The organism is Mucilaginibacter litoreus (assembly GCF_042676805.1).
Lineage (GTDB): Bacteria > Bacteroidota > Bacteroidia > Sphingobacteriales > Sphingobacteriaceae > Mucilaginibacter > Mucilaginibacter litoreus.
Genome location: NZ_JBHTHZ010000002.1, coordinates 173,015 through 288,357, shown reverse-complemented (window position 1 = coordinate 288,357; position 115,343 = coordinate 173,015). Strand labels below are relative to the sequence as shown.

Genomic DNA, 115,343 nt, shown 5'->3' with positions numbered 1-115,343 from the left:
AATGCTTTTGGTGATTTTTACAAGGGCATCCAGTTTTGCATCAAAAGATGCTGAACCACTACGTATCTCTAAAATTTGATCATCGGTAAAGCCGTTTAATTTAGCTATAGCGGTATGGGCACTTAAACAGTATAAACAATCGTTAACCTGGCTAACTATCAAATTGATTGCTTCGCGTTCTTTAGCACGTAATGATGTTTTGCCGTTCTGTAAGTTTAGGTAGTTGGTTAAAGCATGCTCTGAATGGGCAAACGTAGCATATAAGTTAGGCACACGACCTACAACTTTTGTTAAAGTATCAAATAAGTTCTGGTTTTCCGCAGATACTGTATCGCGGGTTGGGATTGTGAAATTTTCCATTGTATTAGGTTGATTTTTTATTTGCTATCAACACTACAAAGGTGCTTTGTAAAATCAGCCTGCAGAATAGAGATAATTCCCGTTGGCTTGTGATTATTTCCCGGCTTCAGCTAAAACTTTGTTTTGCCTGAACTCTGTAGGTGAAAAGCCGGTATGTTTTTTAAACAGATTGCTGAAATAAGCAGCATCCTCAAAACCCAGTTCAAACGTTATTTCCTTGGCCGATTTTTCGGTATAAATGAGCAGCCGTTTAGCTTCAAGTATAATTCTGTCCTGAATAATAGCAAGCGGCGATTTATGATTATAAAGCGCAAAAAGGTTAGATAATGTTTTGGGGGATTTATTCAGCTCACCGGCATAATATCCTACCGTATGCTGTGTGCGATAATTATTTTCTACAAGGAGATTAAATTTTCGGATCACATGAAACCTGTCATCCTGGGCGGCAACTGCCGAGATGTGCTGCGCTTTAGCCAAACGGGTGATGATTATAATCAACCGCTTGAGCAGCATTCTTAGCATATCTACCTGAATGTTATCAGCTGTGTTAAATTCTTCAATAAAAATTTCGGTGAGAAGGTTAAGCTTTGTTTGTGCTGCCTCATCAAGTTCAATAAAAAGCTGCTTATCCAACCCATAAAATATAAACCCTACACAGCTAACTTCTTCATCATGGTCTACGATGCAATAAAATTCGCGGTTAAACTGCCAGGCGACGATATCTGCCGGCCTCTCAAAGTAAAACGACTGGTTGACCATTAAAGGTACGATGGTGTTGGCGGGCAGATAATAAGGAACCTCATCAATAGTAATTGTTTGCCCATAACCTTTATTCAAAGCAATGGTTAGGTATCGATGTTCGCGGTCGCGGGTATAAAATTGCCTGTCGAACGCAGGTTCATCTATCCACATGGATAGCATACCGCCGTTTTTATGATCGTTTACCTTAAATTTCATAATCGGCGGTAAATATAATATCCTATTGCACTATTCCCATGCGCATCTCGAGCAGATACCTGTCAAACCCAAACTTTTCATAGGCCTTTATTGCGAGTAAATTCTCGTTATATACTTCCAGCCGTAGCTCTGTGATACTTTTTGATACAGCCCATTGCTTCAAAGCCTCTATAATCAGCCGGTTAACACCTTTACCACGGTACTGCGGCACTACAAACATAAAGCCTAAATACGCATGCTGCGGATGATCGAGATATGGTTTTGAGCTTACTAACCTGGCATATCCGCTACCTATTAATCCGCCGTTCAGTTCCGCTACAGCAAGATAAGCCTCCGGCGATTTAATGAGCCAGTCAAAATCATAATACTTTGCCGGCCCTTCCTTCATACGCGGGGTAAAAAGCCGTTCGGCCTCTACAACACCCTGCTCAAATTGCAGCAAGGTATCCATATCTGCAATTGTAGCCTGGCGGATAATTGGTTTATCATTATCGGCGTAGGCAGAGGGTATCCATTCCGGGCGTAGCATATCTGTTTGTTTTGTATTATTCTACTTCAAAACTTTTTTTCAGCTTAATATCCTGCGATGAGCTGCCAACCCAGGCCTGAAAGGTACCGGGTTCTACTGTCCAGTTCATGTTCTTATCCAGCAAGGCAAGGTCGTCCGGGTGCAGGGTAAAGGTAACCGTTTTCTTTTCGCCCGCATTAAGCGTTATGCGCTCAAAGCCGCGCAGATCATATTCATAGGTAGTCACGCTGCTGACGTCATCCTTGATATATAACTGAACAACCTCATCACCCTTACGCTGGCCGGTATTAGTTACATCAACAGTAACTGTAACATCCCCTTGGGTAGCACCTTTTTGTGGCGTAACCTGCAGGTTGCTATACTCAAAAGTGGTATAGCTTAAACCATAACCAAATGGATAAAGCGCCCCGTTTACGCTGGTTTTACCCCAGCTGTTAGCGCCGCCCTGCCCTGCCTGCGATGCTGGCTTAAACGGAAAATTCAACTCTATCTGCCCGGTAGTTTTAGGGAAAGTGATAGGTAGCTTACCACCCGGGTTATTATCACCGAACAATGTTTCGGCAATTACCTGCCCACTTTGCACACTCGGGAACCAGGCTTCCAAAATAGCTGGTACGTATTTATTTTCCCAGTTAATAGTCAGGGGTTGCCCGTTTATTAATACCATTACCACAGGCTTGCCGGTGGCCTGTAATGCCTGTATAAGTTTTAGCTGTCGCCCTGGCAGGTTTAAACCTGTACGTGAAAGGCTTTCGCCCACCCGGTCAACATCCTCACCCACAACGGCAATTATTATGTCCGATTGTTTGGCCTGTGCCACAGCCGAATCTATGCCGGCTTGCTCCGTAGCTGTCAGCGGTGTTTCAATAATCTCGCTTTCGGGCCAGGTAGCATCTATAATATTACAGCCCTTTATATAATTTACGTTAGCGCTACCGCCAACATGCTTTTTTATACCATCTAATACAGTGGTAACAGGATTATGCGATGGCCCATACCTGCTGATGGTATAATTGGTTTCTGCAGCCAGCGGACCGGTTACCAGTATATTTTTGTATTTTCCCTTTTCAAGAGGCAATAAATTATTTTCGTTTTTCAGCAGCACCATACTTTCTCGGTTCATCTTAAGGCTCATTTGCGCATCAGCCGCGGTATGCACCGTTTTATCAGCTGCTTTAGGGTCTGTAACATACGGATGATCAAACAATCCTAACCTGAATTTTACGCGCAACACTTCACCAACACGCTCATCAATCACTTTCATGGAAATGCGGTTTTCTTTAATCAGTTCGCGCAATGGCATTATAAAGGTTTGGGGCATGGTAAAGTTGGTACGTACGTTCAGCCCCGCTTCAACGGCCTGCCTTACAGCTTCTTTATAATCGCCGGCTACATGGTGTTTGGTGTACAGGTATTCTACAGCTTCACTATCAGATACTACATATCCTTTAAAGCCAAACTTCTGGCGTAACAGTTCAGTCAGGAAATAATAACTACCAGTTATAGGCACACCGTCCCAATCGTTATAACTGCTCATTATACCCATTGGGTGCGCCTCCTGTACTACACGCCTAAAAGGATAAAGATACAATTGGTGCATTTCGCGGGGGGCCACATGCGGATCGGTACGGGCAGAACCATCCCTGCCGCCTTTAGGCACACTATAAACCGCATAGTGTTTCAGAGTCGATGCTACTCCCTCTTCCTGTATTCCTAATACCATTTGCTTGCCTAATTCGGCTATTAAAAATGGATTTTCACTATAACATTCTACCACACGGCCCCAGCGCTGGTCGCGGGCAGGGTCAAGTATTGGCGCATAAACATTGGTATATCCCAAAGCTTTGGCCTCGCGGCCTACCGTTTGGCCGGCCTGGCGCACCAACTGCTTGTCCCATGTACTGCCAATGCCTATTGGCGCGGGCAGCGGAGTGGCGCGGTCGTGGTTTAACCCATGAATCCCCTCATTGGTAAAATCAACAGGTATCCCCATCCGGGTTTCTTCAACAAACCACTTCTGAATAGTATTGATAGCGCATGCATGCTTGCTGAAGGGATAAGAATATTGAGTAGGCGCATCATCGGTGTGCGATGTCAAGTTGTTCAGTTCCTCATCAATATTGGCTATCCCATCTTTCCAAATTTCGTTTTTCCAGGCGGGCACAGGCATTTCGTCTTTCAACACTCGTTTATAACCATAAAGCGTAGCCATCTGGCAGGTTTTTTCTTCTACCGTCATCTGGCTAAGTATATCGGCGATACGCTTTTCTATGTCCTGTTTCGGGTCTTCAAAAACGTCCATTCGGCCATTCTTATTAAAATCGATCCAGCCCTTATGGTAAATATTTTTGGTTTGTGCCGATGCATTTGCAGCCAGCATTACTGCAGGCAGCAGCCAGTAAATTTTTTTCATTCAGATGCAGATGTATAGGTTTTCCCAAATATATAAAGTAACTGCTTATATTTAATTTCATATAGGAATTGACTGTAACGTTTTCCTGAAATTGAATTATTTGCTTCATTAAAACAAAAAGCCGGTTAAATGGTATTGTGTTATACCGTTTATACATGTGAGCCGGTATACTTTATGCGATATTTATACATCTTACTTTTTACCCTGGTTTGCACTTTTAAAAATACCGATCCGGATGAGGCCTTTGCAACACGGGCCAACCGCATTTGCGGCAAGTGGCAATCAACCGAAAAAAACCTTGTTGTTGAGGTTTATCCTTACAAAAATACCTTTAAAGCAAAAATAGTTTGGTTTAGTGGTGGCGTTACCCCGGATAAGCCTATGGAAAGCATCACTGATAAAAAAAACCCCGACCCCGCCCTGCGCAACCGTAAAGTTCTGGGACTTGATGTGGTTGAAAATTTAAAATACAGCCCCAGATCAAACTCCTGGGAAGGTGGCAAAATTTATGAAGTGCAAAGCGGAAAATACTGGAATGCCGCAGCCGCGCTTGATAACAGTGGCGATTTAAAGGTTAAAGGGTACTGGAAATTAAAACTATTTGGAAAGACGATGAATTTTAAACGTATATAGTTACCGCTTTAAATACACCCCTTACTCATCACCCACCAAAAGCCATTCATTTTTAGATATTTATATAATATTGCACTTGACAGGTTATTTGCCATTCAGTATATTTATAACGGTTGACGATCGTTATGGCAAATCAGGTTTTATGCAGTTTATTGGTACTGCTGTTATTTGCAAATAACAGTTTGCCTAACGCTGCGCCCGACAAAATTTGCGGCAAATGGATGTCTGACGAAAAAAACCTCATCATCAACGTTTACCGGGAAAATAGCGAATTTAGGGCAAAAATCATGTGGTTTGATGATAAGGATGACACTAAAGAAATGGAAGACTACCTGGACAAGCATAACCCTGATCCTGCATTACGTAGCCGCAAAATATTGGGGATGAATGTAGTTGAAAAGCTGGTGTATGTACCCAAAAGCAACTCGTGGGAAGATGGTATTATTTACGATGCACAACATGGCCGCCATTGGAACTCATCTGCTTATATAGATTCGCAGGGACAATTAAAAGTAAAGGGTTACTGGCATTTTAAGTTTTTAGGCCGTACAATGACATTTAAGCGCATATAACCTATCTAAGCTTTACATAAAAACGGCCTTTGTATTACGCAAAGGCCGTTTACTTACAAAACTAAAAAAACACTTATTGTTTCAGGAATTCGCCGCTTGCGTTAAGTTCAACTTCGTCGCTTAACATTGGGGATCCGTATTTGCTTCCAAAACCAAAGTCAGAACGTTTAATGGTACCGCTTACTTTAAAGCCGGCATCAGGAGCATTGGTCATTGGGTTACTAATGGTACCGCGGTAAACAACATCTAAAGTAACCGGTTTAGTTACGCCGTGTAAGGTAAGGTTACCAGATACTTTATATTTATTGGTGCCGTTTGGCCTGATACCAGTGCTTGTAAATGATAGTGTGGGGTATTTTTCCACATCAAAAAAATCAGCGCTTTTTAAGTGTCCGTCACGTTTCTCATTCTCTGTGTTAACAGAGGCGGTGTTGGCTGTAAAAGAATATTTGGCATCGCTAAAATCGGGCTTTGCCGCTACAATAGTAGCATCAAAATCTTTAAAAGTACCGTCAACATCAGATACGGCAAGGTGAGTGATGGTGAATTTTACGTGTGAGTGTGCTTTATCAACTTTCCAGGTGCTTTGCGCCGATGCTGCCTGTATCAAAAATGCAGCAGTTAATAAGGTGAAGATCTTTTTCATGTGTGCTTATTATATTTCTTTTTAAATGTTATACAAAGGTAAAAGCTTTTTCTCAAAAAAGATGTTTAAACATCTTTTTTGAGAAAGTAATGACATTCATTTATTTTGAAAGAACGTGTCAACTCTCTTATTGAATTCATGAGCATGTTCTATCAAAGTGCCATGACCTGAATTTTTAACAATCCACAACTGTGAATTTGGGATATTTTGCTGTAGGAGCCGGGTATGTTTATCGGCAATTACATCATGGTCGCCTGCAATTATAAGAGCAGGGCATTTTATTTTGTGTAAGTCTGTCCATTTTAAATTGGGTTGGTTCCAATCCAGCATAAAAACCTTCCAGGCATTTCGTTCCCTCTCTGTACGCCACCTTTTGTTTTTATTGGCCAGATAATATTTTTCGGATGCCGACCATGCGCCATCTGCAAACGCAGCCGCGTCTGGCGTTATATTAGCTCCGGTAGATGCGAAACTGATTACTTTATCCGGATGATGCAACGCCATCATAATGGCATTGATACCGCCGTCACTCCAGCCCAATACATAAGCTTTAGAAATATGCATAGCATCAAGCAGCGCTGCAAAATCACTGGCCATTTGCTCAAATGTAAGTTTATCTCCTTTGTCTGCAGATTTGCCGTGAGCGCGGCTATCTACCAGGATAACCCTGTATTTTTTTGAAAAGTAGGGTACGTTTTCGGTAAAGGCGCTCATATCGCCTCCATTACCATGTATCATCAGCAGCGGAGGCCCGCTGCCATATTCCTCTACGTACAATTTGATACCATTAACATTATAGTATTTGCCAACAGTCTCATTTTTGCCGTAAGGTATTTTCTGACCAAAGCCGAACAATGAAAGAAGTTGGGAAATGACAGCCATTAAAATTATCTTAAGATAACGCATAGCGTAAATTAGGCATTTGCCGTAAACTTACAAATTAGTTAGCCTATGTTTTCCCACTTGCCGCTGTCCAGGCTGCGGTAAATAGCATCTATCACTTTCATGTCCTTCTCGCCCTCTTCGCCGGGCACACGGCTTTGTTTATTCATTGCAACGCAAGTTGCAAAGTCATCCATCTGGGCGGCCTGCTGGATAATATTGGGTTGTTGCATGGGCTTGCCATTAATTTTACCGTCTATGCCATCATAACCATAAGCAGGCTCCAGTTCAAAGGTTCCTTTTTCTGCTTCTGCACGCAAAAATCCCCAGTTATTGTTATAGCTGGATTTACCGGTTACTTTTTGTCCGCCCGGAAATTTAAGTTCCCAATAAACGGTTTCATCCACTTCTTTAAACAGCTCATGATTTGTTTTTTCCTGGGTAGCCTTAACCGCAATTGGCTCCTGTCCAAGCGTATATCGGGCGCCCTGTATAGCATAAATACCCATATCCATTAACCCACCGCCACCTGCAAGCGCCTTTTTTAAACGCCACGCGTTAGGGTCGCCACCGTAAACAAAGCCATTTCCGGTATCAACCTTGGTAACTTTGCCAAACACTTGTTTTTGACCAAGGCGCATTACCTCCATGTTGTGAGGTTCAAAATGCAGGCGATAACCTATTGATAGCAATTTATTGGCCTTTTTACACGCGTTGATCATCTCGCGGCAATCGGCGGCATTAAGAGCCATGGGCTTTTCGCATATCACATGCTTACCGGCTTGCGCAGCACGTATGGTATACTCTTTATGCATAGATACCGGCAGTACAACGTATACTATATCAATATCCGGGTTTTTAGCTATATCATCAAAGGTTTGGTAGTTGTAAATATTCTTTTGAGGTATGTTGTATTTTTTTGACCATTCTTCTGCTTTGGATGGGGTACCGGTTACAATACCGGCCAGGTAGCAGTTTTTTGTTTTTTGCAATGCCGGTGCCAGTTGGCCACCAGCATACCCCCCTAAGCCTACTAAGGCTATGCCCAGCTTCTTTGTATTATCCGGCGATTTACATGCTGCGGAAAGTAATGTAGGGCTTAAAGCCAACGAGCCGGCCACTAATGAACCCTTACGTATAAAATCTCTGCGTGATGTTTTAACTGACGGTTTCATATACTTATGTTTTTGATTACAATTTATCGATCAAAACTTTGCTTGTACTTCTTAATGGCGTTTAGTATCGACCTGGCTATTTCTTTCTGCCCATCTCCCGAACTTAGATATTTCTCATCGGAAGCATTGTTAATAAACCCTGTTTCTACAAGCAGCCCCGGCATACCGCTTTGCTGCAATACCAGTAAGCCCTGCTCCCTTACGCCCAGGCTATGTCTCTTATTTTTTACTTTAAATTCGTGGTTAAGCAAGTTACCAAACTGAATGCTCTGCTTACGGTAACGCTGCTGAAATGCAGCAAGCACAATGGCATTTACCGCGGCACTTTCACCATATCCTTTATACTTAGTTTTATAGTCCTTTTCACCAAAAATGGCAGCGTTTTCCCGTAGCGCCTCCCTTTGCTCCTCTCTTCGGTGAAAACCATATACCAGTAGCATTACGCCTTTACTTTTACCATGTTTTTGTGGCGATGAGTTACAATGTATTGATATAAACAAATTTGCCTTGTTATCGTTTGCGATATCTGCACGTTTATGCAGCTCAATAAATTTGTCGGTGCTGCGGGTCATGATCACATCAATCCCAGGTAATTCATCATTTATCAGTTGTTTAAGTTTTTTGCTTATGGCAAGTGCCACAGTTTTTTCTTTTGAAAAAACTCCGTGAGATCCCGGGTCTTTACCACCATGCCCTGGATCAATCACAATAGTTTTAAACTGGTAATGCGATATACGGGTAGCAGTTTTCTTTTTCCGGGTTTGCGTGTAAGCCGCTTTATCTGTCAAAAAAATCAAACCCGCAAATACACAAATAAATACTCTAAAAAATACTGATAACATGCGCCAAATGTAGGGCTATTGTTTTAAAACCTTAAATTAATCCAGTCACAAAACGATTTATAAAATGTTTCTATCTAATAATTAATTTAATCTGAAACCAAAACTTTACTGACTTCGTAATAAAATAAAAGCGGCTTTAGCCAGCCTTAATAACAATACCTATGAATACTGCTTTTACATCACCTACAGCTTTCTTTTTTTACTTTTTAATAGTAGGATCAGTAATCGTATACTTTATATTGCTGTTTGATAAAAAGAACAGGCAAAAAATAAATAAGGTACTTACTCAGGCAAAAGATGTGCAGCCTTTGTTTATGATAAAAGCGGCACAATATAAAATGATGGCTGTTAAAGATTCTTTTGCACGTGACAAAATCTCGTCCCCATCTGTAGAATTGGAATTGGATAAGCTGACAGCCGATTACGATAAAGGGCTGATCTCCTTACCCGATTATTGCCAACAGTTAAATAGCCTGCTGAAGAAAACTGCATGATCTACCGGTATTCTTCTGCATTGCCATTAACCCTTTCCTAAATCTTCTCCCGGAACAAAAGTTTCAATAATATTTTCACTATAGTGATGCCGGGATGAGTGGCTTTTTTACGCCCACCTTACTTTACCTGCTGCTACACCCCTTATCTTTGCTGTATGCAGCCACAGCACGATATATTATCTCTTAAAGATATCAAGTTATTGGTAGATACTTTTTATCAGCGTATCCAGGCCGACACCATACTGGGACCTGTCTTTAATGAGCGGATACAGGATAGATGGCCCGTTCATCTTGAAAAAATGTACAGCTTCTGGCAAACCGTTTTATTAGAGGAGTATACCTACAACGGCCGCCCTTTTCCGCCGCATGCGCAATTGCCTGTAGAACATGAGCACTTTGCGCAATGGCTCTCTATTTTCAATGCAACTATAGATGAGCTGTTTACAGGTGATAAAGCTACCGAAGCTAAATGGCGCGCAAATAAAATGGCGCAGATGTTTGAAAGTAAAATCGTTTATTTCAGGAATAATCCTTTAAATATCCTTTAGTGTTCACGAACACACATGTGAACATCGTGAACATTCGTTATGAGTTAATAATCAGACCTATAAGAATATTGGTGACAAAACACTGTCACTTAATTTTAGAGCAAAGTGAATTCTTTACACAACATATGGCGACAACAGCTCGTATTTTTCTTCGTTAGGAATGTTTGTGCTGTTGTTTACGCCAGTGGATGTTCATTTCTTTTTTTCCGCTAAAAAGAAACGAACCAAAGAAAAAACTCTGCGGCTGCGCCAGCTTGCTTTCGAAGGCAGCAGTATTGCAGTGCCTGTACTACCGCAATCTGCCAATGCCGCATTTAATTTAATTGAATTGGCTCTACTCTGGTAGAAACATTCAACCTGTTATTTTGATTGTGCTATATATAAATGGCTTAACTATCAGCAGCATTACATCGTCTCCAATTCATCCGGGTGGCGGGGCTGCCAGTAAGCGTAGTAGAACGCAAGGCAAAATACACCCAATAAAAACGGTATCAGCGCCAGGTGCTTGTAAGTTATCCACCCTGACACCTGCAGGTGATCAAAATTCATGAACTCGCTTATCATCCAGTAGGAGTTGGCCGAGATCCAAAAGGTGATGGCCAGGTTGTGGCACAGCTCAGACATCATTTGCCTTGTACGGTAAGCTATGACGATTGAAATAACCAGCGTCGGGATGATCATCACAATCCCCAGCGGTTTCCAGATCAGGCACCAGCCGATGTCTTTAAACAACCAGAAAACTATGTGGAGGTTCTCCATCTTGCGGTACTTGAGCGGAATGCTGTATTGTGACATGGTAACTAAAATATAGGTTTTTCTGCAAATGCTAAAATCAGGTATTCAGCCATTCATACCAATTATGAACCTGATATTCGTAATTTAATACCGGGATTGTAGTAACACTTTCAACTATCTTCCACTCATTCAATTCCAGCACAAACGAGGGCAAAGGCAAACCCGATTTAGCAGAGGCTTGCATATAAAAGTCAGCACGTGTTGGGTGGTGCGGCGCCACCGCATTTATAGTATAACCGAAAGCATCCTTCTCGATGATCTGCTGTGTTATGCCAATGCAATCATCTAAATGAATAAGGTTAACCGGCGCCATTCCGTTGGCTATATTATCCTTTCCGGCAAAAAAACGCCCCGGATCCCTGTCAGGGCCAACCAGGCCGCCAAAGCGCACAATAGTTGTTTTGAACGCGGGTTGTCGCTTAAATAACTCCTCTGCCTCAAGCAAAATTTCACCTGCAAAAGTGTTGGGCTGCGGGTCGTTATTTTCGTTTACTACCTGGTTTAAATCGGCATAAATGCCTGTAGAACTGACAAGAATAACCTTTTGGACCTTGTGCTTTATTACCGCATCAATAACTTTTCGGAGTTTTGCTACATACTCCCTTCCTTCTGCCGAACGGCTTTTTGGCGGGATGGCGATAACCAATATATCGCAGTTAAAAAAAACGGCAGATAACGGGTTTTCAGCGGCAGTAAGGTCTATCCTAAACGGCGTGATACCGGCCTCTGCAAGAAGAGGTAATTTATTTTCGCTCGTGGTGGACCCATTAACGCTATGGCCGGCGGTAATCAATGCTTTTGCCAATGGCAGGCCAAACCAGCCACAGCCTAAAATACTTATCCTCATTTATCGGCGAAGATATGCAAAACATAAACCAAATAATATATTTGCCCTATGGATACGCCGCAAACTTTACCCGTTTTAAATGATACCGAACTCCGCGTGCTTGGCTCCCTCATGGAAAAAAGCAAAACCACGCCCGATTATTATCCCATGACACTGAACGGACTTACCGCTGCCTGCAACCAAAAGTCGGCACGGAAACCGGTGGTAGATTATGATGAGAACACGGTTATAAGTGCTTTAGATACCTTAAAGCGTAAGGGGTTGATATCTACCGCCACGGGCGGATCAAGCAGGGCCACAAAGTATAAGCATAACTTTGGCATCGTCTTTCCGCTGGTGCCGTCGGAAATAGCGGTGATATGCCTGCTAATATTGCGCGGACCGCTGACTCCGGGCGAGATCAATAGTAATTCGGGCCGTATGTATGAGTTTGAAAACCTGGACGAAGTGCAGCAGATGCTGGAGAAGCTTGCCGGCGGCGATACGCCGTTTGTTGAACAGATGCCTAAACGCCCGGGCCAGAAAGAAGTACGTTACCGCCACCTGTTAGGCGGAACGATCCCTGAAGATGATGCAGCCGATGAACCAGTCCGCAGAACATCTGCAACCGAGCTGGAAGAACGCCTTAGCAAGGTTGAAACCGAACTGGCAGAGCTTAAAGAAGCATTTGATAAATTAATGAAAGAGCTGAGTTAAATCAGCTTAATCGTGGGCATCTTTCATATTGCGCTCGATGCGCCTATCCGGAATAAACCATATAACGGCTACTAAAAAGTACAGGCCTACAGCCAGCCATGCGTGAATAAACGACACGGCTATGGCAGATGCATATATGCCGATTGATACTTTGCCCTTACCATCACTCCCAACGGCACGTGCAAGTATGGAGTTTTCGCCGTGATGCTTAATAAGCAGTTGTGCAAGTATGGTATAAGCAACAGCATTCATGATAAGCACAATGCCGTAGCATATTACAGGTGTTTGTGCAAAGTGGTTCTCGCCCATCCAGGCGGTTACAAAAGGCACCAGCGACAGCCAGAAAAGCAGAAACAAATTAGCCCATAAGATACTGCCGTTTACAGATTTGGTGGCATGCAGCATATGATGATGATTGTTCCAGTAGATGCCAACATATATAAAGCTGAGCACGTAGCTTAAGAACACCGGCGATAAGTGTTTTAAAGCCTCCCAGCTTGCATCATGGGGCACCTTAAGCTCCAATACCATAATGGTGATGATAATAGCGATAACGCCATCGCTAAACGCCTCTAAACGCCCTTTGCCCATAATTTTTAATAAGCCATAAATATAAGCCGCAACCGCCTACTTTGCAACCAGGCTTTTGTAGCGCTGCATGGCTTCTACAAAGTAATAATCGGCATAGGTAAGCGGCACATCTATCTCGGTACCTGCCGGAAAATGCCCAACGCTGTGTTTAAGCAGAAAACCACCGTTGGTGCCGTTAGCTGCTTTATATGCCGGCGATGATAAAGTTTTGATAATACTTTGAGCGCTGTTGAAATACTTTAACGCATCGGCATTATTTGCATAACGGCAAAGCTCCAGCAATGCCGAAGCCATGATTGCCGCCGCAGAAGCATCGCGCAACGCGTTGGGTATATTGGGCGCGTTAAAGTCCCAGTAAGGTATTTTATCGGCTGGCAAATTTGGGTTATTCAATATAAACCGGGCAATGTGGTTTGCCTGTTCAAGATATTTTTTATCCCCGGTTTCGCGGTACATCACTGTAAAGCCGTACAGGCCCCAGGCCTGGCCGCGTGCCCAGGCCGACTCGTTAGCGTAACCCTGGGCGGTTTTCTTTTCCTGTACAGCGCCTGTTTCGGGGTTATAGTTAATCACGTGGTACGAACTATAATCGGGCCGGTAATGGTTTTTGATAGTGGTGTTGGCATGTGTTACCGCTATCTTGTAAAAGCTTGAGTCGCCGGTTGCTTTTGTGGCCCAGAACAGTAATTCCAGGTTCATCATGTTATCAATGATCACCAGGAAATCCGACGGTTTGGAATCCCATGACTTGATAGCGCCAACTTTTGGGTTGAAACGGGTAGAAAGCGATTTGGCGCTGTTTATCAGTATTTGCCTGTATTCATCAGATGGGTTGAGTTTATTAGCCGTACCAAAACTGCAATACATCATAAAGCCAAGATCATGGGTATGGGTATTGTATTGCTCCTTTTCAAGCACTTTCATCATTCGCCCGGCTTCGGTCAGCAAAGCCTTGTCATGGTTTTGCTGGTAAATATTCAGCAAAGTGCCCGGGTAAAAGCCGCTGCACCACCAGCCGGAGTTACTGGTTTCCAGCTTATTTTGATCAGCATGATAGGTTTTGGGGAACTCCTGAGGCTTTAGTTGTTTAGCCAGATATTTATACTGCGCATCGGCATCCGCAAGATTTTTGTTGATGGTTAACAGCAACTGCTTGTCGGCTTTAAACTTAACTTTTTGCTGGGCTATGGCTACCTGGCTTAAAATGCAGCACAGGGCAAAGATCAGGTTTTTCATGGGTTGGTATGGGCAGATGCTTTTAAACCGGGCACTGCAATATCAAATATATCTTTTAATGCGCGCTTTGCAGCATGGTATCCGCACATACCATGCACTCCGCCGCCCGGCGGTGTAGATGCAGAGCAGATATACAGTCCCTTTTGTGATGTTTTATAAGGTGACAGGCGCAATGCCGGCCGTGTAAATAACTGCCCGAGGTCAAGTACGCCCCCGTTTATATCTCCGCCAATATAGTTGGGGTTGTACTCCTGCATATCCACGGTATTCATGGTGTGCCGCGCCAAAACCACCTCTCTGAAACCGGGCGCATAACGCTCTATCTGCTTTTCAATGGCCGTGGTCATGTCTTTGGTTGAACCGTTTGGTACATGGCAATAGGCCCATGCGGTGTGTTTGCCCTCAGGCGCGCGGGTATGGTCAAACAAGCTCTGCTGGGCAAGCAGTACAAATGGCTTATCGGGATGTTTGCCCGTCCAGGTTTGCTGTTCGGCATCGCGTATCTCATTTAAGGTATTGCCAATATGTACCGTACCCGCTTTTCGGCAATCTTCGGCAGTAAAGGGTATCGCAGCATCCAGCGCCCAATCGATCTTAAAAACACCCATGCCATAGCGATAGCGTTCCAACTGCCATTTATATACGGTGGAAAATTTATGCCCTGCTATTTGCAGCAACTGCTTTGGCGTAACATCAAACAGTATGGCGTGTGCAGACGGCAGCTGATCCAACGAGCTTACATAAGTGTTGGTTTCTATTTTTCCTCCTATCGATACAAAATAAGATGCCAGCCCGTTAGCTATGGCGTTTGAGCCGCCCTTTGGTATGGGCCAGCCCTGTAGATGCCCTGCAGCCATAAGCACCAACGCGATGGCTGATGTTGCCATATTGCTTAGCGGCTGCATGCTGTGAGCTGCCATGCCTGCCAGCAATGCCTTGGCCTGTTTGGTCTTAAACATTTTAGCCAGCATAGTAGCAGGCTTAATGGCATCTAAACCAAAACTTGCCAATGCCAGCGGATGTTCAGGGAAATGCAGGGGCCCTAATATGTCGGTATCAATTAAAGGCCAGTTTTTGGTCACCTGCGTCATAAGCTTCAAATAAGCAGGCTCATCGGCACCTAAATGGTGGGCGGTTTTGCTGATGTCGCGGCATAATACGGCCGGGTGCGCGTGTTCTAAAGGATGGGCCGCGTCAATGTCCGGATAAATATATTCCAGTCCGTAGTTTACAAGCGGTAAGGTTTTAAGAAAGGGTGATGCTGCTGCCAGAGGGTGTATGGCCGAGCAAACGTCGTGCTTAAAGCCGGGCAAGGTAAGCTCTTTGGTGCGTAAGCCACCGCCAATCTCGTCCTTTGCCTCAATAAGCAAAACCGATAAGCCCTGCTGCTGCATTAATATAGCGGCGGCAAGCCCGTTAGGGCCGGAGCCAATAACTACGGCGTCATAATCGCGCTTTTCTTTAACCATAAAAAGCTATCTCTTAATAGTCGGAGTAGCTGGTAGGGTATAACAGCAGTATATCTGCCTTTGATACATTGTTTTTATACTCTTCTTTTGCAATAAGCCCTTTCCATTGAGCATCTGCGTTAAAGGCATTCCAGTGTTCCTCGCGGCTTTGTTTACTTTCAAACGTTGTAAGGTACATCAGGTTAGGCATTCTGCTACCTGCAATAACGCTGCCATAAAACACCGGGTTAAAACCAAGGCGCTCAAAAATATCGGTCTCGCCACTGTTAAACATTTTCACCTTGCTGTAGTGGTAAGCCTCAGTAGGGCTTTCGTAGCTGCGCAGCTCATAAACCCGCTTGCTTTTGTCGCCGGTAAGTTTGGGTAACATCAGGTGCGGGCGGGTAACAAAAGGGCTAAGTAAAATGGTCTCTATGCGCGTATAAGGCGCCTGGTTGTAGGCGGCATCAACGTATTGTTTATCTGTTGCGTTTGAAACCGGCGGCTTGGAAGCAGATGTGTTTACCGGCTCGGCATCTTTCCAGGAAGCAAAGGTAGATAGCACATATATCTTACGGTCGGCGGTATCTGCATCTATAGGTTTAAATACACCAACGTTCTTTATCCCTTTTTTATGTAAAGCGGGCAGGTAGCTGTTTTGCAAATAAGCATCCAGTATACTTTCCTGTTGTGCATTTTTGTAATGATATATTTTAAGCTGATAATAATCGCCTTTTATAGTTTGCGCTTTTGATAAGCTGAATGCGAATAAAAGGCAAAGGCAAACAACTGCTTTTAGTTGCTGATAGTAGTTTTTAACTGGCATGATGTAATGTTTACGCTGTAAATTTAACACAAAAAAAAGCCTGCCTTATGGCAAGCTTTTAATATTATTTAACTGAGGGTTATTTCAAATCCCTTACCCAAATGTTACGGAAGCTAAGGGGCTCGCTCTTGTCTCCGTGTGCCTGTAATTTAATTGGCGATGGGCCGTGTGGCTTTCTGTAACCCGGGGTACCAATGTACTGGGTTGGGCCAAGCAGTTCCACATTGTTCTCAACCACTACACCGTTAAATATTACGGTTACACGTGCAGGGGTTTTAACCTCATCACCATCAAAGGTTGGGGCTGTCCAGATAACGTCATAAACGTTCCATACACCCGGAGGCCTGGTAGGGTTAGCAAGCGGAATGAACTGTTTGTAAATACTGCCTGCCATACCATTTGTATAAGTTTTGTTTTTGTATGAATCCAATACCTGTAATTCATAACCATCATCGCCTTTACCGATAGATGCCAAAAATACACCGCTGTTACCACGGCCCTGGCCTTCGCCTGTTATGTTTGCAGGCACCTTCCACTCTATGTGTAACTGGTAGTTGCCAAATTTCTTTTTAGTCTGGATGTTGCCCGATTTTTTGTTCACGGTCAAAACATCGCCGTTAACATCCCATTTAGCATCGCCGCCGCTGTTAACATCTTCCCATTCGCTCAGGCCGTTTTTGCCGTCGAAAAGTACAGTTGCATCAGAAGGAGCATCGCCACATGTTTTACCGGGAGTTACCACCGGTGGTACAGGCTCCCATTTCTCGGTATCCTCTGGTTTGCTTTGTGCATTTGCCATATAAAATCCTCCTGATAGCAAAGCAGCTAATAATAATTTATGTTTCATTTTTTACGGTTTATTGGTATTTAGTTATAAATACAGTTTATTTTTAAGGTAGGCACTGCTTTTTGCAATGCTTACATAAGGATCTATATTGGTAAAGTTTTCCTGCTCAACAATGTAGTGTTTGATGCCTGCAAGTTTAGCCTGGGCAAAGATAGTTTTAAAATCTATGCTGCCGCTTCCTATCTCGGTATTCAGTTCATGGTTGGCTTTATCCATATCTTTTACGTGCACAAAGGCAAAACGGCCGGGGTGCTTTTTAAAGATAGCTACCGGGTCATGGCCGGCGCGCACTACCCAATACAGGTCCATCTCCATGCTAACCAATGATGGGTCTGTCTCGGCCAGAATAGTATCGTAAAAGGTTGTGCCTTCTACCTGCTCCCACTCAAAGTTATGGTTGTGGTAACCCAATTTTAAACCGTGCTTTTTGCAGATGGCGGCAGCCTTATTCATCTTATCAGCTATTGATTTAAAATCAGCCGCGGTTTTAATCAGATTGTGGTTGAGTGATGGAATGATGATATAAGTTTGCCCGGTTGCCAGTGCAGCCTCTATGTAGCTGTCAAACTCATCCATTTTACCGGTGCTGAAATACTCATCAAGCCCGTAGTGGCCGCTTGGAGTTTTTAAGCCGTGAGACTTCAGCAAAGCGCTGAATTCTTTTGCGCTGAGCCCCCAAAAGCCACCTTGCTTTGAGTAACCAAAAGTTTCCACTTCTTTGTACCCGGCTGCTGCTACTTTTGCAATAACGCCTTTTACGTCTTTCGGTAACTGATCGCGCAGGCTGTATAACTGTAGGCCTACACCGTTAGGGCTTTTTGCCGATGATAATTTTGGAGAAAGCATCATAGCTGTTGCGGCTAAACCTGCCTGTGCTAAAAAAGTTCTTCTGGTAGTCATGTATTATAGTTTGGTATATGTACTTGTAAGACCTTAAAAAGGCCAAATAGTTTAAACATCGCAAATGTGCACTGCTTTTTTAAGCGATGCCAGTTTGTCTTTTTGTTTCGGGATGAACTCCTGGGCTACGTAGCCTTTATGCCCAACTTCAATAATAGCTCTCATAATAGCCGGGTAGTAAAGTTCCTGGGTTTCATCTATCTCGTTACGTCCCGGAACGCCACCTGTATGGTAATGCGCAATATATTGATGATGATCGCGAATATTACGGATAACATCACCCTCGTCTATCTGCATGTGATAAATATCATACAGCAATTTAAAGTTTTCCGAGCCAAGCCTTTTGCAGAGCTCTGCCCCCCAGGCGGTATGATCGCACTGGTAGTCCTTATGATCGATTTTGCTGTTAAGCAGTTCCATCACTAAAACTACATTATGCTGCTCGGCCAGTTTTACCATTGGCTTAAGGCCTTCAACACAGTTCTTCCAGCCTTCTTCGTCGGTTTTGCCTCGGCGGCTGCCACTAAAGCATATCAGGTTTTTATAACCCGCCTTAGCAACCTTGGGTATCATTTCTGAATATTGTTTTTGCAGCTGTGCATGGAATTGCGTATCGCCGAAGCCATCTGTCAGGTTGATCTCGGCACCATTGCACATGGACGAATCCAGGCCATACTTTTTTAGCGTGGGCCAGTCTGCCGGGCCAACCAGGTCAATTCCTTTTATACCTATCTCTTTTGCCGCCTTGCAAAGTTCTTCTACAGATATACTATCGTAACACCAGCGGCATACAGCATGGTTGATGTTTCCTTTAAGTTTATCGCTCATCTGTTCTTTTTCACCGGGTTTAAAAGATGATAACATACCTGATGTACCTATGGCGGCTGTGCCCGCCAGCATCCCTTTTATAGCCGATCTTCTGTTAGTGCCTGCCATAATTATACTTCTAACCTGCCTGTGCCTGGTTCTTCAATATCTAAACCTGGTTTGTTTTGTATCTGGTTGGTGTCTTTAAAGAAAATTATAAATACCAGGAATACAAAACCTGCTATTCCTGCAGGAATTAACCATACGCTTGTCCAGTTATGCGCTGTTTCTGATATTTTAAACTTATCTACAATCGGGCCTGATATGTATGAGCCCATCAGCATACCTACGCCATAAGTAGCCAGGGTGATAAAACCCTGAGCAGCACTCTTGAATTTTTCGCCAGCTAAGTTGTCTGTATAGATCTGGCCGGTTACAAAGAAGAAATCATAGCAGATACCGTGCATTACTATACCAGCAATCAGCATCCAGTAGTTGGAACCTGTATCGCCGTAAGCAAAAAAGATATAACGTATCACCCAGGCCAGCATACCTACAGCAAGCATTTTTTTAACGCCAAGGCGCACAAAAAACAAAGGCATCAGTGCCATAAATAAAAACTCAGAAACCTGCCCTAATGATTGCACACCAGCTGCGGCCTTCATCCCTACCTCATTTAAGAAAGGGTTTGTAAAGTTATAGTAAAAGGCAAGCGGTACGCAAATAGCTACAGAGGCTAAAAAGAAAATAAGGTACGACCTGTTTTTTAACAAACCTATCGAATCTAAACCTAAAATATCACCAAGACTGGCTTTCTGACCTTTTTTGGCAGGGGGCGTAGCAGGTAAGGCAAAGCTTAATAAGCCTAAAATAAGTGACGCGACAGCTGCCATTTTAAAGGTAAGGATCAATGAGTTGCTTTGCTCCCATCCTAACCAGCCAATTACAAGGCCGGCTATGATCCAGCCCACGGTACCAAACACACGTATGGGTGGAAACTCCTTACTTGGGTTAGCCATCTGCTTAAACGAAACAGAGTTTACCAAAGCAAGGGTTGGCATGTACACAATCATGTAAGCAAAAATTATCGGGAAAAATCCTTCAAAGTTCTCCTGCGTTGTAATGTAATACAATAATGCCGCGCCGGTAAGATGCAAAATACCCAACACCTTTTGGGCCGAAAAAAACCTGTCGGCAATTAACCCGATGATGAACGGTGCAATTATAGCTCCCCATGATTGCGTAGCATAAGCGTTCCCGTTTTCAACGCCCGATGCATTTAGTGTTTTAGTAAGATACGTTCCCATCGTTACAAACCATGCACCCCAGATAAAAAATTCCAGGAACATCATGGTTGATAACTTAACGCGTGTTGTTAAGGTCATAATTTGTTTTTGGTTTAAATTAATTGGGTTGTTAGCTTATTTAACTGTCAAGATATACTTTACCATCTCTTTAGCATCATCCATAGACAGGTCCGGGTGCGCCGTCATTGGCACTGTGCCCCAATTGCCGCTACCGCCTGCTATTACTTTTTTAGCCAGCATATCAACATCAGAGTCTTTGTATTTTTTGGCGATATCAACCAGTGCCGGGCCAATTACCTTGGTTTGCGCATTATGGCAGCTATTACAATCGTTATTAGCCATTAATGCTTCGCCTTTGTTATCAGGAGTACCCGGCGCTTTGGTGGTGCCAATATCGTTTACTGTGGTATCCATTGCCGCGTCCGACTGGTGGGCTGCAGCAGCCTGATCAGTAGCGGCTGCGCTGTCCGCCTCGCTTCCGCCGGCCGTATTGCTTGAGTTGCTTCCACCACATGCGGCCAAAGCCATACTTAAACCTAATATTACAAATATTTTTTTCATGATGCGTTTATTGTGTTATTGTGTTTTATTATAATCCTATTAATGATCTGTTAAATTTTTCGTCGCTGCCTGATGCCGCAAAATCATCAAAAGCTTTCTCGGTCACCCTGATGATATGATCTTTGATGAATTGCGCGCCTTCGCGAGCGCCATCTTCCGGGTGCTTTAACGCGCACTCCCACTCCAGCACTGCCCAACCTTTGTAATCGTATTGAGTAAGTTTACTGAATATTGATTTAAAATCAACCTGGCCATCGCCTAAAGAGCGGAAACGGCCAGCGCGTTCAACCCAGCCTGAATAGCCGCCATATACGCCCTGCCTGCCTGTAGGGTTAAACTCGGCATCCTTAACGTGGAACATCTTAATGCGTTCGTGGTAGATATCGATATACTCCAGGTAATCCATAGCCTGTAATACAAAATGCGATGGATCATAAAGCAGGCACGCGCGTTTATGATTGTTTACCTTTTCCAGGAAACGCTCATAGCTTACGCCGTCATGCAAATCTTCGCCGGGGTGTATCTCATAGCAAAGGTCGATGCCATGCTCGTCGAAAACGTTAAGGATAGGCTCCCAGCGTTTAGCCAGCTCATCAAAAGCCGTATCAACCAAACCTGCAGGGCGTTGAGGCCATGGGTACACCATGTGCCAGATCAGCGCGCCGCTAAAAGTAACGTGCGCGTTAAGCCCCAGGTTTTGCGAAGCTTTAGCGGCTGCCTTTAATTGCGATACCGCCCACTTTTGCCTTTCGGCGGGGTTATTTTTATAAGCCTCAGGGGCAAATGCGTCAAACAAGCTATCGTAAGCCGGATTAACGGCCACTAACTGCCCCTGCAGGTGTGTAGAAAGTTCTGTTATCTCCAACCCTGCAGCATTTACAATACCTTTTATTTCATCGGCGTAGGTTTTGCTGTCGGCTGCTTTTTGCAGGTCGATAAAACGGGTATCGTTAGTAGGCAGTTGTACACCTTTGTACCCAAGCCCTGCCGCCCATTCGCAAATGGATTTCAGGTCATTAAACGGCGCGGTATCGCCTATAAACTGGGCTAAGAATATTGCCGGTCCTTTAATGGTTGTCATGAATTAGATAGTATATTTTGTCCACTTTTCGTCGCTTTGGTTAGAAGCAACTACATTGTTGATAAATGCCATCCCGCGGATGCCATCATCCACCGACGGAAAGTCGAGCCATTCCTCTTGTGGTTCCCGGCCTTCTATTTTTGCGCTGAGTGATAAAGCGAAATTGCGGTATAAGTTACCAAAGGCTTCCAGGTAACCTTCGGGGTGGCCGCCCGGTGTACGGCAATTTGATGTGGCATAAGTTGATAACCTATCTGTATAACCGCTGCCCGCGCGTAAGGTTTCGGCTGGTTTGTCAAGCCATTTAACGGTAAGCGTATTCGGCTCCATCTGCTCCCACTCAAGGCTGCCATTTTCACCATAAACACGTATTTTAAGCGCGTTCTCTTCTCCCGCCGCTACCTGAGAGGCAATTAGAGAACCGGTTGCACCTTCTTCAAAACGAAGTAAAACGGCGCCGTCATCATCAAGCATGCGGCCATCTACAACTATGTTCAATGATGCGTTAAGTTCAGTGATCTTTAAACCGGATATATACTCGGCAAGGTGCGCGGCATGTGTGCCTATATCGCCCATACAACCGGCTTTACCAGATTTAGACGGGTCGGTACGCCACGAGGCCTGTGCATTGCCCTCGCGTTCTGACAGGCGGCTTAACCAGCCTTGCAGGTATTCAACATGTATCTTACGTACTTTGCCTAAAGCGCCGCTTTTTACAATTTGCTTAGCCTCTTTTACCATAGGGTAGCCCGAGTAGGTATGGGTAAGCAGCAACATCAGGCCGGTTTCTTCAACCTTGGCTTTTAGCTCCCGGGCTTCTTCAAGCGTAAAGGTTATCGGTTTTTCTATAACAACGTTAAAGCCGTTTTCCAATGCCTGCATTGCCGGGGCAAAGTGCGCAAAATTGGGGGTAACAATGGTTACAAAATCCATACGCTGACCGGCCGGCAATTGTGCTTCGGCCTTAAACATCTCATCGTAAGTATTGTAAGTTCTTTCAGGGGGTAAAAACAGCATGCGGCCGCTTTCCTGTGCTACATCAGGATGCATACTTAAAGCACCGCAAACCAGTTCAACCTGGCCATCCATATTGGCAGCAATACGGTGGATAGCACCAATAAATGCATCTTTACCACCGCCTATCATGCCCATGCGTAATTTTCTGTTACTCATAATAACTATGCAAGTATTCCCGAAAGGCCTCCGGGAATGCTTTGTTTTAAATTAGATAAATGTATAAAAACCGCTCCGGTTTGCGGAGCGGTTGCATTTTTAATTTTATTTATGATAAAGCCCAGGCTTTATCTCCCTTTTTGTAAGGATAATCGCCTATGTACTTACCCGGTACAGGTACATATCTAAGTGCCTTTGTCGCACCAATTTCCGACGTGAAAAAGCCAAGTAATGTCAGCTGCTTTATCATGGTAAAGTAGTGGTTAGGGTCTTCGGGCTTTTTAGTTTTTGAGTACTCTTTGGCTTCCTTGTCCAACTGCGTCAACAACTCGGTACGTTGTTTGGCATCAGCCTCCATAAAGTCTTTGTTGTACTTCTTTTTGCAGGCATCATTCAGATCGCCTACACCTTTTTTGAACACTTTCTGGTCATCTTCGGTATAGCAATCGCGTACCATAACCGCCATAAAGCCACCTACGTTGGCTGCCTTAGCACCCGGGGTAGACGTTTGAGGCAAAATGGTTTCGCCTACCTCATTTAAGTAGGCAGTGGTATTTTTATCAAAAAGGTCGTCGGTATTAACGTTGCTTCCTGATTTACAGCCTGATACAAAGAACTCGGCACCGATAACAGCACCGCCCAGTATCATACCAACCCGGCTTATCGCATCTCTTCTATTCATTTGTTTATAGAATTAGGAGTTAATTTTAATGTTTACAAGGCTTAAGCTTTCAGCTCAAAACCTGCTGGATACTCGCGTTTTACATACTTGTTAACGGCATCAAAGTTGGTCACCTTCATTGCCTTATTATCCCATGTATATTTTAATGCACCACCTTTAAGGTCGTGGCCGCGTACGGCCAGGTTAGCCATCAGTAAAGCCTCGGTAAGCGGGCCCGCAACTTCAAACGGAGAGCTCACTTCCATTTTACCGTAACCAGCTATACATGCCTCAACCCACTGCGCGTAGTGGCCGTTTGCACCACCCGGAACACGCTTGTATTTCTGAGGAGCTTTGGCATCTTTAGTACGCTCTTTAGGTAACAAAGTAGCTGCATCAGAATAGGTGCTGGCAAACATTTTACCTTTAGTACCTATAAATAAAGTACCGTTACCTTCTTCGCCGCCCCATGGTTCGCTTGGGCCAAGTTCATCTGGTCTTTCAGGCTGTATACCGCCGTCCATCCAATGCAGGGTAACATCGCCTTTGGTTTTATTAGTTTTAGGGAAAGTTAAAGTAATGTGGCTTGATGGAGGGCAGCTTTCAGGGAAAACGCCTTTTTTAAATTCATCAACGTAAACACTGCCTACGCTTGCCTGTACATCCTTAACATATTGAATACCCAGCACGCGGAAAGGAGCCTCAACAAGGTGGCACCCCATATCGCCAAGAGCACCTGTACCGTAATCCCACCAGCCGCGCCAGTTAAAAGGTACCAGTTTGTCTACATACTCTTTACGGGGCGCGGTTCCCTGCCACAGGTCCCAATCAAGCTCTTTTGGCACTTCAGACTTATTTGTTGGCCATTGGATGCCTTGCGGCCATACAGGGCGGTTTGTCCAGCAATAAACGGTATGTACATCGCCAATCAAATCAGCATCGTACCATTCTGCCATAAGGCGGGTACCATCGTTTGATGCACCCTGGTTACCCATTTGTGTAACTACTTTGAATTTTTTTGCAGCCTCAGTTAATAAGCGGGCTTCCCAGATATCATGCGTAAGCGGTTTTTGCACGTAAACATGTTTACCTAATTGCATAGCATGGTACGCAATGATAGCGTGGTTATGATCTGGGGTTGATACCGATACGGCATCGAAATTTTTATGCTCTTTTTCTAACAGATCGCGCCAGTCTTTAATATATTTTGCCTTAGGGAATGATGCCCTTGAGGCAGCTGCACGGCGATCGTCAACATCGCAAAGGTAAGCGATGTTAGCTTTACCGCTTTTTGCAAATGCAGCAATATCGCTTTGGCCCTTACCACCGGCACCTATACCAGCAACGTTAAGCATATCACTTGGTGCTATGAATCCCCGGCCGCCTAAAACGTGGCGAGGAACTATCATAAAGCCCGCAGCCGCCATTGAAGCCGACTTAAGGAAATCTCTTCTGCTTGTACCGTTGTTTGTAGTTTTGTTTTTTTCAGTCATTGTTTATTGTTTTTCGATAGGTTAGACATTCCCTTTTTTCAATTCCTTAACGGCAAAGTCGGCCGCACGGGCAGTAAGGGCCATGTAAGTTAAAGATGGGTTTTGGCATGCAGCAGATGTCATGGCGGCGCCATCAGTAACAAATACGTTTTTGGCATCCCAAACCTGGTTCCACTCGTTAAGTACTGATGTTTTTGGATCGCGGCCCATACGTGCAGTACCCATCTCGTGGATACCACGCCCTAATACAGGCTCTGATGTATAAGTTTGTACGTCTTTAACACCCGCGTTCTCCAGCATTTCTTTAGCATCGTTCATCATATCGATACGCATTTTACGCTCGTTATCTTTACACTCCGCATCAATAGCCAAAATCGGCAGGCCCCATTTATCTTTTTTGGTTTTATCCAGGTATACGCGGTTTTCGTGATATGGCAGGGTTTCGCCAAAGCCACCCATACCAAAGCTCCAGCTGCCTGGTTCAGAAAGGGCATCTTTAAAATCACCACCGATGTTCATTTCTGCAATGTCACGGCTCCAGTTGGCGCGGCTGCCACCACCCTGGTAACCAAAACCACGAATGTAATCGCGTTTTTCGCCGTTAAGGTTGCGGTAACGAGGAATGTAGATACCATTTGCCCTGCGGCCAAAATAGTATTTATCTTCAAAGCCTTCTACACGGCCACCGGCGCCAACGCCTAAGTGGTGGTCCATAACGTTATGTCCCAGCTCGCCGCTGCTGCTGCCCAAGCCGTCAGGCCATATATCTGTAGCAGAGTTCATTAACACCCATGCACTGTTCAATGCAGACGCGTTAACGAAAACTATTTTAGCGTAGTATTCATAAGTTTTGTTGGTTTCGGCATCCAGTATCTCTACACCTTTGGCTTTTTTGGTGTTTTTATCATAAAGGATCCTGGTAACTATTGACCAAGGGCGAACGGTTAAGTTACCGGTTGCCATTGCCGCAGGCAAAGTAGCAGATTGTGTGCTGAAGTATGCACCAAACGGACAGCCTAACCAGCATTTGTTACGGTACTGGCAGTTTGTACGGTTATTGTGCGGTACTGTAATGTTAGCCGTACGGCCGATAATGAAATGCCTTGCATCTTTATAAAATTCTTTATAGCGCTTAGCAATGTCTTTTTCAACAACGTTCATTTCCATAGGCGGCATAAAATCGCCGTCCGGAAGGATTGGCACGCCGTCGCGGTTACCAGATATTCCTGCAAATTTCTCTGCATAGCTATACCACGGAGCCAAGTCTTTATAGCGTATAGGCCAGTCAACAGCGATACCGTCTTTTAAGTTAGCCTCAAAATCGGTATCATGCCAGCGGTACGACTGCCTGCCCCACATTAATGAGCGACCGCCTACATGATAGCCCCTAAACCAGTCGAAACGTTTGATCTCGGTGTATGGGCTTTCTTTTTCGTTGGTCCAATAGTCAAGGTTGGTCTCATTCAGTGGATAATCACGTTTTAAAACAGGATAATCCTCGATCATTTTTTGCGTACGACCGCCACGGTGAGGAAACTCCCACGGACCTTTGTTTGCATTAACATAGTCCTTAATGTGCTCGATATTTTTACCGCGCTCCAACATGATGGTTTTTAAACCTTTCTCAGTCAGTTCTTTTGCAGCCCATCCGCCTGAGATCCCCGAACCAATGACTATCGCGTCATAAGTGTTTGTAGACATAAAAGTATAGCGTTAAATTAATTTTGTTAGTAACTGGTTGTCTCGCCTAATGTATGAATAAAAATTATTTTTAAAACATTTTTTTCATTGTGTTTTTTTTACACATTTAGCAGTTCCCGGTTGGCGGTTAACACTTGGCTGTATGCTCACTGCAAACATCCTAATGCTTACTATTTGCCACCCAATCATCTACACGTTGCCTTTCTTCAACTCCCCAACGGCATGGTCAACCGCGCGGGCTGTAAATGCCATATAGGTAAGTGATGGGTTTTGGCATGATGTTGATGTCATGCTGGCGCCATCAGTAACATATACATTAGGGCAGGCATGTAAACGGTGCCATTTATCAAGCATAGATGTTTTTGGATCATTCCCCATGCGCACGCCACCCATTTCATGAATATCAAGCCCTGGTGCCCGGTGATCTGAAAATACCTGGATATTGGTAAAGCCTGCCGAAGTAAACATTTCCTTCATCTGCTCTATGTAATCCTTTTTCATTTTCTCGTCGTTATCGTCGTAATCAACCGATATCTTCAACTGAGGGATACCCCATGGATCCTTTTTGTCTTTGTCCAAGGTAACATAGTTGCTTTCTTTAGGTATGGTTTCGCCCATCATGTGTGAGCCAACATGCCAGCCGCTAAGATCTTTTTTAACCAGGTTCTTCTTCAGTTCGTCGCCAATTCCATCGCTGCTGTGCTGTTCCCAGCGGTAAGCGCTGAAACCGCATGCATATCCCCGCAGGAAATCCGTCTCCTGTTTATACACGTTACGGAAACGCGGGATATAACCGCCGCCAGCCGGGTTGCGGCCATCAGTGGTCCATTCTTTGGCGCCATTATACTCGGCACTCATGTGCGCTGAATAGTTATGGAAGGCTACGTATTTACCCAATGTGCCACTATCATTCCCTAAACCATCCGGAAAACGGTTCGACTTTGAGTTAAGCAGAATCAGGTTAGAATTTAACGCTGCTGCGTTAACAAATATTACATCGGCAAAGTATTCTATGGCTTGCTTGGTGTTGGCATCAATAACCCTTACACCGGTTGCTTTGCCCTTTTTATCATCATAAATAATGGATTCTACCACCGAATGTGGCCTTAAAGTGCATAAGCCACTTTTTAACGCCCAGGGTATGGTTGAGGAGTTTGAACTGAAATATCCGCCAAACGGACAACCACGCTGACAAAGCGTACGTTCCTGGCATTGCGCCCTGCCCTGTTCTATATGTACAGGGTTTGGCTTTGACAAATGCGCGCAGCGCGCGCTGATCACATGCCGGTTTTTGTAGTTCTTTTTAACGTGCTGGCTAAAGTATTGTTCCACCACATTCAGAGGGAACGCGGGTAAAAACTCACCGTCGGGCAGCTCGGGTATGCCGTCACGGTTGCCGGATATACCAGCAAACTTTTCTACATAGCTATACCAGGGGGCAATGTCTTTATAACGTATAGGCCAGTCAACAGCAAAGCCGTCACGCGCGGGGCCTTCAAAGTCAAAATCGCTCCAGCGCTGGGTTTGGCGCGCCCATAATAATGATTTACCACCGGTTTGATAACCGCGGATCCAATCGAAGGGCTTTTCCTGTACATAAGGGTGCTCGGCGTCTTTTACAAAAAAATGAGCGGCATCCTCACCAAAGGCGTAACAACGGTTTACTATAGGGTTTGCTTTTTGTACAGCATCGGGCAGTACTCCATGGTGCGGAAACTCCCATGGATATAAATTGGTTGTAGGATAATCTTTAATGTGTTTTACATCACGGCCGCGCTCCAGAACAAGCGTTTTCAAACCTTTACCGGTAAATTCTTTGGCTGCCCAGCCGCCACTCATCCCCGAGCCTATAACTATGGCATCAAACGTGCGCTCTTTTATACTATCTATATTTAAATTGGCCATAATTATGCTGTAACTTGCTTTTTAACCGGGAAACGTGCATTATACCTGCCAGGCACCAGTTCGTAAACAACTTGTTTGGTCATGAAATATTTGGATGTGGTATAGCCAAACACGGTTTGCTGTTTTACCGCTTTGTAAAAAGCCATCGATTTAGAATCGTCTTTATACTTATCATCCTTGCTGTTCTTTTCAAAAGCGGCAACAAATGCGGTCCGTTCTTTATCGGTACTTTCATTAAATGATTTGCCCAGTTGTTTTTTGGCCTCATCAGCAAAACTATCCAAGCCTCTCATAAAATCGTCCTGCTGCTCCTTGCCCATGCAATCATCTATCATTTTAAATACAAACAGGTTAATGCCCAGGTCTTTTGCTCCTGGCGAATCTGTTTTTGGCAGGATAGTTTCGGTAAGGTTGGTCACCAGGTTCTCCTGTTCGGCATCAATCTTCAGATTTTTCAGTTCAACAACAGGCTTACCCTTGTCGTTGTTAAGGCACGATGGCAATACTGCCGCACTACCCAGTATAAGGGCCATGTTCCTGATTGCTGCGCGCCGGTTAATGTTAAAATTCAATATATTGTTATTTAGCGTTAAATATAATTGAAGTGGTTAATATAGCCTTTAAGGCTTAATATCCCCATTTTTTCATGGTTTGTAAATCAATTTTTACACAATCTATCGGGTCTATACCCTGGTACGACTCCTGCTCGATAATTAAATATACCGTTCCGCCCGATTTTTTTGCCACTTTCAGTACATCTTTAACCGGCAGCACTCCCCTGCCCAGAATAGTACTTTCGTAACCGGTGCCTTCATTATTGGTTGCGCTTTTTACCTCATCCTTAACGTGCATGGACACAAAGCGGCCCGGGTACTTCTCGATAAGGGAAATAGCGTTATTTTCGCGGCCATACATGTTACCGATGTCTAATTGCTGAGCCACCAGTTCAGGGTCGGTATTCTGCAGAATATAATCGAACAGCCGCATATCGCCAACCATAGTGGTAAACTCAAAATCGTGGTTATGGTAACCAAATTTCATGTTGTACTTTTTACAAAGCTCGCCGCTTTTATTAAAGCGCTCCATGGTGCGCTTAAGCAGGTCGGTATCATGGCGCACCTTATCATCCATCCACGGGCTTATTACAAACTTTTGGCCCATGTAAGCAGCATCCTCAACGGTTGCTTTCCATACATCGGTAAAGTCGTTCTTTTCGTTATCCCAATGGGCTGGTGTCATTACAGTGTGGCCACTTGGCATTTGCAGGCCAAGATCATCCAAACGGGTCTTGAATTCTTTGGCCGTCCACCCATAAAATTTACGGTCGATATAATTGGCGTGCTCAACAAATTTATAACCCATATCGGCCAGTTTCTTCAATGTGCCGGCAGGATCTTTCCCCATGGCGTCGCGTACGGAGTAAAGCTGCAAGCCCACGCGTTGTATTGGCGCTGCTGCCAATAAGCTGTCCGGAATAAGAGCTGCTGCACCTACAGTTAAGGCGCTGTTTTTGATAAAAGATCTTCTGGATAACGTCATTATTGTTTGAGATTAGTTGATTTAATTTTTACTGATAGGAAAAGCAGGAAAAAGCAAGTCTGAGTTGCTTACAAAGGCAATGTTCCTGCTATCCGGCGACCATGATGGTGTATTGATGGTACCCTGCCCGCCATACAGGTAAGCCACTACTTTTGCCGGGCCGCCTGAAGCAGGCATCACCCTTATATAAACATGCTTGTAAAAAGGATGATCCCCAGGCTCCACCTCATTTTTCAGGAAAGTGATAAACACTATCCATTTACCATCGGGTGATATGTGCGGGAACCAGTTGTTATAATCATCGTTGGTTATTTGCGTTTGTTCAGAACCATCTGCTTTCATGCGCCATATCTGCATCAGGCCGCTGCGTACCGAGTTAAAGTAAATATACCTGCCATCGGGCGTGTACTCGGGGCCATCATCCAGTCCATCGGTAGTGGTCAATCTTTCCTCAGGGCCGCCGGCCGAAGGGATGCGGTAAACATCATAGTTTTTGTTCCGCTCGCCGCAAAACACCAGATATTTACCATCCGGCGACCAGCCATGCATGTATGACGCGCCTTTGCCCAATTGGGTAACCCGCCGTGCTTTGCCCCCGTCAACAGGCACTACATAGCCAACTGAAGGGCCACCGTCGCCGCTGCTTATGGTAAGCCACTTACCATCAAAGGATATTACATGGTCGTTATTATTGTTTTTCGCGGGATCGGTATCCAGGGCCTTTGGGGTATTGGTGGCCAGGTCATACTTATATAAGGTACCCTCGCTGTTATAAATAAGCGATTTGTTATCAGTTGTCCAATTGGGTGCTTGTAATGACTTTGGCGACTGGTAAATGATACGGCTGTTTTGTGTGGCCATATCCAGTATTTCAATACTGCTGCCAAGGTACTGCTTATAAGCAACAAGGTTTACCGGCGCAGGTTTAACAATACGAACGTTACTAAAAACAGCCTTTTCCGTTACATCAGCATTGTGCGAACAAACAAATATTCCAACGTAAACTTCATCACCCAGGTCAAGGTCGATCTTTTCCTCCGGGCCGAATGCTTCTCCTGCCTGTGCTGCAGACATGGTAAAGGTAGTTCCCCTTCGTTCTAACTGTATGACACCGGCAGATCTGATACCTGATTTTTGCTCGGCGGTACTGTCGCCATCCAGGCGGCGATACTGCAGCGAAGTGAGGCCATCACCGTGTACTACCGCATTTACATGCGCCGATTCACCTTTTAATGACTTGCGTACCATCAGCCCGAATTTCCTGTGCGCCTCGGTGCCTTTACCTACAAAAGCCGCGTTGGTACGCAAAATAAAATCCCCCTTCAGTTTTTTCCATACAAAGTAAAACTCGTCATGGTTAAACCAGATGTTTGTTCCGGAGCCGCTCACCGTGTATTGCTGCAGGCTTTTGTTATAAAGCACACTGCCTTTGTGCTTTACCGCCCCCACATCACCACTGCCATCAAATATACCAACAGAAGCAGATTGGGCAAATGCATTGCCTGTTCCTGTAAGCATAAACAGCAGTAAGTATTTCGTAAATTTAAACATCAGGCTTACAGGTTAATAATTGGTTTACTAAGTTATATATTCGTTTAGTAAAATCACAGTGCAAAAGCCTTTAAAAGCAAAAAAAGAATGTTTTTTACATTCTTTTTTTGCTGCAGTTATCAAGCAGGTTAAAATAGTATCAGAAAAAGTTAAATAAATTTAACTTGCAAAAACCTCTTTCCCGGTAACCGGGCAATATACCGGTTGTGCAACTACCGTTTGCTTATCAACGTAATTTTTAAGAAATTCCTTTTTTGAGTCATGGTAATGGCTTACTGCCCCTATCATGCTCATAAACTTAATATAATACCATGCGGCATCAACCTGATAAGCTTTAAAACCAGAACGTGCACTTTTAGGATATAAATGATGATTGTTATGCCACTCGCCTGCTACTATACCCGGCCACAGCTGATTGATCGACATATCATTCCTGTTAAAATCAATACCATCCCGGCGTTTATCTTTTCCTTTACCATGGCCCTCGTAATTAAAGGTACGCACACCTACAGCCCATACACCTGCGGCGCCAAAAATAGCGCAGGCCAGGCCCATTCCGCCAAGCAGGTAAAACACGGTAAACCAAAAAGCCCAGTTTGCTATAACCCCTATTATCATTTGAAGAGGGTTGGCTACTGAACCCCACTTTTGATACTGTTTATATGAATTAGTAGTTACCCCGGTATGTTTCATCAGGGTAACACACCGGTCAAAGTGTTTTTCACTTAAGTTGCGGTTGACTGGTTGATGGTTAACATCGGCCAGGAAGCAGTATAAAAACCCGCCTTCGGCGTTGTATGGATCGCCGGGTGTGTCAGACAAAGCATGGTGAACATGGTGCGATATGGCGTAGATCTCTTCGGGTATGATTTTTAATGTAAGGTTTTGGGTAACAAACCGCCAAAAGTTATTTTTAAACTTATAAGCGCGGTGTGTACAATACCGGTGGTACCAGATAGTACCATGCGTACCCATTACTATCATACTGTACACAAAAGCAATAGCCAGGCCTTTTAATGTGAAATATTTAAAGATAAATAGCAGCAAAAATGGCGCAAGGCATAATACCATCACCCAACTGGTAAATGACAGCCAATTTTTTTTACATTTGATGATATTCAGCCTGGAAAAAAATTCTTTTAAAATTTGTTTGGTAGTAGGTTTAGAAAGTTCGCCGTCGGCATTCTTCCAACCGTACGATGGTGCCTGGAGCACATCATGTATAAAAGCCATTAAGATGGGATTAGTTTAAATAATTGGGTTAAGTGAGGATATACGGTTAAAAGTAATCAATAGTTTTCAATTAATTTAAATTATTTAACAAAAAATTAAATTAAGTGAATTAAGTTTTTAACGATGGGAGAAATAAAAGTTTATACTTCTAAAAAAGGTATCATAGTATTTATACCCCTTTTGATACTGACAGGAGTGATAATTACCGGCATTATCACCGGCGAATACTGGCCTGCGGTTATTTGCACCTTATTGCTGGCCATCCTGATCTTACCAATGTTGTTTAACACTAATTACACCATAACCGGCGATAATAAGCTAATTGTTAAGTGCGGTTTATTAATAAATCAATCCATTGATATTGTGTCAATCAAAAAGATAACCCCAACCAAAAGTATATTGAGTTCGCCTGCTTTATCGTTAGACAGACTGGAGGTAACTTATAACAAGTTCGATGCTGTTATAATATCACCCGAAAACAAAGAAAACTTTGTTGCCGACCTGCAAAACATTAACCCGGCAATTGAGTATGTAAATAAAAGCCAATTATAAAATAACCAGACATAATGCCCAACCGTTACTTAGTTATCTTCTTATACCTGTTTATACCGTTATACGGTTTTTCGCAGCAAACGCTTAAGGTTACCAAAAAGGTGAGTGATGATGTAAAAGAAGTTTATCATGTGCTGGCAAGCGATGGGCGTACTAAAACCGGGCTTTACCAGGCATTTTATAAAAACAAGACCGTAGTAGCCAACGGCGGTTACAGCAATGGTAAGCGTACCGGTGTATGGCAATTTTATAACCGCAACGGAAAAGTAGTACAAAGCTATAATTTTGACCGCAACCAATTGTATTACGAAGCGCCGGAAGATACAACATCAAGCCTGCACTACGCGGTTGACAAGCAACTTGACTCGGCAAGTGTTGTCACCAAGCCGGTTAAAATTGGTGGGGTATATTTTGGTTATCTGCCTTACGTATCGCTCTTTAAAATACCGGGGCAACTATCAGAGCTTAACCGCGACGCCATGACAGCGGTAGTAGAACTACTGATAAGCCCGGGCGGGCGTTTGGCAGATTATAAGGTACACCTTTACTATACGGTGCTGGCACAAAATGTGGCTGAAATTCCGATGAACCTTAAACTGCCCGACCCCAACGATTTGACTTTTACACCGGCAACTTTAAACGGTGTGCCCATTACCAGCAGGGTTTTAATAAGGTGCAAGGTAAAAAGTAACGGCAGGCTGGATTTTAATTAAACAAAAAGAGATGCGGAAACCGCATCTCTTTTTGTTTAATTCACTATTAATGTTGGTGATGACCATCAGGCCCGTGGGCATGGCCATGCGAAAGCTCTTCTGAAGTTGCAGGGCGTACGTTAAGTATTTCTCCCTTAAAGTGCAGATCCTGCCCGGCCATTGGATGATTAAGGTCAACTATTACCGAATCTTCTGTAACAGATACTACCTGGCCCTGGAAACGGTTACCATTGTTATCCTGCAGAGGCAATACCTCGCCAACATTAGGCAGTTCAGTATCCTGAAACATTTCTTTTGGCAAATTAGCTACGGCCTCTTCATCAAACTCGCCGTAACCATCCTGTGCAGATATGCGGAAATCATAAGTATCTCCGGTTGAAAGTGTGCTTAAGTTCTCTTCAAATTTCGGTATCATCTGGCCTGCGCCAAACAAAAAGGTAAGTGGTTGCTCTTGTGTTGCGCTTTCAACAAGCCCTTCGTTGCCATCTTCTTTTTTAACATACAGATCGTATGTTAATGATACTACGTGTTGTGGTTGAATTTTCATTTATTAATTATTTTGCGGCAAGGTGCTAAAAATATTTCAGCCCGACCAGTTATTTATATAATAAGGGTTTAGCTATTTATTTGTTTTAAAGCATCAGATAAATTATGGGCAGGCAGGCCACAGGTTTTATCGCGGCAAACAAAAATACGGGTAGTATCGCCCAGCCTGTTTTGCAGTAATGGCAATGTGCCTGTTGCGCCACCAAGTATTATTTTATTGGGGATATATCGTGTTTCAATCTCCTTGCGCATTTGCTCGTATCCGGGGCCGGTTACCGCTACTTCATTCACCCCAAAAATCTCCTCAAGCAATAAGATGGTCCAGTTGGGATAAGCCGTGCCGTACCTGGCCATGTGCGGCACTATATTGCGTAACAGCTGGGCCGATACCTCTAAGTAGCCTTCGTTATCAAAAAACAAACCTAATTTTTTAAGATTACGTGCCATCACCGAGTTGGATGCCGGAATTACCCCATCCATAATTTCAGATTTACGAGCTATCAACTGTTCATCATCGTCTGCCGTGTAATAAAACACGCCACCGTTTTCATCATAATAATGCTGCAAAGCGTAATCAGCAAGTTTTTGAGACTGTATCAGCCATTTTTCATCAAAAGTTACTTCGTACAGTGTAATAAGCCCATCAATTACATTTGCGTAATCATCAAGAAAAGCTTCACCGGGGCCTGGCGCGTCTTTTTTGTATACCCGCGAAAGCTTTGCACCCTTCATTAAATTATTAATGATAAACCCTGCATTATGAATGGCAATCTCTAAATACTCAGGTTTGTTAAATGCCCGGTAAGCCTCGCACACCCCCTTTAGCATTAACCCATTCCATGATGCCAGTATTTTGTTATCCAGGCCGGGCCTTACCCTCTTACTTCGGGCATCAAATACCTGCTGCCTGCTTACATTTATTTTGCTTATCAATTCCTCAACTGTTAAACCCAAGCTGTCGGCCAGTTCAGTGCCATCCCGGCGCCGGAAAAACACATTAGAGGCTTCTTCTTCCCAGTTACCATCTTCTGTCACATTATAGTAAATGTTGAATAAGCCGGCAGCCTCGCCTAATATTTCTTCAAGTTCGGTTTGCGTAAAAATGTAAAACTTCCCTTCCTTCCCTTCGCTGTCGGCATCCAGCGCCGAGTAAAAGCCGCCTTCGGGCGATGTCAGTTCGCGTTTTACAAACTGAATGATCTCGTCAGCAATAGTTTTATACAAAGGATCCGGCTTCCAGATACAGGCTTCAGAATAAAGGCTTAAAAGCTGGGCATTATCGTAAAGCATTTTTTCGAAATGCGGCACATGCCATACGCCATCCACCGCATAACGGGCAAAGCCGCCGCCTATATGATCATATATGCCTCCGTAAGCCATTTTTTTAAGTGTAAGCTGTACGTTTTGAGCGATACCATCATCCTGCATCAGGTGCGCATAGCGCATTAAGAAAACCCAGTTAACCGGCATCGGAAATTTGGGGGCGCCACCAAATCCTCCTTCAACCGGGTCTATATATCGGCGCCATGTGGCCATAATGGTTTCCAGGTCGGCTCGCGTATATTCAGCTTGTTCTGTTACAAACGGCACCGACTCATATTGCTTAATGCCTTCTGTTAATTTTACGGCGTAGTCTTCTGCCTCCTGCGGTTTTTGCTTATAAAAATCGGCCAGGTTTAACAGTAACGAGGCCCAATCATTTTTACGAAAGTAGGTACCTCCGTAAATAGGGCGTTGATCGGGCAGGCAAATGCAATTTAAAGGCCAGCCGCCCCTGCCGCTCATCAACTGTACGGCACTCATGTATATCTGGTCTACATCAGGGCGTTCTTCCCGGTCAACCTTTATGCAAACAAAATACTCGTTCATCAGCGCGGCTACGCTTTCATCCTCAAAACTCTCGTGCTCCATTACATGGCACCAGTGGCAAGCCGAATAGCCGATACTCACCAGTATCAGTTTATTTTCATCCCTGGCTTTTTGCAAAGCTTCAGCTCCCCAGGGGTACCAGTCTACCGGGTTATTGGCATGCTGCAAAAGATACGGAGAGGTTGAATTAGCAAGACGATTCATAAGCACACAGATGTTTTTAATAAAAAGGCCTAAATTGTTAATTGTTTTGAGGATGTGCAAATAAGCTTTATCACGACAGGTAAAAGCAGATGCGCTGCTGACAGAGAGGGCTTCTATCAATCTTCATTTTTTGATCCTCTTTCCGCTCGCGGAGAGAGGGTGGTCAAGCGATAGCGATGACCGGCTGAGTTGGCTGCGGCTTATTTACTACCTGGATTGGTCAATCTTCTCTGCTTGCGTAGTACCCTTTCCTAAATCCTCTCTCGGGAGAGGATTTAGGAAATTATCCTGTTTTCACTTGCAAAAAGAGGATAAGGAAAATAAAAACACGAAGATTTTTTACAAACTACCCTGCTTCACCTGTTCTGCCGCATAATTGGCGGCGCGGGCGGTAAGGGCCATGTATAAAATAGATGGGCTTTGGTTTCCGGTGCTGGTCATGCAGGCGCCATCGGTAACAAATACATTTTTGCACAGGTGCAGCTGATTCCATTCGTTCAGTAAAGATGTTTTTGGATCTTTACCCATGCGTACGCCGCCCATTTCGTGAATATCCAGTCCAGGGGCTTGCTTGCTGTTATACTTGCTAATGTTTTTTACCCCCGCTTTCGTAAACATTTCGGCAGTTTCATTTAAAAAATCCTCGGTCATTTTATCATCGTTCGGGTGATATTCAACAGATGTTACCAGCAGTGGTATACCCCACTGGTCTTTTTCTGTATCACTCAGGCGCACATGGTTACTTTCCACCGGGACGGTCTCGCCCTGCAGGTAAGCAAATACATGCCAGCCAGACGGCTCGCTAAGGTTGTCCTTATATTGCGCCCCAACTTGCCCGTCCATTGTATCTTCCGGGTGTTGTGAGCGGTAAGCGTTCAAGAAAGTGGTGTATCCGCCATAATAATCCGTATCGCGCTGGTGCAGGTTTTTGTAATTAACCAATATCAGGTCGGTAGGGTTACGGCCATAATAATAATGATCTTTAAAGCCCTCAAGTGTTCCGCTTACTGATGCGCGGTAGTTATGAAAAGCGATGTATTTACCAAGCAAGCCATTATCGTTACCTAAACCGTTAGGGAAACGTTTAGATTTAGAGTTCATTAAAATAAGGTTTGTATTTAATGCCGATGCATTCATAAAAATCACCTTGGCATGAAAATCCATGATCTCCTTTGTATTGGCATCGATCACTTTTACTCCCGAAGCCTTGCCTGTCTGCTCATCGTAAATAATGGAATGGACTACCGAGTGAGGGCGGATAGTAAGATTGCCTGTTTTTTCGGCCCAGGGCAATGTAGAGCTTACCGAGCTGAAATAACCGCCAAACGGGCAGCCACGCATACACATGTTACGTGCCTGACACTTCCCTCTGCCCTGGTCTAAATGTATTTGCTGTGGCTCGGTAAGATGCGCCCAGCGTGCGTGCACCAGGTGGCGGTCAAAATTTTGTTTAATGTTATCGCGCATAAATTTTAAGGGTGCGCTCATTTCAAACGGGGGGAGAAATTCGCCATCTGGCATGGCCTCCAGGCCGTCCTTATTGCCGCAGATACCGATAAACTTTTCTACATGCGAGTACCAGGGCGCGACATCATTATAGCCTATAGGCCACTCGATACCATAACCAAAGCGCTTAGGCGCGGTAAATTCAAAATCGCTCCACCGCTGTGTTGCCCTGCCCCAGGTAAGCGATTTACCACCTACCTGATAGCCGCGTATCCAGTCGAAAGGTTTTTCCTGAACATAAGGATGGTCGGCATCCTTGATAAAGAAGTGATCGCAATCGTCACCATAACCGGCAGCTTTAGTAATCAGCGGATTTTCCTGCATCTGTTTAAGGCTCACACGGCCACGATATGGGAATTCCCAGGGCGCTTTTGTAGCGGTAGGATAATCCTTGATGTGTTTCACATCCCGTCCGCGCTCCAAAACCAGTGTTTTAAGGCCCTTTTCGCAAAGTTCTTTCGCGGCCCATCCTCCACTAATTCCGGATCCTATAACAATTGCATCAAAAGTTTGCGCAGTTTTAGCTGCATTATCAGGAGCGTCAGTAAACATCGAGGTAATAATTGGTATTTATAAAGGTGCGATTATTAATTGAAAAAATAAACACATCCTATTTTAAAATACCGATGTTTTAAAGGATATCCACATAACATTTTCCTTATTTACTAAGCAGGGACGCTGCCTCCTCATCTAACAAAACAGTGGCCTTAGGTAAAGTTTGCAAGATAGATGCCGGTACTTGTGTGGTTACCTGGCCCTGTAAGCTTTGCGCAATAATATCTGCCTTTTTAGCGCCAGCCGCAATCAAAACCGAATTTTTTGCCTCAGCAAGATGCTTAAGGCCAAGCGTTATGCCTTTTGTAAGGGCGGTTTCCTGTTCAAAATATTTTTGCCCTACCTGTACGGTAACCGGATCGAGCTGTGAGCAGTGTGCATATAAATCAAAAGGTGTACCCGGCTCGTTCAAACCAAGGTGACCGTTCATGCCTATTCCAACTATCATTACATCCAAACCGCCTTTACTATCAATAAACTTATTCATTTCTTCGCACTCTGCTTCCAGGTCATCGGCTTTGGCATTAAATAATTTAACATTTGTAAGCTTTTTGTTCAGCTTATCAAAAAAATTATGCTTCAAGTAATACTTGCAGCTGCCCTGGTCATTTTCGTCCATACCTACCCACTCGTCCAAACCAATGATGGTAGCTTTTGTCAGGTCGATACGACTTTCATTTGCCCATTCCACCAGGTATTGCAACATTCCTGTAGGCGAATCGCCCGAAGGGAACACAAAAACCGAATCGGGCTTCTCAGCCAGTTGTTTAGCAACAATTTCGGCCGCCGCTTCAGACATCGCGCCGTAACCGGGATATACGCTTACTTTCATTGTGTTTATTTCTGAGGGTTCAACCATAAATCAACAGGTTTTTCAACCTGTGCGCTAAACGGTAATGCCACCTTTTTACCAAGCCCTGCGGACGCGTATGCCGCATAAATAATCTCCAGAACGGCCCGGCCATCTTTACCGGTAACCAAAGGCGTTTTATCATTCCGTACACAATCAATAAAATGCTTTAACTCCTGCGGATAACCCTGATTAAAAGCTTCCTCAAAAATGGTAAATGTCCAACCGGCAGAAGTGTCGGCTTTTTCCATAGCATACCCATAACCGTTACGGCTATACGTTAAAGCAGAGTTGCCCATGAACAAGTCGGCATAAACAACACCACCTGTGCCATATATTTCACAGCGATCGTCCATACCCCCATGCTTTGCCCAACTGCTTTCTGCCACGCAGGTGACACCGTTTTCAAATTCAACAATTACTACGGCATTATCTTCGCCCTGTGTTCGGCCTTTATGAAATACCGTGCCCATGGTAGCGTAAACATCTTTAACCTTTGCATGGTTTAGCACCCACCTGAACCAGCCTAAAGCATGGCATCCCATATCCATCAACACGCCACCACCAGCCAGCTTGATATCGTAAAACCAGTCGGTATGCGGGCCCGAGTGTTTTTCTGATTGTTTAAGCATATATACATCACCTATCGCGCCCTCGGTTATCAAACTGCGCGCGCGCTCGTACTTTGGCGCGAAACACAATTCTTCCGCATACATGAGTTTTACGTTATTCTCCTCGCAAACGGCAAGCATTTCATCTGCCTCCTCGAGGGTTACAGCAAGTGGCTTTTCAATAATGATGTGCTTTTTGGTCTTTGCGGCTTTAATACATACTTCGGCATGCAGGTAGTTTGGTACGCATATATCAATCACCTCGGCATCGGTTTCTGCAAGTAACCTATCAACATCATCAAACCATTTGGCAATGCTATATTTATCTGCAAATGCCCTGGCTTTATCTATGTTACGGGCATATACGGCTACAACTTCAGCTTCGGGCACAAAACGATGGTAGGATTCGAGGTGTATATCAGATATAAATCCGGCGCCAATGATGGCAACTTTGGTTCTGTTCATAATGGTTACAGATATTTAAGTTTTTTAAGATAGGCCGCCCAAACCATGTAAGCCTTTGCGTTAAGATGCAGCCCTTCAATGGTATATTCGGGTTTAAGCAGGCCACGTTTGTCGGTAAACAACTGTGCAATATTAACGTAGGTAAAATTAAGCTCACGGGCTTTTGCTTTGAGCAGGTTATTAACCTGTGCAACATGCCGGCCCTTGTCATAATGCTGCGGAAAGCGTGCATGCGTGGGATCTACCGGCAATATGCTCTGCACATAAATTTGCGTACCCGAACTTTTTGCATGCACCCGCGAGATAATCCTGAAATAATTGTAAGCAATTACCGCATCAGGTATATCTTTCCCTATATCATTTATACCTAAAAGTATGAAAAGCTTTTTAGGCTGGCGGTTAATCACATCATCCAGTCGCTTAAGAACGCCGTAAGTGATATCGCCTCCTATACCCCTGTTAAGCACAGTACTATCGCCTGTAGCTTTGCCCCAATCGCCCATTTCGGTTATGCTATCGCCTAAAAAGATAGTACCGCCCTGCTTTACGGGCTGGGTGGCAAATACTTTTAGCCGCTCAACCGTATGGTCTGGTATAAAGGGTATGGTATCAAATAAGTTTTGGTTAGTAGGTATGCTTTGCGCCATAGCTAAAGCCGGCATTAAAAGCATTAGTAAACACAGTTTCTTCATTGATTATAATTGGCTCCTAAATGTACAATTATTTATTAATTCACCATCGCAAAGTGGCCTCTCCTAAATCCTCTCCAAAGGATAGGACTATAGTTACCCTCTTTCCGCAAAGCGGAGAGAGGGTCGGCGAGCGATAGCAATGCCGGGGTGAGTCGGTTCGTGAGTTTACTCACCCCCTGCCCCTCTCTGCTACGCAAAGTAGCCTCTCCTAAATCCTCTCCAAAGGAGAGGACTATAGTTACCCTCTTTCCGCAAAGCGTAGAGAGGGTCGGCGAGCGATAGCGATGTCGGGGTGAGTAAATCGAGAAGAGTTTTAATATCTTTAGCAATGCCATCTATCATTCAACTTTGCCGCGACTTAAGGCAACGCCAAACACCTACCGAGAAAAGATTATGGGAGATGTTAAGAAACAGAAATCTGAGGGGTAAGAAGTTCTTAAGACAACATCCCATTTATATAAAATCCGTTATCGGAAAGTATGAATTTTACATAGCAGACTTTTATTGTGATGAAGCCAAGTTAGTTGTTGAAGCTGATGGCCCTGTACATCTTCACAAAAAGCAGTATGACAAAAACAGGGATTTGATTTTAAGCAGCCTTGGTTTAAATATTTTAAGATTTAAAAATGAAGAAATTGAAAAGGATATGGAAGCTGTAATGACAAAAATTGCAGAATATTTGTGAATGGTCAAATGCGTTAGTAAACGCACAGTTGACTCACCCCCTGCCCCTCTCTGCTACGCAAAGAGGGGAGATTTCTATTTTCTTTTTTCTATTACCCTCTTTCCGCAAAAGCGGAGAGAGGGTCGGCGAGCGATAGCTATGCCGGGGTGAGTCGGCGCATTTCGGATTCATCTGCATATTGCCTACTTTTAACGCTTCAATATGGCAGCAGAAAACCATACTTCTCATTTACAAATCGTAACAACGGCCGACGGATCAAAAACCATCTATAATTCGCTGGTGGGCGAAAACTATCACTCTAAACATGGTGCTTTACAGGAGAGCAGGCATGTTTTTGTAAAGTCGGGGTTGAAGTATTTTTTGGATAATACTCCCAACAAACAAGATGAGGTATCGGTACTGGAAGTGGGTTTTGGCACAGGGTTGAATTTTTTGTTAAGTGCCGATTTTTGCCTGGGGCAGCAAATCAAACTGCAGTATACGGGTATCGAGGCTTTTCCGCTTACCAGCGAAATGATCAGCCTTACCGGTTATGAGCAATATGTAACTGCACCTGTATGGAACACCTTTTTAGAGCATTATCAACTAAGTTTATCAGGACCTGCAAAGCTGAATGATTATGTGCAATTACAAATAGCTGTAAGCGATCTTTTTTCGTTCACAACGCCTGCTCAATTCGATGTAATCTACTTTGATGCTTTCGCAGCGGTACATCAACCGGAAATGTGGACAAACGAGGCTATTGCTCATACCTCCAGCTTTTTAAAACCGGGGGGCGTTTTTGTTACCTATGCCATTACCGGCAATCTTAAACGCTGCATAAAAGCCTTGGGGCTAAAGGTAGAAAAAGCGCCCGGAGCGCCCGGAAAACGCGAGATGCTCAGGGCAGTAAAGTAGTTTGCAGTTGACAGTTTGCAGTGGTTAAATAGCCGACTAAGAATTAAACAAATGCAAACTGCGCACTTTGAACTGCAAACTGATCGCTACATTTGTTATAAATAATTTGATATGGCCTTAACAGCACCTATTACCGCTACCACTCCGTCTGGCGCTTTTGAACGTTTGCTTACTATAATGGATGATCTGCGCATCAACTGTCCCTGGGATAAAAAACAAACCCTGGAAAGTTTGCGCCATCTTACTATCGAGGAAACGTATGAACTCTCTGACGCCATCCTGAGCGGCGAAATGGATGAAATAAAAAAAGAGCTTGGCGATATCATGCTGCATCTGGTATTCTACGCACGTATCGCATCAGAAACCAGCGCTTTTGACATTACACAAGTGCTTAATGGCATCTGTGATAAACTGATCAACAGGCATCCTCACATTTATAGCGATACGCATGTAAATGACGAGGCGGATGTAAAACGCAACTGGGAGCAGATAAAACTTAAAGAGGGTAACAAATCTGTCTTAGGTGGAGTGCCTGTTTCCCTGCCGGCCCTGGTCAAAGCATCGCGCATACAGGAAAAAGCACGCGGCGTTGGGTTCGATTGGGAAAACAAAGACCAGGTTTGGGCAAAGGTTGAAGAAGAGATGCAGGAATTTAAAGATGAATATAATGTAGCCGATGAGAACAGTATTGACCATGAAAAGGCTGAAGGTGAATTTGGCGACCTGTTATTCTCGCTTATCAACTATGCACGCTTCATAAATATCAACCCCGAGGATGCCCTGGAAAAAACTAACCGTAAGTTTATCAAACGATTTCAGTATCTTGAACAAAAGGCCAGAGAAAACGGAAAGAATCTGCATGATATGAATTTGGCGGAAATGGATGTGTTTTGGGAAGAAGCAAAAAAAGTTTAAACATTTATTATATTGATGTAGCGTTTATAAATTAAATACGTAATGATAGTTGTAACACAAAATGATATGAAGAAAGCACTATTTTTTTTACCGCTTTTGTTAGTATTTACAGCAGGATGTTTAAGTAATAAGTCTGGCGACCCGGCACCTGACCCATCAGGTACATTTAAGGGCGAGTTCAGGCGAATCACCAGGGGCGAAAGCAATTCGATTGATACTGTTAAGACAGATATCGTATTAACAATTACTCCGGGTGTTGGATACAGCGTTACAGGCGATACATTAACCGTACATGCAGGCAGTAAAGGCCACTATGGCATAAGCGGCAACGGTATTATGTTTGTTGACGATACCTATCCTAAAACCGGGATGCCTGAAAAAGCGCACCTCAATGGCGAATACCTGTTTCTATACAACGGAAGTGTATTTCAGATGGTAAGAAGCACCGGCGATACACTAAGCCTGCAGTACGATCTGAAAAAAGTAAATTAATTACTTGTTATACAGCAGTAGCCATTCATTTTGGCACCTGTTAGAATAATTTGCTGATGATGTAACGTTTTGATATCTGGGGCGTATTGTATTGTACAACTTAAGCAGTATTAACAATAATTAATGCATTTACTTCACCGCATTACTGAAGATGAAATCGTCAGTAAATGTAAATCGGGCAGCCTAAAACACCAGGAACTACTGTATAAACAGTTCTATGGTTATGCTATGGGTGTAAGTATGCGCTACAGTTTAAATGAAGATGACGCGCTTGAAGTTGTGAATGATGCATTTATTAAAGTGTTTAATAACATTAACACTTATAATACCGAAAAACCCTTCAGGGCCTGGCTGCGCACCATTGTGGTTAACACAGCCATAGACAGGCGCCGTAAAGAGCTGAAACACCAGTCGAACACAGATATTGAAGACGCATATGGCATTGGTAGCAATGCCAATGCAATAGATACTTTAAATGCGCAGGATATTTTAAAGCTGATGAAGCAATTACCGCAACTACAGCTTACTATTTTTAACATGTACGAGATAGACGGGTACAACCACGACGAAATTGGCAAGATACTGAACCTGCCTGCAAGCTCATCGAGGGTGTACTTAAGCCGGGCAAAAGATAAATTGAGGCAACTATTAACAGCACAAGCACAAAACCATGGATGAGCAGTTTGATAATAAGCTAAGCAACCATATCAGGGAGGTGTTTGAAAACTACGAACACCCTGCTGCCAATGCAGAACATGGTTGGGCGGAGCTTAGAAAAAAATTTCCGGCAGAAGAGAAGAGCAGCAAGGTGGCCTGGCTTTGGTGGAGCAGCGCCGCAGCCATAGCCCTTGTGTTTTTAAGTATAGCTTTATGGTATAATGATAAAGGGGCTGTTACCACTAATTTTGCTGTAAAGCCGGTTACCAAACAAAAACCCACACAGGATACACCAAAGGTACAGCAGGAACCTGTTTTAGCTGATCAACAGCAACCCGTAATTGCGCGGAATGAAGCAGCTGCCGCATCGCCTGGTGGGCATGCTGCTTTGGGCAACAAAACAAAGTATGTTAAAGGCTTAGGGGTAAGTGCTTTTGCAATAAATTTACCGGCCCTTAAACCTGAAAATATTGCCCGGCAACGCAACAACCCTGAATCTGCTGATGCCCCGGCATCACAAAGTTACGCTGCTCAGCAAATTGCACCTGTTGACAGTTTTGCTTTTAACAAGACCGCACAACAGCCTATGCTTGCTGCCGCGGATAATCAGCCCAAAGCAACCCTGCCTGAAGGCAAAACGGAGCAAAACAAACCATTGTCTAAAAGCGCTCCTAAAAGCATTACTCAAATGTTTGAGGATGACCGCCGTCAGCAGAATATAGTTGCCGATAACCGCAAAAAAGAAGATAACTCAGGGAAGAAAGTAAACTTCAGCGTTTATGCTGCAACCTACTTTAACTATGCCGAAGGCAGCAGTAACCAGATCAATGCAGGCGCCGGTTTCACATCTGACTTTAGGCTGAGTAAAAACTTTAAACTGTCTACCGGAGTTGCCCTTGCGCAAAATACCCTGAGTTATAACCAGCAGGCACCGCAAAATGCCAATGTAATGATGGCTGCATCAGCTTCTATCAAACAGGAAAGTTTGTTTACGCCAACCATAACAACCCCGGTCTTTCAAAACTATAATGCCAACCTGGTAGGGCTTGATATTCCTATAAATATTAAATATGAATTTAACCCGGGTAAATCCGACACTTATATTTCGGCAGGTTTAAGCTCTGGCACATTCATTAATGAGGCATATACCTACCGCTATGTTTATAGCGACGGCAAATCTTTCACCGGCGACTCGCAAAACGAAACCGAACGAAACAGCTTCAACAGCTTTTACTTTGGGAAAACCTTGAATTTTTCCTTCGGCGTGGGCTATCCTTTAGGTGGCAACAGGTTGATAGTAGAACCTTTCCTGAAATATCCGTTAGGAGGCCTTGGAGCACAAGACATCCGCTTTGGCGCGGGGGGCATAAATCTAAAATTCAGTTTTACGGGTAAAAGGTAAGATATATTCAATCTATAATCCCGCATGAAATAACAATAAAAAAGAAATGTCATCCCGAAGGAGGTACGACGAGGGATCTTGTTTAGACAACGCACGTATAAAGCGTAAATGTAAAATCCAATCAGGGTTCCTTACTACCGTTCGGAATGACAACATTGAAATTAAACCACACCTAATCTTACTTAAATCTAATAGCTTTTACCGGCGTAATGCGGGTAACCAGCATAGATGGAATGATCAATACCAACAGGCATATGGCTAAAGTACCTGCATTAAGCAGTGCAACGTCAAGCCATTCTATTTTTATTGGAACGAAAGTCATGTAATAGGACGACTGCTCCAGTTTAAAAAAATGGGTGCTATACTGAAACAGCCCTAACCCAACGCCCAGCAGGTTACCCAGCAGCAAGCCTACCCCTATCAGGTAGGCTGCATTGTATAAAAACACCTTTTGTATAACCCAGTCGCCGGCACCCATAGCTTTAAAAATACCTATCATGGATGTCCGTTCCAGTATCATGATCAGCAATGCCGATATCATATTGATTACCGCCACTATAATCATCAGTACCAGCATTACAATAATATTGACATCCAGCATGGCCAGCCACTCAAATATGGTTGGGTAATTGTCTACAACGGTATACGCTTTCAGCAGGATAGGTAGCCGGCTCTCAATGGCATCTGCCGCCTGGCTAATTTTTTCGAAGTTTTTTATACGTACCTCGTAACCGCCTATTTCACCGTTGTTCCAATCGTTAAGGCGGCGTATAAGGCCTAAATCTCCTATTACGAAGGTTTTGTCAACCTCATCAACACCTAAACTGAATATGCCTACAATTTTCAGTTTACGCTTTCGCACCGGTTCCTGTACAAAGTACATCATTAAATCGTCGCCGGCCTTAAGTTTTAAGCGATTGGCTGTTGTTTGCGATATCATTACCTGGTTCTTGGCATCGGTAGAATCTTTATAATTAATAACAGTGCCATTTACCAGTGTCTGTTTCATGTGGCTCCAATCGTAATCCTTATCCACCCCCTTCAGCACAACACCTTCAATTTCTCCGTTTGCTTTAATGATGCCCGGCTTTGTAGCATACCGGTATACCCCGGTGACCATGCCTGCCGATTTGATATTTTTAATATACCTTGCACTGTCCACAAATGCCGATCGCTCGTACGACTCGTTGTTGTCTGTTTTAACGATCTGTATATCGCCTGAAAACCCTCTTACCTTTTCGCGTATCTCTTGTTTAAAACCTTTTATAACAGCAACACTCAGGATCATTACCCCAAGCCCAAGCATTATACCAATAATGGCAATACGCACGATAAGCTTAGAAAATGTGCGTTTACTTTTAAAAGTTATACGGCTTGATATAAATCCGGCTAAATTCAATGCAGAATGATTTTTTGTACCTTCGCAAAGATGCGTTTTTACAGTTAAACATAGTGCCACAAAATTTGCTTTAATAAAAAGAGATATGACAAGCATCAGACTGAATACGATGATAATGGCTGCAGCTATGCTGCTGTTTAGTTGCGATAATTTTGCGCAAAACAAACAACAAGCAGGCGACAGTACTACAATCAAGCAAACGACCGTAAAAAGAGTAACTAACCCTATATTGCCGGCTGCAGACCGTACCGAACTTTATCTTGACTACCTTAAAGGGCGTAAAGTAGGCATGCTTATAAATCAAACATCTGTTATTGGCCCCAATAAGGTGCCGGTGGTGGATAGCTTGCTTAAACTTGGCGTTAAGGTAAAAAAGATATTTGGCCCCGAGCATGGCTTTAGGGGAAATGCCAGCAATGGCGCAACCATTGGCAATACTACCGACCCGGTAACAGGCTTACCTGCTATATCGCTTTATGGCAAACACTTTAAACCAACGCCCGAAGACCTGAAAGGCATCGACCTGATGATTTTTGATGTACAGGATGTTGGCACGCGCTTTTACACTTATATATCAACTCTACATTATGTGATGGAGGCCTGCGCCGAAAACAACATTGAACTGCTAATTTTAGACAGGCCTAACCCAAACGGCATATACGTTGACGGCCCGGTGCTGGATACAGCTTTCCGCTCATTTGTGGGCATGCACCCTATCCCTGTAACGCATGGCATGACCATAGGCGAATATGCCCAGATGATCAATGGCGAAGGCTGGTTAAAAAACAAGGTGCAGTGCAAGCTTAAAATTGTAAAAGTTGGTAATTACAGCCGGGATATGGCCTATGAGCTTCCGGTTAACCCGTCACCAAATTTAAATACACAGCAATCTATTTTGTTGTACCCGCATATTTGCTTCTTCGAGGGGACAAAATTAAGCTTAGGCCGGGGCACGTTGTTCCCGTTCCAGGTTATAGGCAGCCCCTTGCTGAAAGGTAGATACGAGTTTAACTTTAAACCGGTAAGCATACCAGGAATGAGCGAAAACCCGCCGCTTAAAGATACTGTTTGCTATGGCCTCGACCTTAAAAATTACAATATGCAAACTATCCGCAGTAGCGGAAAGCTTAATTTGGCCTGGCTGATTGACCTATATAAGGTATACCCGGATAAAGCGCATTTTTTTAATGCTTACTTTAAAAAGCTTGCCGGTACCGACGAGCTGCGCAAGCAGATCATTGCCGGTAAAACAGAGGCAGAGATACGCCAAAGCTGGGAGCCTGCTTTAACAAAATTCAAGGCCATTCGCGGTAAATATTTATTGTACAATTAAGCTTTAAAACGTTACAGCCTTATGAGGATAGTATTCATGGGTACCCCCGCATTTGCCGTTGCATCATTAGATGAACTTATAAAAGCAGGATGCGATATAGTTGGAGTAGTGACCGCTCCGGATAAACCTGCCGGTCGCGGGCAAAAGCTAAGCGAATCGGCAGTTAAGCAGTATGCTGTTGCTAATGGCTTAAAAGTGCTGCAGCCCGAAAAGCTGAAAAACCCTGAATTTCTGGAGCAGTTGCGGGCTTTAAAGGCCGACCTTCAGGTAGTGGTTGCCTTCAGGATGCTGCCTGAAGTGGTATGGAATATGCCCCCAAAAGGTACTATAAATTTACATGCCTCTCTCCTGCCCCAGTACCGTGGTGCGGCACCTATTAACTGGGCTATTATCAACGGCGAAAAGGAAAGTGGTGTTACTACATTTTTTTTGAAACATGATATAGATACAGGTGACATATTGTTTACCGAAAAAGTAACCTTAACCGGCCATGAAACTGCCGGCGAACTGCACGACCGCCTGATGGCAAAAGGTGCAGGCCTGCTGGTTAAAACAGTAAAAGGTATTGAAAGCGGCAAGTACAACGAGCACCCACAGGAACAATTGGCGGCGGGCATCGAACTGAAACATGCGCCCAAAATATTTAAAGAGAACTGTTTGATCGACTTTAATCAGCCGGCAGAAAAAGTTTACAACCTCATACGTGGTTTAAGCCCCATACCTACGGCCTATACCCTGTTTAACGATAAGGTGCTTAAAATTTACGCTGCAAATTATGAACCCGGCGAGCCGGGCATTTCTGCAGGCGGCTTTATCACTAACCATAAAACAACCTTAAAATTTGCTGCCAAAGATGGCTTCATCAGCGTTACCGGCGTTCAGCTTGAAGGTAAAAAACGCATGAGCATCGAGGAATTTTTAAGAGGCGTAAGACTTTAAGGCTAATTTAATTGTAAATAACGGAAGCTTTTGGGGTCAACCTTTATTTTTGCCGGGTTGCCTTCAGTGAATGATGCTTTTACAATTCCTGTTTTACGGTTCCCAACTTTGCTGTTGCTGTTGTGTGTATGCAGTACATAATAAAGTTGGCCTGATGCATCAGTAAAAAAATCGCCATGGCCGGTTCCATTTACACCAATGTTTTTACGGCTGATGATAGGGCTATCCTCAGTTTTCTTCCATGGCCCCAGGGGGGAAGCAGCGGTTGCATACCCTACCGCATAGTTGATGTTCCGGAAATCATTAGCCGAATAAAATAAGTAATAAAGCTTATTGTGTTTTAATACTGTCGGCCCTTCAGATACCGGCCAGGGTGCATTGTCTGTGTTTTCCCAGGGCTGCTCTGCATGCAGGCATTCTTTAGCGGTGCTTTCGTCGATATCAGCCAGATCTGCGTTAAGCCGTGCTACAAATATCCGGTTACCCTGCTGCAGGCGCACATGGAACATGTATAAAGCGCCGTCCGTATCTACAAACACATATGGATCAATTTGCTTGCCCGGACCAGATATGCATTTGATTTCTTTTTGTTTAAAGGGACCAAGAGGACTGTCGCTTTCGGCAATGGCAATGTGCTCGTCGGCGGTATATGCCATATAATATTTATGCCGGTACTTAAAAACCTGCGGAGCCCAGAAACCCTTGGTACCGTAACTATCCCCTCTCATTAATGCATGGCCACTGCGTTTACCTACCGGCCCACTCCAATTTTTCAGATCGGCAGACTGGTACACCAGGAACCCATCTTTACTGCCCGTTCCATACAGGTAATAAATGCCTTTATCTGCAAATACGGTTGGATCTGCCAGCAATATCGTATCACCTTTTAATTTTTTATATGATGTCAGCGCCGCGAACGCAGCCGAATGCATCACCAAGAGTTGAAACAGGAAAAGTAAGGAGCCGATTTTTTTCAGATTTTTTAACATGATGATGATTTTAACCTGGTATGCTTAACAAAGCTTCTCAGTGCAAATTAGGCATTTTACTTGCTAAGTTTTGCGCTTATCCAGATTTTGCTTTATAAGAGCTTCCCGTGGAAATACTATCAATATCCTACTTTATTGACGCGGTAGATAAATACAAACATCAGCGATGTTGCTATAGCCCCGAAAGTATGCCACAAAAAATGAGTACCTATGCTTAGTGTTGTATATTTATCATAAACCCTAAAGCCAATAGCAATACCAAAGGCAATAAACGCTGCAAGCACTAGCCAGCCATTGTGCCACCGCATTTTCCAGAGTAGCAATATCAGCGGCAAAACTATCATCAAAACCATTACAGTATAGTTCAGGCTGATCATCAATTGGATATCGTACTTCGGGATAAGTAGGCGAATGCCGAATGTTAAAGCTAAAAACACTACAAATGCTATTACCCCTATGTAATTGCGCCCGCTGAATTTTACCCAGAAATACACGCTGGAGAAAAGGCAAAGCAGCGCAATGGGTACCCAATCCATCATGATAAATACCGGCCAGCGCCGTAAGCCGTGGTAAGTAGTGCTGCCTATGCAGCCAATGAGCAGCAACCAGGTAGCCATACTTAAAAAAGCGTATTGCCTGTTAAAGCCTTTAAGCTTGATAAGCCAGTATATTCCGGGTATAAGAAACAGTGCCGACGATACCATATTCCAGGGCTCTGGAAAGAAATGGTTCAGATCAGTTTCGGTATAAACAAGGCCGCCATCAGGCGGATGCATCTGTAAAAACATAAATCAGGCAATATTACGTATCAACAAAACGTCATAATAGTTAAAGTGTTGGCGTTATAAAAAATGATAACCTTAGCTTTACAGTTTTTATATTAAAATAATGACAGATAACAACCCACGTATACAACAGCTTAAACAACACATTGAGCCACTACGTAAACAACTTATTGAACATGAACTATATAAGCATATCAATAGCCTGGATGAGCTGCATATTTTTATGCAGCACCATGTCTTTGCTGTGTGGGACTTCATGTCGTTATTAAAGATTTTACAGCAAAACCTCACCTGTACCAGTGTACCCTGGATGCCTGTTGGCAATGCCAATACCCGTTACCTGATCAACGAGATTGTAACCGGCGAGGAAAGCGACCTTGACAGCCATGGTAACCGCACAAGCCACTTTGAGCTTTATCTTAACGCCATGCAGCAGGCAGGCTGCAATGCATCGGCAATTGTATCTTTGTTTAGTGCGCTAAGTAAGCATACTGAAGTTAAAACCGCCTTGCAAAACGCAGATATACCTGCATCAGCGCTCAATTTTGTGAGTCACACTTTTGATGTTATTGATGCAGGTAAACCCTATTTGCAGGCAGCAGTGTTTACTTTTGGCCGGGAGGACCTGATACCCGGCATGTTTACCAGCATGGTTAAAAGCATTAATAACCAAACCGCCGGTAAACTGGATATTTTTGTTTACTATCTTGAACGGCATATTGAGGTAGATGGCGATCACCACTCTAACCTGGCCTACCAAATGACGGCCGAACTTTGCGGCGATGACAATGCTAAATGGCAGGAAGCCACTAACGCTGTTGAACAAGCCCTGCAAGCACGTATTGATCTGTGGGACGGAATCTTGGAAACCATCAAAGTTGGCGCATCTGAATTGGCGTAGGTGATATCTTTACAATTTATTCAGTTCATCTATCAGCGCTTTGCTGATGCGGTTAAAATAGCGCTTTACTCCGTAGCCCATTACCCACTGTATACCTTTGGTAGCATTGGTTAAAAACACCTCGTCGGCTTGGTTGAGCACTTCGGCGTTTATCTGCGCTTCGGTAACCGGGATATTGTTTTCGCGTGCAAGCTGTATCACCACCCGGCGCATAACGCCTTCCACACAACCCTCGCTTAAAGCAGGCGTATAAAGGTGGTTTTGATACCAAACGAAAATATTAGAACTGTTGGCCTCGCATAAATTACTGCTGTCATTCAGCAAAAACACATCATCCAGGTGGTTTTGCTGCCTAAACAGGCCCGCCATCACATATATCAGCGAGTTACAGGTTTTAATGTTGGATAAATAATTATAAGGTTTTTTGAGCTCGCTGTATACATCCATAATCAGGCCGCGCTCATTCAGGTAATATCTTGGTTCATCAAGCGGGTCAATTTCCAGGCAATAGCCCATTTTATTTTGAGACGGTGTATATAACCCTTCGGCATCGCGGTAAACGGTTAAGCGCAGCCTTCCGTGCTTTATTTTATTACGCCTTGCCAGCTCTTCTGCCTTTTCTTTTAAAAACCAGCTATCGGTTTGCGAGTAGCCGTCAATCTTAAGGGCTTTCATACCTTTTTGCAACCTGTCGGCATGCAACTCAGGAAATTTTAACTTGCCTTTCATCAGGCGCATACTTTCAAATAAACCATCGCCATATTTAAAAGCCCGGTTGGCCACAGTAACCAAAGGGCTATCGGCAGGTAACATCTCTCCGTTAAAATTTATAAAAGCCGGCATAGGCAAACTGGTTGTAGGATCTGAGCTATTTGACAACTTATTATATCAACAGTTATTAACAGAAAAAATTACTTACTCTTGGGTTATTATTTTGATTGGAACGGGGCTCGGTCCTTTTTGTTTATGGTATGATTAAATTTTGTCGGCCTGTGCATACTTTCGCCATTTATCTAAAACGGTCTCAAAGTCGGCAGGCAGCGGGGCTTCAAAATAAATATCCTTTTTTAAAGATGGATGCAGAAACCCCAGCGACTGCGCATGCAATGCCTGCCGGGGCATTATTTCAAAACAATTTTCAACAAACTGACGGTATTTATTAAAAACGGTCCCCTTCAAAATTTTATCTCCGCCATAAGTAGCATCGCTAAACAATGGGTGACCAATATGCCGCATGTGCGCCCTTATCTGGTGGGTACGTCCTGTCTCCAGTTTGCAGGCAATCAAGGTAACATAACCCAAACGCTCTAAAACTTCGTAATGCGTTACCGCCCACTTTCCTTTTTCAGGATCGTCATAGATAGACATCACGCGCCTGTCGGCCACGCTGCGACCGATATAACCGCTAACAGTGCCATTGTTTTCAATATCTCCCCATACCAGGGCAAGGTACCGGCGATTGATCGTATGATCGTAAAATTGCTTAGCCAGGTAATTCATGCTGCGCTCATTTTTACTGATCAGCAACAGGCCGCTGGTATCTTTGTCGATTCGGTGCACCAATCCGGGCCTGCCATCGTTACCCGGCATGGTTGGCAATTGCTGAAAATGATAAACCAAGGCATTTACCAACGTGCCTGTGTAATTGTTATAACCGGGATGCACCACCATACCTGCAGGCTTATTCACTATAAGCACATCATCGTCCTCATAAACAATATCCAAAGGAATGTTTTCAGGGTAAACCTCTGTATCCCTCGGCGGATGCGGTAAAACTACCGATATAATATCCTGCGGCTTAACTTTATAACTTGCCTTTATTACTTTATCATTTACCAGTACATTACCGGCATCAATAGCATTTTGTATACGGTTGCGCGACGCGTTTTCAATGCGGTGCATCAAAAACTTATCTATACGCAGTAACGACTGGCCTTTGTCTACCACTATGCGTAAGTGCTCATATAAGTCTTGCTCTTCGCTTTCTGTTATGCCAATGCTGTCGTCAATCATCCGGCAAAAGTAAATGTTTTGGAACTGAAGATAAACAATGTGATGTAATTAAGTAAGTCCAATTTAATAGCCGCCCCAACATTAACTTGAAGTAAATATTTTAACTTAAGTGTAACCCGACTTTAAAGTGGTTCGTTAAAACAACAAATGCCACTTTATGAAAAACATCACACTTTTATCAGTTATATTGTTGACCGCTTGTTCAATAAATGTGAATGCACAAAATGGCTTTTCGGAATTGATCAAATCAGGCCCGGCCGACGCCACCCGGCTTTTTGATGCTTACTCTTCTCCGCTTTTTAAAGGCTTTGGTGTTGGTATGAACAGCGGATGGAACAACACTGCAAAAACAAATGGCAAACTAAAGTTTGAACTGCGCATAACTGCAAGCGGTGCATTTGTACCATCATCAAATAAAAATTTTGACGTCACAAAAATCGGTTTATCCAACCATTTACGTGTGGCGCCCGGCAACCAGGTTACAAGCCCAACCATAGCCGGTGGCAACAACAGGAGCACTTTGGAGGTATATAATGATAACAATCAAAAAGTAGATGAATTTCGTTTACCGGCAGGTAAACTATCCGTTATGCCTGCACCTCAGGTGCAGTTAACCATTGGCTTAATAAAAAACACCGATCTGGCTCTACGCGGTATGCCACCTATTAACCTGGGTAATGATATTGGGAAGGTATGGATGTTTGGCTTTGGGTTAAAACACAATATCATGGCCGATTTACAAGGTGCCGGAATCCCAACACCGTTTGATCTTGCGTTGGCGTTCGGATTCAGCCGAATGCGTATGGATGTACCTTTAGATGTGCAGCCCGAAGGTAATGCGCAGCCGTTACCCGGGAACACCAACAACGATTTTAGCAACCAGCACGCGCAGGGCCGTTTTAATAATTTCCAGATACAGGCTCTTATATCTAAAAAGTTTTCAAAAGTTACACCGTTTTTCTCCCTGGGCTACAATACATCAAAAACTGCTATAACAGTTACAGGCAATTACCCTATTACTACACAAACTGCTGCAGGGCAGGATTTTTATGAAACTTTTACTAACCCGGTAAGCATAAATAAACTGTACTTAAACGGCTTGCGTGCCGACCTTGGCTTTCAGGTTGATCTTTCATTTTTCCGTATCTTCGGCTCATATACCGCAGCCCAATACCAGTCGGTTAATGCTGGTATAGGTTTCGGATTTTGAGATGAACATAAACTTAGGTATTCATAGCCCTGTTGAGCAAATAAACGACCCGTTGTTTAACGATAAGGGGATACAGGTATTCATCAAACGCGATGATATGATCCACCCGTTAATCTCGGGCAATAAATGGCGCAAGCTTAAATACATTTTGCTACAGGCACAATCCCAAAACAAAACTCACCTGGTTACTTTTGGAGGCGCTTACTCCAATCATCTACTGGCAACTGCTGCCGCCGCTGCAAAATTCGGTTTTAACAGCACAGGTGTTGTACGGGGCGAACAGGTTGATAATGATGTGCTTTTACTATGCCGTTTACATGGCATGAAACTTATTTTTACCAATAGGGATAGCTACCGTGATAAACAGGCACTGTTTAACCTGCATTTTGGCGACGATAGCAACGCTTTTTTTATTGATGAGGGCGGCGCTTCTGCCGAAGGTGTACAGGGCGTAGCCGAACTGGTAAATGAATTACCTGAAACTTACGATCACATTTTTTGCGCCTGCGGTACCGGCACAACTGCAGCCGGTATTATCAATGGCTTAACCCGGGTTAAGCTTGATACCCGCTTTAATGGCATACCGGTATTAAAGGGCGGAGATTTTTTACGTGCAGAAATTGATAAGTATTTAAATGCTCCGTCAAATTATGACCTGCATACCGCCTATCACTTTGGCGGATATGGTAAAGTTACACCCGTTCTCATCAATTTCATTAAACAGTTTGTAGTATCAACAGGCATTTTAATAGAGCCTGTTTACACGGGCAAAATGCTATTCGCCATTTATGATATGGCAACCAACAATTACTTTAAGCCCGGCAGTAAAATTTTGGCCATCCATACCGGGGGACTAATCGGTTTGCTGGGAATGAGGGATAAGTTTGTTTAATGTGCAGATTGTTTGAACTCGAATTTAATTATTTGCCTTTAGCAAAAGTATTCTATCAATTCATTAATTCTTCAAATTCGAGTTCAAACAATCTGCACATTAAATTCATACCACTTTTCGTTTTAGTACAAAAAATATGTTTAAACAATTTAAAGTTACTTTTTGCCTGAGCGGTTCAAAAACCGCTAAAATATTGTAATTTAAAGGGTTTTGTTAGATTTGTATTAAACAATTATACCCTATGTACCAATTAAATATTGGCCCGCAAAATGTTCAGTCGACGTTGAGCAGGCACGTTTTAGCCGATGGTTTTGATTTGACCTTTGATATGGAAAAAAGCAGTGGCGTTCACATCTATGATGCCAAGAACAACCGCACGCTGCTGGATTTTTTCACCTGTTTCGCTTCGGTACCATTAGGTTATAATCACCCTAAAATGCTTAATGACGAGGTTTTTAAGAAAAACCTGATGCTGGCGGCATTGACCAATCCCTCAAACTCCGATATTTATACCGAGCAATACGCGCAATTTGTAGATACGTTTGAACGCGTGGGTATACCCGATTATCTGCCCCATGCATTTTTCATATCCGGCGGTACCCTGGCTATAGAAAATGCTCTTAAAACCGCTATGGATTGGAAAGTGCAGAAAAACTTTGCTAAAGGCCATACTACTGAAAAAGGCCATCAGGTACTGCATTTTGAGCATGCTTTTCATGGGCGATCCGGCTATACACTTAGCCTCACCAATACAGTGCCTGTAAAAACCAAATGGTTTGCCAAGTTTAACTGGCCAAGAGTTTCGCTGCCGGAAGTTCTTTTTCCGCTGAATGAAACAAATCTGGAGGATCTGATCAAACGCGAACAGCATTCGATAGCTCAGATCAAACAGGCTTTTGCCGACAACAAGGATGACATTTGCGCTATAATTATTGAGCCGATACTGTCTGAAGGGGGCGACAAACATGTTAGGCAGGAGTTTTTAGAACAGCTGCGCATACTGGCCGATGAAAATGAAGCGCTGCTGATATATGACGAGGTTCAAACTGGTGTTGGCTTAAGCGGGAAATTCTGGCTGCATGAGCACTTTGGCGAAAACGCCCGCCCGGATATTATTGCCTTTGGTAAAAAAATGCAGGTTTGCGGCATACTGGCAGGCAAACGAATAGACGAGGTGGAGAACAACGTTTTTAAGATATCATCACGTATCAACTCTACCTGGGGTGGCAGTTTGGTTGATATGGTACGTTCATCAAAAATTATGGAGATTATTGCAGAAGATGATCTTTGTAACAAAGCAGCCCAAACCGGCCAATACCTACAAAACCGCTTAAAAGCAATTGCGGCAGAAAACAATATCATAAGCAACGTACGTGGTAAAGGGCTTTTAACCGCTTTTGACTTTGCAGATGCAAATACCCGAAATGCTTTTATCAATTATGGCTTACAAAATAATATTATGTTTTTAGGATGCGGAAGCAATACTATACGTTTTAGGCCTGCGTTGATATTAGAAGAGCAACATGTTGATGAAGGTATTGATGTGATGCAAAAAATATTGCCGCTTCTATAATAACATTGCAATAATATCGTAATGAAGGCCATTTTTAGTTTTAAAGATGGTTTTTCGCGGTTTTATCAAATACTATTACACTACCCCCGCGTTATAATAATATTATATTAATAAGGTCGTAACCTATGGCTTTATATTAACGTATATAAAAAAATAATATGTAAGGGATATTAGATAAGATGAACAGACAAATTGAAAAATTAAAAAAACAGCTTGCAGAACTTGCTGAGGTTGTTAATTCTTTCCAGTCTGAAGCTGTACAGGTTAAAGTTGTGGAACGGCTTTTAGATGAAATTATGGATACCGAGAAAGGAGAAGCTACGGAAGGACCGGAAATTTTCAATAAGAGGGGAAGAAGATCAAAAAACGAAAACAGTGTGCAAACTTACGCATCTGCTACCGGGCGAAAAAAGCTTGGGGCAACAAAAGTTTTGAACCAGTTGCTATCAAGTGATTATTTTAAAACACCGCATTCGATATCCTCAATTGCCGATTACTGCAAAGAGAAGTTCAATTCGGACTTCAAAACTTCAGAACTATCAGGCATACTGCTTAAACTTTCTAAAGAGAATAAGTTGAAGCGCGAAAGGAGCAACGAAAACAACCGCTTTGAGTATGTAGGAGTGTAAAACAACAAGAGGCCGTTTGCATTAAACGGCCTCTTGTTGTTTTATTGGACTAACTTTATCGCAGATCAAACAAGTTATCAACTCCAAGTATCTTGCGTGATGTAAACCCTTCGGCATATTTTGTATTGATGCTTTTACCAAATTCCCTTGCCCTGCCTTTTATCTGATCTATAAAGTCGGGAGATGAGATGTAGGTTTGCGGTTCATCCTCATTCCACTCCGGGTTATGAAACTGCGAACTATAGGCATAAACACTCTCTATCTTTTTATCCCAAAATTCGGTAATATCTACCAAAATATCAGGTTTAATGTACCGGTCTTGTATAAAGTGCAGAACATGGCTTGGTCGCCATGCTTCCTGCTGTTTGCCTTCGTTATCAAAGGTTTCAACTCTGCGTAAGCCAGATAAAAATGCAGCTGCCTCAACCAGTTCATTAGCGCGGCCATGGTCGGGGTGCCGATCATGGTAAGCGTTGGTTATGATAATTTCAGGCTGATACTTGCGGATAACTGATATAACCTTAAGCTGATATTCTTTGGTATTCTCAAAAAAACCATCCGGAAGGGCCAGGTTTTCTCTTACAGCAAGGCCAAGTATTTCGGCGGCTTTAGCGGCTTCTGTATCACGTACCTCGGCACTACCGCGCGTTCCCAGTTCACCGCGGGTAAGGTCGGCTATGCCAACCTTATGCCCTATATTTACATGTTTAAGTATGGTACCCGCACAGCCAAGTTCAGCATCGTCTGGATGTACAGGTAAAACTAAGATATCTAATTTGAGCATATTCAGATATTATTTGCTACCTGCAGATAACAGGCGCTGTATTTTTTTGCGGATCTTAGAAGAAGTTGGCTTAGTGAAGGGATAAAAAAAATCGACCACTTTACCCTGTTTATCGATCAAATATTTATGAAAATTCCAGCGGGGTTTTGAGTTAACACGGCCATTTGCCTTTTTATCGCTCAAAAACTGATAGAGCGGATCGGCATACGGGCCTCTTACCCTCAACTTTTTAAATATATTGAAGTTGGTGCCATAGTTATGGCAAAAGGTTTCGATAGCAGCACCTTCAAGCGGCTCCTGTCCGCCAAAGTCATTTGATGGAAAGGCGAGTATCTCGAAGTCCTGGTCGCTGAATTCTTTTTTCAGATCAGCCATGTCCTTTAGTTGGGGCGTAAAGCCACATTGCGACGCAGTGTTTACAATAAGCAGAACCTTATTTATATACTCCGAAAGGTTAATATGATCTCCGTCCAGTTTTTCAACTGTAAACTGATAAATACTATTACTATCCATTTAGTTATAATTGGAAACGTATCCTGCATCATGCAGTATCGCTTCAATGTCCCGCTCTTCGGACGGGTTGTAATCCTGCTTTAGGTTATGGCCAAATATACGGGCTACAGACTGAAACAAAAAGGCATTAAAACCGCCTTTCAACTCTTTGGCGAGCGCAAAACTGGTAGTACCTGTTTCGCGGCTTACTAACTTTATTAAAACCTCACCCTGACTAATTGTCAGGTTTTTAATCTCTTTATTGAACAACTGCTTTACATCCTTCTCGCAGGATTTCATTAACTCTTTTTGTTTATGCTTATCACCGGTCAGGGCCAGTTCACGCTGTAATTGCATATAGCGCTGCGCGGCAAAGCGGGCATAAGGCAACACTTTCATTACATTATACTTTAAACGCTTATAGTTAAGCCTGTCCTGTTCGCTCGCAAAAATCCTGGTATCTACTATCCTTACTTCATGCGCTACAATCCACGGCACTATCTCTCCATCGAGCAGTGTGCCGTAAACCTTGATGGTATCATTTTTGCCTAATATAGTACGGCTAATGGGCTTATCATCCTGAGCCCTTAACCCTGTAACCATCAAACAAAACAGTAGCAGCGAAAGAATTAATTTCATATTTTTACTAATACAAAAATAACGCATTTTATTTTGTTATTTTATATAACCCCGCAATAAATATTATTGTTACAGGGTTATGATGAAAACACCCTATACGCCCTATAGATGAAAGATTTAGTGATAGACCTGGAAGCCGAAAAAAAGGAAATATTAAAACGTTACCGCGCCTTGTTGCGTGCAAGTAAATCCACCTTGCAAAAAGGTGATAAAAGACTTATACGCAAAGCTTTTGAAATGGCCCTGGAAAGCCATAAGGACATGCGGCGCAAAAGCGGCGAACCATATATATATCACCCTATAGCAGTGGCCCAAATCGCTGCCGAAGAAATTGGCTTGGGTACTACCTCAATTGTGTGCGCGTTGCTGCACGATGTTGTTGAAGACACCGATGTTACTTTAGAAGATATTGAACTGGAGTTTGGTAAAAAGGTAGCCAAAATAATTGACGGGCTCACCAAAATATCGGGGGTTTTTGATACCAACAGCTCTTTACAGGCCGAGAACTTTCGGAAAATGCTACTTACCCTTGCCGATGATGTAAGGGTGATACTGATTAAACTTGCCGACCGGCTGCACAATATGCGCACTATGGAGTTTATGCCGCGCGATAAGCAGCTAAAGCTATCCTCTGAAACGGTGTACCTTTACGCCCCTTTAGCTCACAGGCTGGGTTTATATGCTATCAAATCTGAGCTGGAGGACCTTTCCATGAAATATATGGAACGCGAAACTTACCAGTTCATCAAAAATAAGCTTAACGAAAAGAAAGCCGAACGGGAAAAGTTTATATCCGACTTTATTAAACCGGTACAAAAGGTACTGGAGGGGCAGGATCTGCACGGGGAGGTATTAGGACGCCCAAAATCCATTCATTCCATCTGGAATAAAATGAAGAAAAAGGCCATCCCTTTCGAGGAGGTGTATGATCTTTTTGCCATTCGCATTATACTGGACAGCACTCCCGAAAATGAAAAGGCCGATTGCTGGAAAGCCTACTCCATAGTTACCGACCTGTACCGCCCCAACCCCGACAGACTCCGCGACTGGATATCATCGCCCAAGGCAAACGGCTACGAGTCGTTACACACTACCGTGATGGGGCCACGCGGACAATGGGTTGAGGTACAGATACGTACAAAACGCATGAACGAGATTGCCGAGAAAGGTTTCGCCGCTCACTGGAAGTACAAGGAATCCAGCACAGACAGCGGCCTGGACCTATGGGTACAAAAAGTAAGGGAAATGCTGAAGAACCCGGACTCGAACGCGCTCGACTTTATCGACGACTTCAAAATGAACCTCTTTAGCGATGAGATATTTATTTTCACTCCGAAGGGAGCGTTGATCCAGTTACCCCTTAACGCCACAGCGCTCGATTTTGCTTTTGAGATACATACCGATGTTGGCGCAAGCTGTATCGGCGCCAAAGTGAATCATAAACTGGTACCGCTAAGCTATAAACTGCAAAACGGCGACCAGGTAGAGATCATTACATCGGGCAAGCAAACCCCAAAAGAAGACTGGCTTAGCTTTGTGGTTACCGCCAAGGCTAAAGCCAAAATAAAATCTGCCCTCAAGGAAGAAAAACGCAAGATTGCCGAGGATGGTAAAGAGATTTTAGAGCGAAAGATGAAGTCGCTCAAGATCACCTATAACTCAGAGAACCTGCAAAAACTCAGCTACTTTTTTAAACTGCCTTCCACTCAGGACCTTTTTTATAATGTAGCAAAAGGCCTGATAGATATGAAGGACCTTAAGGAGTATCAGGCGTCTGAAAAGATAATTGAGAACAAACCTCAGGACAAGATAGAATCCGATCAACTGCAGAGCCTTGTAAGAAATATCAAGACCAAAGATAGCGACATATTGCTTATAGGCGAGGATATGCAGAAGATTGACTACAAGCTGGCCAACTGCTGCAACCCAATACCTGGCGATGATGTTTTTGGATTTGTTACCGTAGGCGATGGCATCAAGATACATCGTACAAACTGCCCTAACGCCGCCAAATTGATGGCCAATTATGGTTACCGTATTGTAAAAGCCCGCTGGACCAACCAGCAGGAGCTGGCATTTTTAACAGGATTGCGCATTACAGGTATTGATGATGTTGGTTTGATTAATAAGCTTACTACGGTTATCTCGAATGATTTTAAGGTGAACATCCGCTCAATTACCGTAGATAGCGATAACGGTATTTTTGAGGGATCAATAATGGTTTATGTAAACGATACTGAACATTTGGATAACCTTATCAAAAAACTCAACCAGGTTAAGGGTATTACCTCGGTTATACGGTTTGACTCGGCCATTGAAAAAGCATCCTGATGATAAAGTTTCAAGTGAGTGGTTGAATAACACCATCAACTTAATCAACACAATCAACTAAAAACTAAAATAATTAATACCTTTGCTTTGTTAATTTAACATTATGCCTGTACAGGAAACCATTGCGTTGGTAAAGAAGATTTTTGAGGCCTACCTTGAAAATAAAAGTCTGCGGAAAACTCCTGAGCGCTTTGCCATACTCGAAGAAATTTATTCAAGAAATGACCATTTTGATGTGGAATCGCTGTATATCCACATGAAAAATAAAAAATACCGTGTTAGCCGTGCTACTGTTTACAATACGCTTGAGCTGCTGGTATCATGTGACCTGGTAACCAAACATCAGTTTGGAAAAAATATGGCCCAGTTCGAAAAATCGTACGGTTATAAACAGCACGATCATATTATATGTATAGACTGCGGTAAAGTAGTTGAATTTTGCGACCCGCGCATTCAACAGATACAATCCATGATGGGCGATATCCTGAAATTTGATATCAAACACCACTCTTTAAACCTTTACGGTAACTGCACCAAGCTGCGCGACGGTTATTGCGACAGAAAAGTATCGTAAACAAATTTTAATCTCTCAATTAACTTACTACAAGATAAAGAAATTATTTAATGGCTGTTGACGTATTATTGGGCCTCCAGTGGGGCGACGAAGGTAAAGGTAAAATTGTTGACGTACTAAGTAAAGGCTATGATCTGATAGCCCGCTTTCAGGGTGGCCCTAATGCCGGCCACACCCTTGAGTTTGAAGGTAAAAAATTCGTACTGAACACCATTCCATCCGGTATATTCTTTGATAACACGGTAAACCTTATTGGCAATGGCGTGGTGATTGACCCTATCACGCTTAAAAAAGAGCTTGATAAGCTGAAAGATGCCGGCCATGACCTGTTAGCGAAAGGCAACCTGATGATAGCCAAGAAGGCTCACCTGATATTGCCTACACACCAGCTTTTAGATGCCGCTTCTGAAAAGAAAATGGGCGAGGGAAAAATAGGTTCTACGCTAAAAGGTATCGGCCCTACTTACATGGATAAAACCGGCCGTAACGGTTTACGCGTTGGCGATATCACCCTGCCTGATTTTAAAGAAAAATATCAAAAGCTGGTTGATAAACATACCTCGATGCTGCAATCCCTTTATGGAGAGGTTGCTGATTTCAGCGAGCGGGAGGCTGCTTTTTTCGAGGCGATAGAACTGATCAAAAAGTTTACACTGGTTGATTCTGAACACTTTGTGAACAAATATATTAAGGATGGCAAAAAGGTTTTGGCCGAGGGCGCACAGGGTGCTATGCTGGATATCGATTTTGGTTCTTATCCTTTTGTTACCTCATCAAATACAACAACCGCAGGCGCCTGCACCGGTTTGGGTATAGCTCCAAGCCAGATAGGCGATGTGATCGGTATTTTTAAAGCCTATTGCACCCGTGTTGGTGGTGGCCCCTTCCCTACCGAGCTGCATGATGAAACAGGCGAAGAACTGCGCAAAGTTGGCCACGAGTTTGGCGCAACCACCGGCAGGCCACGCCGCACCGGCTGGATCGATCTGCCGGCGCTTAAATATGCCATTATGCTTAATGGGGTAACCCAATTGGTAATGACCAAGGCCGATGTTTTAAGCGGTTTTGATAAGATATACGCCTGCACCCATTACAATTACCTGGGCGAACAGATAGACTATATGCCTTATGATATATGCTCTGTTGATGCAGAGCCTGTTTTAAAAGAAATTGATGGCTGGAACGAGGATTTAACCGGCATAACCGAGCTAAACGAGATACCTGCCAAATTGCAATCGTACATTGAGTACCTTGAAGCCGAGTTGGGGGTACCTGTTAAATATCTATCCGTAGGGCCAGATAGGAAACAAACTTTGGTACTGCACTAAGAAAACCTTTCAAATAATATTCAAGGCCCTGCAGATGTGGGGCCTTTTTGTGTAAAACCCCTCCCTACCCTCCCAAGGGAGGAATATTTAGATCTATATTTTAATTCTAAGACTGGTTTAATGCGGTTCCTTCCCCGGGGAAGGAGGAGGTAGGGGTGTGATGCTTGTTGAACACCTCCCTAACCCTCCCGAGGGAGGGAATACTTTATATTGTCAGTATAGAAAGGGCTGTGCGATTCCTTCCCCCGGGGAAGGAGGAGGTAGGGGTCCTGTCGCTTGGCTAAAACCCTCCCTACCCTCCTAAGTAAGGGAATATCTATTTTTTCTTATAAAAAGAATCAACAAACAAAATGCGCTATTAAAAAAGCCTTAAGTATTTTTGCTTTGTGATTATCAAAACAGAGAACATAAATTCCTTTAAACAAAAAGCACTGCATTGGGCTTTAACATTTGATACCTGCTGCTACATGGACAGCCATGATTTTATCACCCCTTACAGTAAATTTGATACCATTATAGCAGTGGGACGCAAAACATCTGTCAAAGCTAACGCGGGCAATGCTTTTAAGCAATTAGCCGCTTTCAGGGCCGCAAATACCGGCTGGGTAATGGGCTTTTTAGGGTATGATTTAAAGAATGAAATAGAAGCTCTGCAATCACAAAATACAGATCATTTATCGTTTCCTGACCTTTACTTTTTTGTACCGCAGATTATTGCCACCATAAAAGGTGATGCGGTGGAGATAACAGGGAATGATACAGATAGCTGGCAGGAAATTGAAAACTTTGATCCCGTTTTAAATACAAACCTCAACCCGGTCAGTTTTCAGCAACGCTTTACCCGCGATGAATATACAGACACTGTTGAGCAGATCAAAAGCCATATTGTTCGTGGTGATATTTACGTAACCAATTTTTGCCAGGAGTTTTTTTCAGAGCACACGGAGATTGATCCGCTGCATGTATACAATAAACTTAGAGCCATATCTCCTACCCCATTTTCATCATTTTTTAAATGGGATGGCAATTACATTATCTGCGCCTCACCAGAGCGATTTTTAGCAAAGCGGGGCAACAAAATTATTTCGCAGCCTATCAAAGGTACCGCAAGACGGGATAACAATGCAGCTGTTGATCAAAACCTGATTAACGAATTACGCAACCATCCAAAAGAACTGCAGGAGAACGTAATGATAGTTGATCTGGTACGTAATGATCTTACCCGCTCCGCCGTGCCGGGTACCGTCGAAACGGAAGAGCTATATGGCATACAAAGCTTTGCACAGGTTCATCAAATGGTATCAACGGTGGTATGTGACAAACGCGAGGATCTTAGCGATGTTGAAGCCATAAAAAAAACCTTCCCCATGGGCAGCATGACAGGGGCACCCAAAGTAAGTGCTATGACCCTGATGGAACATTACGAACGCAGCAAGCGCGGCGCGTATTCAGGGGCAATAGGTTATTTTAGTCCGGATGGTGATTTTGATTTTAATGTAGTGATACGTTCATTGCTCTACAACTCCGTGAGCAAATACCTGTCATTCCATGTAGGCAGCGCTATCACCTATCATGCCGATGCTGAGAAGGAGTACGAAGAATGTTTGTTAAAGGCAAAGGCGATATTTGAAGTATTTGATACTGATAAACAAGCATGACAAGTTGCAACAGCTTACTGACCTGCAAGAACATTAGCCTGGCTTATAAGTCTTCGACAAGCTCAGACTGACAAGCCAGGCAGTATCATTGTGAGCCTGTCAAACCATCAGCAAGGCGTACAAGTCTTCGACAAGCTCCGACTGACAAGCCAGGCAGTATCATTGTGAGCCTATCAAACCATCAGCAAGGCGTACAAGTCTTCGACAAGCTAAACTGAAGCTTGGTTATCGGTTAATGCATCCGGCAACACGGGGTCAAGCAATAACTTATCTGCTATCCTTACGGCAATTTCAGAGCCGTTTGCCCAAAAAACAGAAAATGGCCTGACACTTAAATAAGGCACAAAGGCAGGGCCATACAAATCTGCAATATCTGCTTCAAAAATAAAATCCCTTACTCCGGCTACCTGCCATTGTATATGCTCAACCTCGTACTGCATAGTCTTACGGTCGGTAAGGCGGTTGTACCCCCAGTAATGCTCAAAAATAAACTCTTCGGCACTACCTGGCTCTATGGGGTTAAGGCTATTTTGTACAGTTGCACCCAGCTTATTCCACTTCCCTTTTAGTTTCCACTCATACAAAAACTGCGTATGGTTAGGCCCGTCTTTTATGATGGAATGCCTCATAGGCAGGGCTTGATAATGCTCTTTGTAAAGGTTATTGGCAATCAGTACGATCATTTTTTTGGGTACTATCTCGCTTGTAAAAACCGCTCCGCGTTTCCATTGCCTGCCATCAAAATGCCGTACATAAAAGCGCAGGTTCACTTCTTCAAAGTTGACGTGAAATGGCCATTTTACCCCTAATACACGGGTTTCTTTAAACAAAAAACCCACCATGCTTACCAGGCATTTTCCTTGCCAAAAATCCAGTTCGGTAGCTGCAGGCAAATAGGGTTTCAGTATAGCCGGGTCAACTTCATAATTAAGCATTACCAGGTTGCGCCACTCGGCAGTTAAAAAGCGGGATTTAGATGTAGCCATGTAGTTTAAAACCGTTTACATGTGGTTTGGTTTGTTGACTTGACAACGCCTTAGGATAGTTGCCCCTCTCTGCTGCACAATTACCCTCTCCTAAATCCTCTCCCAGGAGAGGACTTTACACACCCGATGGCGCTTCTTATTTACCCTCTCTGCCATGCAAAGAATATCCTCACCTAAATCCTCTACACAGAAGAGGACTTTAAAACCCTTTCTACTTCGCCTTGATGGTGCAAATTAAAACAATAATATTTTTTCTCCACCCTCTTTCCGCTTGCGGAGAGAGGGTGGTCGAGCGGTAGCGATGCCCGGGTGAGTTAGCGATGGAGCTATCTTACTCCTACAATACTTATCCGCGCTTAAACACAAAGGTCACGAAGCTAAACTTCGTGACCTTTGAAATCTGTTATCCTTTTGTAGTTAAACAGCGCTATTAGCGTTTATAATACTTCATCGCTTCCGGTATCAGGCTTTGTATATTGGCTATACGTGTAGCGTCAGAAGGGTGAGTACTTAAAAACTCAGGCGGGGCGCCGCCGGTATTTTGCGCCGCCATGCGTTGCCAGAATGAAACGGCCTCATTAGGGTCATATCCTGCCATAGCCATAAATGTAAGCCCCAGACGGTCGGCTTCAGACTCCTGTGAACGTGAGTACTTCAATAATGCCAATTGCCCGCCAACGCCGTACAATGAATTAATAATATTTTGGGTTGCTGATGATTTACTACTTGTGGCCGCGCCAACCGCTGCACCACCTGCTTGTAAAGCCAGCTGCTGAGACATACGCTCGGCAGAGTGGCGGGCAATAGCATGGCCAATTTCATGCCCCATTACAGTGGCAAGCCCTGCATCTGTTTTTGTAACAGGCAGTATGCCGCTATATACGGCTACCTTGCCGCCTGGCATACACCAGGCATTAACTTCGGGGCTTTGTATCAGGTTAAACTCCCAGCTAAAGTTATACTGATCGCCATATCCGTTTTGTTTAAGATATTTTTCTATAGCTGTAGCCAGCCTGCCCCCTATTGCTTTAACACGCTGGGCATCAGAGCCTGAGCTGATAACTTTAGTTTTGGGGTCAGATAATAGTTGCCTATAACTGGTGGCGGCAGCGCTATTGATCTGATCGTCGCCAACGAGGCTTAATTGTGAACGACCTGTAAGCGGAACGGTGGAGCATGCGTAAATGCCTACTGCAGCAATAGCCGCGGCAAGTGTGAGTTTTAGTTTTTTCATGGTAAGTCAGGCAGTTTTCTTTTTAAACAAATTAACTTTCGACTCTTTACCTTTCAACAATCGCTCTATATTTTTTTGATGCGTTACCAACACCAGTATAAATATGCACATGCCATATATAATGACCGATTTAATATACACCGGGAAGATAAATGTTACACCGATGGGATAAGCAAAACCGGCTAATATGGACGATAATGACACATATCTGGTTATCAGCAGCGTTACTATAAATACAGATACGCAAAGTAAAGCAGCCGGCAAATTAATAGCCAATATCATTCCAAAAAGAGTGGCTATGCCCTTACCACCACGAAAACCGGCAAATATAGGGAACAAATGCCCCATAACGGCAGCAATGCCTAAGGCCAGTTCATAATTAGTAAACGCGATGGAATGATAAGCGCCGGTTGTACTGGTACCAATTACATAAGCAAGGTTTGTTGCAGTCCAGCCTTTTAAAATATCAAGCAGCATAACAGGTATACCCGCCTTTTTACCCAATACCCTAAAAGTATTGGTTGCCCCGGCATTACCGCTGCCATACTCTCTAACGTCAATACCGTAAAAGGCTTGTCCAATCCATACAGCAGTGGGGATCGATCCAAAAAGGTAAGCAAGAATAAGCGCCGAGATGGAGTAGATTGATAGCATCTGCCTGCAATATTATTAATTTGATGTTATATACTGCAATATATCATTATAATTTTACAGCCTTAAGGCTCAGATCCAAACTTTTTACCGAGTGTGTAAGCGCACCTACAGATATATAATCAACCCCGCAATCGGCATAATCTCTTATATTATCTATAGTGATACCTCCGGATGCTTCGGTTATGTATTGCCCTTTTATCATGGCCACCGCCTGCCTTAAGGCATCAAAATTAAAGTTATCTAACAAAATACGATTTACATTTCCGGTTTGCAGCACCTGTTCCAGTTCTTCCAAATTTCTCACCTCAATTTCAACCGCAAGTTTTTTACCTGTTTCTTCTAAATATTTCAGTGTATTTTCAATGGCATTGCGTATACCGCCAGAGTAGTCTACATGATTATCTTTTATAAGAATCATGTCATACAAGCCAAATCTGTGGTTAACACCGCTACCTATACGCACCGCCCATTTCTCAAGGTAACGCATGCCGGGTGTGGTTTTGCGGGTATCCAACACTTTGGTATTTGTGCCCTGCAACAAGTCTACTATTTCTCTGGTTTTTGTGGCAATCCCACTCATGCGCTGCATACAGTTAAGTACCAAACGCTCAGCTTTTAAAATGCTTTGTGCATCTCCTTCAACCTCAAACGCAATATCTCCTGGCTTTACAGCGGCACCGTCGTTCAAAAAAACAGTGAGGTTTAAATTACTATCAACCTCATTAAATATCTCTCGGGCCAGTTCAATTCCTGCCAGTATGCCGGTGTCTTTAACCAGTAAATGGGCCTTACCTTGTGTACCCGCTTCAATGGTAGCCAAAGATGTATGGTCGCCGTCGCCAACATCTTCCTTCAATGCATTAACTATAAATGGGTGTAAAACTTCGTTATCCAAACCTTTGATTTTTGAGTTTCAAAAGTAAGAACAATTGATGAGTAATTAGGTTTTTTCGCTTTCTATGCGCAACTCTATGAGTTCCATATTCTTACCAACCTCTTTAAGTGTATACGCAACACGAAACTTCCCCTTATCGGTACTTAAAACAAGCACACCAAAGTTATAATTTGGGTTGGAGCTAATGCGGTGAAGCATTTTAACAGCATGTGGTTTGTTCTCCTTAAAAAACTTATCCAGTATAATTGCAGCCTGCGCTTTTGAGTAAATAGCCGCATTATCCATAAGAGATACATCCACACTTGGGGCAAAGAAACGGGCAATTTCCTGGGCGTTCCCCTGCTTAAAAAGTTCGGCAATTTTTTCAATAGCATCTGCTTTCAGTACTGCAGGCAGTATGAGCAAAAGGGCAAGCAACGGCAGTCTTTTTAGTTTCATTTCATAAATATGACTAATAAACTAAGTAATTGTTGCATTAAAAAGTAAAAAAGCGCAGGTATAACTTCAATCTTTAAACGTTGCTTTTATATTTGCATTGTGGAAAATAACAAAAAAGTAGTATTAATTATACTGGATGGCTGGGGTTACGGCCGTAATGATAGTTCAAATGCTATAGTAGCAGCAAACACGCCTTTTTTTGACGAAGCGATAAAAAAATATCCTAACTCAAAACTGGAAGCGTCCGGCCTGGCAGTTGGCTTACCTGAAGGCCAGATGGGCAACTCCGAAGTAGGGCACATGAATTTAGGTGCAGGCCGCGTGGTATACCAGGAACTGGGGCGCATCAACAAAGCTGTGGCCGAAAATGAGTTTGTGCAAAACGAGGTTTTGTTAGAAGCCTTTAACCTGGCTAAGCAAAATAATAAAGATGTACATTTAATAGGCTTGGTAAGTGATGGCGGCGTGCATGCCCACATCAGGCATGTTAAAGGGCTGGTTGATGCAAGTACGCAGTTAGGGCTCGAAAAAGTTTATATCCATGCTTTTTTAGATGGCCGCGATACCGACCCTAACTCGGGCATTGGTTTCATAACAGAGCTTGAAGAGCACATTGCTACTACCAACGTTAAACTGGCATCGGCCATTGGCCGGTATTATGCCATGGACCGCGACAACCGCTGGGAGCGCGTTAAAAAAGCTTATGACCTGATGGTTAAAGGGGAAGGCGAGCCTTCTTATGATATTATCGAGTCGATACGTAAATCTTACGACGCCGGCATTACCGATGAGTTTGTCAACCCTATAGTTGCTGTTGATGCGGATGGTAAACCCATTGCTACCATTAAAGATGGCGACGTAGTGATATGCTTTAACTTCCGCACAGACCGTGGCCGTGAAATTTCACAGGCGCTTACCCAACGCGAGTTTCCGGAATACAATATGCACCCCTTAAATATCCACTACGTTACCATGACCTCTTACGACGAGACGTTTAAGAACGTAAAGGTGGTGTTTGTTAAAGAAGACCTGACCAAAACACTTGGCGAAGTGCTGGAAAGCGCCGGAAAAAAACAAATTCGCATTGCCGAAACTGAAAAATATCCGCATGTAACCTTCTTCTTCTCCGGCGGCCGCGAAAAAGAGTTTCAGAACGAAAAACGCCTGTTGGTGCCCTCACCAAAAGTTGCCACTTATGATCTGCAGCCCGAAATGAGCGCCGAAGGTATTCGGGATGCCATCATCCCGGAGCTACAGCAAAGCTGGCCCGACTTTGTGTGCCTTAACTTTGCCAATACAGATATGGTTGGCCATACAGGTGTTTTCAGCGCGGTGGTTAAAGCTGCCGAAACCGCGGATGCCTGCACTAAGGCCGTTGTTGAGGCCGGTTTAAAATCTGGCTACTCATTCATTATCATTGCCGATCATGGTAACGCTGATTATATGGTTAACGAAGATGGATCGCCAAATACAGCGCATACCACCAACCTGGTGCCATGTATTATTATAGATAAAGATGTTAAGCAGGTAAAAGACGGGAAGCTTGGCGATATCGCGCCAACCGTTTTACAGTTATTGGGGGTGCCTATACCTGCAGAAATGACCGGAAATGTATTGGTGTAAATCTATCTCAAAAAACTATTTGATTACGGGCGTACTGCTGCTTTTGGGCGGCTTGTACGCCTGTGATAAACCGCAGATTAAAGAAACCGGAGCAGAGCTTAAATATTTTGACCTTAAAGGCTTTTTTAAGGCCGACTCGGCACGCCTTGCCAAACTGAACCCAATGATCAATAAAACGGTTGATCATAATGGCGAAAAAGAAAGCAAACAACTCCACATAGCAAATTGGGGAGCTGAGTTCAATCTTTTTAAAGAATCTGATATCAATAAACCTTCGTGGCGAAACAGCTATTCGGTACAGCAAAATGCCGACAGCACCGTGTATAAAGCGAGGTATCCGGAGCTAAAAACACGCCAGATAATTATCAGAAAAACATCCGGAAAAATTACATCTGTTACCATTTATAACAGTACCCATAATTTTTTATACAGCACTACAGAGCGGCTTGTTTATGCGCCTGATGCGTATTACTACATTGAAAAAGACCAGCATATAAAATTAATAGGCAACAATAACTACCGCATTAAGGCAAATTTTAGTGGTGCCCAACAGCAGTAGCCAGCTTTTCTTTTGAAAGCTCTATCAGCGATGCTATATCTGCCCGGTTTGGGTTTTCACTTAACACTTTTTCAAGATCGGCTATTGAAGCTTTCAGGGCGCTGACACCGCGCGCTTTATCGTAAGAGTGGGAGTTTGCCTGTAATTTAAATTCGCCATATTCCCTGTAAGCAATACCGCGGGTTTGATAGCACTTACCACGTTCGGCCGGGTCAATGGCTAAGGCTTTTGTAAGGTCAAAAATTTCGCCAAGCATATACTTTTCGCGCTCGGCTGGCGAAAGGTAAGTATCCCGCCCCATATACCCCTTGGCACGCGCCCGGTAATAATAAGCCGAAGCATCAACCGGGTTTATGAATATAACTTTATCGTAAGCGGCGATGGATTTACGGTAATTCTGGCTATGGTAATAAGAGTATCCCAGCATCCAGTAGGCATTCGCGTTGGTCGAGTCGATCATACAACCCTTTTCAAGCTGCTTTACAGCGGCTTTGAAGTTGCCATCCAAAAACGCCTGTTGCCCCAGTTTTACATAGGCGTTTTGGGCCGATGACTCAATGGAACTAAGAATAATGAAAGAAATGATAGCCGAAAGCCTCATATAATCGTTAACACGTATATGGCAATAACTGCCATTACAGCAATTTATTATGCAATGCACGCAATTTGTTAAAAATTTATTAATGGCGATAACCATTCTGTAAAATTCTCTTTTTCATAAAAAGTGTATGAATTAGTTTTGGGGTTAAAACCTTTGCAAAATCACTTACTTTTATTTTCGATACTGACTTTTTTTCATTTTATAATCCGGGCTACTTAAGGTATACGTATATTAACAAGATCCGCAAATAGCAAACAATCAATCATTTACAAACAATGCCGGTTTAGTGCATTTAAAAATACTACACTGGCATAGCTCTTGAACAGTATATTTGCACAAATAAAAATAATGGTTAACCCAATCAGGCATAGCAATTACTGCCATAATGACGTTAACAATTACACGAAAGGTGATTAATGAGTTACGATCCGTTTGATTTCAAAAATACAATGCCTTCCATTAATGAAGATTCCGAGTTTTTCCCGCTGATGTCATCAGAGGATGAAGAGGAAATGAATAATGAGCAGGTTCCTGATGTTGTTTCCATACTTCCGCTGCGTAATACGGTGTTGTTTCCTGGTGTAGTTATTCCTATAACTGTTGGGCGCGATAAATCTATTAAGCTTATACGCGACGCAAATAAGGGCAACAGGTTAATCGGGGTTGTTGCACAGCAGGACGTAAGCATAGAAGATCCTACGTTTGACCAACTGCACAAAGTAGGTACGGTAGCGCTTATCATCAAAATGCTGCAAATGCCTGATGGTAATACTACAGTTATTCTACAGGGAAAAAAACGTTTTAACCTAAAGGAAGAAATACAAAGCGACCCTTACATAAAGGCTACTATCGACCCTTTCAAGGAATCAAAATCTAAAGAAGACAAAGAGTTTAAAGCCATGGTATCGTCTGTTAAAGACATGGCCATGAGCATTATACAGTTATCACCCAATATACCGAGCGAGGCAGGCATAGCTATCCGTAATATCGAGAGCACATCATTCCTGATCAATTTTATTGCATCTAACATGAATGCTGATGTTACCGCGAAGCAAAGACTGCTTGAAACGCCAAGCCTTCGCGAACGGATGAATATAGTACTTGAGCATCTTACTTTAGACCTCCAGATGCTGGAACTAAAGAACCAGATACAAACAAAGGTACGTGTAGACCTGGACAAACAGCAGCGCGATTATTTCCTTAACCAGCAACTAAAAACCATCCAGGAAGAACTGGGCGGCTCTACCCCCGACCTGGAAATTGAGAACCTGCGCCAGCGTGCGGTTGGTAAAAAATGGGCTGCCGAAGTAAAAAAACATTTCGACAAAGAGCTCGAGAAGCTAAGCCGTACCAATCCGGCGGCAGCCGATTATTCGGTACAAATAAACTATCTGGAACTGTTGCTGGACCTGCCCTGGAACGAATTCACTAAAGATAATTTTGACCTTAAGCGCGCGCAAAAAGTTTTGGATAAGGACCACTTTGGGCTTGATAAGGTTAAACAGCGCATTATAGAATACCTGGCCGTGCTTAAATTAAAGCATAACATGAAGGCGCCGATACTTTGTTTGGTTGGCCCTCCCGGGGTGGGTAAAACATCACTGGGAAAATCTATTGCAAAAGCTTTAGGCCGCAAATACGTACGCATGGCCTTAGGTGGCGTGCGCGACGAAGCCGAGATACGTGGCCACCGCAAAACCTACATTGGAGCTATGCCGGGCCGTATCATACAATCCATCAAAAAAGCAGGTGCCGCAAACCCGGTTTTTATACTGGATGAAATAGATAAAGTTAGTACAGATTTTAGGGGCGACCCTTCCTCTGCACTACTTGAGGTACTTGACCCTGAACAGAACGGCACCTTTTACGACAATTATGTGGAGATGGACTTCGACCTATCGAACGTGATGTTCATTGCTACGGCCAACTCGCTTTCCAGCATACAGCCTGCCCTGTTAGACAGGATGGAGATCATAGAGGTAAACGGCTACACTATTGAAGAAAAGGTGGAAATTGCTAAACGCCATCTGCTACCCAAGCAGCGCGAAGCACATGGCCTTGCCCCTAAGGATGTTGTGATCAAAAACGATGTTATAGAAAAGGTTATTGAGGACTATACCCGCGAATCGGGTGTGCGCTCGCTGGAAAAAAAGATAGGTTCAGTGATTCGTGGCGTGGCCAAAAGCATTGCCATGGAAGAACCATACAATACGCAGGTCAGCAAAAAAGAAGTTGAAAAAATATTAGGCGCCCCGATCTTTGATAAAGATCTTTATGAAGACAATGAAATTGCCGGCGTAGTAACCGGCCTTGCCTGGACGGCAGTTGGCGGCGATATCCTTTTTATAGAAGCAAGCCTTAGCCCGGGTATAGGGAAACTTACGCTTACCGGCAGCCTTGGGGATGTAATGAAAGAATCGGTTACGATTGCTTTAGCCTACATTCGTGCGCATGCGGCCGATTTTGGCATTAACCCGAAACTGTTTGAACAATGGGATGTACATGTGCACGTGCCTGCAGGCGCAACCCCTAAGGACGGCCCATCAGCAGGTGTTACCATGCTTACAGCACTGGTATCAGCCTTTACACAACGCAAGGTAAAGCCTAATCTGGCCATGACGGGCGAAATAACTTTAAGAGGCCGTGTATTACCTGTGGGCGGTATCAAAGAAAAAATACTGGCTGCTAAACGCGCCAATATCAAGGAGATCATTTTGTGCAGATCTAATCAAAAAGATATACTGGAAATAAAAGAAGATTACATACGCGACCTACAGTTTCATTACGTTACAGACATGAGCGATGTAATTAAACTGGCTCTTTTAAATGAAAAGGTAAAAAATCCTATAGATCTTACCATACGCGAGAAAGAAAACCAACCAGTGTTAAACTAATGTAACTTATCCGCAAATATTTTAAAGCAGGGCCTTCACCCTGCTTTTTTTATTATTTTAGCCCTACACTTTAATTCCCGTAATGAAATTTAAACTATTAACATTGGTTGCCTGCCTGCTTGCGGCAGCCCCTGTTTTTGCTCAAACCCGCACTACCGAGATCGGTGCAATGTCTGAAAACGACTCCTTTTTGGGCCAGGGTTCAGACAGGTATTATACTAATGGAATATTTATTTATTACAGGCATGCGCTTGATGCAAGCAAAAACCCTGCTTTGGCCAATAAAGTACTTGAGTTTGAAATAGGGCAGAAAATTTTCAACGCACAGTCGGGCGGTATACCCTCTACTGAATTTTTAGACAGGCCCTTCGCCGGTTACTTATATGCAGGCTCATCTTTAAATCTTTTATATAAAAATGAAAGTAACTTAAAGCTAAGCGCTAAAGTGGGCATTGTAGGGCCTGCCGCCGGAGGCGAACCTATCCAGAACTTTATACATGATACTTTCGGCTTTTACAAGCTTACCGGCTGGCCCTATCAAATACGGAATGATGTAGAGCTTAACCTTTCTGCCGATTATAACAAACTACTTGCACGTGCTTCATGGGCGGATATTTCGCTGGCGAGCTATGTTAACCTGGGCACAGGGTTTACCGGTGCAGGTATCGGGCCGCTGATCCGGTTAGGAAACTTTAACCAGTTATTTCATTCTGTAAGTACACAAAGCACCGCCTCAACGGCTAACGTTGCCCCGCCATTGCACAATCATGAGCTTTTCTTTTACTACAAACCGCAGGCTAACCTGGTAGGTTATGACGCCACCATACAGGGCAGTATGTTTAAAGACCATCCCGAAGCAGGCACCCGGGAAGTCACGCTGGATAAAGAGCCGTTTATTTTCAGCAATCAATTGGGTGTAAGCTATGTGAGCAGCCGCATTGTTCTGGATATTGGCGCGGTAATTCAAACCAAAGACACCAAACAAATGGTAAAATCAACCCACCAATGGGGCTCGGTTACGCTGCTTTACAGGTTTAATTAAAATCGAAGCTTTGTCTTCTGCCAGCTTTCTTGGTTGATTGCGCTTTTTTATTATCTAAACGTGCCTGTTTCGCCGCTTTGCTTATTTTCGTTGGCTTGCGTGCCTTTGGCTTGCGCAGGGCGTTTGTAAGCAACTGTAATAAACGGTTGAGTGCTATTTCCTTGTTCAGCAACTGGCTGCGTTCCTCATCACATATCACCTGTATAAAACCATCCTTGTTAAAGCGCGATTGAAGCTTTTCGTTAATCAGCTGCTTTTCATCTTCATTGAACAAAGGGCTGTCGTTAACTGGGAATAACAATTCTACCTTGGTAGATACCTTGTTTACGTTTTGTCCGCCTTTACCGCCACTTCTGGATGTTTTATAGATAAGCTCGCGTTGCAGCTCTGCTTTGTTCAGGTTCATGCTTGCAAACTTAACATTCTTAACGCAAAAGAGTTGTACGCAATGGCTGACTGCAAATTACTAAAGCCGACTAAAAATTGTACCTTAGCGTTCCCATGAGCAATAACACCATTATAGCTATTGATGGCTACTCATCATGTGGTAAAAGCACCTTAGCCAAAGCTTTAGCCAAAAAACTGCATTATATATATGTTGATAGTGGCGCCATGTACAGGGCCGTAGCGTTATACTTTCTGAGGAACAATATTGATTCTGCCGACCACGCACAGATCGAGGCGGCACTAAAAGATATTCATCTTAACTTTCATTCGCGCGATTACGAAACCCATATTACGCTCAATGGCGAAGAAGTATCTGACGAAATACGCCAGATGCCCGTATCTGAAAAGGTAAGCGAGGTATCGGCTTTAAAAGAGGTTCGGCGCGAAATGGTGAAGCAGCAGCAGCGCATGGGCCAATCAAAAAACATTGTGATGGACGGGCGGGATATAGGCACTACGGTGTTCCCTAACGCTACGCTCAAAATATTCATGACCGCCGACCCGGCAGTACGTGCACAGCGCCGTTATGATGAGATCCGCACTAAAAACCCTGATATTACTTTAGAAGAAGTATTTGAGAACATCGCCCACCGCGATTATAGCGATACTACGCGCGAAGAAAGCCCGCTGGTAAGGGCTAAAGACGCCATTATTTTAGATAACACCAACCTTACACCTGAAGAGCAGCTGCAGTTTGCGCTGGATAAAGTGGAGAAATTGAAGGGTTAAAGCGTAATCACTATTTAACAGATTTAGCATATATTCTTTCGTGCTATCAGATGAATTCAAATCCCGTCATTGCGAGGGTATTAATTACCCATTATATAAACAAAGCCGCCGCGTCGAGATATCGTGATAGCTTAGAGATTGCTTCGTTCCTCGCAATGACGAGGGGTTAATATTTTAAAGTGTATCTGCTGATTGCCTACTTACTCCCACCTTCATCGCCTTAACCCCGAAACGATTTAAAAAGTCTACCCCTTCGTCGCTCGGCAAGCCTTTGTATTGGGCATAAGATTTATCGTAATAAACCTGTTTAATACCTGCCGAGAAGATCAGCCGGGCACAAGGCAGGCATGGCGATAAGGTGGTGTACAAGGTTGCACCCTCAAGGTTAGCGCCGTTTTTTACGGCGTAAAGTATCGCATTTTCTTCGGCATGCAGAGCAAGTGAGCAGCTCCCTTTAGAGTCACGTGCGCAGCCGGTTTGAGGCCATTCTTCATCGCAATTATGTGTTCCGGCAGGCGGGCCGTTGTAACCAATTGAAATAATACGGGTATCCTTGGCTAAAACGGCACCGACCTGGGCCTTAACGCAATGGGAGCGCTTGGCCAGGTCGGTTGCCAGATTCATAAAAATGTTTTCGAAACTGGGTTTATCCATATTTAGTATCAGGTCATTTTTCACCGTCATTAGCTCGTCGGGTTAAATAATGACTCAACGGCCTAATAACTCAATGACTTAAGTATTTTAGTGTCCGGCACCTGCTTCGATATGATCGATATCAATGCCCTGCTTGCGTAATTCAGCACCAGCTTTCCAGGCAAAAAACGCCAGGTAAGCAAACCCGATCAATGGTACGATGTATGAGAAGTGGATACCGCTCATGCCGGGTACAAGTTTACCGCTGCCATCAGCAAGAATACCTTGTACCGGTGGTATGATAGAACCGCCCAGGATCATCATGATCAATAGCGATGAACCCTGGCTGGTATATTTTCCCAATCCGGCCAATGCCAATGCAAAAATAGACGGCCACATGATTGAGCAGCATAAACCGCCGCTGATAAAAGCATACGTAGCAACTATACCGTTAGTAAGCATACCAATAGCCATAAACGCAACACCCATCAAACCAAAAATACTTAAGGTGCGGATAGGTTTTTCCTTACCTAACAGGAAGCCGACAATCAGGAAAATAACGCAAATTCCGTATGGCGCCAAGTGTGCGATATTAGCGTTGCTTATTACGTTCGCTAACAATACTACACCAAATGCAACAAACGGAACAACGATGGTCAACACTGTACGGGTTGATTTAGATACATCGAATACACCAATAGCACCTGTCCACCGGCCTATCATTAAGCTACCCCAGTATAAAGAAATGTAAGGTGCAATGTCTTTTGCAGAAATGCTGCCAAACGCCGGTGTTTCTAATAAAGCGCCAAAATTACTCTGGATGGTTACTTCGACACCTACATAAGTAAAAATAGCCAGCATACCCAAAATCAACTGCGGATACCTCATAGCTCCCCATCCCTCTTTATGTTTGGTAGCTGCAGAAGATGACCTTACAAGCGTTACTATGATAATAAATAAAGCGCCATAAACGTAGTATGAGGTTGATAAACCTGTGGCATTACTTAATGGTGTAGCAGCCAGGATAAGGCAAAAGGCTATAAAAATAATAAACAAGGGAAAGTTTGCCTTATTGCTTTGCTCTATCTTCTCATCGCTGGTTACTTTAGGTAAATTTGTACGCCAGAAAAAGATAGCCAGTATCAGGAACAAGCCAGCCAATATATAATACAGGTTATTTACCGACGAAATGGAAACTACAGCGTTAGATGTGCTTGTAGCCGAACCAAATAATAAAAAGCTCACTACTACAGGGCCCAGTATGCTACCAAAGTTATTAACCCCGCCCGCTAAGTTTAAACGGGTGGCACCTGTTTCAGGCGGGCCTAATGCTACTATAAATGGGTTAACTGCGGTTTGCTGAAGGGAAAACCCAATGGCGATAATAAAGAAAGCGCCTAATATAAACCCAAACACCCCTGCATTTATAGCCGGCACCATTAACAGGGCTCCTGCTACAGAGATAAGCAAGCCAATAACAATCGCGTTTTTGTATCCTATTTTGTTTAAGATATCGATTTTACTTATTTGCGAAGCGAAATACAGCACTAACGAACCGATGAAATAACCGCCGTAGAATGTAAAATCTATCAACTGTGATTCGAACTGTGATAAGTGAAAATGCGCTTTACAAAAAGGGATGAAAACCCCGTTGGATGCGGCCGAAAAGCCCCAGAAAAACCAAACGGTGATTAACGAATATAATGCCGATCGATTATTGGTAGAATTGCTTTGTTCCATTGTTTAATTAAGGTAATTCTATTGGTGTATTTAAAGCACTAAACATAATTTAATTTTTATAATTATGCCCTATTTTTTTTAAAATGTAAATCAGACAGCAAGTTTTGTTGTTAAACAGATTTAAAGTTGCATATTAGTGTCCTGATTTTTTCAGGCAATTAGGGACATAAGCCTCACTTAATGATAGACGCTATTATTTCGGGGATCGGGTTTGGGTTAGTGCTGACTTTTTTGACAGGCCCCGTTTTTTTCGCATTAATTAAAACCAGTATCGATAAAGGCTTTCAGGCGGGCGTTGCTTTGGCGCTTGGTGTTGTTTGCAGTGATATGGTGTTCGTAGGAGCCATTTTGTTCGGTTCTCAATACTTTGATGTTACAGCACACGATAAAACTATAGCCGGCATTGTTGGCAGCATTATACTTTTTGCCATTGGAATTTATTACATCTTCAAAAAATCCGACGTTAATTATAAAAATTCAGTGCCTGTAAAGGTTAATAAGGCGGGTTACTTTCTTAAAGGTTTCCTGATGTGCATTTTTAACCCAACCATACTTTTCCATTGGACGGTTGTTATAGGCGTGGCAAGTACGGCTTACCATGAAGGAGTGCCTAACCGCTCGCTTAAAATTGCGGTTATGTTTTTAACCGTGCTAATCGTACAATTCGGCCTGGATACGGTAAAGGCGTTTTATGCCAATAAACTGCGTGAGAAGATATCGCCCAAACTGGTACACCGCCTTAACGAGGTTGCAGGTATCGCCCTGATAATTGCCGCCTTTGTTTTATTGGACAGGCTGGTCACTCACTTCTTTTTTTCGGCACACCCTGCATAAGTATTTTTCGAGGCAGCTTTATTCTTAGTTAGGAATGGATTTGCAATTTTTTCAGCATATCCAATTGTCCTGTGAGATTGCCGCGCTGTTCCTCGCAATGATATCGTTTATTGAGGTCCTGAGCCCTGCGCCGGCTTAAGTGTCTGCACTTAAGCCTAAGAATTGTAAGCGTAGACGCTTACAACATCGTCTCTCCAAGTGAAGACACCTGGACAAGCAAGAGGTAAACGAAAAAGGCGAAAAGTCATTACCTTTCGCCTTTTAGCATTAAGTTCTCAGCTTAATTTACATATAAGCCCGCTGATTATTACCTTCCATCCAGTTAACAAAGGCGCGGTTAACCACCTTGTTACCACCAGGGGTTGGGTAATCGCCGCTAAAGTACCAGTCGCCTAAATGCTCGGGGCAGGCTTTGTGCAGGTTATCTAAAGTTTGATAAATAACCTCAACCTTAGCTTTAATATTTGGCGGGGTAATGATCTTAGCGATACGATCAGAAATTTCCTGATCTGTAAAAGGCTCGTAGATAGCTTTTACATAATTTTCTACTTCCTCTTTCGGTAAAGATGAACTTTGTTTACACTTGTTATAAACGTCAACTATGATGTTCTCTTTACCTTGCTCTTTCAACAGGCTGATTGCGGCTTCAAAAGCCACAAACTCGCCCATGCGCGACATATCAATGCCGTAGCAATCCGGATAGCGTATCTGCGGAGCAGAAGACACAACCACCACCTTTTTAGGGCCAAGGCGGTCTAATATCTTCAGGATACTTTGCTTTAAAGTGGTACCGCGTACAATAGAGTCGTCAAGCGCTACCAGGGTATCCGCGTCTTTATTGATCAAACCATAAGTAGTATCATACACATGGGCCACCATTTCAGACCGGTCTGCATCCTGTGTTATAAAGGTACGCAGCTTAACGTCTTTGATAGCAATTTTTTCAACCCTTGGGGCTATTGCCAGCACTTCAGACAATTCTTCTTCACTGATCTTGTCCTCGCGATTCAAAAGCCTGTCGCGCTGGTATTGTTTAATATATTTATGCACACCTTCTACCATTCCGTAAAAAGCAACCTCTGCAGTGTTTGGAATATAGGAGAATACCGTATTCTTTATATCATGGTTAACCGCTTCCAATATCTGCGGGCAAAGCAACCGGCCCAATTGTTTACGCTCGCGGTAAATGGAGGCATCGCTGCCGCGCGAAAAATAAATACGCTCAAAAGAGCATGATTTTTTTTCTTTCGGTTCACTGAACTGGTCTTCGGTGATCTTACCGTTCTTTTTAACAATAAGCGCATGGCCAGGTTTAATTTCGCGAATCTCTTCTACAGGTATATTAAACGCGGTTTGCAGCGCAGGGCGCTCAGAGGCCGCTACTACAATCTCATCATTCCTGAAATAATAAGCAGGGCGTATACCGGCAGGGTCGCGCATTACAAAGGCATCGCCATGGCCCATAATCCCGGCTATGGTGTAACCACCGTCCCAGTTTTTGGCGCTTTTGCGGAGTATCTTGGCAACATCAAGGTCATTTGCAATCAACTTGCTTATTTCCCTGTTATCGTCCAGCCCCTCACGTTTATACTGGTCAAACAAGCCCTGATTTTCGGTATCTAAAAAGTGCCCTATCTTTTCAAGAACAGTTACTGTATCAGCTTTTTCCTTAGGATGCTGGCCTAAATCATACAATTGCTGCAGTAACTCATCAACATTCGTCATGTTGAAGTTACCTGCAATAACCAGGTTACGGGTCATCCAGTTATTCTGGCGCAGAAACGGATGGCAGCTTTCAATACTGTTCTTCCCATGCGTACCATAACGTAAATGGCCCAATAACACTTCGCCTGTAAAGCTTACGTGCTCTTTGAGCCATTCGGTATCTGCCATTTTCTCCGGCATCTCCTTCTGTATCTCAGCAAACTTTTTCTGAATGTACTCGAAAATATCAGCCACCGCATTTGAAGCCATCGATCGGTGCCGGCTTATATAGCGTTTGCCCGGCTCAATATCCAGTTTAATGGTAGCAACACCCGCACCATCCTGGCCGCGGTTGTGCTGTTTTTCCATCAAAAGGTAAAGCTTGTTTAATCCGTACAGCGCAGTGCCGTACTTTTTCTGATAATAAGAAAGTGGCTTTAGTAAGCGGATAAATGCCACACCGCATTCATGTTTAATCTGATCGCTCATGATTGGTAATGAGCACGCAAAGGTAAGACTTTATCTTACATTGTGTTTAAACATATTGTCATTAATTAGTAGTTATTTTTAACACACTTGTAACCATTGTATAACAAATTGTTAAAATGATGCAGCAATGTTAGCGGCAGGGGTATTACCTTTGGATACACCAGTTTAAAACCAATGAAAAACATTTATTCAACTATTGCTATGGTTGCTTTTGCGGCAATCTTATGCGGCTCATGCACCCAAAAGAACAAACCTTTGTTTGATATGCCACTGGGCGTACAATCATATACTTACCGTGCATCATACGAAAACAATACAGCCGCGGTGCTGGATACGATCAAAGCCTTAGGCATAACCGAGATGGAAGGCCCCAACCCTAAGAACACCAAGCCCGGAAGCGTTTAAAAAGATGTTGGATGAGCATCAAATAACCATGCCGTCTATTGGGCTCAGCTATGAGATGGTAACCGATAGCACTTTAAATGCGGCAAAACATGCCAAAGCTTTGGGTGCAAAATATATTATGGTTGCCTGGATTCCGCATGACAGCACTTTTACAATTGATGATGCCAAAAAAGCCGTAGCTGATTTTAACGCTGCCGGAAAGGTACTGCAGCAAAACGGCATAACTCTTTGTTACCACAATCATGGGTATGAGTTTGTCAAATACCAAGACGGGACACTGTTTGATTACATCGTTAAAAACACCAACTCCGGGTACGTATCGTTTGAAATGGACATGCTTTGGGCCTTTCATGGACGGGCGAACCCCGCACAATTGCTTCGGGAATACCCTAAGCGCTGGAAACTGATGCACCTTAAAGATATCCGAAAAGGCGTAGCGAACGACCTGACCGGAGGCACCGATATTAAGAATGACGTAGCACTTGGCACCGGCCAGATTGATATACCTAAAGTTTTGAAAGCTGCAAAAGAAGCCGGTATTGAACATTACTTTATTGAGGATGAAAGCCCCGACCACGCCGCGCAGATACCACAAACTGTAAAATACCTTAAAAGTTTATAAAAGCATGAATGGTAAGCAGTAAATTTACGTGCATGAAAATTGCGTTGGCGACCCCTCACTTTCCACGTTCTGTTGCAGAAGCTTTAAACTCGGTTGACCTGCTTGCTAAGGAAGCAGCCACACAGGGAGCTGTTATAGTTTGCTTCCCTGAAACCTTTATTCCGGGATATCCGCTTGCCGACTATCCGGTTGAGCAAGCATCCGCCCAGGAACTTACTGATGCCTTGAAACAAGTGTGCGAAATAGCCGCTAAACATTCCATAGCGATCATTATCCCGATGGATTGGTATGAGGCCGATAAGTTTTTGAACGTTGCGCAAGTAGTTTCTGCGAATGGAAAAATTCTTGGTTACCAAAGCAAAAACCAGTTAGACCCAAGCGAGGACATCACCTGGCAGCCGGGTACAGCCCGCAATATATTTGAGGTGGCGGGCTTAAAGTTTGGTATTACGATCTGCCATGAGGGCTTCCGCTACCCCGAGTCGGTGCGCTGGGCAGCGAGAGAGGGCGCACATGTTGTTTTTCATCCGCATTTAAGCGGCAGCGACCTGAAAGGTGTAGAACTTACCGAGTGGGGCCATGTAGATAGTCCGTATTACGAAAAAGCAATGATGATGCGTGCTTTAGAAAACACCATTTATTTTGCCAGCGTAGGTTATGCCATGAAATACCAGGAATCAACATCATCTATTATTAGCCCTGATGGTAAATGTGTTGCCTACCAATCTTACGGCCAGGAAGGTATTATCATTGCTGAAATTGAAACGCAAAAAGCGACAGGCTATTTAGCCAAACGGTTTAAACCGGATTTGTACCAATAGCATAATTACTACCCGTTTATCAATTTAAACCTTCGACAAGCTCAGGCTGAATATCTTGATCACTCTGCGCTTAAGCTGGCCTTCCATGTTTTGATCAACGATCATATCACTTACTAAACCCCACCATTTTATGCAGTACAGTGGGGTTGTAAACCTTGCCGCCTTTAATAATGGTTTTTACATTTCTTACGGCGCTGATATTGGTAAGCGGATCACCATCTATGATAATGATATCCGCGTTTTTACCTGTAGTGATCGATCCTGTTTTTTGCGACAAACCCATCACCTGGGCCGGAATTATGGTAGCCGTTTTTAAAGCTTGAGCGGGTGTCAGCCCTCCTTCAACATACAGCTCTAATTCACGGGCAACGCTAAAGCCGGGGAAGCCCATATCCGTGCCTGCAACTATCGGCACGCCTTCGTCATAAAGCTTTTTAACAAGTGTTTTTAAACTGTTCAGCATAGGTAAAAACCTTGCATGAGTGGCAGAGTCTTCGCCGGTATTTGCAAATTGCGTTTGCAGCGGCAGTGGCAACGTGTAAAACGCAGGTTCCATCTTTGTGATATCGCTTTTAACATCACGCAGTGACAGATCATACACACCAACAGTTGGATCGATAACCGTATGGTGGTCTTTTACGAATTGTATAGCCACCTTACTTACAGAGTCGTCGAAGTTGATCGACCGGTCAGCATTCCGTTTCATCAGGCTATATACATATTGCAGGTGGTTCACCATGTTCATACCCGAGTCAACACCAGCTTTGAGGTTCATTCCATTAGGGATATGCCCTGTAACGGTTAACCCTTGCTTATGTGCCTCATCACAAATTATTTTAAGGATAGCCGGCTTAACAGAGCTGTAGACCTTTATCTGATCAAAACCCCTGGCTTTGTAGTTATCTACCGCTTTTATGGCTTCTTCTTTGGTATCTGCCTGTATAATTCCTAAGGCCATCGGCCCTTTGCCGTCAATTATACCTGCCATTAATATTTTAGGCCCAATGCCGTTACCGCTATCTATAGCATTTCGGATACCGTCAATAAAACCAAGCTCATTCCCGCAATCGCGCACGGTGGTAACACCTGCCGCCAGGTAAGCCGGGCCCCATTCAGTTTGTTGAAAATGAGCGTGCATATCCCACAGTCCGGGCATAATGGTTTTACCTGTAGCATCAATAACCTGCGCACCTTTGGGTATTGGGGTTACGGCCGCTTTATATACGCCGGTAATTTTACCGTTATTTACGATTAAAACGCCATTAGGAAAGCTAAAGCCGGTTTCCACATCAACAATATTACCCCCTTTTATCGCTATTACGGAAGATACCGCTTTATCTGCAGGTGTTGCCTTTGCAAACACAGCCATCCCGTACCCGGCTGCCCTTTTTATTAATTCTGGCAACAGCGGTTCGTGCTCATCTCTCATTATTTCTGTTTTATCGCCTTCGGCGTCGATGGTAAGGATGCATATCAAACGGCCATGTTCATCGGTCCAAACCCATTCATTACCCCATATCAGTCCGCTGATAACATATCTGTTAAATGTTAACGACTTATTATTAAACTGCAACTTGTCTGTACCATCCTTTTTGATTTGCAAAGCACCAAACGGAAGTGTTTGAATAGTGGCAGGTTGCCGTTGCTTGTCCCAATATTGTAACAGCAATTGTTGCACTGTTGCCGGCGAATATCCGGCAATAGGAAATGCGTTAGCTTTAATAATTTTTGTAAACGATGTATCGTTCACTCGTACAAATGCAGACGATCCTTTGATAACAATGGAATCGTTCACGGTTGAAAAACGCGAAGTATTGCCTTTGATTACCATTTCAAGCGGGTCGCCAACCGGATTTACTTTGATAGTTGCTTTTAGTGGAACGGGTGAACCCCTGTCTACAAACTTAAAATCAACCATGTACTTTTTGCTGTCGCGATAATTGTAAATTTTATAGGTTTCTTTACCAATACTTTGCTCAAACTTATGTAGCAAAAATGCACCGCTGTCTGCCGGGGCCTCCTGGGCATTAGTTTGACAAACGATGAAAAACAAAAGGATAAAAGACAAAAAGTATTTCATTGAAATGGGGTTTAGCCAAATATAAAACTTAACAAGCATAAAAAAGCCCCGCAAAGCGGGGCCAAATTGAATTTATTGATCATTAAAAATCTTAGAGTTTTTCGCCATGCTGGCTAAGGTCGAGGCCAAGCTCTTCGTCCTCTTTTGATACTCTTAACGGCGAAATCATATCTGTTATTTTAAGCAGCACTATCGAACCAAAGAACGAGAATATCGATGTTGCGACCAATGCGAGCAATTGGATCAGGAACAAATGTGTATGTCCAAAAAATAAACCATCGCCGGTAACATTGTTAGGGTTAACCTGCTGGCTGGCAAAAACACCGGTCAGCAACATACCTACCATCCCCCCTACGCCGTGGCAAGGGAACACATCCAGTGTATCATCAATAGAAGTGCGGGTACGCCACTCTACCACCAGGTTACTCACCAAGGCCGAAATGATACCTATAGCCAACGAGTGCGGTACGCTTACAAAGCCTGCAGCAGGCGTTATAGCAACCAAACCCACTACAGCACCAATACAGGTGCCCATTGCCGATGGCTTGCGGCCACGCACCATATCAAAAAATATCCAGGTAACGCCTGCCGCTGCAGATGCCGTTGTACTTGTTGCCAAAGCCGTTACCGCTAAATGGTTGGCGCCAAATGCCGACCCCGCATTAAACCCAAACCAGCCAAACCATAATAAACCTGTGCCTATCATTACGTAGGTGATACGGGCCGGCGAGTGGTTTGCCTCGTTACGGCGTTTTAAAAATATAGCCGAAGCCAATGCCGCCCATCCGGCAGACATGTGAACTACTGTTCCGCCGGCAAAATCCAACACGCCCAGTTTTGCCAGTACGCCATCCGGGTGCCAGGTGGCGTGTGCCAGGGGCGAGAATATAAAGATGGAGAACAATACCAGGAAGATGATATAAGAATTAAAACGGATACGCTCTGCAAAAGCACCGGTTATCAGCGCAGGTGTAATAATGGCAAACTTAAGCTGGTACATGGCAAACAGCAGCAACGGAATAGTAGGCGCAAGTTTCCAACTTACGTTGCCAAGCATTCCTTTCATCATGAAATAAGTTGCTGGGTTGCCTATAACACCGCCTATGCTATCCCCAAACGCCAAGCTGAAACCAAAAATACCCCACATTACAGTAATGATCACCATACAAACTATACTTTGCAGCATGGTAGATATTACGTTCTTTTTATTGACCATTCCACCGTAAAAAAAAGCTAAACCGGGTGTCATGATCAAAACCAGCGCGGTTGACATCAGCATCCAGGCAATATCACCGGTGTTAAAATTTGGATTTTCTGTTTTTTCGAAATCAACAGATGGGAAAATAAACGTTAATGCTAAAATTATAAGGACAAGAATGAATGGAAAATAGCGTTTCATGTCAAATTGAGAACCATTTAGTTTAAACGGCCTCAATTTATACAATTTATTAAGGAATGTTAAAGAAACTTTTAATTTTTGAAAATATTACAAGGCTTTAGTTAGTAAATCAGGGAAAATCCCGAATATTATTAACAATAATGCAATCGCACAAGAAAAAATTACTATGCTAACCGAATAGGAATGCTCATTGGAAGCAAATTCTTTACGTCGCAGAAACAGGTTAAGAGGTACTTTAATGTAATAAAACAGGCTGACAACAGTGGTTACAGCACCGGTAATCAGCAGGGCCATCAGCCATACATCATGTGTTTGCTGGTATATGACGTAAACGGCCGAAAATACAAATACTTTACCTGTAAAGCCTGCACTTACAGGAATGCCTGTTAAAGATATCATGACCACTACAAAGCAAACCGATACCAGAGGATACTTAAAACCGAGGCCTTTGTAATCACTTATATTGGTTATACCTTCATTATTTTCAAAGTAATTGACAAGCATCAGCGCGGCGATATTTGCCAAGCCGTAAACCAGCAGGTAATAGGTAAGCGATGATAAACCCTGACTGCTGAAAGTAACTACAGCCATTAGCGCAAAGCCTGTATGCCCGATGCCAGAATAGGCTAGCATTCGTTTAACATTGTTTTGCCAAAGTGCCGCAAAATTACCTGCCAGCAGGGTAATTATAGCCACCGCACTCAATAAAATCCTCAAATTTACACCGGCCAGGTTTACATAAGCGCCTGCTATAAATGGAGTGATGAAGTTGATCAGCAACGCAAACCCTGCAATTTTCGGTAAAGTTGAAAGGTAGGCGGTAATGGGCGTAGCGGCACCCTCATATACATCGGGCACATAAAAATGCGCCGGCACAGCCGATAGCTTAAAGCCTATGCCCAACAGTATCAATACAACAGCGAATGAAACACTGAAATGGTTTACCTGTAGCAGGTTATCTTTCATTTCCTGCGAAAAGATATCGAGTGTCCCGGTAAAAGCATATATCAGCGAGATACCGTACAGCATAACCGCCGATGCTGCTGCGCCGAACAAAACATACTTTAGTCCTGCTTCGGTACTTTTGGCATTTTCAGTGCGGTAAGCAGTTAACAGATACGATGCTATCGACACCATTTCTATAGCGAGGTAGACAGACAACAGGTTGACAGCCATGGCCATGAGGTGCAACCCCAGTACAGACCCAATAACTATGGTATAAAGATCAGACAAGCCTTTTTTATGTTTTTTAAGGTTCTCGTCCCAGGCAAAAAACATTAGCAGGATGAGGGCCAGTACGTCTGTTATCAGCTTAAATACAATTCCCGTATGGTGCAGTAAAAGCATGCCGTTGAACAAACCGGATGCTTCGTTATCTGGTAGTTTTATCTGCTGGTTAATAACCTGGATAATTACTATCAGCATACCTGCAGTAGCAATTAAACGGCACATCCTGGCAGATCGCCTGCCAAATAAAAGATCTGTTACCAATATTATTATAAACAACGCGGTTAAATAAATTTCGGGCACAAAGTAGCCTAAGCTGGCTAAAACATCATTTAATTGAGTGGTTATATTAGGTAACAGATCCTTCATTTATTACTGTACAATTACTGCCTGGTTTTTAGGGTATTTAACCTGGTACTTTACCCGCAGCTGCTTTTCGTCCTGCGAATTTAAGTTAAGGTTATAAGATAACAGGCCGGTTTCCTTATTTATTTCAGCGCCGCTGGTGTCCAGCATTTCCACATCAATGCCTGTATTCTGCGAAACCGGTATCTGATCTTCTATTAACAGCTTAACCGGCTGGCCCTTGCGGTTCTTTACGGTTATCAGCCAATCGCGTAACTCTTTCCTGTTGTTGCTTAAAACCTGCTTACCGGTTAAATCCTTTTGCAAGGTACGTGTTACCAGGATATTTTTATCAGTACCTAATGATAAGTTAAGCGTATCGTTAGTATTGCGGGTATCAATTAACGATTTCCCGATGAAGGTTCCCTCAAAAAACAGGTTGGCCTCACCTGACAGGAAGTTGTGTTTGTTCCAATCGGTAATTTGCGCGGTCAGGAAAACATCGGTACTCAATTTGGGCGCCGAATAGTACTGGTAAGACGCGTTGGTATTGACCTCTTTGATCTCAACAGCATATTGCTTACCGTCCGCCGGGATGGTATACGGGTTGGCAATAGCAAACTCAACATTGGTTTGATTTTCTACCTGCTCTACTTCGATTGGTGTTGAGTTACCTCTGATTCTTATTTCCCTTAAAGCTCCGGGCACACTTTGAACACTGCTTGTTACGTCTTTTTTGTATTGATTATCGTCTATTGCGCTGTAACCCGCTACCACTACCTCATTGAGTTGGTTAGCCGAAGGCTGTAGCATCACATCCATATTTTCTGTTAATGCGGTACGCTCCTGGTTTTCAAATCCCACGAAACTATAAACTAACACCGGATTGCCCGCAGGTACCTGTAAGGAATAAGCGCCGTTTGCATCGGTCTGTGTGCCGATGGATGTGCCCTTTACCTTAATACTAACACCGGAGATTGGCTGACGATCATCAGAAGCAAACACTTTACCGGTAACTTTGGTAATGGCGGCCCTGCTATTTGCATAAAGCATGTTATAATTAAGGTAATATGGCCTCAGTTCCGGCTTGCTGCCACTAACGGTTGGGTTACCGGTGGAAAGTGTTAGCTTGATATTCTTCCATTCTTCGCCGCACTGCTGCCTTACGTTGGCTTTATAAGCGATGCTTACCGGGCTGTTCACATCCTTTGCCCGGATGTCATAAGTAGGATACCATCCGGCATCTTTAACCACGTAAGTTAGTGTAAACTGCGACTGCAACGGTGCTTTGGCAGATACGGTAACCAGTATATTACTGGTAGCGAGCGATTTCCCGTTACCTTTTACCATATCGGCTATCTGCTTGTCGTATTGCAAAAGCTTTGTGTTGATAACGGCTATCTCGTTATTAATGGCCTGCTCCTTCTTTTTATTCTCTGTTAAGCGCGAGGTTTGAAAATCAAGCGCCTGTTTTAGTTTTATAAGATCCAGATTACTGTTTTGTCCGCTTACCGTCTGGTTTTTCACCAGCATGTTGTACTCTTCCTGGTTGATGGTAAGCGAAGCGTTAAGCAAAGCGACCCTATCCCGAAGCTCCTTTTGCTGGGCCCTTAATTCTTCTACCTTTTTTTGGCGCAACTGCACGTTAAGGTAATCCATCTCATGCTTTACAGACAGGATGGTAAAATTACCTGCGCCGCGCACCTGTATACTTTGCGCATCAATATCGGGGGAAATATTATCAAACACCAAAGATGATGTCCCCGCTGTAATGTTTACGGAGGCTGTGCGTGTTACCTGCGCCCCATTTAAAAATAAAGTTACCTTTTGTACTCTGGATGTTACCTTTTGGTCTTCGTCGGCAAAGGCCCCTGCTGATAAACTAAGCGTAAGGCATGCGATAAGTAATAGTTTCTTAATCATAACAATTAGTTTTATTACTTATATGATGCAGCCTGCCTTCAGTTTCCATAAACACTGGTCGAAATAATTTTTATTACTTCTGTAAAAACTGAACCAGCGCCAGTACCGAGTCGTTGATTTTTCCAAATACCAATGATGGCATTATTCCAAGAGCCAATGCGATAAGCGCCAGGGGAAGCAGCGTTAGAGTCTCGCGGATATTAAGGTCGGTCAGTGCGATCTTCCATGTTTCGCCACCCTTGAGTGATAGCGAACCAAAAAACATGCGCTGCAATGTCCACAGGAAATAGGCGGCGCTAAGCAGAATACCTACCGAGCCGCAAACAGCCATCCAATGGGGCAATAAACCATTCACAGAATGCGATTTAAAAGCTCCTGCCAGAGAAAACGCCTCTGCTACAAAGGCCGAAAACCCAGGCAAACCTAAAGAAGCAAAAAAGGCAACCATTACATATACGGTATAACGCGGCATCAATGTGCCTAACCCCCGGAAATTGTAAATATCCCTGTCATGCACGCGGCTGTAAATAACGCCGACCAAAAAGAACAGCATGGTTGATAAAAAGCCGTGACTGATCATTTGCATGATTGCCCCGCTGATACCCTCGGCCGTGGCCGAGGCAATACCCAACAGCACAAAACCCATGTGCGATACAGATGAGTAGGCGATCATCCGCTTCAGGTCGCGCTGGGCAAGGGCATTGAATGCGCCGTACAGAATAGAGATGACACCTAAAAGGCCAAGCCAGAAAGCGCCTGATAAAGCCACATCCGGGAAGATACCCATGCAGATACGTATAATACCATAGCCCCCTATTTTAAGCAGTATACCTGCCAGTATGATAGATACCGGTGTAGGTGCTTCTACGTGGGCATCCGGCAGCCAGGTGTGCAGCGGCACTACCGGTACTTTAATGGCAAAGGCAATAAATAGGACCACAAACCCTACTGTGCGGGCGGGCATCCCCAATATGGATGCTTTACTCAGAATAGAAAATACCGAACCTTGTACATAGTTGACCGGGTTCATCATGTGGATAATATTGAATGTATGGTTTCCGGTTGCAGGGTCTGTTACCGAAAGGTACAGGCCAACCATCACCAGCAGCATAAACACCGAACCAAACAGTGTATACAGAAAAAACTTAATAGCTGCATATTCCCGGCGCACCCCGCCCCACATACCAATCAGGAAATAAAGGGGCAGCAGCATCAGCTCGTAAAAGGTGTAAAAAAGGAAGAAATCCAACGCGCAGAATACGCCCATAACGGCCATATCCAGCAGCAGGAAAAGTGCAAAAAAGCCCTTCAAATTGCTGGTTATCTCCCATGAAGCAATAGCCGCTACCACCATCACCAGGGCCGACATGACCAGCAGCGTAACCGATACGCCATCGATACCTACAAAATATTCTATCTGCATGCGGCCAAGTGCACCCAGATCAAGACTTATCCATGGCAGCTTTTGAATATACTGGAATTGATCCTGATGATTGATACCGCCAAAAGCAGCCCCTGTTTTAAAATGCAGGTAGATATATATGCTTATACATAGCTGCAGCACAGTTGCTGCCAAGGTAATGTATTTAAAAGCCACGCGCATGGAAGACGGCAGCATCAAAATTATCAGGCCGAATAATACCGGTGTAAATATGAGGAGCGATAAAAGGTTCATCAGGTCCAGATCATTTTAAAAATAAAAACAGCGATGAGCACCAGCAACATGCTGTATAAATAATACTGCACTTTGCCGCTTTGAAAACGCCGGGCAAAGTTTCCCAGGGCTTGTACAATACCGGCTACCAGGTGCAAAAATCCATCAAGTATATATTTGTCGAGCCAGGCAGCCACGGCAGATACTGCAATGCCTGCTTTGCCCAACAGATTCACTATCCCATCTACAACGCGTTTATCAAACCAGTAAAGCGCATTGCTTAACCACATCACAAACCTAACTACAACCGCTTTGTAAAAACTATCGATATACCACTCTTTAAACGACAAATGATATAAAAACCCCGTTTGAGGGAACGACCAACTGTTGCGTTTCACATAAAGCCAGTAAGCAACATACATGATCACTATCGCTAAAATATTCACTAAAGCCGGGATGATGGTGTGATAAATATTCTCGCGTACTAAAAAGTTTGATGGCAGGAAGCTTTTATATAACCACGCATCTTCATATAACAGGGGATGCCATGAAAATAGCGGGAACAGACTGCATAAAGCCAGGAATATCAAAGGCGCTTTGTATAGCCATCCACCATCGCCTATATAAATGTGTATATGCGGATTTACCTTTTGCAGCCGGAACTCGCCAAAGAAAACTTTTACCATCAGCCTTGAAACATAAAAGGCAGTAAGCCAACTGGTAAATAAGGCAAATACCGGAATAAGTATAAAAAAGCCGCTTTTACTTTCGGCCCATGAAAAGGATTGTATCAGGATTCCGTCTTTTGACAAATAGCCCGATGTAAGCACCAAACCTATCAGGGCCAGGCTGCCGATGATTGCCGTTACAAAAGTAACCGGCAGCTTTTTACGCAAGCCCCCCATGTGCAATATATTCTGCGGGTCGATATCCAGATTATTATCCTCCTTAATATGTTTTACCTGATGTATAACAATACCCGCTACCAGGAATAACAAACATTTAAAAAAAGCATGGGTAACCAGGTGAAATATCGACGAAGCATAAGCGCCAACCCCCATAGCCAGCACCATGTAGCCTAACTGCGATATGGTAGAGTAAGCCAGGATTCGTTTTAGATCATTTTGTGTAAGTGCGATGGTAGCCGCCATGAAAGCGGTAAAGCAACCTACAATAGCCAGTATTGTCAGCTCAACATCGTTAAACATGGGATAAACCCTGCCTAACAGAAAAACGCCTGCTGCCACCATTGTAGCGGCATGTATAAGGGCAGAAACCGAGGTAGGGCCTTCCATGGCATCGGGCAGCCAGGTGTGCAAAGGAAACTGGGCCGATTTTGCAGCTACAGCTAAAAATATACCTGTAAAGGCCACATACTGCCACACGGCAGGGATGCTGTGCGGCCCGGCCACCCAGCTATTACCTGCGATATTCGATAGCGGTACCAGTCCGTTGTTACCAAACAAAGCATCGATATCAAAAGTGCCAAACTGCGTAAAAAATATAATGATGGCAGTAAGCAGGCCAATATCCCCTATACGGTTCATTATAAACGCCTTTTTATTAGCCATAACTGCGCTTTCCCTTGTAAACCAAAAGCCGATAAGCAGGTATGATGAAAAGCCCACCAACTCCCAGAATGCATAAAGCAGTATCAGGTTATCAACCACTACCAGGCCAAGCATACTGAAACAAAACATGCTGAGGTACCTGAAGTATCGGCTGTAACCGTCATCATCCTTCATGTAAGCTATGGAGTAAATATGCACAGGTAATGCAATAGCCGGAACCAGCAACAGCATCAGTACCGAAAGATTATTGAGCAATAAACCCACCTGCACTTTGGTAGCGCCCACAGTAAACCAAACCTGTTGCGCATGGATGATATGATTATTCCAAACATCAGTAAATACCCTTGCCGAAAGCACAAGGCTCAACAAAATTGCCAGCGTTGATACCCATGCGGCTGCCCTGTTTTTACTAAACAGCAGCAGATTCAAAACAAAGGCGGCAAAGGGCAACACTACTGCTGTAATAGCAAGCGTTACGGTTTGCGTGTCGGTATGTGAGAGGGTGGGGTTCAATCTTTCAACTGGTTTACATTATCCGGATTAATGGTTTTATACCTACGGTACACATTCAGTATAATGGCCAGGGCAACAGCTGTTGTTGCGGCTGCCAAAACTATGGCGAACAGGGCGAATACCTGCCCGCCGTTAGCCGCGCGATCATACCGGCCGAAGGCAATAAGATTTAAGATTGCAGCATTAAGCATCAGCTCAATACCTATCAAAACTTGTATAGCGTTCTTTTTTGATACGATGATGAACAACCCGATACAAAACAGCAGTACGCTTATCACTATAAAATCGTTGAGAGTGATCATAACCTTTGCCCTCCTTCCCTGCGCGACAGATGAGCGGCCCCAACCAGGGCGATCATTAGCAGTATAGATATTACCTCGAAAGGCAGCAAATAGCGCGTCATTAAATTTACCCCTATCTCGTTAATGCCACCACCATTTGCATCAACCACATTGTGTGTACTGATAGCCAGCTTTACCCATGACAGGTTGTTGATCTGCGCTTTAAATACCACGTTGAGCATTACAACCAGAAACAACAGGGCTAATAATAAAGCAGGCAGATTATTTAAACTGATGAAACGGCTGCTTTGCTGTGATGCGCGGTCTAAAGCCTCCTTGCCTGATAGCATAAAGGCAAACAATATCAGCACCAATATCCCTCCAACATAAATCACTATTTGTGTTACGGCTACAAAATCGGCAAGGGCCAAAACATATAAACCGGCAAGGCCAAACAGCGTAACAAAAAACATAAATATACTGCGAACCAGGTTTTTGCCTGCTGCCACCACCAATGCCGAACCTAAGGTTATAAAAGCCATCAGGTAAAATAAAACCTTTAGCATAGTCATGCGCCGCCCTCCTTTGCTTTTAAGGCTGCGGCCTTGGCAGCGGCTTTAGCAGCCTGCTGCTCATCAAACAACCGGCGCTTTTCGGCAGCTTCTTCTGGCAACATGTCTGAAAACTCGTAGGTTAGCTGTGTCAAATCAAATACTGTACGGTCGTACTGGTTGGTCATGGTGATGCACTCCGTTGGGCACACAATAGTGCACAGGCCGCAGTACATACATTTAGCCATATCAATATCAAATTTAGCGGCATACAGCAGCTTTTTTGAGCCGTCGGATGTTTCGCCGATCACGCCCTCTGTCGATTTGATCGACTCGATATTTATGCAATCTACCGGGCAAATCTTAGCGCACAGGTCGCATACAATACAATCGTCTATCTCTACATCCAGTTGGTACCTGCCCACTTCCGGTACTGGTAAGCTTTGTTTCGGATATTGAATAGTGTTGGTACTTTCCTGCAGCTTAAAGTAATTATTATCGGTAACTGGTATTACCTTTCGCTTTCTGTTCGACGTAAAAAGGGCCTTCAGGGTTATTTTCAAACCTTTCCATGCTGTTGTAAAACCTTTTAACGTACTGTTTATCAAAATGCTAAAATCTAAAATTTAATTCTAAACTCTAAATACTAAATCCTAAACTCTAAGTTTTAATCTGCGGACTTACCGACTTAAAACTTCCGACTTATATTACATCACCCACAATCGCCATACGCCGGATATGAGCATACATAAAAAAGCCAGCGGGGTAAGCACCTTCCAGCATAAGTTCATTAGCTGGTCTACCCTTAAACGGGGCAGTGTCCAGCGTATCCACATCTGTACCCCTACCAGTGACAGCGCTTTTAACAGTATCCAAAGTATCCCCCAAATGGTACCGGTTGTCCAGGTTGCCAGTTTCACGGTACCTATATCAGGCAATGGTGTATTCCAGGCGCCTAAAAACAAAATCACCGCCAACATGGATACCAGGAACATCATCGAATATTCGGCCAGAAAAACGAGCGCAAACTGCAATCCGGTATATTCGGTATGAAAGCCAGCCACCAATTCAGACTCTGCCTCGGGTATATCAAACGGCGCGCGGTTACTCTCGGCAAGTGAGGCTATAAAATAAATTACAAACGCTATCAATAAATGGGGAGCCTTAAAAACATTCCATGACAGGATTCCGCCTACATTAGTAACGTCGCACAAACCAAAAAACTTAACCTTTTCTGCAGATAGTATACCCTGCTGGGTAGCAATATCCTGTAAATTGAGGGTTTGCGCAATCATCACTACCGATATAATGGCAAAACCTGCAGGTATTTCGTAAGAGATGATCTGCGCGGCCGAGCGCATAGCGCCTAATATGGAAAATTTGTTGTTAGATCCCCATCCGGCCATCAATATTCCCAATGTTTCGATAGATATAATCGCGAAAATATAATACAGGCCAATATTAATATTCGCCGGGATAACTCCCGGCCCCCAGGGTAAGGCAACAAAACCCAGGTATACCCCTATAAAGATGATGATAGGCGCGGCTACAAATAATATTTTATCGGCAGCAGCCGGTATAATGATCTCCTTTTGAGCCATTTTTATCATGTCTGCTAATACCTGCAGGGTACCCCATTTGCCGGTTTCTGTTGGGCCAAGGCGATGTTGTATAAACGCGCTTACCTTACGCTCGGCATATACGCCAAACATGGTAAACAGCGCTACAAAAGCAAATAGACCTGCAGCAACAATAAAATATGTAATGTAAAAATTCAAGGCGTTTGCTTTGGGTTGCAAACTTACTAAATGCTGCTTAAACTTGACTGGTTTAGTAGTTGTTTTTTAGATGGATTTTAAATAAGGTGAATGTCTGAATCAGAATTTACAGGATTTGAGAATTATCAGAATGTTGTCTGAACTCGAATTTTTGGAATTAGAAGAATTGGGGAATGTTACATAGGCCGATTGCATTTTACCCTTTATTAATAAAGTAGCTCTCCCTCATCGTAGCCTTTATAATTTGCCTATCTAAGGATCTTTTTATATAAGCCACTATACACTGGTATTGATTCATCTTTGCCCATGATCATTATCAGATAAATTTGATCTGACTTTTTTCTGAACATGATCTCAATCGGCAGCTTTTTTGTATCGTTCTCTTGTTCCACATGGATATCCTGCGGATTTTTAAGTCCGTATTTCAATGAAAAATTCTTTAGGTAAGCAAAACATGAAATAACCGTATCTCCTTGCTTTTGAATATTTATTTGATCGCCTGAAACGTTTGCAATTATGGTGTTTGATATAGCCGGGCCCTGCAAAATATATCGTATATAAAAAGGAATTTGTTCTAACGAACGGGAATATGTATAGTCGTACGAAATATGTTCATCCTTTTGATTTACTGTTATTGTAGAGTCGAGGGCATTTGGAAAAGATCCGTTTAACCGTATGATTTCTATTACATATTTATTATCGATCTTAATGTCAGTGACTGGCCATCTATCCGGTTCAGAAGTTGTTTTTAATACTTTGATTTTATCATTATCTGCCAAGAGCGACCTGTAATTATCAGATATATTTATACTAAAATGTGCGGGGTAAGCTTTCATTTCAGCTAATGCATCATTGTGTATTTTGTAAAATAATACAATGATTATTATCACAGTTAAAGATAAACCAATAATAACTAAACTTCGGCTTTTCATAACTGATATTTTAATTTCTTGGCCCTATGATCTGGCCAAAACAAACTAACATTTCGGTGCCTTCTTTATTCCAATGCATATCCGCAATCTCCACATTTACGCACACCCTTCCCTTACATCTGTAAAAGTGCTGGTGATGGTGCTGCCGAAAAATTGTGAGGCATGGTTGTCAAACTCGGGGGTATCATCCATGGTCGTAAAAAAACGCCGGGTGCCGTTCTTCGTAAGGCGCTGTTCCATTTCCGGATGACGTTGCAGATAGTCGGCCAGACTGGCGGCTACGATATCACCCTGACCTATAACTTTAATATCAGCGCCAAGGTAAGTTTTGATCTTATCTTCCAACAGCGGGTAATGCGTACAGGCCAGCAACACGGTGTCAATGCTTTCTGACTGGTTTACCAGCTGGTCCAGGTATTGCTTAATGTAGTAATCGGCACCATCATTTTTATACTCACCGCTTTCTATAAGCGGCACCCACATTGGGCAAGCCTGCTGATGTACCTTTATCTCGGGTGCAAAATGGGCGATCTCTAAAAGGTAAGAGCCCGACTGTACTGTGCCTTTGGTACCCAAAACCCCCACATGGCCCGTTTTGCTATACTGGCCTATCACCTCTGCGGTGGGCCTAATAACGCCTAAAACCCTTTCTTCAGCATGTTGCTTTGGCAGGTCTTGCTGTTGTATGGTACGCAGCGCCTTTGCCGAAGCGGTGTTGCAGGCCAGTATGATTAAGGGGCACCCTTGCCTGAACATCCATTGTACACACTCCCACGTGTATTGATGAATGGTGTTGAACGAGCGGTTTCCGTAAGGTGCACGCCCGTTATCGCCCAGGTACAGGTAATCATATTCCGGCAATTGCTCAATTATGGAGCGCAGTACCGTAAGGCCACCAATACCCGAATCAAATACACCTATCGGACCGTTATTTAACATAGTACCAAAAGTAAAAAAGCGCCCTTTAATAAGGCGCTTTTTGTAAAATTAATTAAATTGGGTTGACTTATTTTAAACCTAATTTGGTTTTTACAGCAGGCATCAGATCGTCAGCTGCCGGAGATACTACTAAGTACTCGTTGGTGGTATCCAATACATAACCATAACCTTTTTCTTTAGCTACCTGCTCAACAGCGCCACGGGCCTTATCGATAAGCGGTTTGCCTAATTCTCTTTGTTTGTCTTCAACTTTTTGTTGTGATGAAGTTTGGTAATCCTGCATACGTTTTGCAATATCCTGTAGCTCACCTTCTGCAGCGGTACGCTGTGCATCAGTCATGGTTGCCCTTTTAGTTTGATATGCCTCGCCTTTAGTACGGTATTCGCCATTCATTGTAGTTAACTGGTCGATGAATTGCTTTTGATAAATATCGAGCTGAGATTTAATAGTTTTAGTCTCAGGCATCATATCAATTAACTGCGAAAAGTTAATGTGTCCGATTTTTGACTGAGCCTGGGCAAAGTTGCCTGCAAATAACATCCCTGCTGCAACTAAAGCAACTTTAAATAGTTTTTTCATTTTTGTTTTCTGTGTTTAATAATAGTTCTAATATATAAATTTTTATTTGGCAAGTACACCCGGCTTAAGCCCTAACCGTGTTATCACTTCATCACTTTTGTTGTAACGCGGATTTGCATACAGCATTATCACCTCACTGTTTTTATCAAATATCATATCAAGGTTTTCGCTTTCGGCAACTGCCTGTACCGCTTTAGACACTCTATCCTGGATTGGTTTAATCAGTGAGTTGCTTTTTTTAGAAAGCTCTCCTTCCGGGCCAAATATCTGCCGCTGATAGTCTTTTGCCTCTTTTTCTTTTTGCACTATTTCCGCTTCGCGCTTTTTACGCACATCGGGTGTCATTAAAACCTGATCGGCCTGGTAAGCTTTATACAGGCGTTCAATTTCCTGAAAACGGCCGTCAACATCTTTTTGCCACTGCTCTGACAGCGAGGCCAGTTGCCTTTGCGATGATGCATATTCCGGCATGTGTTTTAAAATGTAATCAGAATCAACATAAGCAAAACGCTGCGCAAATGCCGCAGTGAATGCTGTAAACGTAAAAAACAATACTAAAATTATCTTCTTCATAACTGTTACACAAAATTAATTAAATCCGCCGTTTAAGCTTTGTGAAATTGTGAAATGGAAGTGGCCTTTGTTTGCATCCACCTGTCCTGGTATCTTGTCGAAGCCATAACCATAATCCAAACCAAGCAATCCAAATATAGGTAAGAATATCCTTGCACCCACACCAACCGACCGTCTTACGTTAAACGGATTAAACTGGCTAAAATTGTCCCAAACGTTACCACCTTCGGCAAATGCCTCTAAAAATATAGTAGCCGACTGCCCTGTGATAACCGGATGCCTTAACTCGAGCGTGTATTTGTTATAAATAGCATTACCCTGGTTTGAATCCGCAGTTTTATTTGAACCTACCGGCACGATGGAGAAGTTTTCATAACCGCGTAAACCAATGATATCTGTACCCTGTAAAAACTGGTAAGTTTGCATACCATCACCACCTAATTTAAAACGCTCGAACGGTGACGGGCCTACCTGCGAGTTGTACTGACCCAAATAACCGAAACGCGCCTGCGACATTAATACCAGTTTACCTGTTATACGCTGAAACCATTGCGCATCAAATTTCCACTTATAGTACTCAACAAAATGGTAACGCTCCTGCGGGGTTGCTATTTTGTAATTTACATTATTGAATAAAGAGTATGGCGGCGTTGCCTGTATAGTTAACTTGATGTTTGAGCCTGATGTTGGATAAATAGGCACATCCACAGAGTTACGGCTAAGTTCCTGCGTTAACTTAATGTTATATGATGTACCATTCTGGAACAGGTATCCGCCATAATTATCTAAGCTGTAATGGTCAAAGTTGAGCGAGTAATTCAACTGGAAATAGTTATCAGGCCAGTTTAAACGTTTACCCAAAGTTATACCCAAACCATTGATACGTAATTTATTATAACGCTGATCAGTTTTTGCATAGTACTGACCGGTAGAACTACCTTGTGTATAGGCTGATAACGCAAAGTATATCGGTTTTTTACCGCCAAGCCATGGCTCAGAAAATGTGAACGAGAAGTTTTGATAAGTACGCCCGCTCGATTGCCCGCGTATGCTCAGCTTCTGCCCGTCGCCTTTAGGCAGCGGTTTATAAGCCTTTAAGTTGAATATATTACGTAAAGAGAAGTTATTAAAGGTTAAACCTAAAGTACCTACCAGCTGGCCGCCACCAAAACCACCAGAAAGCTCGATCTGGTCTGAAGGTTTTTCAACCACGTTATAAACCAGGTCCACAGTACCATCAACAGAGTTAACGTTAGTTGGCCTCGGGTCAATCTTCTGCTCGTCAAAGTTACCTAACTGGCCAATTTCACGCGCGCTTCGTATCAACAGTTCCTTATTGAATTTCTGACCGGGTTTTGTTCTGATCTCGCGCATAACCACCTTATCGTTGGTAACATCGTTACCTTTAAGCGTCACACGGTTAATGGTGTATTGTGGCCCTTCAAATATCCTGATGTCCAGGTCAACCGTGTCGTTATGAATACGGGTTTGAACCGGATCGGCATTAACAGTTAAATAACCATTGTTCAGGTAAAGTGACAATACATCATCGTTATTTGGCGTAGGGCCTGTTAAACGTTTGTTCAATTCATCCTCGCTGAACACCTGCCCTTTTTCAATTTGCAGTATACGTGCAAGTACATCGGCCGGGTAAACAGCGTTACCCGAAAACTTGATATCGCCAAAATAATATTTAGGCCCTTCATAAACTTTTATGCGTACATCAACGGTTTTCTCGTCGTGCTTGGTAACCGTATCGCTTATTACTTCAGCATCACGGTAACCTGCCGCCTGCATTTTCTCTACCAGGGTTTGTTTATCTTCCTCGTATTTATCCTGCTTAAACTTTTTAGATCCGAATATATGCCAGAAACGTTTGCGGCGGGTGTTTTTAAGAAAGCCACGTAGCTTACCATCAGAAAACGCCTTATTACCATCAAACTCAACACTGTTTATTTTTACCTTGCTTTTTTTATCAACAGCCACATCAAGTATCATGCTGTTGGGATCTCCGGGATCTTTGGTTTGCTTGATATCAACAGTAGTGTTTAAATAACCCTTTTCATGGAAATGCTTTTTTATGGTAGCCGTGGTTGTATTAAGCAGGTTTTCGTTAACTATTTTACCGGTCTTGTCATTCAGTTTTTTGTTCAGGTCTTCAATCTCACCTTTACGCAAGCCAGTAATGTGCAGGCGAGATAAACGCGGGCGTTCAACCACTGCAATTTCAAGATAAATGGTATCCATATTGATACGGGTAACATTTAGCTTTACATCATCAAAAAGCCCTTGCTTATATAAGTCTTTTATCACATTGGCATTTTGCTCTCCGGGCAGGTTGATCCTATCGCCTTTGTTCAGTTTGGAGATAGTTAGCAATACATCCTTATCCAGATATTTGGCGCCGGATATAGTTACCCCACCAATAATGTAATCTTTAGGATTTAAATAGCTTAAGCTATCGGCAAATACTGAGCCCGACAGTATGCCCTGCTGCTGTCTGCCGCCATTAACCTGGGCCAGTGCCGCTGTGCTTATTAAAGAGAAGATAAGAGCAAAAAAAACTTTATTCATCCGAATATTTTAGTGGGCTAAAAATAATTTATACAGTTGTTAAAAAGTGTTAAAAGTAAAAATTTAGTTTACCTGCTCACTTGTCATACCAAAACGGCGCTCGCGTTTCTGATAATCGAGTATAGCTTCATAAAGGTCTTCGCGCCGAAAATCGGGCCATAACTTGGTTGTGAAGTATAACTCGGCATAGGCAATTTGCCAAAGTAAATAATTACTTATCCGGTATTCACCACTCGTCCTGATAAGCAGTTCGGGATTAGGCATACCGTTAGTGTATAAATTATCTTCAAACATTTGTTCATTAATATCAGCAGGTTGTAAACTGCCTTTTTGCACCTGCCCGGCCAGTTGCCTTGCAGCATGTACAATCTCATCGCGTGAGCTGTAACTCAATGCCAATGTAAGTACCATGCCCGTATTTGCAGATGTACGCTCAATCGCCGTAAGTAACTCCTTGTGGCACTTACCCGGTAACTTGTTAAGATCGCCGATGGCATTTAGCCGTACATTGTTTTTCATCAGCTTATTGATCTCTTTGTTAAGCGTACCAATAAGCAACTCCATTATAGCTGTGACCTCTAACTTGGGGCGGTTCCAGTTTTCTGCGCTAAAAGTATAAAGGGTTAGGTACTCAATACCCAATTCGCCTGCGCCCTCGACCACATCACGTACAGAAAGCACACCATTATGATGGCCAAACACCCTTAATTTGCCTTTGCCTTTTGCCCAACGGCCATTGCCATCCATTATAACAGCTATGTGACGGGGTAACTTTTGCAGATCTATCTGGTCTTTATAACTCATGTGCCCTACGGTTTTAACAGCCGTAATTTAGCTGTTGCACCTTTGCTTTGTTTATTTTGTGATTTTGTTTTTGGCAAAGCCCTCAACTACTTATGCTATTTTTTTTTCAGGTGACAAAGGTAAAACTTAGTTTGTATTATTTTAGTATGCTTTAAAAAAGAAATAAATGCACTTATCGCATTATGCATTTACTATCAGTGTAAATTTGGTGTGAGATATAAAAAAGGTAATATTGATTTTAAGTGACAGCGCTTGGTGAATTAACTTTATTAAGTGCTGGCGTTGTAGCATCTTTTCTCTTGTTCTTCGTTAGGAATGGCTGAGCTGTTGTTTATGCCAGTGGATGTTCATTTCTTTTTTTCCGCAAAAAAGAAATGAACCAAAGAACCGAGCGATAGCGAGCTCATTAATACCTTAAAAACAATAACTTATTAATAATAAACTCGCGGCTGCGCAAGCTTGCTTTGAAAGACCGTGCTGTTGCAGTGCCTTTACTACCCGCAATCTGCCAATGCCGCATATTAGGAAGGTAACGTTAAGACTGTCAGGCATCTCACCTTATTCCTACGTGTTTTCATAGTTATCTAAAAAGCGCGCATGGTTTTCAACATCTCTATGTCCGCTTTATCTATGTTAGCAATAGCATATTGATCAATACCGTTTATATTCATCTCATCAAGCGTATTTACCAGGTTTTCATAAACCGATGTTTCTGCAGGTTTAATAACCACTATCATACTCTTGCCGGTGGTTTGTAAAACTTTTTTACGCATTTGCGCCATTACCCGTCGCAGGCCGCTTTTGCTGTAATTAGTTATGGTTGCTCCTATTACCGGCTTTTTAAGCTCGCCCAGGTACCATACGGCCTGGTTATTTTTCCCAAGACATATAGTCATGGTTCGCGATTGTGGCACCGCATTACTTGAACCTACTGGCATAGCCAGGTTCATGGCTTTAGGTTTACTAAGCGTAGTGGTAAGCATAAAAAAGGTAATGAGCAAAAAAGCCAGATCGACCATTGCAGTAAGATCTACTTTTAAGGCTGCTTTTTTTGAGCGGGTTTTGGTGCCGCTTTTTTCAGGAGTTGAATTTAATTCGGCCATGTTAGTAATTTTAAAAGTTAATAACTGATTGTTAGTTATTATACGATTAAAATTACGATAATGTTTTATAAAACAAAACAATATTTTGTTTTATATTTAAATTCAGTATATTATTTTTAATAATAACATTTTGAAGTAACAAAAGTAAAAGAAAGGGTAAGACCTGCAAACCAATACAAGTCCTTAGATTTCAAATCTCCGCGTTGGGTACCAGGTGTACCTATGTTTATTCCACCATTTACTTCGCCAGACCGGTCTGCCAACCTTATAGCCAGCTCACTGGGCAAATTAGTAACTGCTGCATACTTGTCGCTTACATCATCAAGGTAATCGGTATTGGTAAGGCGGTATCCAACTTCTGCGCCTAAGGTCCATTTTCCGCCGATATTATATTTAAATCCCGCACCAAAAGGTATAACAATAGCCGTTTGGGCGTACTCACTACCCTGCCCCTCTGTGCGTAGCTGCCGCAGGCCGTAAACTTCGCCATTATATACAGCCCTTGGGGCAAAAGAGCTGATGCCGCCGCCTAAAAACACATAGGGCGTATACTTATTTTTGCCGGCATCAGGTATGTAGCTCATAAAATTAAACTCGGCCATCAGGCTAACTTCGCGCAGCTGATCTTTAAAACTTAAGTTGCGCTCACGAAACTGCTGAATATTTGATGTACTATCAGCACCGCTTATCTGCCCAATGGCAACGTTGAGCCTTGCGGCCAGATAGCGATTAAAATTATACTTGACAAAAAGGCCACCCTGCGGACCACTTGGTTTAAAGGGGTTATTGGTATTTAAATCGCCAATATAACCCGCAGCACCAAGCATGCCACCAACCTCCCAGGTTTGGGCCTGTACGTTCACAGTGATAAACAGTAAAATTATAACGGTAAAATATTTAGGCATTAAGGGCGATTTAGTAATTACGGGCATCCAATCCCCATAACAGTTTTTTCCTTAACGTAGATAAGTAGCTTTCATTATTTAAACGTAGTAAATTAAGCTTGAACCCAGCCTTATAAACTTTAAACTGCATGGGCTTGTCTACAATAACTGTACGGCTGTCGCAAGATACGATATAGTTATTCCCGCGGTAATCAACATCAACGGTTAATATGCTGGTATCGGGCAATACTATCGGCCTAACATTCAGGTTATGAGGCGCTACCGGTGTCAAGGCAATACTGTTAGACTGCGGAAAGATAATAGGCCCGTTGCAGCTCAGGGAATATGCCGTAGAACCCGTTGACGTAGAAATAATGATACCATCGCCCCAGTAAGAGTTTAGAAACTCGCCATTAAGCGCCACATGCGAGGTGATCATAGCCGAGTCGTCGCGTTTGTGGATAGTTACGTCGTTCAGCGCAAAATTATTTTCGCCGAATATATGCTGCTCAGACTCAATTACAAGCAGTTCGCGGCTATCAAGCGTAAACTCCCTGTTAACAACTGCATGTATAGCAGCGGCTATATCGCTTTTATTGATGCTGGCCAAAAAACCCAGCCGGCCAAAGTTTATCCCAATAACCGGCACCTCAGAATCGCGGATGACCGTCACCATGTCCAGCAGGGTACCGTCGCCTCCAAGTGTCAGAAATACGTCCACCTGATTAGTGATAGAGGCATTACAATTTAACGTATCAAACGCCGATGTATCTACATTACCCTGCAAAGTTTCTTTTAACAGGGGATGGATACAGATCTCTACGTTGTGCTGCAGCAAACTTTCAAACACCTGCCGTATGTACGGAAATACCGATGGATCGTTAAACTGCCTGCCGTAAACTGCTATTTTCATTTAAAAAGATGCGGTTATAAATTCAGGTAATTCATCAACGAATCGTACCTATCCATCGAATTATTGTTATTGTCGGTAAAATTGAAGGTAGCTTTAACTTCGTAGCTGTAGCGCAAAAAAGTAGCAAGTATGTTAGATATGTCCTGCTTGTTTACTTTAAGTGTAACCTCCATCCGTGTCGAATCGGGGAAGGTACGTGTGTATGAACTTAGTATCTGTGCATTGTCCGACTCAACAACCTGCGACATGTGGGCCAGCGAATTGTTCTTGCTATCAACCTCCAGCACAATAATGCCACCCGGTTCAGATACTGATGTAAGCTTGGCAAAATACTCCGCCAGTCCGTTTATGCTGATAAGGCCCTGGTAATCCTTTTTTTGATTGAGCACCGGCACCACGGTTAACTGCTGCTCATAAAACAGCCTTATAACATCATACACATGCTGCTGCTCCACCACATAAGGGTTAATCAGCGATAATGCCAGCGCACCGATGGGGGTATTATAATCCGGCTCTTCTATCAGGTCATCGTCACTTATCAGGCCCAGAAATTGCTCCTCGTTAACAATCGGCAGATGGCGAACGCGAAACTCAGCCATACGGTCAAACACCTTCTGTATACTATCAGAGGTATTCACCGGCGGTATCGTGTCTGCTATCAACTCAATTGCAAGCATATTATTTTTTTAATTTATCCAAAAAACCTTTAAGATAAGTATTAAACTCTACGGGGCGTTCCATCATCGGGGCATGCCCGCATTTATCTATCCAGTGCAGCTCGGAGTTTGGCATGAGCTCGTTAAACTCTACAGCAACCTCTGGCGGGGTAATTTTATCATTGCGGCCCCATATCAATGCCACCGGCATAGTTATTTTACGCAGCTCGTTTTTCATATTGTGCCTTATAGCCGATTTTGCCATAGCTAAAATGCGTATCACCTTTGGCCGGTCATTAATTGTCTGGAAAACTTCTTCTACCAGTTCATCCGTGGCTGTTGCCGGGTCGTAAAAAGTAAATTGCACTTTTTCTCTAACAAAATCCTTACTCTCACGCCTTGGAAAAGATCCGCCAAAAGCGTTTTCATACAAACCAGAGCTGCCGGTAAGCACCAGCGCCTTTACGTAACCCGGATGCGCCAGCACATATATCAACCCAACGTGACCGCCAAGCGAGTTGCCCAGCAGCACCACGTTTTGCAGCTTTTTAAATTTGATAAACTTATGTACAAATTTCGACAAGGCCCTCACCCCTGTTGTAAGCAATGGCAGGTCATATATGGGCAGCATAGGTATCAGCACCTTGTACTCTTTACTAAATTCATTAACCACATCCTGCCAGTTACTTAAAGCGCCCATCAATCCATGTAAAAGCAAAAGGGGCTCACCTTCGCCTTCTTCTATGTAGCTAAATCCATGTTCTTCTTTAAGTACCAGGTCCATATAGTTGTATGTAAGTTTTGCTGTGATCAGTTCTCAGGAATTATACTTAATAAAGCCCCTGATTTTTGTAAAATTATAATTATATAAACAGTTTCACAGCTTTTGTATAAATATATATTACGTTGTAATTAACCTAAAAGTTGTTTAACCACTTCTGATACGGTTTTACCATCCGCACGGCCGGCAAGCTCTTTATTAGCAACACCCATTACCCTGCCCATCTCTTTTACCGATGTAACTCCAAGCCGCTCAATCACCTCTTGTATGTATCCTTCAATCTCAAACCGGCTCATTTGCTGGGGCAGGTATGGCTCTATTACATACATCTCGGCCATTTCTATATCATACAGATCTTCGCGGCCCTGCGCTTTGTAAATATCTGCCGACTCTTTGCGCTGTTTTATCAGCTTTTGCAATACCTTAATCTCCGCTTCCTGAGTAAGTTCTTCGGCAGCGCCTTTTTCTGTTTTAGCTAAAAGCAAAGCCGATTTAATAGCCCGCAACCCGCGCAGTCGGTCGGCCTGTTTGCTTAACATGGCCTGTTTGATATCCTGATCTATTTGTGCTATAAGTGACATGGTTGTTTGTTTTTGTTCCGGAAGCCCGATAAGTGGGCGTCCGGAAATTAATTTTTATTATTAAAAAGGAAGCTGCAACCTGAAACTCTGACTTTACTCTTCAGACTTTCGGACTACAGACGTCCGACTTACTTACTTCTGAATATATTTGTCGCGCCCGATTGCGCTGTTGGCATTACCACAATATCATTAATATTTACATGTGCAGGCCTTGATGCCACAAACCAGATGGTTTCTGCAATATCATTGGCTACCAGTGGCTCAAAGCCTTCATATACTTTCTTAGCCCGGTCTTTGTCGCCTTTGAAGCGCACCTCAGAAAACTCGGTCTCAACAGCTCCTGGATGTACTGCCGTTACTTTTATGCCGTGCGATAACAGATCGATACGCATCCCTTTATTCAGCGCGTCAACCGCATGCTTGGTAGCACAATAAACATTGCCATTAGCATAAACTTCCTTACCGGCTATCGACCCGATGTTGATGATATGGCCCCGGCCATTTTTGATCATCCAGTTTGATACTATACGGCTTACGTAAAGCAAGCCTTTGATATTGGTATCAATCATGGTATCCCAGTCGTCAATATTTCCCTCGTTTACAGGATCTAAACCCTGGCTCAGGCCGGCGTTGTTCACCAGCACATCTACCTGGCGCCATTGCGATGGCAAACCATCCAGGCTCCGGATAACTTCGTCGCGGTTACGCACATCGAAAGATGATACCGCAACTTCAATATTATATTTATCATTAAGTTTTTGAGCCAGCGTATCAAGGCGGTCCATACGGCGGCCGGTCAGGATCAGATCATAACCCTCGCGGGCAAAGGTATGCGCGCAAGCCTCGCCGATACCAGCGGTTGCGCCTGTTATTAATGCTATTTTTGCCATAGTATGAGTAACTATCGGCAACGAAATTATGTTTTTATGTTGACTTTATTTGTCTTTTTAAGGTAAGTATAGTTTGGCATACCATAAAACGTAAATTATCAACACTTTGCCATCAGGTTTAAACTTTACTTAAGCGTCGCCAAAATATCAATCGTCCAGCAACCGTCTATGATAATTTAACTGCCCTAAATGATAGCTTAAGTGTGTTGCGAGGTGAACAAGGAAGTATTCGGTCAGCACTTTGCTATCATTAACTTCCTGCGGATACTCACTTTGCAGCTGATCTTCGGTGAGCGAATCGAGCACATCCCCAAGCATTTGGATGGTGCGCTCAATCTTATCAATCATTTCCTGCCTGGAAACGTTTTTGAGTGAAAATTCTTCGGGCCTGTTTCTTACATAACCGGTGTTACCCAGTACAGCACCAATATAGGTATTCAGGTTACCTATTAAATGGAGTATGAGGTTTCCTGCAGAATTTAGGATATCACCGCTGATGCGCCAGATGTTAGCTTCGCTTTTATAAAGTTCAAGCTCCTGTTTTAATTTATTAAGGTCTCTGAAAAAAAGTATTTTTAAAGTATCTGTTAACATAGTAAGCTGTCTGTTTATACTCAAATTAGGCATATTATTTTCATACTGTCAATAAATATTACCAAAAGGCTTATTTTTTAACTTTGATCTATGCAAAACCAACTACAGCAACTTTACGGAAATATAGATATCTACCTGTTTGATCAGTTGCTTAAAGGCACTTATGATAACTGCAAAAAGGTGCTCGATGCAGGCTGCGGTGGCGGGCGTAACCTTAATTATTTTTTAAGAAACGGATATGAGGTATACGGTATTGACCCTAACCCAAATGCGGTGTCGGCAGTAAAGCAACTATCGCAAACGCTCAGCGATGCTAACGCTCAGGAAAACTTTGTGGTAGCTACGGCCGAAAATCTGCCTTTTGTTGATAATTATTTCGACCTGGTGATCAGCAGCGCAGTGTTGCACTTTGCTCATAGTCATGACCATTTTGACGACATGCTCCGCTCCATGTGGCGGGTGCTGAAACCTGGCGGCTACTTATTTGCAAGGCTTGCATCTGATATAGGCATTGAATCGCTGGTACATAGCCTGGGCAACGGTCGTTATCTGTTACCCGATGGCAGCGAACGTTTCCTGGTGAATCAGCAATTGCTGCTGGAGTATACCGAAAGCCTTAATGCCCGGCTGCACGAACCTATAAAAACCACCAACGTACAAAACCTGCGTTGTATGACCACCTGGTGTTTGCAGAAAAAATAAAACCATCTGTTAGTTAATTTACTTTATGTTATTGGCATGATACTATCCTGATAGTTATCTGCGAGATTTGGACTTATCCGGCAACAGAACCGGCTTTATTTTAAATTCACTTACCATGGAATACAGACAATTAGGAGGTTCGGGGCTTCATGTCCCGGTACTTAGTTTCGGGACGGCAACTTTTGGCGGTCAGGGAGATTTTTTTAAAGCCTGGGGCAACACCCAGTTAGACGACGCAAAAAAATTGGTGCATTTGTGTTTAGATGCCGGCGTTAACTTTTTTGATACCGCTAACGTTTACTCCCGCGGCACATCTGAGGAAATTTTAGGGAAAGCACTTGAGGGCCTGCGCGACCGCGTGCTTATTTCTACAAAAGCCACCTTTACCATGGGCGATGGCCCGAACGACTTCGGCTCGTCGAGGTTTCACCTGATTAACTCGGTAGAAGCCAGCCTTCGCCGCTTGCAAACAGATTATATTGATATTTTTCACCTGCACGGTTTTGACGGTAACACTCCTATTGAGGAAACGCTGCGTACACTTGACGACCTGATATCAGCCGGAAAGATCAGGTATATCGCCTGTTCAAACTTTTCGGGATGGCACCTGATGAAATCTCTTTCAATAGCGGAGCGTTACGGCTGGTCCAAATACATTGCTCATCAGGCGTACTATTCATTGCTTGATCGTGAGTTTGAATGGGAACTGATGCCGCTTGGTATCGACCAAAAGGTAAGCACTATTGTATGGAGCCCGCTGGCATCAGGGCAATTAGGCGGAAAATTTCGCAGGGGCCAGCCTGTCCCGCAGGATAACCGCCGCGCACAGGGTGGCAGCCACGGGCCTGAAACCGATTTTGAGCGGCTTTATAAGATTGTAGATGCATTAGACGAAGTGGCTGAAGAAACCGGAAAAAGCGTAGCACAGGTTTCCATTAACTGGTTGCTGCAACGCCCTACTATAGACAATATCATTATAGGCGCCCGGAATGAGGAACAACTTAAACAAAACCTTGGCGCAGTAGGCTGGAACCTTACTACCGAACAGGTGAAAAAGCTCGACGCAGCCAGCGACCGCGACCCTATTTACCCTTACTGGCACCAAAGGCAAAACACCAAACTGAACCCACTGCCAAAGTTTTATTAATGATAAGAGGCCCGTTGAGTAACGGGCCTCTTATCATTAAATATTTTGCCATACTGAACTTTTTTCAGCACCTGACCTGCACGGCTTGTTGTTAAGATCCTGAAATAAATTCGGGATGACAGGTTATGTCAATTGATTTTTTAAAATCAAACCCTTTTTTTATTTACAACTGCCTTATCCTGATATTTTTATAATACGCCTTGTGCCCATGATCCTGCAGGGCAATGTGGCCTGTTTTGGCCATTCCGTATTCCGGGTGATCCTTCCATTTTCCTTCGGCTTTGCGCTTGTTCCAGTCGGCATCCCAGGCGGTAAACTCAACTATCTTTTTGCCGTTAAGCCAATGCTCCACATGGCCGTTGTTAAATATAATTCGACTGGTGTTCCACTGCCCCACCGGCATTATTTTTTTGTTGCCGTTGGCTACGTGCATAGCGTAATCAGCGCCGGTTTTTTGCCAGTCTTCCAGCTTATCTGGCACCCAGCCTATGTCATCAATAATCTGGTACTCGGGCCCGGTAACATAAGTGGCCTCATACTTTGGCGATTCAACCACATGGTATAATACGCCGCTGTTGCTGCCTTTGTCTATCTTCCACTCCCAGGTCAGTTCAAAATTATCGTACTGTTTATCGGTTACAATATCGCCACCGGTATCGGTTCCTTTTACAGCACCCAGGCAAACTAAG

General features: G+C 43.4%; 114 protein-coding genes (2 of these 114 running past the window's edge). 36 read left to right on the top strand and 78 right to left on the bottom strand.

All coding sequences use genetic code 11. The features are described 5' to 3' along the window. The 4 genes from ACFQZX_RS04685 to ACFQZX_RS04670 all read right to left on the bottom strand — a co-directional run. Positions 1 to 360 carry the 5' portion of a carboxymuconolactone decarboxylase family protein gene (locus tag ACFQZX_RS04685; protein WP_377111882.1) on the bottom strand. It extends 177 nt beyond the left edge of the window, so 360 of the gene's 537 nt are visible here — the first part of the coding sequence; it begins with the start codon at positions 358 to 360; its stop codon lies off the left edge, out of view. 93 nt (positions 361 to 453) lie between these two features. Then, positions 454 to 1,317, bottom strand: a complete 864-nt coding sequence (locus ACFQZX_RS04680) for a helix-turn-helix domain-containing protein (protein WP_377111880.1) — start codon at positions 1,315 to 1,317, stop codon at positions 454 to 456. Between the two features lie 22 nt (positions 1,318 to 1,339). After that, the gene (locus ACFQZX_RS04675) at positions 1,340 to 1,846 is read right to left on the bottom strand and encodes a GNAT family N-acetyltransferase (protein WP_377111878.1); all 507 of its coding nucleotides are present in this window, start codon (positions 1,844 to 1,846) and stop codon (positions 1,340 to 1,342) included. A 16-nt stretch (positions 1,847 to 1,862) separates the two neighbouring features. Further along, positions 1,863 to 4,259: a glycoside hydrolase family 3 N-terminal domain-containing protein gene (locus ACFQZX_RS04670; RefSeq protein ID WP_377111876.1), complete on the bottom strand. Its 2,397-nt coding sequence runs from the start codon at positions 4,257 to 4,259 to the stop codon at positions 1,863 to 1,865. 174 nt (positions 4,260 to 4,433) lie between these two features. On the opposite strand from ACFQZX_RS04670, the gene ACFQZX_RS04665 reads away from it, so the two are divergent. Both ACFQZX_RS04665 and ACFQZX_RS04660 read left to right on the top strand, forming a co-directional pair. Further along, positions 4,434 to 4,892, top strand: coding sequence for a DUF2147 domain-containing protein (locus tag ACFQZX_RS04665; protein ID WP_377111873.1), 459 nt, complete (start codon positions 4,434 to 4,436; stop codon positions 4,890 to 4,892). 125 nt (positions 4,893 to 5,017) lie between these two features. Next, positions 5,018 to 5,464: a DUF2147 domain-containing protein gene (locus ACFQZX_RS04660; RefSeq protein ID WP_377111870.1), complete on the top strand. Its 447-nt coding sequence runs from the start codon at positions 5,018 to 5,020 to the stop codon at positions 5,462 to 5,464. A gap of 73 nt (positions 5,465 to 5,537) precedes the next feature. Here ACFQZX_RS04660 and ACFQZX_RS04655 read toward each other — a convergent pair whose 3' ends face one another. From ACFQZX_RS04655 to ACFQZX_RS04640, 4 genes are all read right to left on the bottom strand, one after another. After that, positions 5,538 to 6,110 carry a YceI family protein gene (locus ACFQZX_RS04655; RefSeq protein ID WP_377111868.1) on the bottom strand — a complete coding sequence of 191 codons (573 nt, stop codon included), beginning with the start codon at positions 6,108 to 6,110 and terminating at the stop codon, positions 5,538 to 5,540. 96 nt (positions 6,111 to 6,206) lie between these two features. Next, entirely contained in the window at positions 6,207 to 6,992 is a 786-nt protein-coding gene (locus ACFQZX_RS04650) for an alpha/beta fold hydrolase (protein ID WP_377111865.1), read from the bottom strand. Positions 6,993 to 7,054: 62 nt separating this feature from the next. Next, positions 7,055 to 8,167, bottom strand: a complete 1,113-nt coding sequence (locus tag ACFQZX_RS04645; protein WP_377111863.1) for a Gfo/Idh/MocA family protein — start codon at positions 8,165 to 8,167, stop codon at positions 7,055 to 7,057. 23 nt (positions 8,168 to 8,190) lie between these two features. Next, positions 8,191 to 9,009, bottom strand: coding sequence for an N-acetylmuramoyl-L-alanine amidase family protein (locus ACFQZX_RS04640; RefSeq protein ID WP_377111861.1), 819 nt, complete (start codon positions 9,007 to 9,009; stop codon positions 8,191 to 8,193). A 161-nt stretch (positions 9,010 to 9,170) separates the two neighbouring features. Between ACFQZX_RS04640 and ACFQZX_RS04635 the strand changes: the two genes are divergently transcribed. The 3 genes from ACFQZX_RS04635 to ACFQZX_RS04625 all read left to right on the top strand — a co-directional run bounded on the left by ACFQZX_RS04635 (position 9,171) and on the right by ACFQZX_RS04625 (position 10,397). Next, a complete protein-coding gene (locus ACFQZX_RS04635) occupies positions 9,171 to 9,503 on the top strand; it encodes a hypothetical protein (protein ID WP_377111859.1) in 333 nt (110 codons plus the stop codon). 155 nt (positions 9,504 to 9,658) lie between these two features. After that, positions 9,659 to 10,051 carry a group III truncated hemoglobin gene (locus ACFQZX_RS04630; protein ID WP_377111856.1) on the top strand — a complete coding sequence of 131 codons (393 nt, stop codon included), beginning with the start codon at positions 9,659 to 9,661 and terminating at the stop codon, positions 10,049 to 10,051. A gap of 160 nt (positions 10,052 to 10,211) precedes the next feature. Next, on the top strand, positions 10,212 to 10,397 hold the full coding sequence (locus tag ACFQZX_RS04625; RefSeq protein WP_377111854.1) for a hypothetical protein: 186 nt from the start codon (positions 10,212 to 10,214) through the stop codon (positions 10,395 to 10,397). Between the two features lie 59 nt (positions 10,398 to 10,456). Here ACFQZX_RS04625 and ACFQZX_RS04620 read toward each other — a convergent pair whose 3' ends face one another. After that, on the bottom strand, positions 10,457 to 10,846 hold the full coding sequence (locus ACFQZX_RS04620; RefSeq protein ID WP_377111852.1) for a hypothetical protein: 390 nt from the start codon (positions 10,844 to 10,846) through the stop codon (positions 10,457 to 10,459). A 37-nt stretch (positions 10,847 to 10,883) separates the two neighbouring features. After that, positions 10,884 to 11,693 (bottom strand): SDR family oxidoreductase, encoded by an 810-nt coding sequence (locus ACFQZX_RS04615; RefSeq protein ID WP_377111850.1) that lies wholly within the window; start codon positions 11,691 to 11,693, stop codon positions 10,884 to 10,886. 48 nt (positions 11,694 to 11,741) lie between these two features. Here ACFQZX_RS04615 and ACFQZX_RS04610 point away from each other — a divergent pair, with 48 nt between their 5' ends. Continuing rightward, a complete protein-coding gene (locus tag ACFQZX_RS04610; protein ID WP_377111847.1) occupies positions 11,742 to 12,389 on the top strand; it encodes a YceH family protein in 648 nt (215 codons plus the stop codon). 6 nt (positions 12,390 to 12,395) lie between these two features. On the opposite strand, the gene ACFQZX_RS04605 is transcribed toward ACFQZX_RS04610, so the two are convergent. From ACFQZX_RS04605 to ACFQZX_RS04515, 19 genes are all read right to left on the bottom strand, one after another. Further along, positions 12,396 to 12,980 (bottom strand): TMEM175 family protein, encoded by a 585-nt coding sequence (locus ACFQZX_RS04605; protein ID WP_377111845.1) that lies wholly within the window; start codon positions 12,978 to 12,980, stop codon positions 12,396 to 12,398. A gap of 36 nt (positions 12,981 to 13,016) precedes the next feature. Further along, positions 13,017 to 14,216, bottom strand: coding sequence for a glycoside hydrolase family 88 protein (locus tag ACFQZX_RS04600; RefSeq protein ID WP_377111843.1), 1,200 nt, complete (start codon positions 14,214 to 14,216; stop codon positions 13,017 to 13,019). Continuing rightward, positions 14,213 to 15,685 carry a phytoene desaturase family protein gene (locus ACFQZX_RS04595; RefSeq protein ID WP_377111840.1) on the bottom strand — a complete coding sequence of 491 codons (1,473 nt, stop codon included), beginning with the start codon at positions 15,683 to 15,685 and terminating at the stop codon, positions 14,213 to 14,215. Before ACFQZX_RS04595 ends, ACFQZX_RS04600 begins: the two co-directional genes overlap by 4 nt. Before the next feature lie 13 nt (positions 15,686 to 15,698). Next, positions 15,699 to 16,490 (bottom strand): NIPSNAP family protein, encoded by a 792-nt coding sequence (locus ACFQZX_RS04590; protein ID WP_377111837.1) that lies wholly within the window; start codon positions 16,488 to 16,490, stop codon positions 15,699 to 15,701. A gap of 79 nt (positions 16,491 to 16,569) precedes the next feature. Then, positions 16,570 to 17,337: a 3-keto-disaccharide hydrolase gene (locus tag ACFQZX_RS04585; protein ID WP_377111835.1), complete on the bottom strand. Its 768-nt coding sequence runs from the start codon at positions 17,335 to 17,337 to the stop codon at positions 16,570 to 16,572. Between the two features lie 24 nt (positions 17,338 to 17,361). Then, positions 17,362 to 18,237 carry a sugar phosphate isomerase/epimerase family protein gene (locus ACFQZX_RS04580; protein WP_377111833.1) on the bottom strand — a complete coding sequence of 292 codons (876 nt, stop codon included), beginning with the start codon at positions 18,235 to 18,237 and terminating at the stop codon, positions 17,362 to 17,364. A gap of 51 nt (positions 18,238 to 18,288) precedes the next feature. Then, entirely contained in the window at positions 18,289 to 19,173 is an 885-nt protein-coding gene (locus ACFQZX_RS04575) for a hydroxypyruvate isomerase family protein (protein ID WP_377111830.1), read from the bottom strand. 2 nt (positions 19,174 to 19,175) lie between these two features. Further along, positions 19,176 to 20,429: a nucleoside permease gene (locus ACFQZX_RS04570; RefSeq protein ID WP_377111828.1), complete on the bottom strand. Its 1,254-nt coding sequence runs from the start codon at positions 20,427 to 20,429 to the stop codon at positions 19,176 to 19,178. A gap of 36 nt (positions 20,430 to 20,465) precedes the next feature. Further along, positions 20,466 to 20,912: a c-type cytochrome gene (locus ACFQZX_RS04565; protein WP_377111825.1), complete on the bottom strand. Its 447-nt coding sequence runs from the start codon at positions 20,910 to 20,912 to the stop codon at positions 20,466 to 20,468. 28 nt (positions 20,913 to 20,940) lie between these two features. Beyond that, complete coding sequence (locus tag ACFQZX_RS04560; protein ID WP_377111823.1) at positions 20,941 to 21,993, bottom strand: sugar phosphate isomerase/epimerase family protein; 1,053 nt, start codon at positions 21,991 to 21,993, stop codon at positions 20,941 to 20,943. A gap of 3 nt (positions 21,994 to 21,996) precedes the next feature. Then, positions 21,997 to 23,166 carry a Gfo/Idh/MocA family protein gene (locus ACFQZX_RS04555; RefSeq protein ID WP_377111820.1) on the bottom strand — a complete coding sequence of 390 codons (1,170 nt, stop codon included), beginning with the start codon at positions 23,164 to 23,166 and terminating at the stop codon, positions 21,997 to 21,999. A gap of 109 nt (positions 23,167 to 23,275) precedes the next feature. After that, the gene (locus ACFQZX_RS04550) at positions 23,276 to 23,848 is read right to left on the bottom strand and encodes a gluconate 2-dehydrogenase subunit 3 family protein (RefSeq protein ID WP_377111817.1); all 573 of its coding nucleotides are present in this window, start codon (positions 23,846 to 23,848) and stop codon (positions 23,276 to 23,278) included. A gap of 41 nt (positions 23,849 to 23,889) precedes the next feature. Continuing rightward, on the bottom strand, positions 23,890 to 25,320 hold the full coding sequence (locus tag ACFQZX_RS04545) for a Gfo/Idh/MocA family protein (protein ID WP_377111814.1): 1,431 nt from the start codon (positions 25,318 to 25,320) through the stop codon (positions 23,890 to 23,892). A 21-nt stretch (positions 25,321 to 25,341) separates the two neighbouring features. Next, a complete protein-coding gene (locus ACFQZX_RS04540) occupies positions 25,342 to 27,021 on the bottom strand; it encodes a GMC oxidoreductase (protein WP_377111812.1) in 1,680 nt (559 codons plus the stop codon). A 189-nt stretch (positions 27,022 to 27,210) separates the two neighbouring features. Then, positions 27,211 to 28,926: a GMC oxidoreductase gene (locus ACFQZX_RS04535; RefSeq protein WP_377111809.1), complete on the bottom strand. Its 1,716-nt coding sequence runs from the start codon at positions 28,924 to 28,926 to the stop codon at positions 27,211 to 27,213. 2 nt (positions 28,927 to 28,928) lie between these two features. Further along, positions 28,929 to 29,498 carry a gluconate 2-dehydrogenase subunit 3 family protein gene (locus ACFQZX_RS04530; RefSeq protein WP_377111807.1) on the bottom strand — a complete coding sequence of 190 codons (570 nt, stop codon included), beginning with the start codon at positions 29,496 to 29,498 and terminating at the stop codon, positions 28,929 to 28,931. A 55-nt stretch (positions 29,499 to 29,553) separates the two neighbouring features. Continuing rightward, the gene (locus tag ACFQZX_RS04525) at positions 29,554 to 30,465 is read right to left on the bottom strand and encodes a sugar phosphate isomerase/epimerase family protein (RefSeq protein ID WP_377111805.1); all 912 of its coding nucleotides are present in this window, start codon (positions 30,463 to 30,465) and stop codon (positions 29,554 to 29,556) included. A gap of 21 nt (positions 30,466 to 30,486) precedes the next feature. Then, a complete protein-coding gene (locus ACFQZX_RS04520; protein WP_377111803.1) occupies positions 30,487 to 32,016 on the bottom strand; it encodes a TolB family protein in 1,530 nt (509 codons plus the stop codon). A gap of 159 nt (positions 32,017 to 32,175) precedes the next feature. Continuing rightward, entirely contained in the window at positions 32,176 to 33,249 is a 1,074-nt protein-coding gene (locus ACFQZX_RS04515; protein WP_377111801.1) for a fatty acid desaturase, read from the bottom strand. Between the two features lie 123 nt (positions 33,250 to 33,372). Here ACFQZX_RS04515 and ACFQZX_RS04510 point away from each other — a divergent pair, with 123 nt between their 5' ends. Then, entirely contained in the window at positions 33,373 to 33,801 is a 429-nt protein-coding gene (locus ACFQZX_RS04510) for a PH domain-containing protein (protein WP_377111798.1), read from the top strand. Between the two features lie 14 nt (positions 33,802 to 33,815). Further along, positions 33,816 to 34,514, top strand: coding sequence for a toxin-antitoxin system YwqK family antitoxin (locus ACFQZX_RS04505; RefSeq protein WP_377111796.1), 699 nt, complete (start codon positions 33,816 to 33,818; stop codon positions 34,512 to 34,514). A gap of 46 nt (positions 34,515 to 34,560) precedes the next feature. On the opposite strand, the gene ACFQZX_RS04500 is transcribed toward ACFQZX_RS04505, so the two are convergent. The 6 genes from ACFQZX_RS04500 to ACFQZX_RS04475 all read right to left on the bottom strand — a co-directional run bounded on the left by ACFQZX_RS04500 (position 34,561) and on the right by ACFQZX_RS04475 (position 41,812). After that, positions 34,561 to 35,061 carry an FKBP-type peptidyl-prolyl cis-trans isomerase gene (locus tag ACFQZX_RS04500; RefSeq protein ID WP_377111793.1) on the bottom strand — a complete coding sequence of 167 codons (501 nt, stop codon included), beginning with the start codon at positions 35,059 to 35,061 and terminating at the stop codon, positions 34,561 to 34,563. Between the two features lie 68 nt (positions 35,062 to 35,129). Further along, positions 35,130 to 37,133: a thioredoxin domain-containing protein gene (locus ACFQZX_RS04495; protein ID WP_377111790.1), complete on the bottom strand. Its 2,004-nt coding sequence runs from the start codon at positions 37,131 to 37,133 to the stop codon at positions 35,130 to 35,132. 339 nt (positions 37,134 to 37,472) lie between these two features. Next, positions 37,473 to 39,191, bottom strand: coding sequence for a GMC oxidoreductase (locus tag ACFQZX_RS04490; RefSeq protein WP_377111788.1), 1,719 nt, complete (start codon positions 39,189 to 39,191; stop codon positions 37,473 to 37,475). Between the two features lie 106 nt (positions 39,192 to 39,297). Then, positions 39,298 to 40,026 (bottom strand): 6-phosphogluconolactonase, encoded by a 729-nt coding sequence (locus tag ACFQZX_RS04485; protein ID WP_377111786.1) that lies wholly within the window; start codon positions 40,024 to 40,026, stop codon positions 39,298 to 39,300. A gap of 5 nt (positions 40,027 to 40,031) precedes the next feature. Next, on the bottom strand, positions 40,032 to 41,120 hold the full coding sequence (locus ACFQZX_RS04480) for a Gfo/Idh/MocA family protein (protein ID WP_377111783.1): 1,089 nt from the start codon (positions 41,118 to 41,120) through the stop codon (positions 40,032 to 40,034). A gap of 5 nt (positions 41,121 to 41,125) precedes the next feature. Continuing rightward, positions 41,126 to 41,812 carry a GDSL-type esterase/lipase family protein gene (locus ACFQZX_RS04475; RefSeq protein WP_377111780.1) on the bottom strand — a complete coding sequence of 229 codons (687 nt, stop codon included), beginning with the start codon at positions 41,810 to 41,812 and terminating at the stop codon, positions 41,126 to 41,128. 328 nt (positions 41,813 to 42,140) lie between these two features. Here ACFQZX_RS04475 and ACFQZX_RS04470 point away from each other — a divergent pair, with 328 nt between their 5' ends. The 6 genes from ACFQZX_RS04470 to ACFQZX_RS04445 all read left to right on the top strand — a co-directional run bounded on the left by ACFQZX_RS04470 (position 42,141) and on the right by ACFQZX_RS04445 (position 46,860). Beyond that, positions 42,141 to 42,497, top strand: a complete 357-nt coding sequence (locus ACFQZX_RS04470) for an endonuclease domain-containing protein (protein WP_377111777.1) — start codon at positions 42,141 to 42,143, stop codon at positions 42,495 to 42,497. Positions 42,498 to 42,698: 201 nt separating this feature from the next. Further along, a complete protein-coding gene (mnmD, locus tag ACFQZX_RS04465) occupies positions 42,699 to 43,394 on the top strand; it encodes a tRNA (5-methylaminomethyl-2-thiouridine)(34)-methyltransferase MnmD (RefSeq protein ID WP_377111774.1) in 696 nt (231 codons plus the stop codon). A 111-nt stretch (positions 43,395 to 43,505) separates the two neighbouring features. Then, on the top strand, positions 43,506 to 44,309 hold the full coding sequence (mazG, locus tag ACFQZX_RS04460) for a nucleoside triphosphate pyrophosphohydrolase (protein WP_377111771.1): 804 nt from the start codon (positions 43,506 to 43,508) through the stop codon (positions 44,307 to 44,309). Between the two features lie 66 nt (positions 44,310 to 44,375). Beyond that, positions 44,376 to 44,801 carry a hypothetical protein gene (locus tag ACFQZX_RS04455; protein ID WP_377111769.1) on the top strand — a complete coding sequence of 142 codons (426 nt, stop codon included), beginning with the start codon at positions 44,376 to 44,378 and terminating at the stop codon, positions 44,799 to 44,801. A 123-nt stretch (positions 44,802 to 44,924) separates the two neighbouring features. Then, the gene (locus tag ACFQZX_RS04450; RefSeq protein WP_377111766.1) at positions 44,925 to 45,479 is read left to right on the top strand and encodes an RNA polymerase sigma factor; all 555 of its coding nucleotides are present in this window, start codon (positions 44,925 to 44,927) and stop codon (positions 45,477 to 45,479) included. Further along, positions 45,472 to 46,860, top strand: coding sequence for a hypothetical protein (locus tag ACFQZX_RS04445; RefSeq protein ID WP_377111764.1), 1,389 nt, complete (start codon positions 45,472 to 45,474; stop codon positions 46,858 to 46,860). Before ACFQZX_RS04450 ends, ACFQZX_RS04445 begins: the two co-directional genes overlap by 8 nt. 178 nt (positions 46,861 to 47,038) lie before the next feature. Here the strand turns inward: ACFQZX_RS04445 and ACFQZX_RS04440 are convergent, their stop codons facing one another. Further along, complete coding sequence (locus ACFQZX_RS04440) at positions 47,039 to 48,259, bottom strand: ABC transporter permease (protein WP_377112481.1); 1,221 nt, start codon at positions 48,257 to 48,259, stop codon at positions 47,039 to 47,041. 85 nt (positions 48,260 to 48,344) lie between these two features. On the opposite strand from ACFQZX_RS04440, the gene ACFQZX_RS04435 reads away from it, so the two are divergent. Together ACFQZX_RS04435 and fmt are read left to right on the top strand one after the other, a co-directional pair. After that, positions 48,345 to 49,592 (top strand): exo-beta-N-acetylmuramidase NamZ family protein, encoded by a 1,248-nt coding sequence (locus ACFQZX_RS04435; RefSeq protein ID WP_377111762.1) that lies wholly within the window; start codon positions 48,345 to 48,347, stop codon positions 49,590 to 49,592. Positions 49,593 to 49,613: 21 nt separating this feature from the next. Continuing rightward, positions 49,614 to 50,531, top strand: coding sequence for a methionyl-tRNA formyltransferase (gene fmt, locus ACFQZX_RS04430; protein ID WP_377111760.1), 918 nt, complete (start codon positions 49,614 to 49,616; stop codon positions 50,529 to 50,531). Positions 50,532 to 50,533: 2 nt separating this feature from the next. On the opposite strand, the gene ACFQZX_RS04425 is transcribed toward fmt, so the two are convergent. Continuing rightward, on the bottom strand, positions 50,534 to 51,520 hold the full coding sequence (locus ACFQZX_RS04425) for a glycoside hydrolase family 43 protein (protein ID WP_377111758.1): 987 nt from the start codon (positions 51,518 to 51,520) through the stop codon (positions 50,534 to 50,536). Positions 51,521 to 51,639: 119 nt separating this feature from the next. Next, positions 51,640 to 52,308: a hypothetical protein gene (locus ACFQZX_RS04420; RefSeq protein WP_377111756.1), complete on the bottom strand. Its 669-nt coding sequence runs from the start codon at positions 52,306 to 52,308 to the stop codon at positions 51,640 to 51,642. Between the two features lie 100 nt (positions 52,309 to 52,408). On the opposite strand from ACFQZX_RS04420, the gene ACFQZX_RS04415 reads away from it, so the two are divergent. Then, entirely contained in the window at positions 52,409 to 53,206 is a 798-nt protein-coding gene (locus tag ACFQZX_RS04415; protein WP_377111754.1) for a DUF3050 domain-containing protein, read from the top strand. A gap of 9 nt (positions 53,207 to 53,215) precedes the next feature. On the opposite strand, the gene ACFQZX_RS04410 is transcribed toward ACFQZX_RS04415, so the two are convergent. Further along, positions 53,216 to 54,049, bottom strand: a complete 834-nt coding sequence (locus tag ACFQZX_RS04410; RefSeq protein ID WP_377111752.1) for an aminotransferase class IV — start codon at positions 54,047 to 54,049, stop codon at positions 53,216 to 53,218. Positions 54,050 to 54,181: 132 nt separating this feature from the next. Continuing rightward, positions 54,182 to 55,219, bottom strand: coding sequence for an RluA family pseudouridine synthase (locus ACFQZX_RS04405; protein ID WP_377111750.1), 1,038 nt, complete (start codon positions 55,217 to 55,219; stop codon positions 54,182 to 54,184). Between the two features lie 157 nt (positions 55,220 to 55,376). Between ACFQZX_RS04405 and ACFQZX_RS04400 the strand changes: the two genes are divergently transcribed. The 4 genes from ACFQZX_RS04400 to ACFQZX_RS04385 all read left to right on the top strand — a co-directional run bounded on the left by ACFQZX_RS04400 (position 55,377) and on the right by ACFQZX_RS04385 (position 59,523). Next, positions 55,377 to 56,429 (top strand): DUF6588 family protein, encoded by a 1,053-nt coding sequence (locus ACFQZX_RS04400; protein ID WP_377111747.1) that lies wholly within the window; start codon positions 55,377 to 55,379, stop codon positions 56,427 to 56,429. Between the two features lies 1 nt (position 56,430). Continuing rightward, a complete protein-coding gene (locus ACFQZX_RS04395) occupies positions 56,431 to 57,321 on the top strand; it encodes a 1-aminocyclopropane-1-carboxylate deaminase/D-cysteine desulfhydrase (RefSeq protein WP_377111744.1) in 891 nt (296 codons plus the stop codon). Positions 57,322 to 57,562: 241 nt separating this feature from the next. Next, the gene (gene lat / locus ACFQZX_RS04390) at positions 57,563 to 58,894 is read left to right on the top strand and encodes an L-lysine 6-transaminase (protein ID WP_377111742.1); all 1,332 of its coding nucleotides are present in this window, start codon (positions 57,563 to 57,565) and stop codon (positions 58,892 to 58,894) included. A gap of 179 nt (positions 58,895 to 59,073) precedes the next feature. Then, on the top strand, positions 59,074 to 59,523 hold the full coding sequence (locus ACFQZX_RS04385; protein WP_377111740.1) for a hypothetical protein: 450 nt from the start codon (positions 59,074 to 59,076) through the stop codon (positions 59,521 to 59,523). Positions 59,524 to 59,578: 55 nt separating this feature from the next. On the opposite strand, the gene bshB1 is transcribed toward ACFQZX_RS04385, so the two are convergent. The 3 genes from bshB1 to ACFQZX_RS04370 are packed head-to-tail and all read right to left on the bottom strand — an operon-like array spanning position 59,579 to position 61,438. Further along, positions 59,579 to 60,307 (bottom strand): bacillithiol biosynthesis deacetylase BshB1, encoded by a 729-nt coding sequence (bshB1, locus tag ACFQZX_RS04380; RefSeq protein ID WP_377111737.1) that lies wholly within the window; start codon positions 60,305 to 60,307, stop codon positions 59,579 to 59,581. Positions 60,308 to 60,316: 9 nt separating this feature from the next. Continuing rightward, positions 60,317 to 60,820, bottom strand: a complete 504-nt coding sequence (locus ACFQZX_RS04375) for a glutathione peroxidase (protein ID WP_377111735.1) — start codon at positions 60,818 to 60,820, stop codon at positions 60,317 to 60,319. Continuing rightward, positions 60,821 to 61,438, bottom strand: a complete 618-nt coding sequence (locus ACFQZX_RS04370) for a DUF4294 domain-containing protein (protein ID WP_377111733.1) — start codon at positions 61,436 to 61,438, stop codon at positions 60,821 to 60,823. Positions 61,439 to 61,546: 108 nt separating this feature from the next. Here ACFQZX_RS04370 and ACFQZX_RS04365 point away from each other — a divergent pair, with 108 nt between their 5' ends. The 4 genes from ACFQZX_RS04365 (at position 61,547) to ACFQZX_RS04350 (ending at position 67,329) form a co-directional block, all read left to right on the top strand. Further along, on the top strand, positions 61,547 to 63,769 hold the full coding sequence (locus tag ACFQZX_RS04365; protein ID WP_377111730.1) for a RelA/SpoT family protein: 2,223 nt from the start codon (positions 61,547 to 61,549) through the stop codon (positions 63,767 to 63,769). Positions 63,770 to 63,872: 103 nt separating this feature from the next. After that, a complete protein-coding gene (locus tag ACFQZX_RS04360; protein WP_377111728.1) occupies positions 63,873 to 64,343 on the top strand; it encodes a Fur family transcriptional regulator in 471 nt (156 codons plus the stop codon). Positions 64,344 to 64,393: 50 nt separating this feature from the next. Continuing rightward, on the top strand, positions 64,394 to 65,671 hold the full coding sequence (locus ACFQZX_RS04355; RefSeq protein WP_377111725.1) for an adenylosuccinate synthase: 1,278 nt from the start codon (positions 64,394 to 64,396) through the stop codon (positions 65,669 to 65,671). A 386-nt stretch (positions 65,672 to 66,057) separates the two neighbouring features. Continuing rightward, positions 66,058 to 67,329: an anthranilate synthase component I family protein gene (locus ACFQZX_RS04350; protein WP_377111724.1), complete on the top strand. Its 1,272-nt coding sequence runs from the start codon at positions 66,058 to 66,060 to the stop codon at positions 67,327 to 67,329. 209 nt (positions 67,330 to 67,538) lie between these two features. Here ACFQZX_RS04350 and ACFQZX_RS04345 read toward each other — a convergent pair whose 3' ends face one another. From ACFQZX_RS04345 to ACFQZX_RS04325, 5 genes are all read right to left on the bottom strand, one after another. Then, positions 67,539 to 68,315 carry a YqjF family protein gene (locus ACFQZX_RS04345; protein ID WP_377111722.1) on the bottom strand — a complete coding sequence of 259 codons (777 nt, stop codon included), beginning with the start codon at positions 68,313 to 68,315 and terminating at the stop codon, positions 67,539 to 67,541. A 430-nt stretch (positions 68,316 to 68,745) separates the two neighbouring features. Further along, positions 68,746 to 69,549 (bottom strand): M48 family metallopeptidase, encoded by an 804-nt coding sequence (locus ACFQZX_RS04340; RefSeq protein ID WP_377111720.1) that lies wholly within the window; start codon positions 69,547 to 69,549, stop codon positions 68,746 to 68,748. Positions 69,550 to 69,555: 6 nt separating this feature from the next. Then, a complete protein-coding gene (gene plsY, locus ACFQZX_RS04335) occupies positions 69,556 to 70,203 on the bottom strand; it encodes a glycerol-3-phosphate 1-O-acyltransferase PlsY (RefSeq protein ID WP_377111718.1) in 648 nt (215 codons plus the stop codon). 46 nt (positions 70,204 to 70,249) lie between these two features. Beyond that, complete coding sequence (gene nadC, locus ACFQZX_RS04330; RefSeq protein ID WP_377111716.1) at positions 70,250 to 71,098, bottom strand: carboxylating nicotinate-nucleotide diphosphorylase; 849 nt, start codon at positions 71,096 to 71,098, stop codon at positions 70,250 to 70,252. Between the two features lie 45 nt (positions 71,099 to 71,143). Beyond that, positions 71,144 to 71,536 carry a DUF4783 domain-containing protein gene (locus ACFQZX_RS04325; protein WP_377111714.1) on the bottom strand — a complete coding sequence of 131 codons (393 nt, stop codon included), beginning with the start codon at positions 71,534 to 71,536 and terminating at the stop codon, positions 71,144 to 71,146. A 99-nt stretch (positions 71,537 to 71,635) separates the two neighbouring features. Here ACFQZX_RS04325 and gpmI point away from each other — a divergent pair, with 99 nt between their 5' ends. Further along, positions 71,636 to 73,159 (top strand): 2,3-bisphosphoglycerate-independent phosphoglycerate mutase, encoded by a 1,524-nt coding sequence (gpmI, locus tag ACFQZX_RS04320; protein ID WP_377111712.1) that lies wholly within the window; start codon positions 71,636 to 71,638, stop codon positions 73,157 to 73,159. Positions 73,160 to 73,178: 19 nt separating this feature from the next. Continuing rightward, positions 73,179 to 73,718, top strand: coding sequence for a hypothetical protein (locus tag ACFQZX_RS04315; RefSeq protein ID WP_377111710.1), 540 nt, complete (start codon positions 73,179 to 73,181; stop codon positions 73,716 to 73,718). Here the strand turns inward: ACFQZX_RS04315 and ACFQZX_RS04310 are convergent. Beyond that, positions 73,696 to 74,319: a tetratricopeptide repeat protein gene (locus ACFQZX_RS04310; protein ID WP_377111708.1), complete on the bottom strand. Its 624-nt coding sequence runs from the start codon at positions 74,317 to 74,319 to the stop codon at positions 73,696 to 73,698. The two genes, ACFQZX_RS04315 and ACFQZX_RS04310, sit on opposite strands and share 23 nt — an antisense overlap. A gap of 416 nt (positions 74,320 to 74,735) precedes the next feature. On the opposite strand from ACFQZX_RS04310, the gene lon reads away from it, so the two are divergent. Together lon and ACFQZX_RS04300 are read left to right on the top strand one after the other, a co-directional pair. Beyond that, positions 74,736 to 77,213: an endopeptidase La gene (gene lon / locus ACFQZX_RS04305; protein WP_377111706.1), complete on the top strand. Its 2,478-nt coding sequence runs from the start codon at positions 74,736 to 74,738 to the stop codon at positions 77,211 to 77,213. Between the two features lie 82 nt (positions 77,214 to 77,295). After that, positions 77,296 to 78,255, top strand: coding sequence for a lipid A deacylase LpxR family protein (locus tag ACFQZX_RS04300; protein ID WP_377111703.1), 960 nt, complete (start codon positions 77,296 to 77,298; stop codon positions 78,253 to 78,255). On the opposite strand, the gene arfB is transcribed toward ACFQZX_RS04300, so the two are convergent. Next, the gene (gene arfB, locus ACFQZX_RS04295; RefSeq protein ID WP_377111701.1) at positions 78,248 to 78,661 is read right to left on the bottom strand and encodes an alternative ribosome rescue aminoacyl-tRNA hydrolase ArfB; all 414 of its coding nucleotides are present in this window, start codon (positions 78,659 to 78,661) and stop codon (positions 78,248 to 78,250) included. The genes ACFQZX_RS04300 and arfB overlap by 8 nt on opposite strands. A gap of 95 nt (positions 78,662 to 78,756) precedes the next feature. Here arfB and cmk point away from each other — a divergent pair, with 95 nt between their 5' ends. Continuing rightward, on the top strand, positions 78,757 to 79,431 hold the full coding sequence (gene cmk / locus ACFQZX_RS04290; RefSeq protein ID WP_377111698.1) for a (d)CMP kinase: 675 nt from the start codon (positions 78,757 to 78,759) through the stop codon (positions 79,429 to 79,431). A 174-nt stretch (positions 79,432 to 79,605) separates the two neighbouring features. On the opposite strand, the gene ACFQZX_RS04285 is transcribed toward cmk, so the two are convergent. Together ACFQZX_RS04285 and ACFQZX_RS04280 are read right to left on the bottom strand one after the other, a co-directional pair. Continuing rightward, complete coding sequence (locus ACFQZX_RS04285; RefSeq protein WP_377112479.1) at positions 79,606 to 80,085, bottom strand: deoxycytidylate deaminase; 480 nt, start codon at positions 80,083 to 80,085, stop codon at positions 79,606 to 79,608. Positions 80,086 to 80,172: 87 nt separating this feature from the next. Further along, a complete protein-coding gene (locus tag ACFQZX_RS04280) occupies positions 80,173 to 81,804 on the bottom strand; it encodes an MFS transporter (RefSeq protein WP_377111696.1) in 1,632 nt (543 codons plus the stop codon). A gap of 180 nt (positions 81,805 to 81,984) precedes the next feature. On the opposite strand from ACFQZX_RS04280, the gene ACFQZX_RS04275 reads away from it, so the two are divergent. Beyond that, complete coding sequence (locus ACFQZX_RS04275; RefSeq protein ID WP_377111693.1) at positions 81,985 to 82,638, top strand: LysE family translocator; 654 nt, start codon at positions 81,985 to 81,987, stop codon at positions 82,636 to 82,638. A 285-nt stretch (positions 82,639 to 82,923) separates the two neighbouring features. Here the strand turns inward: ACFQZX_RS04275 and ACFQZX_RS04270 are convergent, their stop codons facing one another. Beyond that, entirely contained in the window at positions 82,924 to 84,831 is a 1,908-nt protein-coding gene (locus ACFQZX_RS04270) for an amidophosphoribosyltransferase (RefSeq protein ID WP_377111691.1), read from the bottom strand. Positions 84,832 to 85,005: 174 nt separating this feature from the next. On the opposite strand from ACFQZX_RS04270, the gene ACFQZX_RS04265 reads away from it, so the two are divergent. From ACFQZX_RS04265 to ACFQZX_RS04255, 3 genes are read left to right on the top strand one after another with little or no spacing between them, the layout of a single operon-like run. After that, entirely contained in the window at positions 85,006 to 85,236 is a 231-nt protein-coding gene (locus ACFQZX_RS04265; protein WP_377111689.1) for a hypothetical protein, read from the top strand. A 4-nt stretch (positions 85,237 to 85,240) separates the two neighbouring features. Further along, positions 85,241 to 85,858, top strand: a complete 618-nt coding sequence (locus ACFQZX_RS04260) for a sugar phosphate isomerase/epimerase family protein (protein WP_377111686.1) — start codon at positions 85,241 to 85,243, stop codon at positions 85,856 to 85,858. 32 nt (positions 85,859 to 85,890) lie between these two features. Further along, positions 85,891 to 86,679 (top strand): carbon-nitrogen hydrolase family protein, encoded by a 789-nt coding sequence (locus tag ACFQZX_RS04255; protein WP_377111683.1) that lies wholly within the window; start codon positions 85,891 to 85,893, stop codon positions 86,677 to 86,679. A gap of 106 nt (positions 86,680 to 86,785) precedes the next feature. Here the strand turns inward: ACFQZX_RS04255 and ACFQZX_RS04250 are convergent, their stop codons facing one another. The 24 genes from ACFQZX_RS04250 to ACFQZX_RS04135 all read right to left on the bottom strand — a co-directional run bounded on the left by ACFQZX_RS04250 (position 86,786) and on the right by ACFQZX_RS04135 (position 112,805). Continuing rightward, positions 86,786 to 88,759: an amidohydrolase family protein gene (locus ACFQZX_RS04250; protein ID WP_377111681.1), complete on the bottom strand. Its 1,974-nt coding sequence runs from the start codon at positions 88,757 to 88,759 to the stop codon at positions 86,786 to 86,788. Between the two features lie 91 nt (positions 88,760 to 88,850). Next, complete coding sequence (locus ACFQZX_RS04245; protein WP_377111679.1) at positions 88,851 to 90,158, bottom strand: ammonium transporter; 1,308 nt, start codon at positions 90,156 to 90,158, stop codon at positions 88,851 to 88,853. An 87-nt stretch (positions 90,159 to 90,245) separates the two neighbouring features. Next, positions 90,246 to 91,754: an NADH-quinone oxidoreductase subunit N gene (locus tag ACFQZX_RS04240; protein WP_377111676.1), complete on the bottom strand. Its 1,509-nt coding sequence runs from the start codon at positions 91,752 to 91,754 to the stop codon at positions 90,246 to 90,248. 3 nt (positions 91,755 to 91,757) lie between these two features. Then, a complete protein-coding gene (locus tag ACFQZX_RS04235; protein WP_377111673.1) occupies positions 91,758 to 93,653 on the bottom strand; it encodes a mucoidy inhibitor MuiA family protein in 1,896 nt (631 codons plus the stop codon). Positions 93,654 to 93,726: 73 nt separating this feature from the next. Further along, on the bottom strand, positions 93,727 to 95,328 hold the full coding sequence (locus ACFQZX_RS04230) for a complex I subunit 4 family protein (RefSeq protein WP_377111670.1): 1,602 nt from the start codon (positions 95,326 to 95,328) through the stop codon (positions 93,727 to 93,729). Next, positions 95,328 to 97,391 carry an NADH-quinone oxidoreductase subunit L gene (nuoL, locus tag ACFQZX_RS04225; RefSeq protein ID WP_377111667.1) on the bottom strand — a complete coding sequence of 688 codons (2,064 nt, stop codon included), beginning with the start codon at positions 97,389 to 97,391 and terminating at the stop codon, positions 95,328 to 95,330. The genes ACFQZX_RS04230 and nuoL overlap by 1 nt, the downstream gene beginning before the upstream one ends. Further along, entirely contained in the window at positions 97,388 to 97,693 is a 306-nt protein-coding gene (gene nuoK / locus ACFQZX_RS04220) for an NADH-quinone oxidoreductase subunit NuoK (RefSeq protein ID WP_377111665.1), read from the bottom strand. Before nuoK ends, nuoL begins: the two co-directional genes overlap by 4 nt. Then, positions 97,690 to 98,214 carry an NADH-quinone oxidoreductase subunit J family protein gene (locus ACFQZX_RS04215; RefSeq protein ID WP_377111662.1) on the bottom strand — a complete coding sequence of 175 codons (525 nt, stop codon included), beginning with the start codon at positions 98,212 to 98,214 and terminating at the stop codon, positions 97,690 to 97,692. Before ACFQZX_RS04215 ends, nuoK begins: the two co-directional genes overlap by 4 nt. Positions 98,215 to 98,240: 26 nt before the next feature. Further along, positions 98,241 to 98,831 (bottom strand): 4Fe-4S dicluster domain-containing protein, encoded by a 591-nt coding sequence (locus tag ACFQZX_RS04210; protein ID WP_377111660.1) that lies wholly within the window; start codon positions 98,829 to 98,831, stop codon positions 98,241 to 98,243. Between the two features lie 99 nt (positions 98,832 to 98,930). Next, positions 98,931 to 100,001 (bottom strand): NADH-quinone oxidoreductase subunit NuoH, encoded by a 1,071-nt coding sequence (gene nuoH, locus ACFQZX_RS04205; RefSeq protein ID WP_377111657.1) that lies wholly within the window; start codon positions 99,999 to 100,001, stop codon positions 98,931 to 98,933. Between the two features lie 248 nt (positions 100,002 to 100,249). Further along, positions 100,250 to 100,933, bottom strand: a complete 684-nt coding sequence (locus tag ACFQZX_RS04200; protein ID WP_377111654.1) for a hypothetical protein — start codon at positions 100,931 to 100,933, stop codon at positions 100,250 to 100,252. 96 nt (positions 100,934 to 101,029) lie between these two features. Beyond that, a complete protein-coding gene (murI, locus tag ACFQZX_RS04195) occupies positions 101,030 to 101,872 on the bottom strand; it encodes a glutamate racemase (protein ID WP_377111651.1) in 843 nt (280 codons plus the stop codon). A 67-nt stretch (positions 101,873 to 101,939) separates the two neighbouring features. Continuing rightward, positions 101,940 to 102,452, bottom strand: a complete 513-nt coding sequence (locus tag ACFQZX_RS04190; protein ID WP_377111648.1) for an OmpH family outer membrane protein — start codon at positions 102,450 to 102,452, stop codon at positions 101,940 to 101,942. 42 nt (positions 102,453 to 102,494) lie between these two features. Beyond that, positions 102,495 to 103,025 (bottom strand): OmpH family outer membrane protein, encoded by a 531-nt coding sequence (locus ACFQZX_RS04185; protein WP_377111645.1) that lies wholly within the window; start codon positions 103,023 to 103,025, stop codon positions 102,495 to 102,497. A gap of 15 nt (positions 103,026 to 103,040) precedes the next feature. Further along, positions 103,041 to 105,599, bottom strand: a complete 2,559-nt coding sequence (bamA, locus tag ACFQZX_RS04180) for an outer membrane protein assembly factor BamA (protein WP_377111643.1) — start codon at positions 105,597 to 105,599, stop codon at positions 103,041 to 103,043. A 63-nt stretch (positions 105,600 to 105,662) separates the two neighbouring features. Then, a complete protein-coding gene (locus ACFQZX_RS04175) occupies positions 105,663 to 106,403 on the bottom strand; it encodes an isoprenyl transferase (RefSeq protein WP_377111641.1) in 741 nt (246 codons plus the stop codon). 584 nt (positions 106,404 to 106,987) lie between these two features. After that, a complete protein-coding gene (locus tag ACFQZX_RS04170; RefSeq protein WP_377111638.1) occupies positions 106,988 to 107,506 on the bottom strand; it encodes an ExbD/TolR family protein in 519 nt (172 codons plus the stop codon). A gap of 116 nt (positions 107,507 to 107,622) precedes the next feature. Beyond that, positions 107,623 to 108,411 carry a type IX secretion system protein PorG gene (gene porG / locus ACFQZX_RS04165; RefSeq protein ID WP_377111636.1) on the bottom strand — a complete coding sequence of 263 codons (789 nt, stop codon included), beginning with the start codon at positions 108,409 to 108,411 and terminating at the stop codon, positions 107,623 to 107,625. Between the two features lie 10 nt (positions 108,412 to 108,421). Next, a complete protein-coding gene (locus ACFQZX_RS04160; RefSeq protein ID WP_377111634.1) occupies positions 108,422 to 109,303 on the bottom strand; it encodes an NAD kinase in 882 nt (293 codons plus the stop codon). 14 nt (positions 109,304 to 109,317) lie between these two features. Then, positions 109,318 to 109,980 (bottom strand): CBS domain-containing protein, encoded by a 663-nt coding sequence (locus ACFQZX_RS04155; protein ID WP_377111632.1) that lies wholly within the window; start codon positions 109,978 to 109,980, stop codon positions 109,318 to 109,320. A 1-nt stretch (position 109,981) separates the two neighbouring features. Beyond that, on the bottom strand, positions 109,982 to 110,743 hold the full coding sequence (locus ACFQZX_RS04150; protein ID WP_377111629.1) for an alpha/beta fold hydrolase: 762 nt from the start codon (positions 110,741 to 110,743) through the stop codon (positions 109,982 to 109,984). Positions 110,744 to 110,871: 128 nt separating this feature from the next. Further along, positions 110,872 to 111,321 carry a GatB/YqeY domain-containing protein gene (locus tag ACFQZX_RS04145; RefSeq protein WP_377111626.1) on the bottom strand — a complete coding sequence of 150 codons (450 nt, stop codon included), beginning with the start codon at positions 111,319 to 111,321 and terminating at the stop codon, positions 110,872 to 110,874. A 128-nt stretch (positions 111,322 to 111,449) separates the two neighbouring features. Next, a complete protein-coding gene (locus ACFQZX_RS04140) occupies positions 111,450 to 112,211 on the bottom strand; it encodes an SDR family oxidoreductase (protein ID WP_377111624.1) in 762 nt (253 codons plus the stop codon). Between the two features lie 147 nt (positions 112,212 to 112,358). Next, entirely contained in the window at positions 112,359 to 112,805 is a 447-nt protein-coding gene (locus ACFQZX_RS04135; RefSeq protein ID WP_377111622.1) for a DinB family protein, read from the bottom strand. A 90-nt stretch (positions 112,806 to 112,895) separates the two neighbouring features. Here ACFQZX_RS04135 and ACFQZX_RS04130 point away from each other — a divergent pair, with 90 nt between their 5' ends. Both ACFQZX_RS04130 and ACFQZX_RS04125 read left to right on the top strand, forming a co-directional pair. Beyond that, positions 112,896 to 113,507 carry a class I SAM-dependent methyltransferase gene (locus ACFQZX_RS04130; protein ID WP_377111620.1) on the top strand — a complete coding sequence of 204 codons (612 nt, stop codon included), beginning with the start codon at positions 112,896 to 112,898 and terminating at the stop codon, positions 113,505 to 113,507. A gap of 115 nt (positions 113,508 to 113,622) precedes the next feature. Beyond that, positions 113,623 to 114,654, top strand: coding sequence for an aldo/keto reductase (locus tag ACFQZX_RS04125; RefSeq protein ID WP_377111618.1), 1,032 nt, complete (start codon positions 113,623 to 113,625; stop codon positions 114,652 to 114,654). Positions 114,655 to 114,817: 163 nt separating this feature from the next. Here the strand turns inward: ACFQZX_RS04125 and ACFQZX_RS04120 are convergent, their stop codons facing one another. Beyond that, positions 114,818 to 115,343, bottom strand: the 3' portion of a protein-coding gene (locus ACFQZX_RS04120) for a 3-keto-disaccharide hydrolase (protein WP_377111616.1). Its footprint extends 179 nt past the window's final position; the window shows 526 of its 705 coding nt (coding positions 180-705); its start codon lies off the right edge, out of view — the gene reads right to left on this strand; it ends in the stop codon at positions 114,818 to 114,820.

Coding starts and splice junctions, on each gene's coding strand:
- fmt (WP_377111760.1), top strand. CDS start 49,614: ATGAGGATAGTATTCATGGGTACCCCCGCATTTGCCGTTGCATCATTA.
- ACFQZX_RS04240 (WP_377111676.1), bottom strand. CDS start 91,754: ATGAAGGATCTGTTACCTAATATAACCACTCAATTAAATGATGTTTTA.
- ACFQZX_RS04475 (WP_377111780.1), bottom strand. CDS start 41,812: ATGAAGAAACTGTGTTTACTAATGCTTTTAATGCCGGCTTTAGCTATG.
- plsY (WP_377111718.1), bottom strand. CDS start 70,203: ATGCTATCAATCTACTCCATCTCGGCGCTTATTCTTGCTTACCTTTTT.
- ACFQZX_RS04185 (WP_377111645.1), bottom strand. CDS start 103,025: ATGAAGAAGATAATTTTAGTATTGTTTTTTACGTTTACAGCATTCACT.
- mnmD (WP_377111774.1), top strand. CDS start 42,699: ATGGCAGCAGAAAACCATACTTCTCATTTACAAATCGTAACAACGGCC.
- ACFQZX_RS04300 (WP_377111703.1), top strand. CDS start 77,296: ATGAAATTTAAACTATTAACATTGGTTGCCTGCCTGCTTGCGGCAGCC.
- ACFQZX_RS04425 (WP_377111758.1), bottom strand. CDS start 51,520: ATGTTAAAAAATCTGAAAAAAATCGGCTCCTTACTTTTCCTGTTTCAA.
- ACFQZX_RS04175 (WP_377111641.1), bottom strand. CDS start 106,403: ATGAGTTATAAAGACCAGATAGATCTGCAAAAGTTACCCCGTCACATA.
- lon (WP_377111706.1), top strand. CDS start 74,736: ATGAGTTACGATCCGTTTGATTTCAAAAATACAATGCCTTCCATTAAT.
- ACFQZX_RS04370 (WP_377111733.1), bottom strand. CDS start 61,438: ATGAAATTAATTCTTTCGCTGCTACTGTTTTGTTTGATGGTTACAGGG.
- ACFQZX_RS04560 (WP_377111823.1), bottom strand. CDS start 21,993: ATGACAACCATTAAAGGACCGGCAATATTCTTAGCCCAGTTTATAGGC.
- arfB (WP_377111701.1), bottom strand. CDS start 78,661: ATGAACCTGAACAAAGCAGAGCTGCAACGCGAGCTTATCTATAAAACA.
- ACFQZX_RS04130 (WP_377111620.1), top strand. CDS start 112,896: ATGCAAAACCAACTACAGCAACTTTACGGAAATATAGATATCTACCTG.
- ACFQZX_RS04280 (WP_377111696.1), bottom strand. CDS start 81,804: ATGGAACAAAGCAATTCTACCAATAATCGATCGGCATTATATTCGTTA.
- ACFQZX_RS04590 (WP_377111837.1), bottom strand. CDS start 16,490: ATGCCAGTTAAAAACTACTATCAGCAACTAAAAGCAGTTGTTTGCCTT.
- ACFQZX_RS04455 (WP_377111769.1), top strand. CDS start 44,376: ATGAAGAAAGCACTATTTTTTTTACCGCTTTTGTTAGTATTTACAGCA.
- mazG (WP_377111771.1), top strand. CDS start 43,506: ATGGCCTTAACAGCACCTATTACCGCTACCACTCCGTCTGGCGCTTTT.
- ACFQZX_RS04575 (WP_377111830.1), bottom strand. CDS start 19,173: ATGGCAGGCACTAACAGAAGATCGGCTATAAAAGGGATGCTGGCGGGC.
- ACFQZX_RS04630 (WP_377111856.1), top strand. CDS start 9,659: ATGCAGCCACAGCACGATATATTATCTCTTAAAGATATCAAGTTATTG.
- ACFQZX_RS04365 (WP_377111730.1), top strand. CDS start 61,547: ATGAAAGATTTAGTGATAGACCTGGAAGCCGAAAAAAAGGAAATATTA.
- ACFQZX_RS04665 (WP_377111873.1), top strand. CDS start 4,434: ATGCGATATTTATACATCTTACTTTTTACCCTGGTTTGCACTTTTAAA.
- ACFQZX_RS04490 (WP_377111788.1), bottom strand. CDS start 39,191: ATGTTTACTGACGCTCCTGATAATGCAGCTAAAACTGCGCAAACTTTT.
- ACFQZX_RS04285 (WP_377112479.1), bottom strand. CDS start 80,085: ATGGATAAACCCAGTTTCGAAAACATTTTTATGAATCTGGCAACCGAC.
- ACFQZX_RS04325 (WP_377111714.1), bottom strand. CDS start 71,536: ATGAAACTAAAAAGACTGCCGTTGCTTGCCCTTTTGCTCATACTGCCT.
- ACFQZX_RS04265 (WP_377111689.1), top strand. CDS start 85,006: ATGAAAAACATTTATTCAACTATTGCTATGGTTGCTTTTGCGGCAATC.
- ACFQZX_RS04155 (WP_377111632.1), bottom strand. CDS start 109,980: ATGCTTGCAATTGAGTTGATAGCAGACACGATACCGCCGGTGAATACC.
- ACFQZX_RS04135 (WP_377111622.1), bottom strand. CDS start 112,805: ATGTTAACAGATACTTTAAAAATACTTTTTTTCAGAGACCTTAATAAA.
- ACFQZX_RS04505 (WP_377111796.1), top strand. CDS start 33,816: ATGCCCAACCGTTACTTAGTTATCTTCTTATACCTGTTTATACCGTTA.
- nuoK (WP_377111665.1), bottom strand. CDS start 97,693: ATGATCACTCTCAACGATTTTATAGTGATAAGCGTACTGCTGTTTTGT.
- ACFQZX_RS04255 (WP_377111683.1), top strand. CDS start 85,891: ATGAAAATTGCGTTGGCGACCCCTCACTTTCCACGTTCTGTTGCAGAA.
- ACFQZX_RS04640 (WP_377111861.1), bottom strand. CDS start 9,009: ATGTTATCAGTATTTTTTAGAGTATTTATTTGTGTATTTGCGGGTTTG.
- ACFQZX_RS04600 (WP_377111843.1), bottom strand. CDS start 14,216: ATGAAAAACCTGATCTTTGCCCTGTGCTGCATTTTAAGCCAGGTAGCC.
- ACFQZX_RS04400 (WP_377111747.1), top strand. CDS start 55,377: ATGAAAAACATCACACTTTTATCAGTTATATTGTTGACCGCTTGTTCA.
- murI (WP_377111651.1), bottom strand. CDS start 101,872: ATGTTAAATAACGGTCCGATAGGTGTATTTGATTCGGGTATTGGTGGC.
- ACFQZX_RS04625 (WP_377111854.1), top strand. CDS start 10,212: ATGTTTGTGCTGTTGTTTACGCCAGTGGATGTTCATTTCTTTTTTTCC.
- ACFQZX_RS04145 (WP_377111626.1), bottom strand. CDS start 111,321: ATGTCACTTATAGCACAAATAGATCAGGATATCAAACAGGCCATGTTA.
- ACFQZX_RS04270 (WP_377111691.1), bottom strand. CDS start 84,831: ATGAGCGATCAGATTAAACATGAATGCGGTGTGGCATTTATCCGCTTA.
- ACFQZX_RS04215 (WP_377111662.1), bottom strand. CDS start 98,214: ATGGCTTTTATAACCTTAGGTTCGGCATTGGTGGTGGCAGCAGGCAAA.
- ACFQZX_RS04245 (WP_377111679.1), bottom strand. CDS start 90,158: ATGAAACGCTATTTTCCATTCATTCTTGTCCTTATAATTTTAGCATTA.
- ACFQZX_RS04610 (WP_377111847.1), top strand. CDS start 11,742: ATGGATACGCCGCAAACTTTACCCGTTTTAAATGATACCGAACTCCGC.
- ACFQZX_RS04310 (WP_377111708.1), bottom strand. CDS start 74,319: ATGAGGCTTTCGGCTATCATTTCTTTCATTATTCTTAGTTCCATTGAG.
- ACFQZX_RS04525 (WP_377111805.1), bottom strand. CDS start 30,465: ATGACGTTATCCAGAAGATCTTTTATCAAAAACAGCGCCTTAACTGTA.
- ACFQZX_RS04375 (WP_377111735.1), bottom strand. CDS start 60,820: ATGGATAGTAATAGTATTTATCAGTTTACAGTTGAAAAACTGGACGGA.
- ACFQZX_RS04500 (WP_377111793.1), bottom strand. CDS start 35,061: ATGAAAATTCAACCACAACACGTAGTATCATTAACATACGATCTGTAT.
- ACFQZX_RS04510 (WP_377111798.1), top strand. CDS start 33,373: ATGGGAGAAATAAAAGTTTATACTTCTAAAAAAGGTATCATAGTATTT.
- ACFQZX_RS04445 (WP_377111764.1), top strand. CDS start 45,472: ATGGATGAGCAGTTTGATAATAAGCTAAGCAACCATATCAGGGAGGTG.
- ACFQZX_RS04190 (WP_377111648.1), bottom strand. CDS start 102,452: ATGAAAAAACTATTTAAAGTTGCTTTAGTTGCAGCAGGGATGTTATTT.
- ACFQZX_RS04435 (WP_377111762.1), top strand. CDS start 48,345: ATGACAAGCATCAGACTGAATACGATGATAATGGCTGCAGCTATGCTG.
- ACFQZX_RS04405 (WP_377111750.1), bottom strand. CDS start 55,219: ATGATTGACGACAGCATTGGCATAACAGAAAGCGAAGAGCAAGACTTA.
- ACFQZX_RS04650 (WP_377111865.1), bottom strand. CDS start 6,992: ATGGCTGTCATTTCCCAACTTCTTTCATTGTTCGGCTTTGGTCAGAAA.
- ACFQZX_RS04515 (WP_377111801.1), bottom strand. CDS start 33,249: ATGGCTTTTATACATGATGTGCTCCAGGCACCATCGTACGGTTGGAAG.
- ACFQZX_RS04395 (WP_377111744.1), top strand. CDS start 56,431: ATGAACATAAACTTAGGTATTCATAGCCCTGTTGAGCAAATAAACGAC.
- bamA (WP_377111643.1), bottom strand. CDS start 105,599: ATGAATAAAGTTTTTTTTGCTCTTATCTTCTCTTTAATAAGCACAGCG.
- lat (WP_377111742.1), top strand. CDS start 57,563: ATGTACCAATTAAATATTGGCCCGCAAAATGTTCAGTCGACGTTGAGC.
- ACFQZX_RS04670 (WP_377111876.1), bottom strand. CDS start 4,259: ATGAAAAAAATTTACTGGCTGCTGCCTGCAGTAATGCTGGCTGCAAAT.
- ACFQZX_RS04385 (WP_377111740.1), top strand. CDS start 59,074: ATGAACAGACAAATTGAAAAATTAAAAAAACAGCTTGCAGAACTTGCT.
- ACFQZX_RS04235 (WP_377111673.1), bottom strand. CDS start 93,653: ATGATTAAGAAACTATTACTTATCGCATGCCTTACGCTTAGTTTATCA.
- ACFQZX_RS04535 (WP_377111809.1), bottom strand. CDS start 28,926: ATGGCCAATTTAAATATAGATAGTATAAAAGAGCGCACGTTTGATGCC.
- ACFQZX_RS04540 (WP_377111812.1), bottom strand. CDS start 27,021: ATGTCTACAAACACTTATGACGCGATAGTCATTGGTTCGGGGATCTCA.
- ACFQZX_RS04275 (WP_377111693.1), top strand. CDS start 81,985: ATGATAGACGCTATTATTTCGGGGATCGGGTTTGGGTTAGTGCTGACT.
- ACFQZX_RS04360 (WP_377111728.1), top strand. CDS start 63,873: ATGCCTGTACAGGAAACCATTGCGTTGGTAAAGAAGATTTTTGAGGCC.
- ACFQZX_RS04470 (WP_377111777.1), top strand. CDS start 42,141: ATGCCATCTATCATTCAACTTTGCCGCGACTTAAGGCAACGCCAAACA.
- porG (WP_377111636.1), bottom strand. CDS start 108,411: ATGCCTAAATATTTTACCGTTATAATTTTACTGTTTATCACTGTGAAC.
- ACFQZX_RS04340 (WP_377111720.1), bottom strand. CDS start 69,549: ATGAAAAAACTAAAACTCACACTTGCCGCGGCTATTGCTGCAGTAGGC.
- ACFQZX_RS04420 (WP_377111756.1), bottom strand. CDS start 52,308: ATGTTTTTACAGATGCATCCGCCTGATGGCGGCCTTGTTTATACCGAA.
- ACFQZX_RS04480 (WP_377111783.1), bottom strand. CDS start 41,120: ATGAACAGAACCAAAGTTGCCATCATTGGCGCCGGATTTATATCTGAT.
- ACFQZX_RS04675 (WP_377111878.1), bottom strand. CDS start 1,846: ATGCTACGCCCGGAATGGATACCCTCTGCCTACGCCGATAATGATAAA.
- ACFQZX_RS04415 (WP_377111754.1), top strand. CDS start 52,409: ATGACAGATAACAACCCACGTATACAACAGCTTAAACAACACATTGAG.
- ACFQZX_RS04645 (WP_377111863.1), bottom strand. CDS start 8,167: ATGAAACCGTCAGTTAAAACATCACGCAGAGATTTTATACGTAAGGGT.
- ACFQZX_RS04485 (WP_377111786.1), bottom strand. CDS start 40,026: ATGAAAGTAAGCGTATATCCCGGTTACGGCGCGATGTCTGAAGCGGCG.
- ACFQZX_RS04160 (WP_377111634.1), bottom strand. CDS start 109,303: ATGAAAATAGCAGTTTACGGCAGGCAGTTTAACGATCCATCGGTATTT.
- ACFQZX_RS04620 (WP_377111852.1), bottom strand. CDS start 10,846: ATGTCACAATACAGCATTCCGCTCAAGTACCGCAAGATGGAGAACCTC.
- ACFQZX_RS04140 (WP_377111624.1), bottom strand. CDS start 112,211: ATGGCAAAAATAGCATTAATAACAGGCGCAACCGCTGGTATCGGCGAG.
- ACFQZX_RS04410 (WP_377111752.1), bottom strand. CDS start 54,049: ATGCCGGCTTTTATAAATTTTAACGGAGAGATGTTACCTGCCGATAGC.
- ACFQZX_RS04605 (WP_377111845.1), bottom strand. CDS start 12,980: ATGGGCAAAGGGCGTTTAGAGGCGTTTAGCGATGGCGTTATCGCTATT.
- ACFQZX_RS04250 (WP_377111681.1), bottom strand. CDS start 88,759: ATGAAATACTTTTTGTCTTTTATCCTTTTGTTTTTCATCGTTTGTCAA.
- cmk (WP_377111698.1), top strand. CDS start 78,757: ATGAGCAATAACACCATTATAGCTATTGATGGCTACTCATCATGTGGT.
- ACFQZX_RS04660 (WP_377111870.1), top strand. CDS start 5,018: ATGGCAAATCAGGTTTTATGCAGTTTATTGGTACTGCTGTTATTTGCA.
- ACFQZX_RS04615 (WP_377111850.1), bottom strand. CDS start 11,693: ATGAGGATAAGTATTTTAGGCTGTGGCTGGTTTGGCCTGCCATTGGCA.
- ACFQZX_RS04520 (WP_377111803.1), bottom strand. CDS start 32,016: ATGTTTAAATTTACGAAATACTTACTGCTGTTTATGCTTACAGGAACA.
- ACFQZX_RS04355 (WP_377111725.1), top strand. CDS start 64,394: ATGGCTGTTGACGTATTATTGGGCCTCCAGTGGGGCGACGAAGGTAAA.
- ACFQZX_RS04150 (WP_377111629.1), bottom strand. CDS start 110,743: ATGGACCTGGTACTTAAAGAAGAACATGGATTTAGCTACATAGAAGAA.
- ACFQZX_RS04345 (WP_377111722.1), bottom strand. CDS start 68,315: ATGGCTACATCTAAATCCCGCTTTTTAACTGCCGAGTGGCGCAACCTG.
- ACFQZX_RS04680 (WP_377111880.1), bottom strand. CDS start 1,317: ATGAAATTTAAGGTAAACGATCATAAAAACGGCGGTATGCTATCCATG.
- ACFQZX_RS04565 (WP_377111825.1), bottom strand. CDS start 20,912: ATGAAAAAAATATTTGTAATATTAGGTTTAAGTATGGCTTTGGCCGCA.
- ACFQZX_RS04595 (WP_377111840.1), bottom strand. CDS start 15,685: ATGGTTAAAGAAAAGCGCGATTATGACGCCGTAGTTATTGGCTCCGGC.
- ACFQZX_RS04655 (WP_377111868.1), bottom strand. CDS start 6,110: ATGAAAAAGATCTTCACCTTATTAACTGCTGCATTTTTGATACAGGCA.
- bshB1 (WP_377111737.1), bottom strand. CDS start 60,307: ATGCTCAAATTAGATATCTTAGTTTTACCTGTACATCCAGACGATGCT.
- ACFQZX_RS04200 (WP_377111654.1), bottom strand. CDS start 100,933: ATGAAAAGCCGAAGTTTAGTTATTATTGGTTTATCTTTAACTGTGATA.
- ACFQZX_RS04545 (WP_377111814.1), bottom strand. CDS start 25,320: ATGACTGAAAAAAACAAAACTACAAACAACGGTACAAGCAGAAGAGAT.
- ACFQZX_RS04125 (WP_377111618.1), top strand. CDS start 113,623: ATGGAATACAGACAATTAGGAGGTTCGGGGCTTCATGTCCCGGTACTT.
- ACFQZX_RS04495 (WP_377111790.1), bottom strand. CDS start 37,133: ATGAATCGTCTTGCTAATTCAACCTCTCCGTATCTTTTGCAGCATGCC.
- ACFQZX_RS04550 (WP_377111817.1), bottom strand. CDS start 23,848: ATGAATAGAAGAGATGCGATAAGCCGGGTTGGTATGATACTGGGCGGT.
- ACFQZX_RS04230 (WP_377111670.1), bottom strand. CDS start 95,328: ATGAACCTTTTATCGCTCCTCATATTTACACCGGTATTATTCGGCCTG.
- ACFQZX_RS04170 (WP_377111638.1), bottom strand. CDS start 107,506: ATGGCCGAATTAAATTCAACTCCTGAAAAAAGCGGCACCAAAACCCGC.
- ACFQZX_RS04580 (WP_377111833.1), bottom strand. CDS start 18,237: ATGACTACCAGAAGAACTTTTTTAGCACAGGCAGGTTTAGCCGCAACA.
- ACFQZX_RS04570 (WP_377111828.1), bottom strand. CDS start 20,429: ATGACCTTAACAACACGCGTTAAGTTATCAACCATGATGTTCCTGGAA.
- ACFQZX_RS04585 (WP_377111835.1), bottom strand. CDS start 17,337: ATGAAACATAAATTATTATTAGCTGCTTTGCTATCAGGAGGATTTTAT.
- ACFQZX_RS04555 (WP_377111820.1), bottom strand. CDS start 23,166: ATGAGTAACAGAAAATTACGCATGGGCATGATAGGCGGTGGTAAAGAT.
- ACFQZX_RS04450 (WP_377111766.1), top strand. CDS start 44,925: ATGCATTTACTTCACCGCATTACTGAAGATGAAATCGTCAGTAAATGT.
- ACFQZX_RS04260 (WP_377111686.1), top strand. CDS start 85,241: ATGTTGGATGAGCATCAAATAACCATGCCGTCTATTGGGCTCAGCTAT.
- ACFQZX_RS04635 (WP_377111859.1), top strand. CDS start 9,171: ATGAATACTGCTTTTACATCACCTACAGCTTTCTTTTTTTACTTTTTA.